83 protein-coding genes, 4 tRNA genes, 2 rRNA genes, 3 pseudogenes and 1 riboswitch are annotated in these 95,333 nt (G+C 36.7%); of the genes and pseudogenes, 37 read left to right on the forward strand and 55 right to left on the reverse strand.

From position 1 onward, the window contains the following. Nucleotides 1-5: 5 nt before the first annotated feature. From tuf to AC5YDH_RS07125, 15 genes are all read right to left on the reverse strand, one after another. Nucleotides 6-1,196, reverse strand: a complete 1,191-nt coding sequence (tuf, locus tag AC5YDH_RS07055) for an elongation factor Tu (RefSeq protein ID WP_496118052.1) — start codon at nucleotides 1,194-1,196, stop codon at nucleotides 6-8. 151 nt (nucleotides 1,197-1,347) lie between these two features. Then, nucleotides 1,348-1,422: transfer RNA gene (locus AC5YDH_RS07060), tRNA-Thr, on the reverse strand. Nucleotides 1,423-1,437: 15 nt separating this feature from the next. Next, nucleotides 1,438-1,513 (reverse strand) — tRNA-Gly (locus tag AC5YDH_RS07065). Nucleotides 1,514-1,550: 37 nt separating this feature from the next. Further along, nucleotides 1,551-1,634, reverse strand: a tRNA-Tyr gene (locus AC5YDH_RS07070). Nucleotides 1,635-1,689: 55 nt separating this feature from the next. Beyond that, nucleotides 1,690-1,765 (reverse strand) — tRNA-Thr (locus tag AC5YDH_RS07075). Between the two features lie 98 nt (nucleotides 1,766-1,863). Then, nucleotides 1,864-3,357 carry an anthranilate synthase component I gene (gene trpE / locus AC5YDH_RS07080; protein ID WP_496118054.1) on the reverse strand — a complete coding sequence of 498 codons (1,494 nt, stop codon included), beginning with the start codon at nucleotides 3,355-3,357 and terminating at the stop codon, nucleotides 1,864-1,866. Nucleotides 3,358-3,481: 124 nt separating this feature from the next. After that, nucleotides 3,482-4,150, reverse strand: coding sequence for an HAD-IA family hydrolase (locus AC5YDH_RS07085; RefSeq protein WP_496118056.1), 669 nt, complete (start codon nucleotides 4,148-4,150; stop codon nucleotides 3,482-3,484). 62 nt (nucleotides 4,151-4,212) lie between these two features. Beyond that, nucleotides 4,213-4,938 carry an FHA domain-containing protein gene (locus AC5YDH_RS07090; protein WP_496118058.1) on the reverse strand — a complete coding sequence of 242 codons (726 nt, stop codon included), beginning with the start codon at nucleotides 4,936-4,938 and terminating at the stop codon, nucleotides 4,213-4,215. Nucleotides 4,939-5,106: 168 nt separating this feature from the next. Continuing rightward, nucleotides 5,107-5,433 (reverse strand): H-NS histone family protein, encoded by a 327-nt coding sequence (locus AC5YDH_RS07095; RefSeq protein WP_496118193.1) that lies wholly within the window; start codon nucleotides 5,431-5,433, stop codon nucleotides 5,107-5,109. 458 nt (nucleotides 5,434-5,891) lie between these two features. After that, the gene (locus AC5YDH_RS07100; protein ID WP_496118060.1) at nucleotides 5,892-7,085 is read right to left on the reverse strand and encodes a heme biosynthesis protein HemY; all 1,194 of its coding nucleotides are present in this window, start codon (nucleotides 7,083-7,085) and stop codon (nucleotides 5,892-5,894) included. 3 nt (nucleotides 7,086-7,088) lie between these two features. Beyond that, the gene (locus AC5YDH_RS07105) at nucleotides 7,089-7,910 is read right to left on the reverse strand and encodes a hypothetical protein (protein ID WP_496118062.1); all 822 of its coding nucleotides are present in this window, start codon (nucleotides 7,908-7,910) and stop codon (nucleotides 7,089-7,091) included. A 2-nt stretch (nucleotides 7,911-7,912) separates the two neighbouring features. Beyond that, the gene (locus AC5YDH_RS07110) at nucleotides 7,913-8,686 is read right to left on the reverse strand and encodes a uroporphyrinogen-III synthase (RefSeq protein WP_496118064.1); all 774 of its coding nucleotides are present in this window, start codon (nucleotides 8,684-8,686) and stop codon (nucleotides 7,913-7,915) included. 1 nt (nucleotide 8,687) lies between these two features. Further along, complete coding sequence (gene hemC, locus AC5YDH_RS07115) at nucleotides 8,688-9,605, reverse strand: hydroxymethylbilane synthase (RefSeq protein WP_496118066.1); 918 nt, start codon at nucleotides 9,603-9,605, stop codon at nucleotides 8,688-8,690. Nucleotides 9,606-9,714: 109 nt separating this feature from the next. After that, nucleotides 9,715-10,455, reverse strand: coding sequence for a LytR/AlgR family response regulator transcription factor (locus tag AC5YDH_RS07120; RefSeq protein ID WP_496118068.1), 741 nt, complete (start codon nucleotides 10,453-10,455; stop codon nucleotides 9,715-9,717). 48 nt (nucleotides 10,456-10,503) lie between these two features. Further along, the gene (locus AC5YDH_RS07125; protein ID WP_496118070.1) at nucleotides 10,504-11,658 is read right to left on the reverse strand and encodes a sensor histidine kinase; all 1,155 of its coding nucleotides are present in this window, start codon (nucleotides 11,656-11,658) and stop codon (nucleotides 10,504-10,506) included. On the opposite strand from AC5YDH_RS07125, the gene argH reads away from it, so the two are divergent. Both argH and AC5YDH_RS07135 read left to right on the forward strand, forming a co-directional pair. Beyond that, the gene (gene argH, locus AC5YDH_RS07130; protein ID WP_496118071.1) at nucleotides 11,649-13,079 is read left to right on the forward strand and encodes an argininosuccinate lyase; all 1,431 of its coding nucleotides are present in this window, start codon (nucleotides 11,649-11,651) and stop codon (nucleotides 13,077-13,079) included. The two genes, AC5YDH_RS07125 and argH, sit on opposite strands and share 10 nt — an antisense overlap. 28 nt (nucleotides 13,080-13,107) lie before the next feature. Then, the gene (locus AC5YDH_RS07135; protein ID WP_496118073.1) at nucleotides 13,108-13,377 is read left to right on the forward strand and encodes an oxidative damage protection protein; all 270 of its coding nucleotides are present in this window, start codon (nucleotides 13,108-13,110) and stop codon (nucleotides 13,375-13,377) included. 570 nt (nucleotides 13,378-13,947) lie between these two features. Here the strand turns inward: AC5YDH_RS07135 and phoU are convergent. After that, complete coding sequence (gene phoU / locus AC5YDH_RS07140) at nucleotides 13,948-14,670, reverse strand: phosphate signaling complex protein PhoU (protein WP_496118075.1); 723 nt, start codon at nucleotides 14,668-14,670, stop codon at nucleotides 13,948-13,950. Nucleotides 14,671-14,796: 126 nt separating this feature from the next. Continuing rightward, on the reverse strand, nucleotides 14,797-16,140 hold the full coding sequence (gene abuO / locus AC5YDH_RS07145) for a multidrug efflux outer membrane protein AbuO (RefSeq protein ID WP_496118077.1): 1,344 nt from the start codon (nucleotides 16,138-16,140) through the stop codon (nucleotides 14,797-14,799). 328 nt (nucleotides 16,141-16,468) lie between these two features. On the opposite strand from abuO, the gene AC5YDH_RS07150 reads away from it, so the two are divergent. From AC5YDH_RS07150 to gluQRS, 6 genes are all read left to right on the forward strand, one after another. Next, nucleotides 16,469-17,440: a hypothetical protein gene (locus AC5YDH_RS07150; protein WP_496118079.1), complete on the forward strand. Its 972-nt coding sequence runs from the start codon at nucleotides 16,469-16,471 to the stop codon at nucleotides 17,438-17,440. Nucleotides 17,441-17,533: 93 nt separating this feature from the next. Then, a riboswitch (TPP riboswitch) is annotated at nucleotides 17,534-17,664 on the forward strand. A 93-nt stretch (nucleotides 17,665-17,757) separates the two neighbouring features. Next, nucleotides 17,758-19,653, forward strand: a complete 1,896-nt coding sequence (thiC, locus tag AC5YDH_RS07155) for a phosphomethylpyrimidine synthase ThiC (RefSeq protein ID WP_496118081.1) — start codon at nucleotides 17,758-17,760, stop codon at nucleotides 19,651-19,653. Nucleotides 19,654-19,731: 78 nt separating this feature from the next. Then, on the forward strand, nucleotides 19,732-20,352 hold the full coding sequence (locus AC5YDH_RS07160) for an NUDIX domain-containing protein (protein ID WP_496118083.1): 621 nt from the start codon (nucleotides 19,732-19,734) through the stop codon (nucleotides 20,350-20,352). Nucleotides 20,353-20,357: 5 nt separating this feature from the next. After that, nucleotides 20,358-21,170: a 3',5'-cyclic-AMP phosphodiesterase gene (gene cpdA / locus AC5YDH_RS07165; protein WP_496118085.1), complete on the forward strand. Its 813-nt coding sequence runs from the start codon at nucleotides 20,358-20,360 to the stop codon at nucleotides 21,168-21,170. 216 nt (nucleotides 21,171-21,386) lie between these two features. Continuing rightward, nucleotides 21,387-21,914 carry an RNA polymerase-binding protein DksA gene (gene dksA / locus AC5YDH_RS07170; RefSeq protein ID WP_496118087.1) on the forward strand — a complete coding sequence of 176 codons (528 nt, stop codon included), beginning with the start codon at nucleotides 21,387-21,389 and terminating at the stop codon, nucleotides 21,912-21,914. 2 nt (nucleotides 21,915-21,916) lie between these two features. Further along, the gene (gluQRS, locus tag AC5YDH_RS07175; protein WP_496118089.1) at nucleotides 21,917-22,864 is read left to right on the forward strand and encodes a tRNA glutamyl-Q(34) synthetase GluQRS; all 948 of its coding nucleotides are present in this window, start codon (nucleotides 21,917-21,919) and stop codon (nucleotides 22,862-22,864) included. 53 nt (nucleotides 22,865-22,917) lie between these two features. Here the strand turns inward: gluQRS and ftsW are convergent, their stop codons facing one another. From ftsW to AC5YDH_RS07200, 5 genes are all read right to left on the reverse strand, one after another. Further along, complete coding sequence (gene ftsW, locus AC5YDH_RS07180; RefSeq protein WP_496118090.1) at nucleotides 22,918-24,114, reverse strand: putative lipid II flippase FtsW; 1,197 nt, start codon at nucleotides 24,112-24,114, stop codon at nucleotides 22,918-22,920. A gap of 19 nt (nucleotides 24,115-24,133) precedes the next feature. Further along, nucleotides 24,134-25,480, reverse strand: a complete 1,347-nt coding sequence (gene murD, locus AC5YDH_RS07185; RefSeq protein WP_496118092.1) for a UDP-N-acetylmuramoyl-L-alanine--D-glutamate ligase — start codon at nucleotides 25,478-25,480, stop codon at nucleotides 24,134-24,136. A gap of 166 nt (nucleotides 25,481-25,646) precedes the next feature. After that, the gene (locus tag AC5YDH_RS07190; protein WP_496118093.1) at nucleotides 25,647-25,898 is read right to left on the reverse strand and encodes a DUF6587 family protein; all 252 of its coding nucleotides are present in this window, start codon (nucleotides 25,896-25,898) and stop codon (nucleotides 25,647-25,649) included. A 36-nt stretch (nucleotides 25,899-25,934) separates the two neighbouring features. Next, nucleotides 25,935-27,788, reverse strand: a complete 1,854-nt coding sequence (gene feoB, locus AC5YDH_RS07195; protein WP_496118094.1) for a ferrous iron transporter B — start codon at nucleotides 27,786-27,788, stop codon at nucleotides 25,935-25,937. Beyond that, entirely contained in the window at nucleotides 27,785-28,039 is a 255-nt protein-coding gene (locus AC5YDH_RS07200) for a FeoA family protein (protein ID WP_496118096.1), read from the reverse strand. The genes feoB and AC5YDH_RS07200 overlap by 4 nt, the downstream gene beginning before the upstream one ends. Nucleotides 28,040-28,212: 173 nt before the next feature. On the opposite strand from AC5YDH_RS07200, the gene xerD reads away from it, so the two are divergent. The 4 genes from xerD to thrC all read left to right on the forward strand — a co-directional run bounded on the left by xerD (nucleotide 28,213) and on the right by thrC (nucleotide 32,675). Next, nucleotides 28,213-29,130 (forward strand): site-specific tyrosine recombinase XerD, encoded by a 918-nt coding sequence (xerD, locus tag AC5YDH_RS07205; RefSeq protein ID WP_496118097.1) that lies wholly within the window; start codon nucleotides 28,213-28,215, stop codon nucleotides 29,128-29,130. Nucleotides 29,131-29,234: 104 nt separating this feature from the next. Beyond that, complete coding sequence (locus AC5YDH_RS07210; RefSeq protein WP_496118099.1) at nucleotides 29,235-30,050, forward strand: DsbC family protein; 816 nt, start codon at nucleotides 29,235-29,237, stop codon at nucleotides 30,048-30,050. A gap of 123 nt (nucleotides 30,051-30,173) precedes the next feature. Beyond that, nucleotides 30,174-31,478, forward strand: a complete 1,305-nt coding sequence (locus AC5YDH_RS07215) for a homoserine dehydrogenase (protein WP_496118101.1) — start codon at nucleotides 30,174-30,176, stop codon at nucleotides 31,476-31,478. 57 nt (nucleotides 31,479-31,535) lie between these two features. Further along, complete coding sequence (gene thrC, locus AC5YDH_RS07220) at nucleotides 31,536-32,675, forward strand: threonine synthase (protein WP_496118103.1); 1,140 nt, start codon at nucleotides 31,536-31,538, stop codon at nucleotides 32,673-32,675. Between the two features lie 95 nt (nucleotides 32,676-32,770). On the opposite strand, the gene AC5YDH_RS07225 is transcribed toward thrC, so the two are convergent. Beyond that, nucleotides 32,771-33,826, reverse strand: a complete 1,056-nt coding sequence (locus tag AC5YDH_RS07225) for a serine hydrolase (RefSeq protein WP_496118104.1) — start codon at nucleotides 33,824-33,826, stop codon at nucleotides 32,771-32,773. A 218-nt stretch (nucleotides 33,827-34,044) separates the two neighbouring features. On the opposite strand from AC5YDH_RS07225, the gene gacA reads away from it, so the two are divergent. From gacA to AC5YDH_RS07240, 3 genes are all read left to right on the forward strand, one after another. After that, nucleotides 34,045-34,680 carry a response regulator transcription factor GacA gene (gene gacA, locus AC5YDH_RS07230; RefSeq protein ID WP_171501186.1) on the forward strand — a complete coding sequence of 212 codons (636 nt, stop codon included), beginning with the start codon at nucleotides 34,045-34,047 and terminating at the stop codon, nucleotides 34,678-34,680. A 23-nt stretch (nucleotides 34,681-34,703) separates the two neighbouring features. Then, complete coding sequence (locus AC5YDH_RS07235; RefSeq protein ID WP_496118105.1) at nucleotides 34,704-36,272, forward strand: two-component system sensor histidine kinase NtrB; 1,569 nt, start codon at nucleotides 34,704-34,706, stop codon at nucleotides 36,270-36,272. A 72-nt stretch (nucleotides 36,273-36,344) separates the two neighbouring features. Next, nucleotides 36,345-37,700: a sigma-54-dependent transcriptional regulator gene (locus AC5YDH_RS07240; RefSeq protein WP_496118195.1), complete on the forward strand. Its 1,356-nt coding sequence runs from the start codon at nucleotides 36,345-36,347 to the stop codon at nucleotides 37,698-37,700. On the opposite strand, the gene AC5YDH_RS07245 is transcribed toward AC5YDH_RS07240, so the two are convergent. The 4 genes from AC5YDH_RS07245 to lptF form a co-directional block, all read right to left on the reverse strand. Beyond that, nucleotides 37,701-38,873 carry a S41 family peptidase gene (locus tag AC5YDH_RS07245; RefSeq protein WP_496118106.1) on the reverse strand — a complete coding sequence of 391 codons (1,173 nt, stop codon included), beginning with the start codon at nucleotides 38,871-38,873 and terminating at the stop codon, nucleotides 37,701-37,703. It abuts the gene before it with no gap. 21 nt (nucleotides 38,874-38,894) lie between these two features. Further along, nucleotides 38,895-40,442 (reverse strand): 2,3-bisphosphoglycerate-independent phosphoglycerate mutase, encoded by a 1,548-nt coding sequence (gene gpmI, locus AC5YDH_RS07250; RefSeq protein WP_496118107.1) that lies wholly within the window; start codon nucleotides 40,440-40,442, stop codon nucleotides 38,895-38,897. Nucleotides 40,443-40,566: 124 nt separating this feature from the next. Continuing rightward, nucleotides 40,567-41,637: an LPS export ABC transporter permease LptG gene (gene lptG, locus AC5YDH_RS07255; RefSeq protein ID WP_496118108.1), complete on the reverse strand. Its 1,071-nt coding sequence runs from the start codon at nucleotides 41,635-41,637 to the stop codon at nucleotides 40,567-40,569. A 2-nt stretch (nucleotides 41,638-41,639) separates the two neighbouring features. Then, the gene (gene lptF / locus AC5YDH_RS07260; RefSeq protein ID WP_496118109.1) at nucleotides 41,640-42,740 is read right to left on the reverse strand and encodes an LPS export ABC transporter permease LptF; all 1,101 of its coding nucleotides are present in this window, start codon (nucleotides 42,738-42,740) and stop codon (nucleotides 41,640-41,642) included. 149 nt (nucleotides 42,741-42,889) lie between these two features. Here lptF and AC5YDH_RS07265 point away from each other — a divergent pair, with 149 nt between their 5' ends. Genes AC5YDH_RS07265 through blhA form a run of 3 tightly spaced genes read left to right on the forward strand, consistent with a single transcriptional unit; the run spans nucleotide 42,890 to nucleotide 45,365 of the window. After that, nucleotides 42,890-44,338: a leucyl aminopeptidase gene (locus AC5YDH_RS07265; RefSeq protein ID WP_496118111.1), complete on the forward strand. Its 1,449-nt coding sequence runs from the start codon at nucleotides 42,890-42,892 to the stop codon at nucleotides 44,336-44,338. Beyond that, nucleotides 44,331-44,738, forward strand: coding sequence for a DNA polymerase III subunit chi (locus tag AC5YDH_RS07270; protein WP_496118112.1), 408 nt, complete (start codon nucleotides 44,331-44,333; stop codon nucleotides 44,736-44,738). The genes AC5YDH_RS07265 and AC5YDH_RS07270 overlap by 8 nt, the downstream gene beginning before the upstream one ends. Nucleotides 44,739-44,759: 21 nt before the next feature. Next, entirely contained in the window at nucleotides 44,760-45,365 is a 606-nt protein-coding gene (gene blhA, locus AC5YDH_RS07275; protein ID WP_496118113.1) for a cell division protein BlhA, read from the forward strand. 86 nt (nucleotides 45,366-45,451) lie between these two features. Here blhA and AC5YDH_RS07280 read toward each other — a convergent pair whose 3' ends face one another. The 7 genes from AC5YDH_RS07280 to glnK form a co-directional block, all read right to left on the reverse strand. Next, nucleotides 45,452-45,997, reverse strand: a complete 546-nt coding sequence (locus AC5YDH_RS07280) for a VTT domain-containing protein (RefSeq protein WP_496118115.1) — start codon at nucleotides 45,995-45,997, stop codon at nucleotides 45,452-45,454. Nucleotides 45,998-46,106: 109 nt separating this feature from the next. Further along, on the reverse strand, nucleotides 46,107-46,766 hold the full coding sequence (locus AC5YDH_RS07285) for a riboflavin synthase (protein WP_496118117.1): 660 nt from the start codon (nucleotides 46,764-46,766) through the stop codon (nucleotides 46,107-46,109). Between the two features lie 25 nt (nucleotides 46,767-46,791). Further along, nucleotides 46,792-48,084, reverse strand: coding sequence for a DNA adenine methylase (locus tag AC5YDH_RS07290; RefSeq protein ID WP_496118119.1), 1,293 nt, complete (start codon nucleotides 48,082-48,084; stop codon nucleotides 46,792-46,794). Further along, a complete protein-coding gene (gene ribD, locus AC5YDH_RS07295; RefSeq protein ID WP_496118121.1) occupies nucleotides 48,081-49,184 on the reverse strand; it encodes a bifunctional diaminohydroxyphosphoribosylaminopyrimidine deaminase/5-amino-6-(5-phosphoribosylamino)uracil reductase RibD in 1,104 nt (367 codons plus the stop codon). Before ribD ends, AC5YDH_RS07290 begins: the two co-directional genes overlap by 4 nt. Nucleotides 49,185-49,204: 20 nt before the next feature. Beyond that, the gene (gene nrdR / locus AC5YDH_RS07300; RefSeq protein WP_496118123.1) at nucleotides 49,205-49,669 is read right to left on the reverse strand and encodes a transcriptional regulator NrdR; all 465 of its coding nucleotides are present in this window, start codon (nucleotides 49,667-49,669) and stop codon (nucleotides 49,205-49,207) included. Between the two features lie 136 nt (nucleotides 49,670-49,805). Continuing rightward, nucleotides 49,806-51,227 (reverse strand): ammonium transporter, encoded by a 1,422-nt coding sequence (locus tag AC5YDH_RS07305; RefSeq protein WP_496118125.1) that lies wholly within the window; start codon nucleotides 51,225-51,227, stop codon nucleotides 49,806-49,808. Between the two features lie 64 nt (nucleotides 51,228-51,291). Further along, a complete protein-coding gene (gene glnK / locus AC5YDH_RS07310; RefSeq protein ID WP_086174160.1) occupies nucleotides 51,292-51,630 on the reverse strand; it encodes a P-II family nitrogen regulator in 339 nt (112 codons plus the stop codon). A gap of 275 nt (nucleotides 51,631-51,905) precedes the next feature. Here glnK and AC5YDH_RS07315 point away from each other — a divergent pair, with 275 nt between their 5' ends. From AC5YDH_RS07315 to AC5YDH_RS07325, 3 genes and pseudogenes are all read left to right on the forward strand, one after another. After that, nucleotides 51,906-52,130, forward strand: coding sequence for an accessory factor UbiK family protein (locus AC5YDH_RS07315; protein WP_496118127.1), 225 nt, complete (start codon nucleotides 51,906-51,908; stop codon nucleotides 52,128-52,130). 70 nt (nucleotides 52,131-52,200) lie between these two features. Then, nucleotides 52,201-53,046 (forward strand): annotated as a pseudogene (locus AC5YDH_RS07320) (YifB family Mg chelatase-like AAA ATPase); the annotation flags it as partial. Between the two features lie 117 nt (nucleotides 53,047-53,163). Then, on the forward strand, nucleotides 53,164-54,957 hold the full coding sequence (locus tag AC5YDH_RS07325; protein ID WP_496118129.1) for a hypothetical protein: 1,794 nt from the start codon (nucleotides 53,164-53,166) through the stop codon (nucleotides 54,955-54,957). A gap of 46 nt (nucleotides 54,958-55,003) precedes the next feature. Here AC5YDH_RS07325 and arsC read toward each other — a convergent pair. Next, a pseudogene (gene arsC / locus AC5YDH_RS07330) lies at nucleotides 55,004-55,432 on the reverse strand (arsenate reductase (glutaredoxin)). Nucleotides 55,433-55,513: 81 nt separating this feature from the next. Here arsC and AC5YDH_RS07335 point away from each other — a divergent pair. The 4 genes from AC5YDH_RS07335 to arsH are packed head-to-tail and all read left to right on the forward strand — an operon-like array spanning nucleotide 55,514 to nucleotide 58,070. Then, the gene (locus AC5YDH_RS07335; protein WP_496118131.1) at nucleotides 55,514-55,837 is read left to right on the forward strand and encodes an ArsR/SmtB family transcription factor; all 324 of its coding nucleotides are present in this window, start codon (nucleotides 55,514-55,516) and stop codon (nucleotides 55,835-55,837) included. A gap of 5 nt (nucleotides 55,838-55,842) precedes the next feature. Further along, nucleotides 55,843-56,316 carry an arsenate reductase ArsC gene (locus tag AC5YDH_RS07340; RefSeq protein ID WP_496118133.1) on the forward strand — a complete coding sequence of 158 codons (474 nt, stop codon included), beginning with the start codon at nucleotides 55,843-55,845 and terminating at the stop codon, nucleotides 56,314-56,316. A 4-nt stretch (nucleotides 56,317-56,320) separates the two neighbouring features. Further along, entirely contained in the window at nucleotides 56,321-57,352 is a 1,032-nt protein-coding gene (gene arsB / locus AC5YDH_RS07345) for an ACR3 family arsenite efflux transporter (RefSeq protein WP_496118135.1), read from the forward strand. 13 nt (nucleotides 57,353-57,365) lie between these two features. Continuing rightward, nucleotides 57,366-58,070 carry an arsenical resistance protein ArsH gene (gene arsH / locus AC5YDH_RS07350; protein WP_496118137.1) on the forward strand — a complete coding sequence of 235 codons (705 nt, stop codon included), beginning with the start codon at nucleotides 57,366-57,368 and terminating at the stop codon, nucleotides 58,068-58,070. A 44-nt stretch (nucleotides 58,071-58,114) separates the two neighbouring features. Here the strand turns inward: arsH and AC5YDH_RS07355 are convergent, their stop codons facing one another. The 6 genes from AC5YDH_RS07355 to AC5YDH_RS07380 form a co-directional block, all read right to left on the reverse strand. Beyond that, nucleotides 58,115-59,368, reverse strand: coding sequence for a hypothetical protein (locus AC5YDH_RS07355; RefSeq protein WP_496118139.1), 1,254 nt, complete (start codon nucleotides 59,366-59,368; stop codon nucleotides 58,115-58,117). An 89-nt stretch (nucleotides 59,369-59,457) separates the two neighbouring features. Next, a complete protein-coding gene (locus AC5YDH_RS07360; protein ID WP_496118141.1) occupies nucleotides 59,458-60,885 on the reverse strand; it encodes a transposase in 1,428 nt (475 codons plus the stop codon). Then, on the reverse strand, nucleotides 60,872-61,981 hold the full coding sequence (locus AC5YDH_RS07365) for a TniQ family protein (RefSeq protein WP_496118142.1): 1,110 nt from the start codon (nucleotides 61,979-61,981) through the stop codon (nucleotides 60,872-60,874). The genes AC5YDH_RS07360 and AC5YDH_RS07365 overlap by 14 nt, the downstream gene beginning before the upstream one ends. 220 nt (nucleotides 61,982-62,201) lie before the next feature. Further along, on the reverse strand, nucleotides 62,202-62,918 hold the full coding sequence (locus AC5YDH_RS07370; RefSeq protein WP_496118143.1) for a TniB family NTP-binding protein: 717 nt from the start codon (nucleotides 62,916-62,918) through the stop codon (nucleotides 62,202-62,204). A 4-nt stretch (nucleotides 62,919-62,922) separates the two neighbouring features. Next, complete coding sequence (locus AC5YDH_RS07375) at nucleotides 62,923-64,836, reverse strand: TnsB C-terminal domain-containing protein (protein ID WP_496118145.1); 1,914 nt, start codon at nucleotides 64,834-64,836, stop codon at nucleotides 62,923-62,925. Beyond that, nucleotides 64,837-65,547 (reverse strand): TnsA endonuclease N-terminal domain-containing protein, encoded by a 711-nt coding sequence (locus AC5YDH_RS07380; protein ID WP_496118147.1) that lies wholly within the window; start codon nucleotides 65,545-65,547, stop codon nucleotides 64,837-64,839. A gap of 155 nt (nucleotides 65,548-65,702) precedes the next feature. On the opposite strand from AC5YDH_RS07380, the pseudogene AC5YDH_RS07385 reads away from it, so the two are divergent. After that, nucleotides 65,703-66,356, forward strand: a pseudogene (locus AC5YDH_RS07385) (ATP-binding protein); the annotation flags it as partial. A 48-nt stretch (nucleotides 66,357-66,404) separates the two neighbouring features. Here the strand turns inward: AC5YDH_RS07385 and AC5YDH_RS07390 are convergent. After that, nucleotides 66,405-67,184 (reverse strand): TorF family putative porin, encoded by a 780-nt coding sequence (locus AC5YDH_RS07390; protein ID WP_496118149.1) that lies wholly within the window; start codon nucleotides 67,182-67,184, stop codon nucleotides 66,405-66,407. Between the two features lie 580 nt (nucleotides 67,185-67,764). Between AC5YDH_RS07390 and AC5YDH_RS07395 the strand changes: the two genes are divergently transcribed. Next, nucleotides 67,765-69,096 (forward strand): OprD family outer membrane porin, encoded by a 1,332-nt coding sequence (locus AC5YDH_RS07395; RefSeq protein ID WP_496118151.1) that lies wholly within the window; start codon nucleotides 67,765-67,767, stop codon nucleotides 69,094-69,096. 95 nt (nucleotides 69,097-69,191) lie between these two features. Here AC5YDH_RS07395 and ppa read toward each other — a convergent pair whose 3' ends face one another. Both ppa and AC5YDH_RS07405 read right to left on the reverse strand, forming a co-directional pair. Further along, nucleotides 69,192-69,728, reverse strand: coding sequence for an inorganic diphosphatase (gene ppa, locus AC5YDH_RS07400; RefSeq protein ID WP_496118153.1), 537 nt, complete (start codon nucleotides 69,726-69,728; stop codon nucleotides 69,192-69,194). 122 nt (nucleotides 69,729-69,850) lie between these two features. Continuing rightward, nucleotides 69,851-70,252, reverse strand: a complete 402-nt coding sequence (locus AC5YDH_RS07405) for an MAPEG family protein (protein ID WP_496118155.1) — start codon at nucleotides 70,250-70,252, stop codon at nucleotides 69,851-69,853. Between the two features lie 111 nt (nucleotides 70,253-70,363). On the opposite strand from AC5YDH_RS07405, the gene AC5YDH_RS07410 reads away from it, so the two are divergent. Next, on the forward strand, nucleotides 70,364-70,744 hold the full coding sequence (locus AC5YDH_RS07410; RefSeq protein ID WP_496118157.1) for a hypothetical protein: 381 nt from the start codon (nucleotides 70,364-70,366) through the stop codon (nucleotides 70,742-70,744). 38 nt (nucleotides 70,745-70,782) lie between these two features. Here AC5YDH_RS07410 and AC5YDH_RS07415 read toward each other — a convergent pair whose 3' ends face one another. The 6 genes from AC5YDH_RS07415 to AC5YDH_RS07440 form a co-directional block, all read right to left on the reverse strand. Next, on the reverse strand, nucleotides 70,783-72,459 hold the full coding sequence (locus AC5YDH_RS07415) for an AMP-binding protein (RefSeq protein ID WP_496118159.1): 1,677 nt from the start codon (nucleotides 72,457-72,459) through the stop codon (nucleotides 70,783-70,785). A 145-nt stretch (nucleotides 72,460-72,604) separates the two neighbouring features. Next, entirely contained in the window at nucleotides 72,605-74,824 is a 2,220-nt protein-coding gene (parC, locus tag AC5YDH_RS07420) for a DNA topoisomerase IV subunit A (protein ID WP_496118161.1), read from the reverse strand. Between the two features lie 163 nt (nucleotides 74,825-74,987). Then, the gene (gene niaP / locus AC5YDH_RS07425; protein WP_496118162.1) at nucleotides 74,988-76,304 is read right to left on the reverse strand and encodes a niacin transporter NiaP; all 1,317 of its coding nucleotides are present in this window, start codon (nucleotides 76,302-76,304) and stop codon (nucleotides 74,988-74,990) included. Between the two features lie 139 nt (nucleotides 76,305-76,443). Then, nucleotides 76,444-77,088 carry a trimeric intracellular cation channel family protein gene (locus tag AC5YDH_RS07430; protein ID WP_496118164.1) on the reverse strand — a complete coding sequence of 215 codons (645 nt, stop codon included), beginning with the start codon at nucleotides 77,086-77,088 and terminating at the stop codon, nucleotides 76,444-76,446. 60 nt (nucleotides 77,089-77,148) lie between these two features. Continuing rightward, complete coding sequence (locus tag AC5YDH_RS07435; protein WP_496118165.1) at nucleotides 77,149-77,616, reverse strand: YchJ family protein; 468 nt, start codon at nucleotides 77,614-77,616, stop codon at nucleotides 77,149-77,151. A 99-nt stretch (nucleotides 77,617-77,715) separates the two neighbouring features. Beyond that, the gene (locus tag AC5YDH_RS07440; protein WP_496118167.1) at nucleotides 77,716-79,290 is read right to left on the reverse strand and encodes a TerC family protein; all 1,575 of its coding nucleotides are present in this window, start codon (nucleotides 79,288-79,290) and stop codon (nucleotides 77,716-77,718) included. Between the two features lie 315 nt (nucleotides 79,291-79,605). Between AC5YDH_RS07440 and AC5YDH_RS07445 the strand changes: the two genes are divergently transcribed. Beyond that, the gene (locus tag AC5YDH_RS07445; RefSeq protein WP_496118169.1) at nucleotides 79,606-80,223 is read left to right on the forward strand and encodes an LOG family protein; all 618 of its coding nucleotides are present in this window, start codon (nucleotides 79,606-79,608) and stop codon (nucleotides 80,221-80,223) included. A 60-nt stretch (nucleotides 80,224-80,283) separates the two neighbouring features. On the opposite strand, the gene AC5YDH_RS07450 is transcribed toward AC5YDH_RS07445, so the two are convergent. Next, complete coding sequence (locus tag AC5YDH_RS07450; RefSeq protein WP_496118171.1) at nucleotides 80,284-81,258, reverse strand: hypothetical protein; 975 nt, start codon at nucleotides 81,256-81,258, stop codon at nucleotides 80,284-80,286. A gap of 259 nt (nucleotides 81,259-81,517) precedes the next feature. Here AC5YDH_RS07450 and mdtD point away from each other — a divergent pair, with 259 nt between their 5' ends. The 4 genes from mdtD (at nucleotide 81,518) to AC5YDH_RS07470 (ending at nucleotide 85,857) form a co-directional block, all read left to right on the forward strand. Beyond that, entirely contained in the window at nucleotides 81,518-82,909 is a 1,392-nt protein-coding gene (mdtD, locus tag AC5YDH_RS07455) for a multidrug transporter subunit MdtD (protein ID WP_496118173.1), read from the forward strand. Between the two features lie 77 nt (nucleotides 82,910-82,986). Continuing rightward, the gene (locus AC5YDH_RS07460) at nucleotides 82,987-83,763 is read left to right on the forward strand and encodes a glycoside hydrolase family 25 protein (protein ID WP_496118175.1); all 777 of its coding nucleotides are present in this window, start codon (nucleotides 82,987-82,989) and stop codon (nucleotides 83,761-83,763) included. 95 nt (nucleotides 83,764-83,858) lie between these two features. Then, complete coding sequence (dinB, locus tag AC5YDH_RS07465) at nucleotides 83,859-84,929, forward strand: DNA polymerase IV (protein ID WP_496118177.1); 1,071 nt, start codon at nucleotides 83,859-83,861, stop codon at nucleotides 84,927-84,929. A 574-nt stretch (nucleotides 84,930-85,503) separates the two neighbouring features. Next, a complete protein-coding gene (locus AC5YDH_RS07470; protein WP_496118179.1) occupies nucleotides 85,504-85,857 on the forward strand; it encodes a RidA family protein in 354 nt (117 codons plus the stop codon). Nucleotides 85,858-85,898: 41 nt separating this feature from the next. Here the strand turns inward: AC5YDH_RS07470 and AC5YDH_RS07475 are convergent, their stop codons facing one another. Further along, on the reverse strand, nucleotides 85,899-86,438 hold the full coding sequence (locus AC5YDH_RS07475) for a DUF2726 domain-containing protein (RefSeq protein ID WP_496118181.1): 540 nt from the start codon (nucleotides 86,436-86,438) through the stop codon (nucleotides 85,899-85,901). Nucleotides 86,439-86,729: 291 nt separating this feature from the next. Next, a complete protein-coding gene (locus AC5YDH_RS07480) occupies nucleotides 86,730-89,138 on the reverse strand; it encodes a YgiQ family radical SAM protein (RefSeq protein ID WP_496118183.1) in 2,409 nt (802 codons plus the stop codon). 406 nt (nucleotides 89,139-89,544) lie between these two features. Here AC5YDH_RS07480 and AC5YDH_RS07485 point away from each other — a divergent pair, with 406 nt between their 5' ends. The 4 genes from AC5YDH_RS07485 to AC5YDH_RS07500 all read left to right on the forward strand — a co-directional run bounded on the left by AC5YDH_RS07485 (nucleotide 89,545) and on the right by AC5YDH_RS07500 (nucleotide 91,870). After that, a complete protein-coding gene (locus AC5YDH_RS07485; RefSeq protein WP_496118185.1) occupies nucleotides 89,545-89,904 on the forward strand; it encodes a roadblock/LC7 domain-containing protein in 360 nt (119 codons plus the stop codon). Nucleotides 89,905-89,967: 63 nt separating this feature from the next. Beyond that, nucleotides 89,968-90,891 (forward strand): hypothetical protein, encoded by a 924-nt coding sequence (locus tag AC5YDH_RS07490; RefSeq protein WP_496118187.1) that lies wholly within the window; start codon nucleotides 89,968-89,970, stop codon nucleotides 90,889-90,891. A gap of 9 nt (nucleotides 90,892-90,900) precedes the next feature. Further along, on the forward strand, nucleotides 90,901-91,458 hold the full coding sequence (locus AC5YDH_RS07495) for a GTP-binding protein (protein WP_496118189.1): 558 nt from the start codon (nucleotides 90,901-90,903) through the stop codon (nucleotides 91,456-91,458). Continuing rightward, nucleotides 91,451-91,870, forward strand: a complete 420-nt coding sequence (locus tag AC5YDH_RS07500) for a roadblock/LC7 domain-containing protein (protein WP_496118191.1) — start codon at nucleotides 91,451-91,453, stop codon at nucleotides 91,868-91,870. Before AC5YDH_RS07495 ends, AC5YDH_RS07500 begins: the two co-directional genes overlap by 8 nt. A gap of 118 nt (nucleotides 91,871-91,988) precedes the next feature. Here the strand turns inward: AC5YDH_RS07500 and rrf are convergent. Beyond that, a 5S ribosomal RNA gene (gene rrf / locus AC5YDH_RS07505) occupies nucleotides 91,989-92,103 on the reverse strand. A gap of 195 nt (nucleotides 92,104-92,298) precedes the next feature. Next, nucleotides 92,299-95,189, reverse strand: a 23S ribosomal RNA gene (locus AC5YDH_RS07510). Between the last annotated feature and the right edge of the window lie 144 nt (nucleotides 95,190-95,333).

Genomic DNA, 95,333 nt, shown 5'->3' on the forward strand with positions numbered 1-95,333 from the left:
AGCGATTATGCAGTTACTTTAGCAACTACACCAGCACCAACTGTACGACCACCTTCACGGATCGCAAAACGTAGACCTGGGTCCATTGCGATTGGGTGGATTAATTCTACTGACATTTCTACGTTGTCACCAGGCATAACCATTTCTACGCCGTCTTGAAGAGCGATAGCGCCAGTTACGTCAGTTGTACGGAAGTAGAACTGTGGACGGTAACCGTTAAGGAATGGAGTATGACGACCACCTTCTTCTTTAGAAAGTACGTATACTTCTGCGTCGAATTTAGTATGCGGCTTGATTGCACCTGGTTTAGCAAGTACTTGACCACGTTGAACGTCTTCACGCTTAGTACCACGTAGAAGAACACCACAGTTCTCGCCCGCACGACCTTCGTCAAGAAGTTTACGGAACATTTCTACGCCAGTTACAGTTGTTTTAACTGTATCTTTAATACCAACGATTTCAACTTCTTCACCAACACGTACAATACCAGTCTCAACACGGCCAGTTACTACTGTACCACGACCTGAGATAGAGAATACATCTTCGATTGGCATAAGGAATGGAAGATCGATAGCACGCTCTGGCTCTGGGATATAAGTATCAAGAGCTTCAACAAGAGCAACAACTGCATCTTCACCGAACTGACCAGCTTCACCGTTAAGCGCAGCAAGAGCAGAACCACGGATAACTGGAGTGTCATCGCCTGGGAAGTCATAAGTAGAAAGAAGTTCACGAACTTCCATTTCTACTAATTCAAGTAATTCTTCATCATCAACAAGGTCGCATTTGTTTAAGAATACAACGATGTATGGAACACCTACTTGGCGAGAAAGAAGGATGTGTTCACGAGTTTGTGGCATTGGACCATCAGTCGCAGCACATACAAGGATCGCGCCATCCATTTGAGCAGCACCAGTAATCATGTTTTTAACATAATCCGCGTGGCCCGGGCAGTCTACGTGAGCGTAGTGACGAATTGGAGAATCGTATTCTACGTGTGAAGTATTAATTGTAATACCACGTGCTTTTTCTTCAGGTGCAGAGTCAATTGCAGCGTAGTCTTTCGCTTCGCCACCAAATTTCTTAGCACATACAGTTGCAATTGCAGCTGTTAAAGTAGTTTTACCATGGTCAACGTGACCAATTGTGCCCACGTTAACGTGTGGCTTATTACGTTCAAACTTAGCCTTAGCCATTTTTCATCTTCCTCGTTTACGTCGAACACAATTCTGAGAGAAACCCAGCTTCGACATATCGTCTAAAAAAGTAAATACCCAATACTCGAAAAGCAGACTAATAAGCCTGCTTTTTAAAAAATTCTGTGCAACAAAGTTGCTAAACTGTATCTGGAGCTCTTATCGAGATTTGAACTCGAGACCTCTCCCTTACCAAGGGAGTGCTCTACCACTGAGCTATAAGAGCAAACAAATGCTTCAATGGAGCGGGAGACGAGGGTCGAACTCGCGACATGCAGCTTGGAAGGCTGCCGCTCTACCAACTGAGCTACTCCCGCACGATGTTGGTACAAACCACTTATTGAAGTCTTAAATTGGTGGTGAGGGAAGGATTCGAACCTTCGAAACTTTCGTAGCGGAGTTACAGTCCGCCCCCTTTGACCGCTCGGGAACCTCACCATTTACACTTACTTTCAGTGTTGTTCTTTACTCAACCTACTCAAAACCTCTAAGATGGTGCCGGCACACGGATTCGAACTGTGGACCTACTGATTACAAGTCAGTTGCTCTACCAACTGAGCTATGCCGGCGTTTCTTAGTGTTTCGTACGTTTCGTATCGGAACGGTGTGCAGTTTAGCAAAACTTTGAATCCGTGCAAGTGTTTTTTTCAAAAAAAACGTCAAAAACTCATAAAATCAATCCATTTGATGATAATTCAACCGCTTTGATCACTGCACGAGCTTTTATTTGCGTTTCTTGCCACTCAGATTCAGGATTTGAGTCTGCAACTAACCCCGCTCCTGCTTGAACAAATACCTTATTTTCACGAATTACACATGTTCTAATCGCAATAGACATGTCCATTTCGCCATGCCAGCCTAAATAACCAACAGCTCCACCAAAAATTCCACGTTTTACAGGTTCAACTTCGTCAATAATTTCCATTGCTCGAATTTTTGGCGCCCCAGAAAGTGTTCCTGCAGGAAATGTTGCTTTAAATACATCTAAAGCATCAACATCATCTCGAACCTCACCCTGAACATTTGACACAATGTGCATGACATGTGAATAACGCTCAATCACCATTTTATCTGTAACTTGCACTTTACCAATTTTAGCAATACGACCGACATCATTTCGCCCAAGATCTATAAGCATAAGATGTTCTGCTATTTCTTTTTCGTCTGACAATAAATCTTGTTCAAGTGCTAGATCTTCTTCTTTGGTTTTGCCACGTGGTCGTGTACCCGCCAATGGACGAACTGTTGCAATACCATTTTCTAAACGTGACAAAATTTCAGGAGATGAACCTACAATATGAAATGGTTTTTTGTTTTCTAATGTTCTGCCTTGCACCAAGAATAAATAAGGCGACGGATTCAAATGTCTTAATGCGCGATAAACTTGCAATGGCTCACCATCAAAGTCAGACACCATACGATGCCCTGGTACAACTTGCATTACATCGCCTGCACGAATGTATTCTTTTACTGTCTCAATAGACTCTAAATATTTTTCTTTACCTGTAAGCGACTCAAAATGTGGCGCTGTGTGTTTTTCTGCTTTTAAGCGCACTGGTGTAGCAAGAAGCTCTTCTAAAGCATCTAGCTGAGCTTGTGCCTTCGCATAAGCTTCATCATCATTCACATCTGCATGAACAATTAAGAATAAGGTATCTTTCAAATTATCAAAAACAATCACTGTTTTCGACAGCATCATCCAAATATCTGGTAAACCCACAGGATCTGCATCAGGAATATTATTTAAACGCGGTTCGATATAACGAACAGAGTCGTATCCGAAATATCCAACTAAGCCGCCTGTAAAATTTGGTAGTGCAGGTAAATCTTTTTGCGTAGGTACTTTATATTGTTCTTGGAAATCTCGGATATATTGAAATGGATCTGAACAATCTTGTTTTACAATACTTCCATCGGCTTGTTGAATGGTAAGTTGACCTTCGTTGCATGAAAAAACCGTTGACTCGCCCAAACCAATAATAGAATAGCGCGCCCAGTTTTCCCCACCCTCTACAGATTCAAAGAGATAAGCCTGTTCATGAGACTTTAAACGCGCAAATACAGAAAGCGGAGTTTCTGTATCAGCTAACCGTTGACGATATACAGGAATAAGATTATAGCCAGCATCTTTCAAAAGGCTAAATTGAGTTTGAGTAGTCATGTTGTTTTCTCTAATAAATTTCGTATTGGACGTTGTTCAGTTCATTCGGTGTTATTGGACTGAGCTTCGCCATCGAAAAACCACACATGTACTCATTTTCAATATTCCTTTATTTAACTTTGTTTTATGCAATCAACTCTCTAAGATCATCAACAACCTGTTGGGGCTGACAATCTAAAATATTTTCACCATGATTATAGCCATAGCTAAGTACAATACAATCTACTCCCGCACGGCGCGCAGCTTCCACATCATTACTAGAATCGCCAATCATTAGAACTTGTTCTTTCTCAACATTATAAGCTTCTACACAATGAAGTAATTGTTTTGGATGTGGTTTCCGTTCTGAAAATCGATCGCCTCCAATCACATCGTCAAAATAATGATCTAGTGCTAACTCTTTAATAATTGCACGCGCTGGCTGTTCAGGTTTATTTGTCACACAAATGAGTTTTTTATGATGTGCAGCACCCCAATCTAAAAATTCCACCACCCCATCAAATGGTAAAGTTTCAACGCAAGGTTCCGCATTATAAATTTTTAAAAATGTTGCTAGTAATTGTTCATGCTGAACTGGATCAACCCGCCCAATAATATGTCTTAAAACACTTTCACAAAAAAGTGATGTACCCTTACCCACCCAAACGCGAACTTGCTCTTCAGTCACAAGTGGTAAACTCAACTCACTTAAACTCAAGTTCATTGCTCGATAAAGATCTGAAGCAGAGTCAACTAAAGTACCATCTAAATCAAATAAAATAACTTCTCGAGCATTAAGCTTTGCTACTGACATTTTGACTCCGCAATAAAAAAAGGCATGCGATTGCATGCCTTCGATTGTATGCTAAACCAACATTATTTAAACATTACAAATGCAATTATTGCCAAAATAACAAGAACAATTACAGCAATTAAGCCAACAGAAGCATTTTTTTGCGCTTCTCTTTCTTGTTCAACACATACTGCAGGAATTTCAACTTCACACTCTTCATGCTTTATAGGTGCACTTAAATCTACACCCTCAGGAATTGGAGCAGGCTTTGGAATACCAACATTTGTCGGCATACCTTCTTTTGTAACTTGAACACTTGCATCACGCGCTTTCAAATCAGGCATACCCTGTGCATTCATTTGCTGTGCAGGTGTGAGCTCTTCTTGCTTAGCCGCTGTCTCAGATGTCGCAATTGTTTCTGATGGCTGTTGAATAGGATTTATTACCTCTTCTTTATCTGCCACTACAACGGGTTGAAGCTCCACATTCGATAAAGCTACTGGCATTTCAATTTGTTGCTCAACTCGCAACACCACAAACTTTAAACCCGCAAATTGAACAACATCACTCTCTTTTAAAAGAGCTTCAGCATCAATACGTACTTCATTTACAAAAGTCCCATTCGATGACTTTAAGTCTTGAAGCCAAAGTTCATTATTCTTTAGTAAGAATGCAGCATGTTTACGCGAAATTTCTGAAGATTGTAAAAGCACATCTGAATCTTGATGACGCCCTACCAACATATCACGGTCAATGAGGATCTCTTGTCCTGTGAACTCACCTGTAATGGCCTGTAATTTCCAAGTCATAAAAAGCTACTCAATAGTGATTTTGCATAATCATATCATGACGCATCATTAAAATAATTTTAGGTTTTATAAACTCAATACAATTTAAAACCATCAAGAATAAAAAAAGCCAAGCTTATACACTTGGCTTTAAAAATAAACTTAATACAACAACTAATGAGCTAAAAATTAGATAAGAAAATCTTCCAATTTTGCACCTTTTTCAAGTTGTGCAACTAACCAGCGTGGTTGTTTACCACGACCTGTCCACGTTTCAGCTGTGTTGCCTTTATTACGATATCTTGGCTCTACAGCTTTACGAGTACCTTTCTTACGTTTAGCAGAACCAAACTCAATAATTTGATCTACAGATAATCCAACATCTTCAGCAATTGCTAAAATTTGATTATATGCATCTTCTATTGCTTGGTCTTTTTTAGATGCAATTAAAGCTTCAGCTTCTAGTTGTAAACGCTTTAACTCTTCAACCGACATATTACTAATATCTGGCATTATAGACTCCAATTTTCACATATTTATTTTATGATTAACCCTTATATGATATTTATATAAACTAATTTTTTCAATAATAAATTTCAATTCAACACAATTTAAAATAATTTATTATATTGTGCTTGCCACACTATTAATGTGATTAATCTCATTTTTAGTTTTAAACTCTTGTCTTTAATATCTTTTTAATCACTCCTTTCAATCTTATTTATGACATCTAAAACCATATTTAAATATTCTCACACACAACAAGATTATTATTTTATATAGACTACGCATCAATAATAAAAATATAGCTTTTTAAAACCAATAATATAAATGAAAACAACTTACTTTAATTTCCAAAAAATACAGCCTAAATATGCACTTAAAAATTTAAAAAATACGTTTCACTCATCATAAAAATCAAAATTAAACTATTGCCTATAAATACTTGATAGATTTTACACTTTAGATTCTTTTTATATTTTAATAACCAAGTGATTTGCATTATTTTCAAAAATCAAATTTAGCTGTTGTACTAAGTGATCTTGATCTTTTAAGGTTGATTTAATTCGTAAATAACTCATTAATATATGGTCTGGATAAAGTGCTAACAATTGTTCTGCTTCAGCAAAACGACCTTGCTCTTGATAAACATGCCACTTAACAAAACTAAGTATAGGTAAAGCAGGATATTTAGCTTCCCAATAATCAATTTTTTGCTCTATTTTTGCATAATCAGGATTTTGTTTAAGTACCTGCTGCTGGAACCATAAATAAAAGACATCTTGATCAAACTGAATTCCAAGTAAATATTCCGCCAACTGTTCGTGCTGCTCACTTAGCTCAGGCAAACGAGAAAGCACCTTTAACCAAAGTACATTTACCTCATAATCCTTATCTGTAATATTACTTGAAAGAGCCAAATAGCGCTGTTGTAAATCTTTCAGATTATCCAAACTTGCTTGATCAAACTGTTCAAGCAAGCGTTTTAACCAATTCACTTTTTTATCAATATTTAAATGACCGTATTTTGTTGAACGTAAATAATCCCACGGAAATGCAACAGCAAAAGCCCCCCACAAATCTTGTAAAGTTTGCTCATAAGAGTTTTTAACGTCATTTAACCATGGCGACAATTCGTGCTGATTTAAAAACTCAAGATGTGTTAATGCTTTCTCTGCATCATTTTGGGCTAAATAAATACGTATTCGTTGAATTTCTGCTAGCTCAAATGCCATTGCATTCGTTTGCTCTAAAGATGTCAGCGCTTGTGACAAATGACCTTGTGCATATTCAAGCTGAGCATTAATTACACCTTGCAATAAACCTGAATTTGAAAATACAGTTTGAATAAAGTCTTTTTGATCTATTTCTGCATCTAGTAGTGAAATTACAGCCAGTTGCTCATAAGGATGCAAGTTTTTAAAATCAAATATCACTTTACTTTTACGCTTTTCACGCATGAAGTATTTTTTACTGATCACCCATAATGTTTGAATAACTAAACTCGTTAAAATAGTTAAAAAGAAAATAACCCATGTATTGGTCTGGATTTGTAAATCACGCCAATAAATATAAACATAACCGGCCCCATAACCATAATTTAACAGGCTTAAAATGGCAGTAAAAATGAGGATAATCAGTGCATAAGCAAGAACAACTGTTTTCATAACTTAGCCCATCAATGCTCTAGTACTTAATACAGGAACTGGAATCGTGGTCATTCCATCAATATTTTTAAGTTGCTGAACAAGTTGTTTAGCAACTTGATCTGGCAGCTGATCTACAAGCTGAATAATATCTGTTAATTCTTGATGATATTGAACAAACTGCCCTTGAGATAATGCTTCACGCGCTATAAGTAATCTTAACTGCGCTTCTTTTAAAATCACTGAACGCTGCATTAATTGTTGTGCGGGTTTTCTTGTAGATTCCACAAAGAACCATTTTTGCCAAAAATAAGCATTTTCAGGTTGTGAAACTGTTAAATTCGGATGGATAATTTCTTGTTTAAGCTCAGCATTTAATTTCAAAATCAACTGATTAATTTGCTGTTGCTGAATATCATTATTAACCACATATTGTTTGATGGTTTGAATATCTTTATCAATTACTTGATGCAAACTATTCTTTACTGCTGGAGCAAGTAAATAAGTATCAATTTGTTGATTTAACAATAGTAACTTTTCCACAGCATAATGGTATTGATGCTGTTTTAAGGCAAACTCAACCAAACTCAATTGTTGCTTAATCAAATCATTGGGGTGAATTTGCGTATCGGCATCTGCTATTTTTTTAAGTTCAACTGTATTACTTGCACTCGGGTCTCTTTGTATTGCCACCAATTGATCATTCAAACTTAAATTCGTCTTTTCAAGTTTATTCACCATTTGCTGCAATTCAGCTTGTTGAGCCGATATTTTATATACGTCATAACTTAATTTAGCGACAATGGCTAAAATAATTATGAATATAAAAATATAAAGCTTTTTCATGTTTACCCTTGAGCAACTGTAATCTGTTGCATAATTGAATCTATTTTTAAGTTAGCTAGTTTTGTAATTTTAAAACTCAGTTTATTCTGCTTTTGATAATCGAGTAACAATTGAAATAATCGCTCCCCTAATACCCAATAATCAGCCTTGTTTAGAATATCACGATTATTTTGAATTAATTCAATCCAATTTAACCAGCTCGCCTCACTACTTACGACCATTTTATAATGAGATAATTGAGTTATACGCTGTTTTATTGTTTCTATAACCTGTTTAGATTGAAACGGACATTGACGCTCATACAGAATAAAGTTCAGAACGTTGTGACCTTGTGAAATAAGGCTATCCATCATAAATTGACGCCCTCCTTCACCACGCCAAAACGCAATTTCAGTTTTAGCATCTAAATTTTTTAAAACTGGCAGGCTCAACATTCCTTCCGATGTTTCAATATCTGGAATAAAACTTTCAACCCCGTAAGACATCAAACATTCTGCCGTCTTCTGCCCTACAGCAATCCACTTTATCTGTATTAAATCATCGAGTGAAATTTGTAATTTTTTTAAATATTTCATGCCAACCTCTACAGCAGTTGGACTCACAACTACAATTACTTTCACATGTAGAAGTTGCTGATACAAATCAATCAAACCATCCGATAAAGGACGTTCAATAAGCTCAAGTAATGGTAGCTCAACAACATCTATAGACCGCTGTTGCAAAGCCATAGTTAATGGCTTTGCACGATCTTGTGGTCGAGTATTAATAAAAAGCATATTAATGTAATGCTTTTAAAAGCTCACCCGCACCCAATGCAAGTAACTCTTGAGCAAGCTGAACACCAAGTCTTTCAGCACCTTCAGGCTGACCTTTTAAGTTAACTTGAAGCAAAGTTTCACCATCGACACTACCAACACGACCTTCAATATAAAGTTGACCATCTTGTAATGTTGCATAGCCTGCAATTGGAACTTGGCAACCACCTTCTAAATAAGCATTAAATGCACGTTCTGCACGGACACAGACATTAGATTCATCATGCATAAGTGGCAAAATAAGATCTAAAATAGCTTGATCATCTTCACGGCACTCTAAGCCCAATGCCCCTTGTCCAACTGCAGGTAAACTTACAACTGGATCAAGGGTATGACGAATACGATCTGCCAATTCCAAGCGCTTCAAACCTGCACTTGCCAAGATAATGGCATCATAATTGCCCGCATCTAATTTAGATAAGCGCGTACCTACGTTGCCACGTAAATCAATAATCTCTAAGTCTGGACGGGCTTTTAAAATTTGGCATTTACGGCGTAAGCTAGACGTTCCAACTTTTGCACCTTGTGGTAAGTCATTAAAACTTGCATAGGTATTTGAAACGAACGCATCTAATGGATCTTCACGCTCGCAAATTACAGCTAATGTTAAGCCTTCAGGCAGTGCCATTGGAACATCTTTCATAGAATGTACAGCAAGATCTGCACGACCATCTAATAAGGCAGCTTCTAATTCTTTTACAAATAAACCTTTTCCACCAATTTTTGCGAGTGGAGTATCTAGAATTTTATCGCCCTGTGTAACAAAAGTAACAAGTTCAACAGTTAAATCTGCATGTAACGCCTCTAAACGCGCACGAATATGTTCTGCTTGCCATAAAGCAAGTGGGCTTTGTCGAGTTGCAATTTTAAGGGTTTTCATTATGCCAACTTAAATAAAATAATTTAGTATGCATGTAAACTTAACTTGAAATCTTAAAAATGCAAGCAAATTGAACTTTTGCTTGTGTCAAAATTTATATTTAAAGTGGTTAAATCTTTTGTAATCGCTCTCTTAATAATGGCAAATGACGACGACTGACGGATAAACGCTCGTCCACTCCATGACATCTCACTTGATATTGTCCTGAACTTACAAGCTCCAACCCTTCTAAAAAGTTGACTGAAACCAATGCATTACGATGAATTCGAATAAATTGTTCACCAAATTCATGCTCAAGATCTTTTAGAGTTTCATCAATAAGAACACTTCCATTCTTATGACGAACAGTGACATATTTTTGATCTGCCAAAAAATAATAAATATTTTCAACAGGTATCAATTCCACACCTCGAAAGGTTTTCGCCACGATTTGTGTGCGTTGATTATTTAGTTCTTCCATATTTTCTTTTTGTTTTATATTACTCAACTGAGCTTGAGTAAGTTTGGTTAATTGATCTAATACGAGTTGTAAATCTTGTTTTAGCACAGGTTTGAGCAAATATCCATCTGCTTGAGATTTAAAAGCATTTAATGCGTATTCATCATAAGCCGTACAGAAAACAATCGCAGGCATTAAACCTAATTCTCGCAACCGCTTGGCACAAACCAACCCATCCATTTCGGGCATTTGAATATCAAGTAAAATAACGTCTGGGCAATAAACTTGTGCAAGTTCAATTGCTTCTTGACCATGTGATGCAGTTGCCACAACTTGATGACCAAGTTGTTCAACTAACTTCGATAATCTTTGGACTGCTAAAGACTCATCATCACAAATCAATATATCCATACTATTATTTACCCAATTCATTTGAAAAATTAAAATAAAGTTAACGCATTATTTATATCTATACTGAACCACGGTTGTATATGTTTGGTTTCCAGAAAATGTTCTAAATTGTACAGAACTTCCATAATATGCTTGTAAGCGCTGCTTAATATTTTTTATTGCAATACCATGATTTTTACGTTGCTCCACATCATTTATTATAAAAGGATTCGTGACAACAATATTGACATGATTGTCCAAAACTTCAACTAATATGCTAATTGTACTTTGAGCTAAAATTTTTTCTACACCATGAAAAATACTATTTTCAAGCAGTGGTTGTAAAGTAAGCAATGGAATTTGTACAAAAGGGAAAACTTGCTTATTTTCAAATTTCCAATCTACATTTAATCGGTCACCTAAACGAATTTGTTCTATTTCTAAATATTTTTGGCAAAGCTCAATTTCATCTGACAAACTTACAAGCTTAAGCTCCTGTAAACTTGCCCGAAATAAACGAGACAAATTTAAAAGCATTTGTTCTGCTTTATCAGGATCTATGGCAATTAAACTAATCACATTATTTAAACTATTAAATAAAAAGTGAGGATGGATCCGTGCTTGTAAAGCATCGACTCTTGAGCGTAATTCACTATGCTGTTGTTGCACCCACTGTTCACGCACATATAAATACCGAAAGCAAAATGCACCCAATAAAATGCCATAACCTAAATGCAAACCAACATGATTAAATAGAACATTTAAAGTTAAATTTTCTAAACTAAAATTTTCACCTAAGTGTTGAAAAAAATTTAACCCCAATGTTGTAGATAAAATAATCAACTGTAAAAGTAAAAAACCAAGAATAAATGATTGTGCCAAATGAACTTTAATCAGTGCTTTTTGAAAATATTCAACCAAAGTCACAAAGCATAAAAGCACCCAATCTATATAGAGCACATATTGAATAAAACGCCCAAAGCTTAGTCCCGACCACCCCTGGGCCTCTGCCAAAACCAAGACCAGTGCCAGTAAAACACTGCCAATAAATAATTCAATTAAATATTGCCAACGACCTATTTTCGTTAAAAAATAGATTGAATGATTTTCCCCCTGCATATGTGCAAAAGTTTGATCAACTTGTTTTTCGGTAACTGTTTCCGAATTTGTTATACTATTGTGCATATTCTCGCTTTTTATTCTATTGAGCCGACATGACCACATCATCTAATTCCTCAAATCCGTCACAAACCCAAACATCGGGTATGTGGGGCGGTCGTTTCTCTGAAGCTACTGATGCCTTTGTTGCAGAATTTACAGCATCTGTTCAATTTGACCAACGCTTTTATAAACAAGATATTGCAGGTTCTATTGCACATGCAACTATGCTTGCAAAAGTTGGTGTTTTAACCGAACAAGAGCGTGATGACATCATCAATGGTTTAAACACAATTAAAGCTGAAATTGAAGCGGGCAACTTCGAGTGGCGCATTGACCTTGAAGATGTTCACATGAACATCGAATCACGCCTAACTCAACGTATTGGCATTACAGGTAAAAAGCTTCACACAGGTCGTAGCCGTAATGACCAAGTTGCAACAGATATCCGCTTATACGTACGCGATGAAATTGATGCAATTTTACAATTACTCGAAAAATTACAAAAAGGCATTTTAAGTCTAGCAGCAAAAAATACTGACACAATTATGCCAGGCTTTACTCACCTTCAAACAGCTCAACCTGTAACTTTTGGTCATCACTTAATGGCTTGGTTTGAGATGTTAGTACGTGACTCTGAGCGCTTAATTGACTGCCGTAAACGTACAAACCGTATGCCATTGGGTTCTGCTGCTCTTGCTGGAACAACTTACCCAATTGACCGTGCTTATACTGCTGAATTGTTAGGTTTTGAAGCTGTTGCTGAAAACTCATTAGATGCGGTTTCAGATCGTGACTTTGGTATTGAATTTAATGCTGCTGCATCTTTAATCATGATGCACTTATCACGCATGTCAGAAGAAATGATTCTTTGGACGTCTGCACAATTTAAATTCGTGAACATTCCTGACCGTTTCTGCACTGGCTCATCAATCATGCCACAAAAGAAAAATCCAGATGTTCCTGAATTAATTCGTGGTAAAACTGGTCGTGTATATGGTGACTTAATGAGTCTATTAACTCTCATGAAGGGTCAACCATTGGCTTACAATAAAGACAACCAAGAAGATAAAGAACCATTATTCGATGCAATCGATACGGTTCGTGGTTCTCTTATGGCATTTGCTGACATGATTCCTGCATTGGTTCCAAACATTGAAATCATGCGTGAAGCTGCTCTTCGTGGTTTCTCAACAGCAACAGACCTTGCAGACTACCTTGTTAAAAATGGCGTTGCATTCCGTGATGCACATGAAATTGTAGGTAAGGCTGTAGCGCTTGGCGTTCAAGAGGGCAAAGACTTATCTGAATTAACATTAGAACAACTTCAACAGTTCTCTGACTTAATTCAAGCTGATGTATTTGAAAAAGCATTAACTTTAGAAGCTTCAGTCAATGCGCGCAACCATATTGGTGGTACTGCTCCTGCTCAAGTAGCAGCAGCAATTGAGCGCGCATATACTCGCTTAGAAAAACTTTACGCTTAAATTTTTACGTTAAATTCGGAGTATTGATATGTCTCGACAAGTATTTTGCCGTAAGTATCAACAAGAAATGGACGCTTTAGATTTTGCACCTTTCCCTGGTGCAAAGGGTCAAGAATTATTTGACACTGTTTCTAAACAAGCTTGGCAAGAATGGTTAAAACACCAAACAACGTTGATTAATGAAAAACGTTTAAATGTATTTGAACCTGATGCAAAAAAGTTCCTCGAAGAACAACGTGAGAAATTCTTCAGTAATGATGAAACTTTAGAGCAAGCTGAAGGTCTAAAGCCTGAGTAAAAATGAAAGCTCTGCTTTTTTTATGCAAGACAAGCGAAGTACGTAATTTAGAATGTCAAAAAGGAGTCTGAAAAGGCTCCTTTTTTAATACTTGATCGAAAGAAAAAATGATCCTTTAAAACAAAAAATAATGTCAAAAAATAAATTTAGACAAAATTAAAAAAGAGACTCTGTTAAAACAGTTTTTTGATGTCTGTTAAAATAACAATCCGATTTAAAATATCTCGAGCACCCCATTAAACCCTAGTGAACTCACAGCTTTTAGATTATTTTTTAATCAAAATTTAAATCAAAAAAAGTTTTTAACCCCCTAAAACCATAAAAAAACTATGTGTTTTTTATGTAATTTTTAGCCATATTTACTTATAAAACATTACATTAGAATACAATAAGCCACATGATTTTTCCTTAATCTATTCCTATAATAATTTCATAGGCGGTACCTATCTCCATTGATACCGATCTAATTTTAATCTCAGACTTCCCCCAAAGTCTGGGATTTTTTTTATCTCTTTTTTAGGATAAAAAAAAGCTCCTAATAATATAGAAGCTTTAAAACTTAGTTTTTAATTAGCTCTCTTGTACTTTTTCTTCAATCACTTTTACATCTGTATGACGAACATCTAAACCTTTCACCATATAAATAACCTGCTCGGAAATATTTCGAGCATGATCGCCAATACGTTCTAAAGAACGAAGCACCCACATTACATTCATCACACGTGAAATATGACGTGGATCTTCCATCATATATGTCATTAATGTACGCATAGCTGACTGATATTCGCGATCGATATCTGCATCTGCAACTAAAACACGTAATGCTTGATCTACATCTAAACGTGCAAAGGCATCTAAAGCATCATGTATCATCACACGTACTTGGTTACCAATATGGCGTGTTTCCATATAACCACGTGGAGAACCACCCTCTTCACACAAGTTTTGCGCGATACGTGCGATTTTGGCAGCTTCATCACCAATACGCTCTAAATCTGTATTTGCTTTTGACATTGCAATGACCATTCGTAAGTCAATTGCAGCTGGATGACGTCGAGCTAAAATTAAAGTCAGTGCTTCATCAATTTCAGTTTCATAACGATTTACAATATTGTCTTGAAACTGTGTTTCTATTGCTAAATTTGCATCTGTATCTAGTAATGAACGAATTGCACTTGCGACCTGTTGCTCAACTAAGCCACCCATCGTCATAAATTTTGTATTTACATCTCTTAGTTCTTCATTAAATTGTGAAGAAATATGATGGTTTAGCACAGGATTGGTTGGACTCAAGGAATACACTCCACGGCAACAGAATTCTAAATTTATAATGCAAAAGATTAAAGCACAACAATGATGAAACTTTTATGACAAAGTTGAGCATCTTATCTGTTTATTTAAATCAATCTAATAAGTAGATTATTTTGAAATAAGCCACATATTCATTTCCTTTAACACCTGTTCATTTAACTGCCCTACAGATGCTTTCAAGCGTAAAAAATTTACAATGTAATCATATTTAGCATTCAAATACTCTTGCTTGGTAGAAAATGCATTTCGTTGTGCTAAAAGCACGTCAACCATGGTTTTTAGTCCTTCGTTATACTGTGCTTTTGATGCTTTTGATACAATTTCTGAAGACTCCATTGCTGTCTTTCTTGCTTCAATTTTGGCTTGATCCGTCTCAACTTGTAAGTATGATTTTTTGACATCTGTATTTGCTTTTAAAATACTTGCATCAAGTTGTGCTTGTGCTTTTTTTGCATTAACTGATGCTTTTTGCACATTCTTTTTTACGCGCCCACCATTAAAAATATTCCAGTTTACTTCTACACCAATTTGATCAAACTCACCATTTTGTGACATTAAACTTTCAGGACTTTGTTTGGTATATCCATAAGTCCCTACAGCTTCAACTTGAGGATACTTGGCAGCTCGTTCTACACGTACACCATCTTCAGCATATTTATATTGTAATCGAGCTTGTTGCACATTTAAATTTTGAGATTGTGCAAGATCCGTCCAGTCTTTAAGCTTTTCAGGAATTGGCTTTTGAAATTTAAAGTCGCTACGAAGTACAGCCAAATTTTCTTGATATGACCCAATCATTTGTGACAATTGTTCTTGAGCTAAAATTAATTGAATATGCGTTGAAATACGATTTGCTCGTGCATTTTGGTATTGAGCATTTGCTTCACTAACATCACTTTTTGCAATGAGTCCTTCTCTTAACTTAGCATTCATCATATTAAGTTGTTCTAGTAAGGCTTTTTCCTCTTGTAAATAGGCAGCTGTTAAAGCCTGTTGTCTCAACACATTAAAATATGATTCTGAAACATTTAAAATATGATCTTGTTGCTGAACCTTTAAAGTGACTTCACTTAAGCTAATTGAAGTTTTAACCTGTTTAAGCCCTTCCCAAGCATCCCATCTAAACAAAGGCTGTCTTGCCGTAACGGAAGCTTGACGTGTAGTAGATGTTGCCGACATTAAATTGTCAGAATTAATTTCTGGTGCGCCAGGAATCGAAATACTATTCATCTCTTGGCTTTTTCTTGTGATATTTCCAGATATCGTAACTGTTGGTAAAAGATTCCCTTTTGCTAAACCTAAATTTAGTTGATCTGCTTCGTATTGCAAAATATTGGCTTGCCAGTTCGGATCTGAATTTTTAGCACGATCATAAGCATCGACTAAGTCTAGAGCACTAACCCACGGACTTATTACCGCTAAAGATAAAAAACATAAAAAGTTTTTCTTCATTGTTTTATTTAAGCCCTTACCGAATTGAGTCTAGTAACCAAGAACATTTTATATATCCTCAATAACATCATAAATTTTAAAGCTTCAACATCTTTTTTATGTATATTTTTCACTTATTTAAAATATATAGTATTTTCACAATCTATCCATTTTAATGAAATTTGTTACGTTCACTACCATATATTTACGAAATCAACTCACAACTCCACAATCATTTTTCATTATTCAACGCTAAGATTGAAAATGTTTATTTTAGATAATGTCTGTATAAGCTCTAGTGGAATATAAATTTTTTTACATCGCTATTATTCTAAGTATTTTAAGCTCTATGCTTAGCTTAGTTGCATGTCAAAAGTCTGATCCACCACCTATTCAAGTTGAAGAAACTTATGAAGAACCTATCGAACTCGATCTAACAAAACTTTGCAACAATTTAAGCAAAGAAATGCAAGAAATTGATAACACACGTACAACCTTTGCATTAGAACAAATTAATCAAAATTTAAAAATCTGCGTACCTCTTGCAGACTTCAAACATCAAATAGCCTTAATACATTTAAGCAACCAAATGTACGATAATTTCCTTATCGTTAAACGCACGCCAAAAGAGCAAAGTGCTTTTGATTTTTACGCATTAGACATGGCGCAATACCCTACTATTCAACAAAGTCACCAAGAAGAATTTAGTTTAAGAGATCAATATTTACTAAAACACAAAGGACAAGCATATATTGAGCTACATGAAACTGCCCAGCATGAATTAGTTTATAGACGCAATCCGCAGTATCTTGCACGCTTATTTGCACCCTACCTACCTCAAGCTGAACGGATTTTTATTGAAAGCTTAGCACAGCAAAATATGCAAAATACTTTTCATAACCACCACATCACTATCGATGCTAAAGAAATTTCAGATCGTGCTTTATTTTGGGAAAGTTATATAGACCAATACCCTAAAAGCCACTTTATAAAAGAAGCAGAATACTTAAAACAAGCATATACACAGTTATTATTCAAAGGCATGCCTGAAGATCCTGTTTCTAATTCATATTTTGGTGAAGTATCAATTAAAAGCGATCATTTATCTGCAATTCAAAAGCTTGCAAAGTTAAATAACTCTCAACTTGCTGATCAAGCTAGACGCTTTTTAACTTTTATTCAAATCAATCAAGTGGAAAGAAAAAAAATAACCCATGCCGATTATTCAGCATCTCAACTTAATGAATACTTAAAGCTAAAACCTGTTCTAATTAATCAAGATATAGACTGTTTTTCAGATGCAATTTGCCACAAACATTAAGTTTATTTTTTTAAAATATCACACCAACCTCACAAAATTAGATGAAGATTAAACAGCCACTGTTTTTCAATTGACTTCATGCTAATATCCGCACATCGCTTGACGGAGCGCGAGTAAAAACTCGCTGAGATCACCTAAATAATTCCCAAAGGTTTTATTTGATGGTGAGTACCGTTGAACCTGATCAGGTTAATACCTGCGTAGGAATCAAGCCAACCGACAAACCGAAGCCCCAATTTATCTCAATTTTACAAGATAAATATGCCACGTTTTTGGTCGTGCTTGATTCGTTGATTTCATTCATAAGGATCATTGCAATGAACCAATTAACGAATCTCACTGCTTCTGAAATTTCTGCTCAACATGAGCAAGATGCTAAAGATTTAACTCGAATTTTACCTGCCTCAAAAAAAGTATATGTTCAAGGTTCACGCCCTGATATTCGCGTGCCTATGCGTGAAATTGAACTAACAGATACACCTACAGGCTTAGGCGGTGAAAAAAACCCACCTCTTATGGTATATGACACTTCTGGCGTTTATACCGATCCAAATGTGACTATTGACCTTAAAAAGGGTTTACCCAATGTTCGTGAAACATGGATTGAAGAACGTGAAGATACAGAGCTCTTAGAAACCCTCACTTCTCAATTTGGGCAAGAACGCTTAAAAGATATTCGTACAGCAGATATTCGTTTTGCACATATTCAAAAACCAAGACGTGCTAAATCTGGCAAAAATGTCACGCAAATGCATTATGCAAAACAAGGCATTATCACACCAGAGATGGAATACATTGCCATTCGCGAAAACCAAAGACAGCGTGAAGGTGTAGATATGCGCCAACATGCAGGACAAAACTTTGGGGCGCAAAATTTACGTGAAATAACACCTGAATTTGTTCGCCAAGAAGTTGCGTCAGGACGTGCCATTATTCCTGCAAACATTAACCATCCTGAATGTGAACCCATGATTATTGGTCGTAATTTTCTTGTGAAAATTAATGCCAATATTGGTAATTCGGCACTTGGCTCTAGCATTGATGAAGAAGTTTCAAAAATGACATGGGCAACACGTTGGGGTGCAGACACCATTATGGATTTATCGACAGGGAAAAATATTCATGAAACCCGTGAATGGATTATTCGCAACTCCCCTGTTCCTATTGGTACTGTTCCTATTTATCAAGCCTTAGAAAAAGTAAATGGTGTTGCTGAAGATTTAACATGGGAAATTTTTAAAGACACGCTGATTGAACAAGCAGAACAAGGCGTAGACTACTTCACCATTCATGCAGGTGTACTTTTAAGATATGTACCACAAACTGCAAATCGCCTAACAGGAATTGTTTCACGTGGTGGTTCAATCATGGCGCAGTGGTGTTTAGCACATCATCAAGAAAACTTCCTATATACACATTTCGAAGAAATTTGCGAAATTATGAAAGCTTATGATGTTTCATTTAGCTTAGGCGATGGCTTACGCCCTGGTTGTGTTCAAGATGCTAACGATGAAGCACAATTTAATGAACTACGAACCTTAGGGGAATTAACTCATAAAGCTTGGGAACATGATGTTCAAGTGATTATTGAAGGTCCAGGTCATGTACCAATGCACATGATTAAAGAAAATATGGACTTACAGCTTGAGGTTTGTAAAGAAGCACCTTTTTATACGCTTGGTCCATTAATAACAGATATCGCACCAGGCTATGATCACATTACCTCCGCTATTGGCGCTGCGATGATTGGTTGGTACGGTACAGCCATGCTTTGCTATGTCACACCCAAAGAACACTTAGGCTTACCAAATAAGAAAGATGTAAAAGATGGCATCATCACCTATAAAATTGCAGCACATGCAGCAGACCTTGCAAAAGGACACCCAGGATCTCAAGCACGTGATAATGCCCTTTCAAAAGCACGTTTTGAGTTTAGATGGGATGATCAGTTTAACTTAAGTTTAGATCCTGACACTGCTCGTAGTATGCACGATGAAACTATGCCCAAAGAAGCTCATAAATCTGCTCACTTTTGTTCGATGTGCGGACCTAAATTTTGCTCAATGAAAATCACACAAAATGTGAGAGAGTATGCTCAAAATCAAAATGCTGAGATTAATTCCGAGCAAAACAATCAAGAAATTGAAATAGGTCTCCAAGCTATGAGTGACGCGTATTTGGAACAAGGACAAAAGTTGTACCATAAAGTCTAAATGAGCAAAAAATAGTTTGTATTCATATTGTTTTCAGTTAGGATAAAATAAGATTTCATTTATCCTAATGAATAAATTATGAATATTATTAAACAAGCAACTTATGGAATTAACGATTATAAAATTCAGAAACGTGAATATATATTTCGAGGTTTTATCCAAGTTGAAAAAGTGAGTTTATCTCATCAATTGTTTAATAAAACTTCATATACACCAACTATTCAGCGTGAACTCATTCATCGCCCTGAAGCAGCAGGTGTTCTACTTTATGATGATGAACAGCAAAAATTTGCTTTAATTGAACAGTTTCGAGTAGGTGCTATGGATGATGAACACTCTCCATGGCAACTTGAAATTATTGCAGGTGTACTCGATGGTGATGAATCACCTGAAAATTGCATTCGCAGAGAATCTCTAGAAGAATCAGGATGTGAAGTAGATGCCTTAGAACATCTCTTCACGTTCTACCCATCTGCTGGGGCTTGTTCAGAGCTTTTTCACTTATATAGTGCAAAAGTAAAATTACCAAAAGAAGGGGGCATTTTTGGTATGCCAGATGAGGGAGAAAATATCCAACTTCATCTAATCTCCTACCATGACTTAAACACATTTTTAACCAATGGACGTTTAAGAAATGCACCCGTTATTATGGCTTTACAATGGTTAAAACAATACATTAAAACCAAACAAAATGTCTAAAGGGGATGGGCATGGCTTTAACAGAAAATAATAATCAAAAAGATTTAACAGTCATACAAATCTCAGATACCCATCTGATGAATAAAGAACACCTAGAATTTTTACAAATGAACCCATTTGTGACTTTTCATGCCGTTATTGATGATATTCAACAAAAATATCCAAATGTAAATTCTATATTCCATACTGGCGACTTAGCTCAAGTCCCTGTTTCTGAAACTTACGATACTTATGTCAATTTCATGGGGCACACAGGAATTCCATTTTATCAAATTCCCGGAAATCACGATCAAGCCGAGTTGTTCCCTTTTCACCTCAATCAGAATCAAGCTCATGCCATTCAACTAGGTGTATGGACATTTATTTTACTTAATAGTGCCGTAAAAAATCAGATTCATGGCTGGATTGATGATGAACAACTACAGCAACTTGATCAACTGCTTATAGAACATAAAAATCAACATATTATTATTACCTGCCATCATCATCCTTTAGAAATGGATTCTCGTTGGATTGATAACCACAAACTCAAAAATAGCGAAAGTTTTACTGAAATATTCAAAAAGCACTTAAATATTAAAATGGTGCTTTTTGGACATGTCCATCAAGAATCACTTAACCTTTGGAATAATATCCATTTTTATTCCACACCCTCAACTTGCGTGCAATTCAAACCTAAAAGTGAACAGTTTGCATTAGATGACACAGCGCCCGGATATCGTGTACTACATTTAAAAGAAGATGGTACTTTTAGTACAAAAGTACACCGAGTTGAAGCATTCAAACCTAAAATAAATTTAAAAATTTCAGGCTATTAACTTTTAATTTTGTAGTGAATGCTTTATTTTATTGCCTGCAAAAGAAGGAATGAGGGGTCAAATCCAAAACATCAAAGACTATCAAAATACATAAAAAGTCTATATGATGACGACCCCCAAAGAACGTTTATCTATGTGGGGAGTGTGGAAACAGACACTTGCATATCACCATATTTTTTGCGTATTGATATACGTATATGATGAGGAATGCCTTACATGGCGAATGACAATCAAAATCAAGTCTTGGACGAGCAAACAAATATTGTAGAAGAAAAATCTGCAAAAAAAGTGCGTAAACCAAAGTCAAAAGCATCAGAAAGCGGTCCAGCTGCTAGCTTATTTGGTATTGAGCCTTATCAGCCTAAAAAAAATGAAGAGTACATGTCTGAAGGACAGCTTGAACACTTCCGCAAAATTCTTTTAGCGTGGAAAGAAGAATTGATGTCTGAAGTAGATCGTACTTTGAATACAATGCAGGATGAAAATACTGCACTTCCAGACGTAAATGACCGTGCTACTCAAGAAGAAGAGTTTGCGATTGAACTACGTACACGCGACCGTGAACGTAAACTCATCCGTAAAATCGAGCAATCTATTGAAGCAATTAAAAACGATGACTATGGTTTCTGTGAAACTTGTGGTATCGAAATTGGTTTGCGTCGTTTAGAAGCACGTCCAACTGCAACACTTTGTATTGACTGCAAAACTTTAGCAGAGATCAAAGAGAAGCAAAATAACGGTTAATTGTGACTGTTGAGAATTCTTCAGCCGAGCTTAACTCCCTTGCGGAGCATGCTCCTCTTGCGCAAGAACGAAACAATGTTTCGCTAAATCGCTACTCAGGTCGGTTCGCGCCATCGCCAACCGGCCCTTTGCATTTTGGATCTTTAATAACGGCAGTTGCAAGTTACTGCGATGCCAAAGCCAATAAAGGTCTTTGGCATGTTCGTATTGAAGATACAGACATCCCTCGTATTTATCCTGGAAGTGAAGCACATATTCTTCGTGCAATAGATGCTTTTGAATTTAAGCCCGATTCAGACATCATTTTTCAAAAAGATCGTTTAGATATTTATGAAGATGTCATTCAACAGCTACATCAAGAAAACAGCGTCTATGCCTGTCAATGCACGCGAAAAATGCTTGGTTCTAATCATATTTATGCAGGAACCTGTCGAGATCTCGCTCTTCCCTTTCATGACCAAGCCATTCGTGTGAAAGTATCCAATACTGATATTTGCTTTCAAGATCATCTTCAAGGACAACATTGCTCAAATTTAGAAAAAGACCTTGGTGATTTTGTTTTAAAACGTCGTGATGGAATTATTAACTATCAATTGGCTGTTGTAGTAGACGATTATTTACAAGGAATGACGCATGTCGTTCGAGGTGCAGACTTACTTGATAATACTGAACGACAAATTTGGTTGGGTGACTTGTTAAACTACCCACGTCTGGAATATATCCATTTGCCACTTGCTATGAATGATTCTGGACAGAAGCTATCTAAACAAAATATGGCTCAAGCCCTTGATTTAACAAAACCATCTGAATTGCTTCAACAAGCACTACATGCACTCAAGCAACCTGCCGTTGAATTAGACCAACCTCACAGAATGTTGCAACAAGCCATTGCTCAATGGAGTTTAGAACGTATTCCGCATTGTACGCAATTAGACGGTATTTACATCTAAATAGAGCCATAAAAAACCGAGCATCAATGCTCGGTTTTTAAATTTATTTTTTATTAAAAACTTGATTCTTCGCGACTTGCATTTTTATCATGTGTGGTGGATTCAATTTTCAAAATCAAACTAATCATTACTGCACACACAATTAACGATGAACCACCATAGCTAATAAATGGTAGTGTTAAACCTTTAGTTGGCAACATTCCCATATTCATACCTGCATTTACAAGTATCTGCATAAGGAAAATAATACTAATACCATATGCCAAATAACCTGCTCTTAAATACTGGTTTTTTAAGGCACGGTGTCCAATTAAAATACAGCAAACTAGCATGATAAATGAAAGTGTGAGAACTGTTGAAATACCTAAAAAGCCAAACTCCTCACCCAAAATTGCAAGCATAAAGTCTGTATGTGCTTCAGGTAAATAAGACATTTTTTGAATACTATGTCCTAAGCCAACACCTGACCACTCTCCTCGTCCAAATGCCATAAGTGCATTAGAAAGCTGATAACCAGCCCCTAAAGGATCACTCCAAGGATTAGAAAATGACATTAAGCGAGCTAAACGGTAAGGCTCAAACAACACAAGAAAAACAAATGCAGCAATAATGGCACCAAAGGCAATCGCAAACTGAATCAATGGTGCACCTGCCAAAAAGAAAACACCCAGCATGGTTAACGCAATAACAACTGTTGCCCCTAGATCAGGCTCTGCCATGACCAAGCCAACCGTCGCAGCCATAATAATACCAAGACGAATAAGTCCTTTAATATTATTCCGTACCTCTTCTGCACGCCTTACCACATAATCTGCAGTAAAGATTGCCATCATCAGCTTAGCAACTTCAGATGCTTGTAAAGTAAAGCCTGCGACACGTATCCATCGTTTTGAACCATTTACTTCTGTACCAACAACTAAAACGGCAGTCAGTAAAACAATGGTAATAATCCACAAAAAAAACGTGTTGTTAAACCATAAATTGAGTGGAAATCTATATGCAACTAATGCTGCTACAGATGCTACAAAAATAGAAATACTATGTCTTGTCACATAATGAAATGGGTTTTCATGCATGCGGTCTGCATAAGGCATAGATGCTGAAGCCACCATAACAGTTCCAAAGCAAAGTAAAGCCAATACACAAAAAATCAATACATTACGAACATTAACTTCAGCAGGCAACTTAGGTGCCCACTGATCATATATTTGATTTATTTTATTGATAGTTGTCTGAGCAAACCCAGCCATATCAGTCTTCCTATTATTCTTAGTTTAGTTCGTTGACTAGTTCTACAAACTGATGTCCGCGTTGCGGATAGCCCGTAAACATATCAAAACTTGCACATGCTGGTGAAAGTAAAACAACATCATTGGCTTGCGTATTTTGCTGACATAATTCAACACTTTCTTTAAATGTTGTGGCATGTAAAAGTGTTGTTGTACCTGTAATTGCTTTTTCAATGATCGCAGCATCTTCACCAATCAATACTGCAACCTTAGCATATTTACTTAAAGAATCACGTAATGCAGTAAAGTCCTGCCCTTTACCTTGCCCACCTAAAATAATCGCAACCTTTCCGCCTTTTGCTTCAATTGCAGCACCTAAGCCATCAATTGCAGCTAAAGTCGCACCAATATTCGTCCCTTTAGAATCATTATAATAACGAACACCATGTACTTCTCTAACAAATTCACAACGATGCTCTAGACCCTTAAATGTCTTTAATGTTTCAAGCATTGTGTCCAAAGGTAAACCAATTGCTTCGCCTAACGCTAAACATGCCAAAGCATTTGCTACGTTATGTGTACCTTGAATATACATATCTGAGCTTTTTAATAATCGCTCACGACCACGTGCTAACCAAATTGTGCCATCCGTATCTTTCAAAACGCCAAATTGATTCATGTCTGGTGCATTTAGACCAAAACTTTGCATTGGGGTTACATCTGGAACCAATGGACGAGTTAATGAATCATCACGGTTATAAACAACTTTTTTAACACCTTGGAAAATACGATGCTTCGCTGTGTGATAACCAAACATATCACCATGACGATCTAAATGATCTTCACTCATATTTAGAACCACAGCGACATCAGCATTTAAGTTTGATGTTGCTTCAAGCTGAAAGCTAGAAAGCTCTAGAATATAAAGCTCAGGATCATCATTGGTTAAATCGAGTGCTGGACGTCCTAAATTACCACCTACTGCAACTTTTTTACCTGCTGCTTGCGCCATAATACCCATTAAAGTCGTAACGGTACTTTTTGCATTCGAGCCTGTAATTGCCACAATCGGCTTATCTGTCGCACGGCGTAAAATCTGAATTTCACTTACAACAGGAATACCTTTATTTAGGACTTGCTGAATTTGTTCAATTTTCGGATCTAATCCGGGACTAATAACAACTTCTTCAGCAGATAACAAAAGTTCTAAATCGAGTTGACCAAAACTTGTTTGAATTTCAGCGGGAATTTGATCATGTCCAGGAGGATTTTCACGTGAATCTGTCACCGCAACACGATAACCATGTTTATGCAAAAAATTAACGGCTGCCACACCTGAAATACCTAACCCAGCAACGACCTTTAAACCACCACGCTGTATCAACATTTTTGCACCATAGTTTGGATATATTTTAGAACTGCTGAAATGTTAGCACTTTGATGTTTTATTTGCTTTTTCTGTTTTAACTTTCTTTTCATTTTTTTGTGTCAGTGCGTAAAAAAGCCATCTGTTTAGATGGCTTTTTATAATCAAATCAATATAACTATATTTATTACTTCCACTTTACTGCTTGAACTTCAGTTTTTTGTGCTTTTGGCTCTTCAGATGCCGAGCAGCCACAGCCACCACCGCAACCTGTAGCCATAGCTGGTTTCAACCATTTTGCTAAAGTTGTCCATCCTTTTGCATCGCATACATTTGAAAGTGACATAAAGACTGAAGTTGATGTTTTAGGAAAAACTTTCTTAAAAACAACAATCGCACTCCAAATGACCAATACTGCAACAATTAGAATTTCAATCATTTCAATCTCCTTTCACTTCATTAAGGTTAAACGAACTTAGCCCAAATAATGTGAAGCAATTTGATAAGTGAAGAATGACATCATGTATGCCAATCCAAATAAATATAGCGTCATAACACTAACTGTTTTCCACGAACCTGTCTCACGTTTCACTGTTGCTAGCGTCGCTAAACAATGCGGCGCATAAATAAACCAAACCAGCAAAGACAAACCTGTTGCTACAGACCAGCCTAAATCTCCACCACTAATTAATGTCGTTAAGCTCTGAGAAACTGCATCTTCATCTACTGCAGATAAGGCATATACCGTACCCAAAGCAGCCACAACAACTTCACGTGCAGCCATTGCAGGAATTAAAGCAATACAGATCTGCCAGTTAAAACCTAATGGTGCAAAAATCGGCTGAATTAAATGCCCCAACATACCCGCAAATGAGTAGTCAATATCTGGCATTGTTGCGCCTTCAGGCGGTTGTGGGAATGTGCACAAGAACCAAAGTAAAATAGAAAGCGCAAAGATGATACCACCCACACGTTTCAAGAAAATTTTGGCACGGTCTAATAAACCAATCCAAACACTCTTTAAATCTGGAAAACGGTAACTTGGTAATTCCATGAGTAAAGCATGTTGTGACTTATCTTTTTGGAAGAACTTAAGTACAGTTGCAACCACAAGAGCACTCACAATACCCGCCATATACAGACCAAATAGCACTAGACCTTGTAAGTTAAACAAGCCCCATACTTGATATTCAGGTATAAATGCAGCAATTAACAAAGCATATACAGGTAAACGAGCCGAACACGTCATGAGTGGTGCAACAAAAATTGTAGTTAAACGATCTCGTGGATCACTAATACTACGTGTTGCCATAATGCCCGGAATGGCGCAAGCAAAACTCGAAAGCAATGGAATAAATGCACGACCACTTAATCCTGCTTTGTACATCAATTTATCAAGTAGGAATGCAGCACGTGGTAAATAACCCGACTCTTCCAAAACAAGAATAAAAAAGAACAGAATTAAAATTTGTGGCAAGAACACCACAACACCACCAGCACCCGCAATAATGCCATCAACAATTAAGCTATTAAGCAATGGTTGCGAGATAAATCCTCCAACAAACTCACCCAACCAGCCAAAAAAGCCTTCAATACCATCCATAAATGGTGCAGCCCAAGCAAAAACGGCTTGGAATACAACAAACATCATCACGGCTAAAGTAATTAAACCAAGAACAGGATGTAAGAAAATTTTATCTAAGAAATCTGAACGCTTATCTTCGTGATCTACAAAATGAACTACATCATTTAAAATCGTTGCAACTTTTGAGTGGTTATCACCTGTTAAACCGCTTAATTCGGTATGTGGAGCAACATATTTTCCTTGATCCAGTGCATTCATCAGGTTCTCAATACCTGTATTACGAATAGCAACTGTTTCAACAACAGGCACACCTAAACGCTCAGCAAGCTTTTGCGTATTAATTTGCATACCACGACGACGTGCTTCATCCATCATGTTTAAAACAACTAAAATTGGGCGACCCAATTCAATCATTTCTAACACTAAGCCCAAATGCAGACGTAAATTTGTTGCATCCACAACACATAAAAATGCGTCTTGATTGCCTTCTTCTGCAATTTTGCCTTGAACTACATCACGAGTAATGGCTTCATCTGGACTGGTTGCTTCTAAGCTATATGCACCTGGCAAATCGAGCACACGCACAGGCTTACCAGAAGGCAAAGTGAATTGACCTACTTTACGCTCAACAGTTACGCCTGCGTAGTTCGCCACTTTCTGGCGTGTACCTGTTAAATGGTTAAATAGCGAGGTTTTACCACAGTTTGGATTACCTACGAGGGCAATACGTAATGCATCACTCATGCAGATACTCCTTCGATTTCAATTTTTTCGGCTTCAACTTTACGCAAAGCAAAACGTGTAAATCCAATTTGAATTAAAATTGGATCACCACCAAAAATACCTTTGGTAATAACCTCTACAGTTGTACCCGGAATAAAACCTAATGTTTCCAAACGGCTCGCCACAAGATCTTGTGAGCTTTCATCAACCAAAGCACGATGTACTTTATGAATGACAGCTGTTTGTTTAACTTTCAACTCAGATAAACGCACGCATCTAACCCTAAATATTTTTGAACAGTATACAAGCAAATGAGAATAATTCACAAATCAGATTCGATTCCAATTCTCACCTATTTTCCACCATCGACAGTTTGATATAATTAAATTACAGTAAGAAAAATCAATAATTTTATCGATTTGAAATACTTAAAGTTGATTCCTTTATGTTAAACAAAAAGCCACGTATTCCCACTGCTGTCAGCATTCCTGAAGAATTTAGTTTTTTACAAGGCTTTAAAGATTATCTTATTGCTCAAACTGTGAGCCCTCATACTCGTAATGCCTACTTGTCTGATCTTATTCAAGCAAGTGAGTTACATAAATCTGCCATGCCAACTTGGACGAGTGATGATATTTCTGACATTCTTTTAGAATTAACCAAGCAAGGAAAAAGCCCTCGGTCTATTGCTCGAACACTTTCCGCATTACGCTCTTTCTTTAAATTTTTAAGAGAGCAAAAACTCCGTAACGATAATCCTGTTGCTACACATAAAACCCCTAAATTGGGTCGAGCCCTACCAAAAGATTTATCTGAACAAGATGTTGAAGCACTTATTCAAGCACCAGATACCAATACAGCACTAGGTTTACGTGACAGAGCTATGTTTGAGGTTTTATATGCGTGTGGCTTACGCGTATCTGAACTCATTAATTTACGTTTGGAACTCATTAATTTAAAACAAGGTTATGTACGTATTGTCGGTAAAGGAAATAAAGAACGGCTTGTTCCATTAGGACAAGTTGCTTCAGATTGGATTGAACAGTATTTGAATGCTGCCCGCCCTGCACTCTATAAAAGTTCAACAGATTATTTATTTTTAACACAGCATGGCGGCATTATGAGTCGACAAAATTTCTGGTATGCCATTAAGCGTTATGCTCTACAAGCAGGAATTTCCACCGAACTTTCTCCGCATACGCTTAGACATGCATTTGCAACACATTTACTCAATCATGGTGCAGATTTACGAGTGGTACAAATGCTTCTTGGACATAGTGATTTATCGACAACTCAAATTTATACCCATGTGGCTCAAGTCCGTATGCAGCAACTACATGCTCAGCATCATCCACGTGCTTAGATACATAAAGACTTCATTTTTTAGACCAAGAAGTTTTATCTAAAGTTCAGAATTTTGTTATTCTATTTGTCTATTTTATATCTACAAAGAAGAAAGGGTTACCTATGACTTTTACCCGCTCTAAACTTTTTATCGCATCTGCTATTGCAACAACAATGGCTTTAAGCGCATGTTCAAATGCAAATAACGATGAAAATAAGCAAGCTCCATTAACTGCGAGTACGCCTGCTACGGGTGAGGCTTCTAATCTTTCTGAAAGAAATGCTCAACAACGTTTAATTACAACATTAGGCGAACATTTCAAAAAAGTAGGTATTCCTGCAAAAGTTTTAGATGTCAAAGTAACTGAAGTGCCAAACTTATATTGGGTTAGCTTAGAAGGTATGCCTGCTGTTTATGCAACCAGCGATGGTAAATATATTATTCAAGGTGACATTGTACGTTTGGGCGATACGCAATTACACAACGTGAGTGACAATCTGCAAGCAGAAGCAAATAAAAAATTGCTTTCTAAACTCAACACCAAAGATTTAATTGTTTATAAAGCAAAAGGTAAAACGAAGCATGTGGTTTATGTCTTTACCGATGTAAGCTGCCCGTATTGCCATAAACTACACGAACACATGAGCGAAATTAATGCCAAAGGTATTGAAGTACGCTATATCGCATGGCCACGTGGCGAACAGTTTATGCCTGCTATGGAAAGCGTATGGTGTAGTTCAGATCGTCAAGCTGCTTTTGACCAAGCAATTGCCAATGAACAACTTGCTCCTGCAACATGCAAAAACCCTGTTCAAGAACAATATAAATTGGGCTTAAATATGGGCGTAAATGGTACACCTGCAATTTATAATGCAGATGGTGTTTACCTTGGTGGCTACCTCACTCCAGAAGAGCTAGACACCCGCTTAAATAACTAATATTTATATATTAACTTACTGTTTTTTATGGGTAGAGATAAAGTTATTTTTACCCTAGAGTCCTAGCGTTTTTTTAGCTATGATCTAGACTCGCTTATAAACGATTAAATTTTGGAGTGTGACGTGAAACCAGTTCGTCTGGCAATCCTCGGTCTAGGGACCGTAGGTGGTGGTGCCCTTAAACTCTTACAAGAAAATGCTGCTGAAATTAGACGTCGCACAGATCGTGAAATTCAAATTACCCATGTAGGTACTCGTCGTCCACGTCCAGATTTAAACCTTGCTGACTCAGTCAAGCAAAGTTCAGATTTAATGGATATCGTACGCCAGCCCGATGTTGATGTTGTTGTTGAAGTAATGGGTGGTATTCATCCTGCTTACGAACTCATCATGGAAGCAATGAAACACGGTAAACATGTTGTTACTGCGAACAAAGCTTTGCTTGCAGAACACGGTACTGCCCTATTTAAAGCTGCCGATGAATATAAAGTTCAAATTGCATATGAAGCAGCTGTTGCGGGTGGTATCCCAATTATTAAAGTTATCCGTGAAGGCTTAGCTGCAAACCGTATTGACTGGCTTGCAGGTATCATTAATGGTACAGGCAACTTCATTCTTTCAGAAATGCGCGAAAAAGGTCGTACTTTTGATGACGTGCTTAAAGAAGCTCAAGAACTTGGCTATGCAGAAGCAGATCCAACTTTTGATGTTGAAGGTATTGATGCTGCACACAAGCTAACACTCCTTGCTTCAATTGCATTTGGTATTCCATTGCAATTTGACAAAGTATTTACTGAAGGCATTAGCAAAATTACAGCACAAGATGTGAAATATGCCGAAGACCTAGGCTTCCGCATCAAACACCTTGGTATTGCTCGTCGTGCCGAATCAGGTATTGAACTACGTGTTCACCCTACACTTATTCCTGAAGATCAACTCATTGCCAATGTAAATGGCGTGAAAAATGCAGTTTTGGTTCAAGCCAATGCCGTTGGTCCTACACTGTATTATGGTGCGGGTGCGGGTGCGGGTCCAACAGCTTCAGCTGTGGTTGCCGATGTTGTTGATATCGTACGTGACATCTCTTATACAGAAGATGGTGCAGGCACAATTCCACAACTTGCTTTTGAAAATCTGACCGACTTACCTATTTTAAGTCGTGAAGAAATGACAACAGGTTATTACATCCGCATCAACGCAGAAGACCAAACTGGTGTTCTGGCTGACGTTACGAGCATTTTAAGCCGTAACGGAATTAGCATTGATGCAATCATGCAGCAATCTCGCTTAAAAGATCTTATTCCTATCGTAATTTTGACAGATCCTGTTAAAGAATCGAAAATGGATGAAGCTCTTCAACAAATTCAAGCATTACCAGTGATTCGTGGCGAAATTGTACGAATTCGTTTAGAATCGCTTGATAATTAATCGGGTCAAGGGGATATCTTCCCCTTGCCAAGCTCTACACACAATTGGAACATCATCATGTCGAATGCCAATCGTTATACTGGTTTAGTTGACCGCTATCGCGACCGTTTACCAGTGTCTGCAACTACCCCTGCCGTATCACTAGGCGAAGGTAATACCCCACTGATTAAGCTTGCAAATATTCCGCGCATTATTGGCAAAAATGTTGAAATTTATGTGAAGTACGAGGGCTTAAACCCGACTGGTTCATTTAAAGACCGTGGTATGACCATGGCGGTTACAAAAGCAGCTGAGGAAGGCTCTAAAGCAATTATCTGTGCATCTACAGGTAATACTTCTGCTGCGGCTGCTGCATATGCTGCCCGTGCAGGTATGAAAGCGTTCGTTTTAATCCCTGAAGGCAAAATTGCGATGGGTAAAATGGCGCAAGCGATGATGTATGGTGCAATCACTATGCAAATTCGTGGCAACTTTGATGACGGCATGCGCCTTGTTAAAGAAATTGCAGATAAAGCACCTGTAACAATCGTAAACTCAATCAACCCTTACCGCTTGCAAGGTCAAAAGACCATTGCTTACGAAATTGTTGATGAATTAGGTCGTGCACCTGACTACCACTGCCTACCTGTAGGTAACGCGGGTAACATCACTGCACACTGGATGGGTTATACAGAAGCTGTTGCAAACCAACCTGCTGGCGAATTTGAACAAGTTGTTTACGATCCTGCTACAGATGCATTCACAGGCCCAAAACCTGCTGGCTTACCAATTATGGCAGGCTACCAAGCTTCTGGTGCAGCACCTTTCTTACGTGGTGCTCCTGTTGAAAATCCAGAAACAATTGCAACTGCAATTCGTATTGGTAATCCACAAAGCTGGAACCATGCTAAAGCTGTAGTACGTGATTCAAAAGGTTGGTTCGATGAACTAACTGATGCTGAAATTTTAGAAGCTCAACGCTTACTTTCTATGTATGAAGGCGTGTTTGTTGAACCTGCTTCTGCTGCGTCTGTTGGCGGTGCAATCCGTGATATTAAAGCGGGCAAAATTGCTGAAGGTTCAGTAATTGTTTGTACTGTTACAGGTAACGGTCTAAAAGACCCTGACACGGCTATTAAGCAATGTTCTGATGCTGTAATGCTTTCAATTGATGCAACTTTAGAACAAGTTCGTGATTCAATTTTATCTAATATGTAACTTACATTTAGATCAAAATAAAAAAGCCCTGCATTTGCAGGGCTTTTTTATATAAGTCATTTAAGTGTTGAGTCAACTTAAATGACTTTGTTAAATTAAACGCGTTTTGGTAACTGACTTGTCCAATTCATTAAACGAATAGCATCGTCATTACGTGCTTGTGTATTGTTTGCACCTAAAATCACAACAACGGCAGGACGGTTATTTAACGTCGTATGCATAACTACACAACGACCCGCTTCATTAATATATCCAGTTTTTGAAATATTAATATTCCAACCACCATTACGAACCAAAGCATTCGTATTATTCGATTTTAGTACACGGTAACCCAAGTTAAAATCATATGTTGGTGTTGTTGAAAACTGACGAATAACACTATATTGCGATGCAGCAGAAACCAAAATACCTAAATCACGTGCTGAAGCAACATTACGTGGGTCTAAACCGCTTGATTCTACATAATGTGTAGATGTCATACCCAAGCTACGTGCTTTCGCATTCATCGCAGCATAAAACGCATTACGACCACCTGGATAAGTACGTGCTAAAGCTGCCGCAGCAGGATTTTCAGACTTCATTAGAGCAAATAATAAAACCTCAGCACGGTTCATCTTATCGCCAACACGTAAAGTAGAACTTGAATTTTTACCGCCTGCACCTGCAAAATCAATTTGCTGTAACGTAATCTGTTCAGACATATTTAAACGAGCATCTGCTGTGACTACAGCAGTCATTAACTTAGTAATAGATGCAATAGGAAGAGCTGTATTGGCATTTTTGCCAAATAACACTTCACCTGTTTGAGCATCCATAACTAAAGCAGCTCGTGCATTTACTGAAGGTTGATTTGAATAACTTGATGTATCTAAAATTTGAACTGTTTTAGGTGCAGACTGTGCAGCTGAGCCACTTCGAACAGTTGTTGTCACATTTACTGAACCTTTAGGTGATGGTTCACTAAATGATGTTGATGTAGTAGATACATCTTCATTTAACAACAAATTGGCTTCTTCAGATGACCAACTAATATTTGCCTGCCCCGAATTCCCTGAAGAATTCATCACAATTTCAGCAAATCCTGTTGAACTCAAACAAAGAAGTAATGATGCTCCCAAAGCACTCATTAACACTTTTTTAGTATTTTTCACGAATATTTACTCAACTTATGGAGGTAATATACATTTGCTTATTACCTCAAATATACCTTACATTTAGCACAAAAGAATGAGCAATATATCGCCCATTTATAATTGCACCGATGTTTTCAATTAATATTGATAATAGGATTGCTAATTTTGTCATTTCATTGCAAGCTTATTTTGCGATATGTAACAAAAAAGATGAATAAATTAGAGGGAGATTGCTGGTGATCACAGTTTTAGTAGTAGATGATCATGAGTTGGTACGCACTGGCATTTGTAGAATGCTAGAAGACCATGCTGAAATTGATGTCATTGGCCAAGCTGAATCTGGTGAAGAAGCAATTAATCTCATCCGTCAAAATGCACCAAATGTCGTCCTACTCGATGTCAATATGCCTGGTATTGGTGGTGTTGAAACAACACGTCGCTTATTACAGTCATCACCCGATACAAAAGTCATTGCAGTCAGTGGTTTAGCAGAAGAACCTTATCCATCTTTATTATTAAAAGCAGGCGCTAAAGGTTACATTACTAAAGGTGCTCCCGTTACAGAAATGGTACGTGCAATTAATAAAGTAATGCAAGGTGGTAAGTACTTTAGTGCAGATATTGCAGAGCAGTTGGCAAGTTCGTATTTATCGGATACACAACAATCTCCATTTGACAGCTTGTCTGAACGAGAAATGCAAGTTGCTATGATGGTTGTAAATTGCATTAGCACTCAAGAAATTGCCGATAAACTTTTCGTAAGTGTAAAAACAGTTAACACTTACCGTTACCGTATTTTTGAAAAATTAAGTATTGATAGTGATGTAAAACTTACACATTTAGCAATGCGCTATGGGTTAATTAAACCTTAAATGGGGTAAAAACTGACAACAATATGTATTCTAATTACAGCAATTCTGAGCTTAATAGATACCGTTTAGGGCTATGGTATGGAATATATCGCCTTACCATTGCTCTTTGCTTATTTTTTGTATTCTTTATTACCTATCAAAACTTACAGCATGACTATGGTCACCCTTTACTTTATTTAATATCTATTTGTATTTATATATTTTTTAGTTTTGTTCAACTACTAGTTTATAAGTTTTCTTCATCTCATTTTGCTCGACAAATTACATTATTTTTTGCATTAGATGTTTTACTTTTTAGTGCTCTCACTTTTGCTTCAGATGGCCCAAGTCTTCACATTAGCCTATTATTTGTAATTGCTATTTTTGTAGCATCTCTACTTTTAGAGGCAAAAAAAGCGCTACTGATCACTCTAGTTGCTGTTATTAGTGTGGTTTATCAGCAATTTTTAAGCGGTTTTTTTTCCTTTAAATCGCTTAATAATTTTAGTATTAGCGCACTTCTCGCAATTTTATTTATTGTTGTTTACATTATTGGGCAGCTCACGATTCGACGCTTCCAAATACTTGAAAATTGGAGCTTTACCCAATCTTTAGAAATTAATAAGCTACAAAATATTAATCGATATATTCTTGAACAAATTGAAACGGGCTATCTAGTTTTAGATGAAAACTGCCACATTGTATTGAGTAATCCTGCTGCAAGAGAATTATTAGGAATCAGTCCACTCTATGCCATAGAACCTTTTCCACTCTACAAAGCACAATCAGACTTATTTGAAATTTTAAAATTCGATCAGCTTAAAGATGGCGAAAAATTTGAATTTGAATCCCAACAAAGTAACTTTCATATTCATATTCAAGTTCAAAAATTAATTGTTCCGCACCAAACATTAACGCTTCTTGTACTACAAGATGCGAAACGAATTAATCAACATGCACAGCAACTCAAACTTGCCTCTCTGGGGCAACTTTCTGCCAGTATTGCACATGAAATTCGAAACCCTCTTGCCACTATTGTTCAAGCAAATAATTTGTTTCAAGGTAGTGATGATATTCAGCAACTTCAATTAAGCCAAATGATTACCAAACAAGCTCAGCGAATAGATAAAATTATTCATGACACGTTAAGTATGGTTAAAAATAATGAAACACACTCATCACTCATCAATTTAAATTTATTTATACCTGCATTCATTCAAGATAATTTGCCTGATATTGCAGACAAAATTCAAATAGATATAGAACCATCTTCGATTATTAATTTTGATGAATCACAAATTCAACAGGTACTGATTAATCTGATTCGAAATGCAATTCGACACAACGCAAAAGATAAAAGTCATATAAAGTTAAATATTTATAGCTACCTTCTTTTTATAAGAATAGATGTCATAGACTTTGGTGAAGGCGTTGCTCACAAAAACATTCGCTCTATATTTCAACCATTTTTTAGTACCGAAATCACGGGAACTGGGTTAGGATTATATTTATCACATAGTTTCTGCGAAGCAAACCAAGCCAAACTCAGCTATGTAGAACAACAATCTGGGGCATGCTTTAGAATCGAATGCCCTCGTATAGAAGTAAATTAACATTGGGGGAAAGTTTTGGATTTAGCACCACTTATCTTACTTGTAGATGATGAGGAAGATTTATGTACACTTATGTCTATGACATTATCACGCATGGGCATGAATACACATGTTGCCCATCAGGTAAGTGAAGCAAAAACATTACTCTCTAAAAATAATTATGATGCTTGTTTAACCGATTTTAATTTGCCCGATGGCAATGGCGTAGAGCTTGTAGATCATATTTCAAAAAACTATCCTCACATCCCTATTGCTGTACTCACCGCTTATGGAAATATGGATATCGCGATTTCTGCGCTCAAAGCAGGTGCTTTCGACTTCGTTAATAAACCAATTAAACAGCAGCACCTACAACAATTATTAGACAAAGCATTAAACAAACCAATCACATCTATTCAGAGTAATAATGAAAACTTACTTGAAAACAAGATGTTGATTGGTCAATCTGCCCCGATTCAGCAATTACGCACAACCATTAAAAAAATTGCTCGTTCTCAAGCACCCGTTTTTATTACAGGCGAGTCAGGCACTGGTAAAGAAGTTGTTGCAAACTTAGTACATCGTCTAAGCAATAGAAATGAAGGACCATTTATTGCCATAAATTGTGGTGCTATTCCTTCAGACTTAATGGAGAGTGAGCTCTTTGGTCATAAAAAAGGAAGCTTTACTGGCGCAACACAAGATAAACAAGGTTTGATTCAATCGGCACATGGCGGTAGTTTATTCTTAGATGAAATTGCCGAACTTCCTCTAAACATGCAAGTAAAACTACTCCGAGCTGTGCAAGAAAAACGGATTCGTCCTGTAGGTTCAGATACTGAAATTGATGTGGATTTTCGTGTGATTAGTGCAAGCCATCAAGACTTAGATAGTATGGTTCAGCAAGGACGTTTTCGCCAAGATTTATTCTTTCGCATCCATGTGATGGACTTAATTTTACCTCCTCTTAGAGCACGTGGTAATGATATCTTATTATTAGCAGAGAATTTCATTCAGCGTGTGTCACAAGAATGGCGTATTCCTCCTAAATATCTCTCCGATAAAGCAAAAATTTTTCTACTCGAACAATATTATCCTGGCAATGTACGTGAATTAAGAAATATTATTGAACGTGCAATGACTTTAAGTGATGAACAGTGTATCGATCTACAGCACTTACAAAGCACACCCCTAAAGCAATTTTCAGTACAAGTTGAAAAAAATATTCAACCTATTGAAAAACAGCCATATTCAGGTTTAGGCTCGAATAAGCTCCCCGTTGAAGGCTTAGAAAACTATTTAGCCAATATTGAAAAAGAAATTTTATTAAATGCCTTAGATTTAACGCATTGGAATAGAACACTTGCGGCAAAAAAACTAGGTATGACATTTAGATCTTTGCGGTATCGCTTGAAAAAATTTGGGCTAGATACAGACGAAGAACCTTAATTATTTATGACGAATCAATAATTCTGAAACATGCTCTACATAAGCATCTTCTTTCATATCAGGCTGTAGCACATATTTTTGATTGGGTTGTATACCAACGCCCTCAATCATTGCACCTTTAGGCGTGTAATAGTGAGAAACCGTCATTTGTAATGCGGCACCGTTCGACAGGGCAAAAAGTTTCTGGACTACGCCTTTACCATAGCTTGTATCACCAATAACCCATGCACGACCATGATCTTTCAGTGCTGCAGTAAACACCTCTGCAGCAGAAGCTGAGCGGTTATTAATTAAAATACCCACTTTTAATTTAAGAAACTCGGAACTCGGTAACGCCTGAAATTGTTGATCTCCCTCAGAGCGACTTTTAGTTGAAACAATCACCCCCTGATTTAGAAATAAATCAGCACTTTCAACAGCAGCTGATAACAACCCACCAGGGTTATTTCTTAAATCAATCAAAATACCTTTTAAACGAGGTGACGTATATTGTTCAATTAAGTGCTTCATTTCATTCGCAGTATCTTGCTGAAATACCTTAATTTTAATAACAAGAATTTGATTATTTAATAAATGAGCTTGAACATCAGTTTCTATTTTTTTATTTCTAACGATTGTAATAGGTGGACTTTTTTCTGTCAGTTGAATATCGATGGTAGAACCAACAGCACCTGACAACAAATTACTCACTTGATCATTATTTAATTTTTTTAGCTCTTGATTGTCAATTTTAAAAACAATCAGTCCATTTTTCAGACCTTGTTTAGCAGAATCCGCTTCTGGTTTTAAACCCTGAATAATCCACTGATGTAATTGATGATCAAAAACCACATCAAAATCTACAGATGCAAATTCGCCCTCTGTATATTGTAAAAGCTGCTTATAGTCTTCAGGAGATAAGTAACGTGAATAACGATCTAGACCTGAAACAAGTCCTTTAACTGCCTGCTGAAATAAATCTTCATCATTTTTTTCAGCCACATAGTTATCTTTTACTATGCCGTATATTTGAACAAAATTCTGTATCGCCTCTACAGGCACTTCTTCATATTGTTGTTCTTCATCTAAGCTTAAAACATCAGGCTGCTGAAGCTTTGTTTTTGCCCAAGCAGGAGAAAGGCTCAAACACATGAAGCATGTTGTTAATAAAGCAACAAGAGTGCGTTGAGCCATTCATTCACCTTTATTTATTGTTTATGGCGCTAATGTAATTAGATTACGACCTTTCATTTCTTCAGGTACTGGAATCTGCATTAAGCTTAATAATGTTGGTGCAACATCTGCTAACACCCCACCTTCTGCAATTATTGCTTGTGTAGGTCCAACATAGATAAATGGCACAAGTTCTGTCGTATGTTGAGTGTGAACCTGACCACTTACGTAATCTTGCATTTGCTCAACATTACCATGATCTGCTGTCACAATCATATGACCTTTTTGTGCCATAACTGCTTCATACACTCGACCTAAGCAAGTATCAACTGCTTCAACGGCTTTCACAGCTGCATCAAATTTACCTGTATGACCAACCATGTCACCATTTGCAAAGTTCACAACCAATAAATCAAACTCACCTGAATTAATTGCAGCAACAAGCTCATCTGTTACTTCATACGCACTCATTTCAGGTTTTAAGTCATACGTTGCAACATTAGGGGATGGAATAAGAATACGTTTTTCACCAACATATTCATCTTCACGACCACCACTAAAGAAGAATGTCACATGTGCATATTTTTCAGTTTCAGCAATACGTAATTGCGTTTTACCTAAATCTGACAAGTATTCGCCAAGCGAATTTTTGAGTGCTTCAGGCATATATGCAACTGGTGCATCGATTGTTGCTTGATAGCGTGTAAGCATGACAAATTTAGATAAATTTGGCACAACTTTACGTTCAAAACCTGCAAAATCTTTTTCAACAAATGCTTTTGTTATTTCACGTGCACGGTCAGCACGGAAGTTCATGAATACAACGCTATCGCCATCTTGAATTTTAGCAATATCGCCAATGCGTGTTGCTTTAACAAACTCATCAGTTTCTTCTGCTGCATAAGCCAACTCTAAGCCTTCTGTAGCAGTTGTAACAGTACGAGCCGCTTCACCTTCTGTAAGTAAACGATATGCTTGTTCTACACGATCCCAACGGTTATCTCGATCCATTGCAAAATAACGACCAATCATCGTCACAATACGACCTTGACCAGGGTATTGAGCAAATACAGCTTCTAATTTTTCAAGCGACGGCTGAGCACTTTTTGGTGGTGTATCACGACCATCTAAGAATGCGTGTAAATAAACTGTTGCACCGCGTTTTAATGCAAGTTCAACCATTGCAACAATATGGTCTTCATGTGAATGTACGCCACCTTCAGACAATAAGCCCAAAATATGCACTGCACCATTTGCAGCTTTGGCTTTTTCTACAGCATCTACAAGTACTTCATGCTCGAAGAAAGCACCTGTACGAATGTCTTTTGTAATACGAGTAAAGTCTTGGTACAACACACGACCTGCGCCCAAGTTCATGTGACCCACTTCTGAGTTACCCATTTGTCCATCAGGAAGGCCAACATCTTCACCTGAACCAGAAATCAAACCATGCGGATGCTTTTCCTGCATTGCAGTCAAATTTGGGCGTTTTGCTGCTAAGAAGGCATTATCTTCAACCTCTACACGGTGTCCCACGCCATCCATAATGACTAAAACGTGAGGAATTTTGCCAGCAGTTGCAACCGTCATGATATACACTCTTTTCTGTTTACAAATTAATCAATACATTTTACCGAAATTTCGATAAAGACTCTATGTTCTATCGATGGTTTAAGCCACTGATGAACATTGTTTTCTTCAATTCAATACATTTTTATCTTGCACGGTGAAGCAAGTAGCCACCAGCAGCAAAAATAAGAAGAATTGGTAAAAATACAAACCATGCTGGAGAAGGTGAATACACTAAACTTGCATACCCTAAAAAGTCTTGCAGATAGTAAAAACCTAAGCCTGTGAACATCGCAATGACCAAGCGAAAACCCATAGATTGTTGACGCAATGGACCAAAAATAAATGAACATGCAATAACAACTAAAGCAATAAGTGCAAATGGAGATGCTACCTTTTGCCAAAATGCCAACTGATATGTTTTAGGAACTTGGCTATATTCATGCATATAACTGATAAAACTTACCAACTGACTTGGAGATAGTTTTTCAGGATCAATCGTTACCATGTGTACATACTTAGGCTGTAATGCCATAGAAAGAGGTTGCTGATCTACTTTTTCTAAAACAGCATTACCATTGGGTAATACATCAGTTCTATCTACGTTTTCTAATGTCCATGTACCATCTTTAACAAAATTACCTTGTTCAGCATTAATCACACCGCGCATATTGTAATTTTTATCTAAATCGATCACTTGGATATTTTTTAACTGTCCAGATGAGTTTGCATAATCAATATAAATAAAACGTTGCCCTTCACGAGTCCAATATCCACTTACAGAGCCCAGTTCTGCAACACTTCGGTGCCCTTTCACACTCTGTGCTTTTTCATTGGTATATGGAGTTACCCACTCGCTTAAAGCAAAAGATAAAACCACCAAAATTAAAGCAGAGCGAATAACCCAGCCAACAATACGCCACAGGCTAATTCCTGAAGCACGCATAATAATAAGTTCACTATTTGATGCCAAAGCACCTAAACCTAATACAGCACCAATTAGGGCAGAGATCGGTAGAATCTCATATAAATATCTTGGAGCACCCCAAAGTACATATTTCAAGGCATCCAAAGCACCATAACCATCTTTCAACGAGCTCAATTCACCTAAATAAGAAAAAAGAACCTGTAAACCTGCTAATACAAATGTTGTTCCTAACATTGCTAGTGCAGTTGTTTTGGTCACATGTTTTGCAACAATTCGGCGTGCGAACATTATTAAGACCCCACTCGTTGAATTTTTTGCTTAATTTTGGGTGCAAGATTTGGTCTTCTTAAGAACAATACCCCAACACCACCATAAACAAGTAATGCTATAGGATAAGCCCATGCGCCTAATTCCTCTTTACTAACACGAGTCTTAATAGCCATTAGAACCACAATTAAACTCGCAAAAATTAACAATGCAGGAAATAATTTTAAATAACGACCTTGGCGAGGACTCACCTCTGATAGAGCTAAAGCCAAAATTAATGCAACAAACATGGCAAATGGTACAAATACACGCCACCATAGCTCACTTGAAACAACAGCATCTTCTCTATTCTGCCAAAGTTTCGATGTTGGTAAAGCCTCAACCTCAGTACTTTCAAACTTCGCTTCTTTATTATTTTCTAAGCGTAACCGATAAGTCTGAAACTCAATCTGCGTATATTTAGGACTATTTGGGAAAATTTCGTAACGACGACCTTCAGTCAAATCAACCACATTGGCACTATCATTTGGCATTTCAATTCGTGTTGCTTCTTTTGCCATAATCACAACATCAGGGCGCCCTTCTCTATCTGCTTTTTGATAGAAGAAAATATCTTTTAGATTTCTCCTATCTTCAGACAAATCACCTGCATAAATGGTATACGCACCTGAAGATACAAACTCTTTTGGACGAACCAAGTCAAACCCTGTTCTTACCGCTTGTGCAGAAGTCAACTCTTCAAACTGACGTAATCCCCATGGTGCTGCCCATAACATTAAAAATGATTGTACTGCCAAAAAGACAACCGTCATGGGTACTAATAATCGACCTAAACGATTTCGGCTCACCCCACTACTATTGAATACCGCCATTTCATGGTCGACATATAAACGACCAAAAACCAACATTAAACCAATGAAAAAACCTAAGGGTAAAATAAGGGTTAAAAACTCAGGTAAACGATAACCCACAATGCTAAATAAGATGCTTACATCTAAACGACCTTGCGCAGCAACACCAAAATATTTGATCAAACGACCACCCATCATGATCAAGGTCAATAAAGAGACCACCACTAATGATGTCGATACAACTTGCTTGACCAGATAACGCCGAATAATCAAATTAATTCTTCCAAAAAGCTGGGTAAAAAAACCTACACTAGTTTACCCTAATGTTAAAAATATAGAACTATACTCATGTTGCACATTGAAACTCTATTCATCAAAATGTTTCAATGGACCTAAACCTTACAAAGGCATGAAAATCGCATATGAAACTCAGTATTAACCAGTCATTCCAAGAGAATGCATCGAACCAATCTTTGTTGATATTAGTTGATTCAGAACAAGTTCAACATGCTACCAATACTTATCAAATCAATAACTTAAATACCATTATTGAATCAACACAATTTAAATCAGCTTTAGGTGAAACTTTAGCGTTAATTGGGCAAGTATCTGATTGTACTCACAGCGTATTTATTGGTATTGGTAAAGCAACCGAACTTAAAGCTGCGAAATTATCAAAAATTGCTCAAACAATTATCAAGTCTTCACAAAAAAAATTCAAACAAATTAGTGTTGATATTTCTGCACTTCCACAAGACTTACATTATTTATTCGCACTTAGCCTGACACAAGCGGCTTACTCTTTTGATGAATATAAATCTAAAAAGAATGACTTTATTCTTGAACAAATCAATCTAATTGCAAAAAATAGCCCATTAAATCAGCAACAATTATCATTAATTGAAGCAATTCAATCTGGGCAAAATTTAGCACGTAACCTAGGCAACCGCCCTGGTAACATTTGCTTCCCAGAATATTTAGCTGAACAAGCACAAGCTTTAGCTGCAGAATATCCGAATTTATTAAAAGTAACTGTATTAGATGAGCAACAAATGGCTGATCTAGGTATGGGTGCTTTCCTTGCAGTAAGTAAAGGCTCAGATCGTCCAGGTCGTATTATTACACTTGAATACCAAGGCAACCGTAAAGAAGCACCTGTCGTGCTAGTGGGTAAGGGTGTGACATTTGATACAGGTGGTATTTCACTTAAACCAGGCTTAGGCATGGATGAAATGAAATATGATATGTGTGGCTCTGCATCTGTATTAGGTACCATTCGTGCACTTTGCGAATCTCAGCTTCCTATTCATGTTGTTGGTGCAATTGCTGCTGCTGAAAACATGCCTTCAGGTCATGCAACTCGCCCTGGTGACATCGTAACAACAATGAGCGGTCAAACTGTTGAAATTTTAAATACAGATGCCGAAGGTCGTTTAGTTCTTTGCGATACATTAACATACATCAAGCGTTTCAACCCTGCTCTTGTGATTGATATTGCAACACTAACAGGTGCATGTGTAGTTGCATTAGGCTCAGTATTAACAGGTCTATTTACACCAGATGATGAACTTGCCGCAGAAATTGATACAGCAGGTCAACATTCATTTGACCGTGTATGGCGCATGCCAGTCATTGAAGACTATCAAGAGCAACTTGATTCTCCATTTGCAGATATTGCAAACATTGGTGGTCCTAAAGCAGGTTCTGTAACAGCTGCTTGTTTCTTAGAGCGTTTTACACGTGACTACCGTTGGGCACATTTAGATGTTGCCGGTACAGCTTGGACCTCTGGTGCAAACAAAGGTGCTACAGGTCGTCCTGTTCCACTATTAATGCAATTCTTAGCAAATCGCGCTCAATCGAATGGCTAAAATTAGCTTTTATCTTTTTGAAAAAAGTCCTGAACGGCGAGTCGAAAGTACTTGCCGTTTATGTCGTAAGATTTTAAAAAAATCTGAAAAAATCTGGTTGCTGTGTGAAAACTCAGAGTTACAACAGCAACTTGATGACCGTTTATGGAGCTTCGATGCAACCAGCTTTATTCCGCATGGAGTTGATAATGCAAATGCACCTATTTGTATTTCAGCAAAGCTTCCAGAACAGTCAGATTGGATCATTTTTAATTTTAATGACCAAGCACTTGAACAATTTGAGAAATTTAGTCACATTATTGAGATTATTGAAAATAGTGATTCGGCAAAACAACTCGGTCGTGAAAAGTTTAAACAGTATCGCCGTTTTGGCATAGAACCAAAAACGTATAAACTCTAAGCTATACAATAAAGGAGAAAGATGGTGGCATTAAATGTCGGACAAGATTTTAAACAGCGTTGGTTAGAAGCACCTGAAGCTGTGCGTCAAGCATATCTTGATGACCTCCATCGTATCTTCGATATTCTAAAACCTGAAGTTCAATTACAAGCTTGGATTGAACGAGACAAACAAGAACAGCAAAAATCTTTGCAAAAAATTGATGTTGCTTATGCAGAATTAAAAGCACAGTTGATTGAAGAAGCTCGTATTCGACATCAACAAGCTTTAGAAAAGAAACTAGAAGATAAACGTGCTGAAGAAGCAGAGTTTGCTAAACAATTGCAATTAGATGAAGAGCGAAAATTTGCAGAACAAGCAAAAGAGCTTCAACTCATGCGTCAAGATCTAGTACAAGAAACTCAAAGCTACACCAATCGTTATGAAAAAAATCCTAAGAATATTGCAGATAATTTATCTGTAAAAGATAGTGAAATGCTGTCTGAGCTCGACAGTGTTCGTATTCGTTTAGAGTTAGAAGCGGAGAGTTTAATTGAGCAAGCTGTTACAGCTTTTCGTGCAAAATTGCATGCAGCAACTCAAGAAGAAATTGAATATATATTGAAAAGTTCGAAATTTTCGGACTAACTACTTTAATTTTCCGTACATTCAAATCTAAAGTATTTCAAATCATATACTTTAGATTTTTTGCTTTTAGAGCCAAATGCTTAAAATTAAAAAAACCCAACCACAGCATGCAAGGTATGACCTAAGCCATAGCCAATACCAAGTAACAATCCAATCCAAAGCATACCGCCAATCACATTATATGCTGTAAAGGATGCAAAATTCATATTTGTTGCACCTGCTGCAAATGGTGCAAATGAACGAACAAATGGTACAAAGCGTGCAACTAAAATCGTTTTCCCGCCATGTTTAGTGAAATAATGATTGGTTTTAACTAAGTATTCAGGTTTAAAGTAGCGTGTGTGTTTGTTGAAATATTTAATGCCTAAAATGCTACCCGTATAATAATTAACGGTATACCCTAAAGTACTTGCCGTAAATAACGTGATTGCCATGTAATGTAGATGAATTACATCTGTTGACGAGCACAAAGCACCTATAGCAATCAGCAAGCTATCACCTGGAAGGAAAAACATGAATACTGAACCGGTCTCTGCAAAAATGACTAAAAATAAAATTGCATAGATCCACACGCCATAGTTTTCTAATAACACAGGCAACCATTGTTCAAGGTTCAGTAAAAAATCGAACATTTACACCTTTCCAAAATTTAAACTACTTCTATTTAAACACTAAAATCGACTAAAAAATAAAAAACAGTCTAATTTTTCAACTAGACTGCCTGTTTTTTACTCTTATAGCTTATTTCAAAAAGCCATTTTCAGCAAGGAAGTCCATGCTAAGTTTTGATTGTGGTTTTGTTTCAGCAGCCTTATCGCCTAGCAATAAACGCTCAATATAACGTGCCAATACATCTACTTCTAAATTAACTTTAGCTCCCACTTGCCAAGTACCAATATTGGTTCTTTCTGCAGTATGAGGAATTAAGTTAAGACTCATGATATTCCCACGTAAGTGATTAATTGTTAGGCTAATTCCATCAACAGTTACAGAGCCTTTTTCAGCCAAGTAACGTGCAATTTCAGCAGGTGCTGTCACTTCAAAATACAATGAACGTGCATCTGATTTAACCACTGTAATTTCACCAACAACGTCGACATGTCCACTTACAATATGCCCACCAAATCGTGTAGTAGGAAGCATCGCTTTTTCAACATTTACACGCTGACCAACTTTCCATTGACCTAACGTTGTACGATTTAAACTTTCACGCGACACATCAGCAGCATACCAATTGTTTCCCCAATCAGTCACTGTTAGGCAAATACCATTGGTTGCAATTGAATCACCTAAATGTACATCTGACATATCGAGGTCTGTTTGAATACGTAAACGGACATCTCCGCCTATGCTTTGTAAACTTTCAACTTTTCCAACGCTTTCAATAATGCCTGTGAACATAGGTTTTCTCAAATTTTATAGACTTTTACCATAATGCCAATTGTGTGCTAACACCTGTCGTGTCTACACCGCCTAATTCTGCAAAATGATGCAATTGACCAAGTAACTGACGAATTGGTGGTCCAGATTTACCATGCGTATCTGTAATCACAATAAACTCAAGTACACGTGCTCTTTCCGACTGACGCTGTTTACTCACGCGGTAACGAGGTACATCTTGCGTTAGCAGCGTTACACGACCACGCTTCAAGTTCGCTTGCAATAAATCTGTCGCACTAATATTACCATCGGTAGAATAGCTCGTTAGAATATATCGTGCATTAATCGTTGCCAATAACTTTTCATAGGCTTCTTGAGCATGCTTAGAAGAGTTATACGGACTTGGTCTTTCTTTACGCCAAGCACGGTCAATACCACTCTTAAAACCTTTAGTATCTGGGGTTGGTAAATCGACCTGATCCCATAAAGTTAAAGCATTTAAAACGTGATAATTACTGCTATAAGCATGTTGATTATATGGTGGATCTAAATAAGCAACATCAACTTCAAAACCACTCATTTGATTTGCTAAATGCTGTGCATCTACACACCACATTTCAGCAGCAGGTTTTTTCGCATCACCAATTTCACAAAAGCGACTTGGCGTTAACCAAAGTAACGACTCAATACGTTCCAAAGCCGTTTGTGTTTTCCCCCCCCACCCATGATGGAAGCTTTTAAATACACCTGATGTATTACTCACAAAACTCGCTGAATATAATAAAGGAGCAAGTAATGCTGACATTTCAACATCATCAATTGCACCTTGAGCTTGCCATGTCGCAATTTGCTGACGAATAGCATCTATACGCATACCATTACGGCGTTTGAAGAATAAACGATCTTTTGCAGGATCATAAATTTCATCATTGCGAGGACATAAATTGTGTGTAACCCAACCTTTCACTTCAGGTAAACGGTTCAAGTAATCAATGGCTTTTTGATAGCCACCCAACTCTTTAAATGCAGGTGCTTCCGTGCAAGATAAAATTGCACTATTTAAAGCGTGGCTATACGGTTCCCAATCATTAGCAATGACACGATAACCATTTTGACGTGCCAAACGTGAAACCACACCTGAGCCTGCAAAAAAGTCTGCAAAAATAGGCGCACGACCATCTTTTCGATTTAAAGTTCCCGTACTCTCAAGCGCTTCTAAAATCAGATGTAATAAACGGCGTTTGTTTCCTAAATAAGGAACCAATTGATGGAAAAGGTATTCATCGGTAGTACGCGCCGCATGACGACGCTTATGGTAAACCGTAGACTCTGGATTCATACTGTCTCTTGAGAGGGAATAAGCGTCAAACGAACGTCATTCCCTACTTGGGTAACATCTATAAGTTTAAAACGAAGTTGCTCTGCCATACGATTAAATTCCGCATTAAACATTGCACGAGCAGTTTGCCCTAAAAAAGTAGGTGCAACATAACTCAATAATTCATCAACTAACTGCTCTTTTAAAAATGCAGTTGATAGCGTTGCACCTGCTTCAACCAATACATCATAAACTTGATATTGCTGTGCTAAAGTTCGTAATAATTCATTTAAGGGCTGAATTTGTAATTGAACCACACCTAAATTTTCTAGCTCTTTACGATATGGTCCCATAACCATCACCGTTTTTGGTTGCTCTAAAATTTTAGCAGTTAATGGCAAGCGCCCTTGTCGATCTAAAATAATACGTAAAGGTTGAGCAACTGTAGAAATATCTACTACATTATCTAACTGTCTTACATTCAACTGGCAATCATCGGCTAAAACCGTTTCAATTCCTGTGACTACAGCACCTGAAATTGCACGCCAATGCTGTACATCTTGTCGAGCTTCACTACCTGTAATCCATTTAGATTCACCCGATGCCATTGCTGTTCGACCATCTAAACTTGATGCGACTTTTAAACGAACATAAGGCATACCTGTTGCCATTGTTTTTAAAAATCCCAAATTAAGCTGATGTGCTTCTGCTTCACAAATGCCTGTTTCAACTTCAATGCTAGCATCTTTTAAAATTTGCACTCCTTTACCTGCCACCAACGGATTAGGATCAGGACATGCAATAACAACTTTCGTTACACCTGCTTCGACCAAACCTTTTGCACATGGCGGTGTACGACCATAATGTGCACATGGCTCTAAAGTCACATAAGCCGTTGCACCTTTCGCCTGTTCACCTGCTTCTCGCATTGCGAACACTTCGGCATGTGGTTGCCCTGCTTTAGGATGAAAACCTTCCCCAACCAATTGACCATCTTTAACAATGATACAGCCAACATTGGGATTGGGTTTTGTTGAATATTGCCCAAGTTTTGCAAGCGCTATAGCACGTTGCATCCACACCTGATCTTGGTGTTTTGGATTTTGAATGGGCTCGGACATGGTGTACTAAATCTCTAAACTTAATCTTGAAGATCGCGATGTTGCATTTGCTCAATTTGACGACGAAATGCTTCTACATCTTGAAAGTCTTGGTAAACAGATGCAAAACGCACATAAGCAACATGATCTAGAGCAAATAATGATTGCATGACAATTTCGCCAATGGTGCGAGATTTAACATCTCGTTCACCTAGTCTACGAATTTGTAAGTGAATATCACTTAATACGGTTTCGATTTGCTCTTGAGTTACAGGACGTTTTTGTAAAGCATGCATAAGTGAACGACGCATTTTTGCTTCATCAAATGGTTCACTTTTCCCATCCGATTTAATAACACGTGGCATTACAACTTCATAGGTTTCAAATGTTGTAAAACGCTCGCCACAACTAATACATTCACGACGTCTACGAATTTGACAGCCTTCAGCTGCCAACCGTGAATCGATTACTCTACTATCTTCAGCGTTGCAAAAAGGACAATGCATAGCGGTTTTATTAAACAAATTTGAATGAGTTTAGAGTGTAGCAAAAATAATAGTATTTGTAGAGTATTGTTCTAGATATGGAAATAAAACAGCCCTTTCGGGCTGTTTTATACTATATATTGATAATGATTTTTTATTATTCGATGCGTTCGCCATGTTGACTTAAATCTAGACCCATGCGCTCATCATCAGATTCAACTCGGATACCAATCACTAAATCTATCACTTTAAGAATAATGAAAGTTACCACGCCAGAATAAGCAATTGTTGCTAGCACACCTTCAGTTTGCACCCATAATTGAGCAAGCATATCTTTTGGAGCACCATCACCCATGATGAATTCACTTGCAAATACTGCTGTTAATAGCGCACCTACAATACCACCTACACCATGAAGACCGAATGCATCTAAGGAATCATCTGCTTTAAGTATGCGTTTTAGTGCTGTAATACCCCAGAAGCACACTACGCCACCAATAAGACCCATGATTAAACCACCGCTTACAGTCACAAAACCTGCTGCTGGTGTAATCACAACCAAACCAGCTACCGCACCAGAAGCACCACCAAGTACAGATGCTTTACCACGTACTAGTTTTTCAACCAATAACCAAGAAAGTGCTGCTGCAGATGCTGCAACTTGAGTAACGATAAGTGCATAACCTGCTGAACCATTTGCACCTAAGGCAGAACCACCGTTGAAGCCAAACCAACCTACCCAAACTAAGCTAGCACCAACAACTGTTAATGTTAAGTTATGCGGTGCCATAGATTCACGACCTAAGCCCATACGCTTACCTAACATATATGCTGCAACTAAACCTGCGACACCTGAGTTGATATGAACAACCGTACCACCAGCAAAGTCGAGTGCACCATCGCTACCTAACCAACCACCACCCCATACCCAGTGAGTAATAGGTGCATATACAACAACAACCCAAATTGCAATGAAAGCAACAAAGGCACCAAATTTCATACGCTCTGCAATTGAACCACTAATAATGGCTACAGTAATAATTGCAAAGGTCATTTGGAAAATAACAAAAAGAATTTCTGGAATTGTGCCTGAAAGCGCCTCTGTTGTAATACCTGATAACATGAACTTATCAAGGTTACCAATAAAGAGGTTTCCTTCACTAAATGCGAGTGTATAACCAATAACAACCCAAACCACACTCACCACAGCTGCAGCAACAAAGCTATGTGCCATAGTACTTAATACGTTCTTTTTACGTACCATACCACCATAGAATAATGCTAAACCTGGAATTGTCATTAAAAGAACAAGTGCAGTTGATACTAAAATCCAAGCTGTATCACCAGTATCTAATGTTGGTTCTTCTTCTGGAATCGCACCTTCTGCTTCTAAAGCAGGTGCTTCTAATGATTCTACAGATGCAACATCTGCTAATTTATTATCTGCATCACTAATAACTTCTGCTACAACGACTTCCTCAACAACAGGAACAGACGCTGGAGAAGCATCTTCAGCCCATGCAACAGATCCACCTAAAAGCGCGCCTGATAAACTCAGCGCAAATAGCATTTTTTTCATTCGTATCCCCCAACCTAGTCTTTTTTTGAGTTATTAGGTACTCAGCAAACTTCGTGCCAAACTCTTAAACGGCATCAGCACCTGTTTCACCTGTACGAATACGGATGACTTGCTCTAAATTAGTTACGAAAATTTTACCGTCACCAATTTTCCCTGTACTTGCAACGCGAGTAATAGATTCAATCACTGAATCAACCATTTCATCACTAATTGCAATTTCAATTTTTACTTTAGGTAAAAAATCAACGACATATTCAGCGCCACGATACAATTCGGTATGACCTTTTTGACGACCAAAACCTTTGACTTCAGTTACAGTGATCCCTTGAACACCAATATCTGACAATGCTTCACGCACGTCATCAAGTTTAAAGGGTTTTACAATTGCAGTTACTAGCTTCATGTTTGTTTTCCTTCGGCTTGTTTCACCAGTAAGGTTTTATGTTCAAATTTCATGCCAAAATTTTTAAGGTCGGGGGAAAATAAAAATTTAAGCATGTTTTATCGTTTTTACATTCTATACCTATAATCATTTTTATACGCTAGTAAATCCGTATTTTTCCTAGAAGAATTACGATGTTCATCATTGAATAAAACCATCTTGTACCGAAATGCTATGGTCTAGATTTAAGTCATGTTATACACTGCTGATACAACTCTCCTTCTTAGAGAAAACAAATGATAGAAACGCTATTACAAGCAATTTTGGAACAGATTGATCTACCGAAAAAAGATATCGAACACAATTTACGTGCACTATTAAATGAAGCTGTAACAAAAATGGATTTAGTTTCACAAGATGAAATTGAACGTCAAAAAACAGCACTAAATAATGCCAACATTCGTTTGGAAGAACTTCTAAAACATGTCGAAACTCTAGAAAATCAATTAAAGAATAAATAATAAGCACCAAGTTTGTGCATAAAAACATCAAAATATATAAAAAATAACGCACTACAATGGATCACAATAAATGTCGTTTGCAAAAATTTATACTCGGGGGCTACTTGGCCTCCATTCCCCTTCTATTGAGGTCGAAGTCCATATCAGCCAAGGCCTCCCTTCACTGACCATTGTTGGCTTACCTGAAGCAGCAGTAAGAGAAAGTAAAGACCGTGTTCGTTCTGCAATTATTAATAGCGGTTTTCAATTTCCAACAAAGCGTTTAACAATTAATCTAGCACCAGCAGACTTACCTAAAGATGGTTCTCGTTTAGACCTCCCTATTGCTTTAGGGATTTTAATTGCATCTGGACAATTATCTGAGCAAAGTACAAATGATTTTGAATTTATCGGAGAACTTGCTTTAGATGGGCAACTTAGACCGATTACAGGTACCCTCAGTATTGCGATTGCTTGTCAGCAAGCTAATCACAAGCTCATTTTACCTACACAAAATGCACAAGAAGCTTCTCAACTTCCTAATTTTGAAGCTTTTGCAGCAGATCATTTAAAACAAGTTTGTGATCATTTAAATCACTCACACGCTTTAACAGCATTTGAAAATAAGCAACATATCCAAACCAATAAATCTAAATACGATTTATCTGATATTAAAGGTCAATTACGGCCAAGACGTGCTTTAGAAATTGCGGCAGCTGGTGGCCATTCATTATTATTCAAAAGCCCACCGGGAACTGGAAAAACCTTATTGGCTTCGCGCTTAGCAAGTATTTTACCGCCATTAAACACCCAGGAAAGCCTAGAAGTCGCAAGTATTTATTCTGTTGCAAATACTGCACATGATTTTGGTCAACGCCCTTTTCGAGCGCCTCACCACACGGCATCTGCAGTTGCACTTGTGGGTGGCGGTTGTCATTTACAAAAATAAAAGCTAGTTTATAAAAATAGAAGCTAGTCAAATACACAAAAATAGATTACTAATAACTCATATTTTTCTTATTTTATAATAACCTTTATTAAGGTGTATTCTAATATGACCTCTATTGACTCATTCCCTAATGACGAGATCGAACGAGTTGTTTATTTATATAGCTGCTTAAAGTTAAATACGAGTTCTGAATCTGACAATATATTAATTGAAGTTCTACTCGTTGAGCTTGATGTATCAAACCCTAATCGTTTAAAAATATCTAATAACTCATACAACAAACATGATGTTACCTTTCGAGATTTGGATACTGTACAAATCGGTTCAATATGGAAAGGACGAACACTAATCGAGGGGAAAAAATTTAACTTTAATCATTGCTTGAAAACTGTTGATTTTGATTTTGACTTTTCCATTACTAATCCAAAAATTATTAGATTTGATGACAAAATCCCTGATTCGGAAGAATACTACTTATATAACGAAAAAATATTCATTCCTAAAAATGAACATAACAGTAATGTACCTTTTAAATTTTATCCTTTTTTAATGAGTAAATACTGTATTCTAAAATCGAATGATAATATCGAAGTGCTTATAAACTGTATCCATACATTACATGCATTTTATATCCCCGCAAGAAAGGATATTAGAGGTCATCTCATCAACGAAAATTATAGTTTTTCACATATTGTAAATTTATTCTTAGAAAAATATGAAATTCAACACAGTGAAGATGGTGATAAATTAGTAGTTGTAATGAAAAAAAATATAGTCAAAACTATTGGAAAAGAAGCGATTACTCTATTAGCTAATCTAGCACTAAATAAAAAAACTCAAGAAAAGGTGCAAAACATTCGTAATTCGTTAAATGACATAAGATTAGATAAAAATGGAAAGCCCTATCCAACACGATTTCCTAGTGTAATTCCTCCACATTCAACAAAAATGAGTATTACAGCAGAAGGTATTTGGATCGAAGATGAAAAAAGATTTTTAATTACAAATATACCTAGAGTTACACCTATTGTCGATTATCCTATAGTAGCTCATGCACCTATGACTGAAACGAAGGAAAAGGCTGAAACCATTGATGATGAAAAAATCCATCGACAAGGTCGAAGCAATAAAAATCGTAACAACACACGAATCAGCACACAAAAAGACCCATCTCACAATAGAGGCGAAAATAAAAAGCAAACTAACATTTATGTAGATTTCAGTGATTTTGATATTGAGATCATCGAAGAAGTAGTCGAAACAGAATCAACAACTCAGTACATTGAAAACAAAGATAAAAATGATAAAAATAATGAGGAATCATCAGGAAATCGTCATGGTAATAAAAGCGATAAACCTCGAAAATCTGAAAATTCAGAAAAAAAATCTAATAAATCAGATATAGATGATCTTTCTCTTATATTTAGCAGCTTAAAAAAAATGGAGGATCAACAAACTAATAAATTAACCAAAGTATCTTGCATCAATCAAATAGGAAATATTTCAGATATCTTTTCACTTTTACAGATAAAGCCTATTGTAAAATCTCCAATTCATAACAATTGGATCAACCATGAAATAGGAAGATCATTAATGCTGTTAAAGCTAGAATTAATAGACTTTCACGATCATATATATCTAATTGATATCAATAAAAATAATAAAAATGAAAAATTTTGCTTTTTTCTTTTTACCACTAAGGAAGAACTAAACGTAAAAAATATAAAATTGATTGTTGAAGCAATTGAAGCGAAAAAAGGGACAAAAAAATGGTTTGAAGTTTGCACGGTAAACTTCAATCAAAAAAGAGCATTGAATCACATGCACACAGTTCAAGCTGATTGGATTAATGGATTTAATAAAACATTAAATAAGTTACTGAAAGACAATAAGTTATAATATATTTAAGTTTAAATAAAAGAGGTTATTCCCCCTTTTTTTCTATTTATTTAACTCTCTGTAAATTCTTATCAATAATTACTTCACCATCCTCTTTATTAAATGGCTTAAGTTGTGGTGAAGTTAATAAATCTAAAACGATTTCAGATGGTCTGCATAACTTCACACCCAAATCTGTTACTACAAATGGGCGATTAATCAATATTGGATATTCAAGCATGTAGTTTAGCAATTAACTATCTCTAAAAGCTGATTGCTCTAATTTCAACCTTTCGTAAGGTTCTACATTTTTGCGAATTGCTTCTCTTACAGTCAATCCAGATTGCTCTATTAAATCAATTAATTCTGCTTTATTTGGTGGTGTAATCAGGTACTCAATTACCTCAGGCTCTTGCCCTGTATTACGGATCAATGCCAAGGTATTTCTTGAAGTTCCACAAGCAGGATTATGGTAAATCTTAATTTTTTGCAACATGAGATCGTTCATTTAAAAAGATATTGTATTTATATATGGATATGCGTATATTCGCAATAGTAAATATACTGAGTAATAAAAATGGATCAAACAGATTTCTTTAAATGTCTCTCTGACCCGACTCGTTTAGATATTTTGAAGCTTGTAATTGCAAAGCAAAATGTATGTGTTTGTGAGCTTACAGAGCAATTAGAACTTAGCCAACCTAAGATTTCTCGACACTTAGCGTTGCTTAGAAATCTTTCAATTTTGCTTGATCAAAGGCAAGGACAATGGGTGTATTACCGCTTAAATCCTAATCTTCCTGAGTGGGCGAAATCAGTTTTAAGCATCATTTCAAATCAAAATGACGAAATGATTAAAACCAATCCTATTAATTCAACTCTTTCAATTCATTGCGAGTAATTTTCATGAAATTCTTATTTTTATGCACAGGAAATAGTTGTCGTAGCATTCTTTCAGAAGTGTTATTTAATAGCCGTGCGCCTAAAGGTTGGCAAGCTTATAGTGCAGGGAGTAAACCTACAGGCAAAGTTCATCCTTTAACGATTAAAACACTGGAAAATTTAGGTCTATCTACTGAAAATTTATCGAGTAAAACTGTAGATGACTGTGAACAATTTCAACCTGAAGTCGTGATTACAGTTTGTGATCAAGCCGCTCAGGAAGCATGTCCACTTTACTTAGGTAGTGCAATTAAAGCCCATTGGGGGCTTGCTGACCCATCTCATTTAGAAGTTCCCGAAGAAGAAAAGCTGAAAGCCTTTTTAGGCACTGTAGATCACATCAATAAACGATTAGATGCTTTATTTGCTTTGGACGTTAATAATCTTACACGACCTGAGTTAATCGCTGAAATCAATAAAATTTCAAATATCGAGTAAGCTCATGGCTTCAAAACTTTCGTTCTTAGATCGTAACCTTACGCTGTGGATTTTTATCGCTATGGCGCTAGGCGTAGGAATTGGCGTATTTTTCCCTCAAGCATCTGCAACTTTGGAAATGCTAAGTGTTGATTCAGTCAATATACCTATTGCGATAGGGCTTATTTTAATGATGTACCCACCACTTGCCAAAGTGGACTATGCGACTTTGCCACAAGTATTCAAAGATAAACGTACTCTTACATTGTCTTTAGTACAAAATTGGTTAATTGCACCATGTTTAATGTTTGGATTGGCAATCATCTTTTTGCACTCCTATCCTGAATACATGACAGGACTCATCTTAATAGGGTTGGCACGATGTATTGCTATGGTTTTGGTATGGAATGGATTGGCATGTGGTGACAACCAATATGTTGCTGCCCTAGTCGCCTTTAACAGCATTTTCCAAATTTTGTTTTTCAGTACCTATGCATGGTTATTTTTGACCTATTTACCACCTTTTTTTGGGGTAGAAGCTCAGGTTATTAATGTGAACTTTTGGACAATCACCCATGCTGTTTTGGTCTATTTGGGTATTCCTTTTCTACTTGGTTTTCTGACACGACTCATTTTGGTCAAACAAAAAGGTTTAGATTGGTATCAATCTAAGTTCCTTCCCAAGATCAGTCCAATTAGCCTTATTGCACTCTTATTTACGATTGTAGCCATGTTCAGTCTAAAAGGTGGAGAAGTAGTAAACCTACCGTTAGATGTGCTTAGAATCGCAATTCCATTGACGATTTACTTTGTCTTAATGTTCTTCATTAGTTTCTTCATGAGTAAATGGATGGGGAATGACTATCCTAAGACCACTGCCATTTCATTTACAGCAGCAGGCAATAACTTTGAATTGGCACTTGCCGTTGCTATTGCAACATTTGGACTTGCTTCACCTGTCGCATTTACAACGGTAATTGGTCCTTTGGTCGAAGTCCCTGTTCTGATCGGTTTGGTCAGTGTGTCGTTATGGTTAAAAAAGAAATATTTTTTATGAGGAACAATACTCAATGAGTCTTCCAAATATAGATTTAAACCTTCTTGAAAATCCAACATTTGAAAAAATCCAAGCTAAAGAGATTGATCATGCACCACGAATTTTGCTTCTTTATGGTTCAAATCGAGAGCGTTCTTTCAGTCGGCTAGCTGTTCAAGAAGCAGGTCGAATTTTGGAACATTTTGGTGCAGAAGTTAGAATCTTTCATCCTCAAGGATTACCATTACCCGAAGATGCTGAAACAAATCACCCTAAAGTTAAGGAACTTCATGAACTATTAGCTTGGTCAGAAGGTATGGTATGGTGTTCACCTGAACGTCATGGCTCAATGAGTTCTATTTTTAAGTCTCAAATTGATTGGATTCCATTAGCAGCAGGTGCAATCCGTGCAACACAAGGAAAAACACTTGCTGTCATGCAAGTATGTGGCGGTTCTCAGTCATTTAATACCGTGAATCAGCTCCGTATCCTTGGTCGTTGGATGCGTATGATCACTATTCCAAATCAATCATCTATACCAAAGGCATTTTTAGAATTTGACGAAAATGACCGAATGAAACCATCTTCTTATTACACTCGTATTGTTGATGTAATGGAAGAATTGTATAAATTTACACTTCTTACTAGAGGGCAATCAGCATATTTAACTGATCGCTACTCTGAACGTGTAGAAAGTGCGGAAGAACTATCAAAACGTGTAAACCAAAAATCTATATAAATTTAAAAATCGGGTGCATAGTAATACTTGTACCCGATCTTCTATTATTCACTAGGTTTTTCAGCTTCTTTTTTCTTAATTAAGTCCCATATTGAAAAATCAGGCTTAGCTTTATCAGAATGGTTTGCAGGATTTACTTTAAATGCTTCAAGGTTGATTTCTAATAGTTTGACTTTAAGCTCCTCTGATCCAGTTACACCTAATTTTTCAAGCTCTTGAATTTCTGTTTTATATCGTTCATAAGACTTTGCTAAAGCTTCTTTATGGGAATATTCTTGCTCTAATCTTGAAAAACGATTTAAGTTTATATTTGCTATAGTTGCTATCCAAATTAAAGGCGCATTGATCAATAACTTAAACAATAAAGCCTCCCAACTCATATCTAAAAAATCGTCTTTATCAAAAAGGCATAAATTAAGAAAAAAAATAATAGCAACAACCACAACAAAAATAATAATGCTATATTTCTGTCCTTCTTTAGCTTCTTGACCTTTAACTACAAAGCCCCCTGCAAGACCTGCTTCACTAGATAACCCGATGACTGATTTTGCTCTTTCCTCTACATTTTTTAAGTTTTCTAATCGATTTTCTAAATCTTTATTTAAAGCTGTGATATTTTTATCTTCATTACCATATATTTTGTCATAAAAATTCTGAACTCTTGCTAACTGAAAATTAATTTGCTCATTTTTACTTTTATCATCAGGGTTATCAGAAATAAATAAATCATCATAGTATGAAACTAACTCATTAATTTTTCTTTCGTATTCTCTAACTTTCGTTTCATCATTATCATTTAATTCATCAAATAATTTGTCATATTGATCTGAAATTTTACCGATTTGATAGTTTATTCGATCAATTTTAGAAGTATCCTCACCATTTCGATCAAATAACTGTGTGTAAGTTTCGTGTATTTTTTCAGATTCACTCTCTAGAACATTTAAATTATCCTCGTTGGTTATCTCTAACAACCGTGAATAAATAGATTCACCATTTTCATTATTTGCGATAACCAATTGAAGTTCTTCAATACTCGCTAGTGATTCATCCAATTTGATTTTAAGTTGAGATAAATCATTCGTCTTAGCAATTAAATCTTGTTGGTGAGCTTTTATCTTATCCAACTCACTTTGTAAAAGTGAACTAACAGTATGCCGATGATCGGTTAAATCTCTTAAGTCAGACCTCAAAGAATACGTGGATGATAAATAATCATTTAAAGCCCTAAGTTGTGCTAATCCCTCTCGTAATCTCTTTTCATCACTCTCTTTTAAACCAATTAGCTTTAAGCTCATATTCTTCTTCTATATTAATGCCTTAACAGCATATTAAGCTAAATATGATATGGAATCATGAAAACTTTATTTCTTTTTTAAAAAATGGATCAATGTTTTTTGGGCAACCAATAATCTTGATTATTAAATGAAATATTATAGCCATCCTTGCTTTCAACAATCATTTCTATTTTGATCTTCAATGCATCCTGATAGCTCATCTTATGAAAAAACTGTAAGCCTTTTTTCACCCATGCCAAGACATCAAAATCATTATCGTGACTTATCATAGAAATCAATTCATTTTCTAATTTATGCTTACTTGCTTCTTTAACGAACTGAGAGTTCTTTAGAGAAAGATAATCAATATTCGTATTATATTGATTATTTAAAAAATTAATAAATCCAGTTAGTGCAGCGGCTTGACCCGAATATTTACTCAAATAAGCTTTTATTTTTTCCAAATTTGGCAGAATTTTATGATCCTGAATAGAGAGCATCAGCGCAACAGCAGGTTTGATTGCGAGCCTTACAGAACGAATGGATGTTTTACCTTGATACCGTTTTTCGTCTAGTTTTTGCTTATAAGCACATACAACATCAAAAGCTAATGAAGGCTGAGGTAATTGTTCAATCAACCTATTCGCTTGATCTATTTCAGAGCATTCATTTTTATTCATAGATGAAATTTTTACGCCATGTATTTGATCAAGCCACTGCACCACTAATTCAAACTTTCTAAGCCCACTTGCCCTTAAAATTTGTAATAGTTGGTCTGCATTAGGAATTTCATCAGTCCATAACACCTCTGTTTTAATGAAAAAATGAGTATGTTTATTTAAATAAAGAGCAGCTTGATGCTCTCCGACTGATTCAGCTAACCAATACACATAGTTTTCATACTGTTTTTTTAAAAAGACGGACTCAAACAGATGAATATTTTGATCAAACTTCACCCATAAATTTTTACGCCAATAACAATGATCACATAAATCAGCGCATCCCGCAGAGATGAGAGTTTTGCATTCAAGGCAGGGTTTATTAGGTTGAGTTCTGCATTTTTTACAGAGTTTCTTTCCACTTTGATCCAATTCTAACAAACGATATTTATGACATGATGGACATGTTTCATAATCCCTTGTTGAACATTTAGGGCAAACTCTTAGATCATCATTAAAGCGTGAAATTTTCGATAATTTTTGCGATTGGACATTGCATCTCTCACATCGTTCAATCTCTCTAAAATATACAGAACAGCTATTACAAACGACTCCATACTCAGTAAGCTTACCTATCGGTTTATTCAGCATATTACATCGAATACAAGGTTTCTTTTTTATGCACTCATTACATATTGCTTGATCATCATTTTTTGGCAACCGAGCTGATAACCCACATTCAGGACAAAGGCATTTTTTAAAAATCCGAGCATAACAAGTGGAACAATATTTTTGACCTTTGTACCTTTTCTTTATTTGAACGACTGATTTTTCACACCCATTACATATTTGCTCAATCTCAACCTTAATCAAGCTCATCACTCCGATATTTTTTTGATTTCCTTAATAATTTAAGCCACTTACGTTGCACAGTCTTTTTTGATTTTGGTTGTACATTATCAAAGCTATCACGTTTTAAAGCATAAACTCTTACAGGTTGGAGCATGGCAGACTTCATGAGTTGAAGCTGTAAAGGTAATTTTTTTCGCTTATCCCAAAAATTTGAACTACTAATCCCGTATTCATGAGAACGACTAATTATCAGCTCACAAGGAATTTTCATGATTTCATTCAATAGAGAAAGTATAACTCTACGTTCATTTGTATTTAAATATTCAAAAGCTATAGGAGTTAATGGAGATAATGGAGATAATGTATTCAAACTTAAACCAAAGCTTTCAAACATTTCAATCAGTTGAATATTATTAGTATCAACTAAATACCTGATTTCACTTATCCATGCTCGGGCAATATCAAACCATTCAATAGCTGAAATATTTTGATTGTTATATAAACCAAAACCCTTTTTTAAAACGCTATCTGCATTTTTTTGAAAATCTAAAATTCGAATATCAATCATTTGCGGTCGATATTTAATAAGCCCATACCTACATGAAGAACATACAGCTAATGACCCATGCTCTAAATCTATTTTAAATGGCTGAATAACCACTCCACAATCAGGACAATGATCTATTAAGTTTATTTGATGTTTTTCACAAGCAGTATGCCACCCCATTCGCCACATTAACCGTAAATACGCTAACGTCCCATCACTTTTAAAACATTGAGTACATACTTGTCGCCCTGAAAAATTTGATCGACTGCGCTGACCTAAACTTAAAATCCATGCATTGTTTGAACTCTTTATAAGATAAGGAGCTACATTACTTAGCATTGTTTGTAAAATTTTTTGTCTATCTTCAAAAGAATGTGAAAATAATAATTCAAGCCTATCACCAGTCACTCCTCGATCTAGATCAATCGTTAATGCTCTCCATTTATTCCACAATGCTTCTGCAAGGAGCAACGGGGAACAACCCATATCTAAGGCTGAACGAATCAGCCATGAAGATAGCACCTCACCATCTTCGATTGGTGTATGAATAAACCAGTTTTGAGCATAAGTAGGCATGTATACCTCGAATGATGCTAAATAGAATTAAGTTGAATATGGCGAATATTACGAGCACCTTCTGTTGGCTTAAGCCACCTAAATTTTTTAACAATTTCCAAGGTTATTTCTTCTTTACCTGTCAAGATTGCATCTTTTGCACATTCAACCAATAAACGATTTAAATCACCTAGATTTCCACCTGAAATTTCATAAAGTAAGGTCGCTATTTCTTGTGATCCTAAGTTTGATTTTTTTTCAGAGGGAGTAATCGAACATAGCTTAAAAGTAATCTTAAAAAATTTTCATCCAACTTCCATAAAGGTAAATCTAAAACTTCAAATCGACTCGCATATTGAGCATCTGTATGAAGAATCAGTGATGCATCACGAGTTCCCACACCAATGATGTTAAGGCTGAGTTCATTACTCAGTGTTTTAAGTGTATTCATCACTTCTTGAAGTTGTCTCGCACTTCCACTTAAACAATTGTGCAGCTCATCAATAATTAACATTTTTGTTTCATATTTACGCATCAGATGAACTGCTTGATTTCTCAATTTACTCTCAGGATCAGTTGCACGAAATGGAACAAAAAAATGCTCTAAAATATTAATATATAAATCTTTTACATTCGCTTTGGCAGGAGCTTGAATTGGAATGACGGGTTTGGTTAATGACATAAGTTGCATGTCCATATCATCAACTCTATTTGTATAGTGTTCCTTGGCAAATTCATGAATAATTGTAGTTTTACCCATGTTTGAATCACCTACAATTAAAAGGCATTCAGGTCTTAATTTTCTTGGGCGATTCAAAATATCAGTCAGCATATTCAAAACTGTAATCGCTTTCTGATACCCAATCCACCGATCTTCATAGAGCATGTTAATTCGCTCAGCATCACTAAGAACTATAGTTTCAAGAACATGTTCAGCAAGGTAATCATATTGCTTCATGGTTTTACCTCAAATCTTCAAAAGCTGTTAGATTTTGATCCCATAAGCTGTTCTGAGACTTTGGAGCATCTTTACTTGTATGGGAGGCTGAATTACTTTTATTTTCATGGTGAATTTCAGCAACCATTTTCCCATTCTCTTTCCTTCTTTGATTCATTCGGCGTTGCTTTTTAGTCAAAGTCACGGCTTGATCTACTTTTTCACGAAGATAAATTATTGCTTTGTAGATAGCATCTTGATCAACAGTATCTAATCGCTCACTCTTAAGATATGCTTGAACTTGCCTATATTCATGTAAGCCAATTGTTGGAATCTCACGTTTTGCTGTAGGCACTTTAAAGTATGTATTGGTATTCGGTTCATAAAACCAAATCATTGAAATATCACGTGGATCTCTTTTAAAAATAAACTTTCTTTTACGCCTTTTATCACTGTCAGTTGGATCAATTGCATTGATCCAAGGTCTTAAACAATCAGCAAAATAAAAGAGTTTATCCTTTTTCACACCTGTTCTTTGAATGGTTGATTCAAATTCAGGAGCAAAATCTAAAAAAAGCGTTGCTTCATCAGAAACTCTTTCTTTTAAACCTGTACCAACTCTAAATTTTGTTCCCCAAATACCTTCATCCCACATTTGTTGCGGAGGTACTTCAAGTATTGAATGCTTACTTTTATGGTATACATTAACAATCCAATATACGATGTAATGTTCCAACTCACGGAATGTTAAACACGCATTTTTAGCTGAATCATACGTTCCTTTTTCAAAAATGTTAGATTTAGTCGTCCCTTCTAAGACATGCATTTCAAGGTTTAAGATACCTAATAGACGTTCAATATGCCCACCATACTTTGCACCGCCAATAGGTCGATATTCCCAATTAATGTCATATTTTAGACATGCTTTATGCAAATGATTTGTTCTAAAATCAGAACCATTATCGGAATGGACTGAATCCATAATACCTTCAATATCCCACTCACCATCTATATCTAATTCAAGCAATTTTCTCTTTTTTGACAATATTGCCGATGAGATACACATAGCAACTGATGTCGCACTTGGAGCTTCTAAAGAAAGGTAATAACCAACAATCATTCTACTAAAAACATCAATTGCTAAAGTTAAATATGCCTTACCTATGGTTTCTCGATATTGCTCATCAACGATTTCTATATCTAATGGAGTGTGATCAATCTGTACATAAGCTAATGGATAATCAGCATTTGGGAATGTACCCGCAGAAGCTTCATATTTATCTCTTGCAGCCTTTTTTCCATATCTTGCCTTAGTCACCTCATAGGCATTAAGTGCTTCTATCCTATAGCGAATCGTATTGTCATGAGGGGGTTCTATTCCTCTCTTGAAACATTCAAGTCTAACTTCCAAAATTGTTTTCGCAATACTTGGCTTTAAGCTTGTTAAATATTTAGTATGAATAGCCTGTCGAATGATATTGTCTAACTCTGGTGACAACCTTGTTTTTTCTGTTGTCCAACCACGCTTCTTAGGAACTAAAGCTAAAATAGACTTGTTTTCTCTATATGCCTTAAGCCATTTCCACACAGTATTAACATGAAGATTATGCTCATTCGCAGTTTTCTTAACCGCTTCAACTGTGGAATAGTCAATAAGTTCCTTAATAATTTCATAATGATTTAAAGCGATTTGCCATAATTCAGCAGAAATATCCTCACCTTGATTAAGCCTAGAATTTAAATCATTATCCTCATTTAAAACAGACAATTCACTTATACTTACTTGAATGCTTCGTGCGGATTCCAAATTCGAAATCACAACTTCTTTCGCACTTAGGATATTGATAATTTTATATTTTTCATCTTTATAACCGACAATAGAATTTGGCTTAATAACTAGGCGATTTCTATCAATCTTTACTAATTCATCTTGTATCATTTAAATGACTCCTTGTGCTCTAGAACCATCGTTTACCCAAATAACAGTTTCAGCAGTAAAAGGAGCATATAGATCGCAAACAAGTATATTTTTTGAAACTAAAGCCCAAATTTGGTGAATAGCCTTTAATACATTTTTTTGATCTTTAAAAATATAAGCAGGTAATTGATTAACAGTTGAATGACCTAATTTTGATAATGTTTCAACTAATACTTGCTGATCAACCTCGTCAATATGGGAACGCCTAAATCTTTTTAGAAAATTAATATTTTCCCAATATTGATCATACAAACGAGACTCATCGATAATTTTAAATCTCCAACCTTTCTCAGAAGCTAAAGCATAAGCAGCCTTAAATTTTGGTCTAAGGTTTTCCCAATCTTCTTTTAATTTTTTTCTAGGTTTAATTTCGATTAATAATGGTGCAGGAAATGAATCAACATCATCATAAACCGCACTTGAAAATTGCACCAAATAATCAGGGGTATATGTCGATTCATTTCCTAAATCAGTTATATATGGAACAGAAATAGGCTGTTCAACTACATCAATAACATTGCTGTTAAATTCTTGCTTAAAAAGAAAATCACGCTCCAAGGTGGATTCGAACCATATCGTTTTTTCTCCCCTAAAAGAGTAATACCCTGAAATACTCCCATAAACAGTTTGAGGTTTTCTAACAGGGCTATATTCATCACTTATTCTTTTCATACTTGTCCTCACAAATAATCAACTAGCCCTTATTATTGTAATTTTGCATTCTACTAGCTCCTATTATTGTAAAAACTAGCTTTTATTTCTGTACAAAACAACATGCAAGTAGCTGAATTCATATCATGCCACTAGCTTCTATTATTGTAAATGACAGCGGTTCACATCCTAAACCAGGTGAAATTACACTATCTCATTTAGGTGTTTTATTTTTAGATGAATTACCTGAATTTGACCGAAAAGTTTTAGAGGTTTTAAGACAACCTTTAGAAGCAAAAGAAATTGTCATTTCTAGAGCATCTAGACAAATCACATTTCCAGCAAACTTCCAATTAATAACAGCAATGAATCCCTGCCCATGTGGCTATGCATTTAATCAAGATGTTCGTTGCCAATGTTCAGCAGAGACAATTAAACGATATCAAAATAGAATTTCAGGACCTTTATTAGACCGTATTGACTTACATATTGATGTACCACCTCTTCAAGCATCTGAATTACAAGATACAAAACCTGTTGAAAACTCAGATACAGTCCGCCTTCGCGTAATTGCAGCTTATAACTTTCAGATCGAAAGGCAAAATTGCCTCAATATGGCGCTTAGTCCAAAACAATTAGAACAATATGCAAGTTTAGACACTCAGGCACTTAACATTATAGAAATTGCTCAACAGCGATTAAATTTATCTGCTCGTGCTTATCATCGGGTTTTACGTGTTGCACGTACCATTGCAGACTTAGCACAAAGTGAACATATCCAAAGTAGCCATTTAACAGAAGCACTGTCTTATAGAAATACTCAGGCATAAAAAAGCCCGCTTTTTTGCAGGCTTTTTTCTTTACTTGAAATCTAAAACTTAGAAAGATTTAGTTAAAGTAAATACTGCACCTGTTTCATTAAGGCGCTTCTCGGCTTTATCTAACCCAGTTTTGCTAATATCCGTACCTATAGCTGCAAGTTCTGCAGTAAATCCATCGATAGATTTAAAGTCATACGTTACGCCAATTTTCCAATCGGTGTAATGATTCTTTCCATTAAATCCACCATTATATTCAACATAATCTTTTACCTTTGTATAACCTACATTCGCATTTGCACCGAATCCAGTATCAGCAAATGGTACAGCATAGCCTAATGAGAAATACCAAGCATCTTTATCCGATTTAACGTAGCTATTTGTATAATTGATCGTAGCATTAAAGCCATCACCTTCAGCAATTAAGCCTGATAATCCTGCACGAGCATAATATTCAGTAAATGCATAATCTTTTGTATGGCTAGGATAGCCATAACGCCACACACCAACATCAATCCAAGGTGCATAACTTACATTTTCAAATGTATAGCTATAGCCTAAATATGGATCCAACTCAAAATTTGGTGCATCATTTCCAAAATCTACATTAGATCCCCATACACCAGCATAAAAACCACTGCTATGTGCTAAATGCAAACCCACTTGAATTGCAGGATCATTTTGAGTTTGTGTCATACCACGAAAACGATAATCTGATGTAATCGCTGCTGAGCCACTAAACTCTAAACCTAATGGCAATTTTGAACTTTCATCTGCAAATGTAGCACCAGATGCAGTTGCAACGAAAGCTAGACTTAATGCTTTTAAAGTGAATTTCATTGTGTATCCCCTGATATCGTTAGAACGATTCTTTTTTGATTAATTTGAAAACTCACAAAGAAGTTAGCAATTGCTGTGCCAATTTAAAAAAAAGAAAACAACATCAAGGAAAATTGATACCAATAAAGAGATCACAATATAAATGACGTTGATTCACACGATACAAGTAGCTAAAGCGCTATAGGAAAAAATTAATTGCCAGCAACTCCCTCACCATAAAAACGCATTAAAAGTAAACAAATTTATATTAAAGTATTTACATTTTTATGAATTTGCACAAAAATAAGCCACACATAAGTTAAGATAAAATAACAATATTTAGACAAAATCTCCTTTTCTATATATTTTTTTTATGATCTTAGTTTATTTTTTTATACCCAAAGTGCCTATAAGTCATATATATTATGGCAAGTTAACTGCATTCTTAATCAAATTAAATGCATGTTTCTATAGGCAAATATATAAACCTCATTGGAAGAGTGTTTAACCTTAATTAATTAGGATTAATTATAAGCATCTTTTAAATGTGATTTATATCCATCACCCATTCACTATTATTTTGTATAGAGGCTCTCTCCCAATGCAAAAAACACAAAAATTATTACTTGCTACTTTAATTCAAGCAGCACTTGTTTCAACAGCTTTTGCCAGCGAACAAAGCGAATCTAAAGGTCTTATTGAAGATGCTGAAGGTTCTGTTTTATTCCGTACTGGTTTTATCGATCGCGATAAAAAAAGTGGTGCAGAAGATAATAGATCAGCAGCTCAAACAGCGATCGTAAAACTAGAAACAGGTTTTACACAAGGTACTGTAGGTATTGGTGCAGGTGTTATTGGTGACTGGTCATTTAAATTAGGTAGAAATGATCACTCTGGCAACAACATGATTCCACGTGATGCTAATGGCAATCCTCACGACCAATGGACTCGTGGCGGTGGTTTCGTAAAAGCTCGTGTTTCAAATACTACTGTAACTTATGGTACACAAGTTTTAGATATTCCTGTTTTTGCAAGTAATACAGCACGTTTAGTTCCTGAATACTTCACTGGTACATTAATTTCTAGCAATGAAATTAAAGATTTAAATGTAATCGCTGGTAAATTCACTAAAAACCAAATGTCAGATCAAATCTCTACAGATGGTAATGATTTAAAAAGTGCTTATGTTTGGGGTGCTAAATATAAATTTAATGATGCATTCACTGCTTCATATTACGGCTTAGATAATAAAGATCGCCTAGACCGTCATTATATTAATACAAACTACAAACAAGCATTAGCAAACGATAGCTCACTTACTTATGACTTCAGTGGTTACTATACAAAGTTTGATAAACAAGATAATGCTAATTTATATTCATATATTGGCTCTGCTGACAACTCATATAACAATAAAATTTGGGCACTATCAGCAACATATGCAACAGGCCCACACAGTGTAATGCTTGCATATCAACAAAATGATGGCAATGTTGGTTATGATTATGGTGACCATGCATCTGGTTTCCAAAGTATTTATCTACCAAACTCATACCTTTCTGACTTCAATGGTCTTAAAGAAAAATCTGCACAGATTCAATATAATCTAGACTTCAGTCAATTTGGTGTACCTGGCTTAGCATGGACTTCTGCATTTGTATATGGTTGGAACATTCATGCCAATACACCTTCTTATGCAACAGCTGGGGATAAGAACACGCCTGTTGTCAGTCGTGAACTAACTACTAGTAATGCTAAAGAACGTGAATTCTTTAACCAAGTGAAATATACTGTTCAGTCTGGTTTTGCTAAAGATGCAAGCCTACGTTTACGTTATTCACACTATCGTGCAGATACTGCTTATGAAAATATGTATATGCCTGACACTAACGAATGGCGTATCTTCCTTGATATTCCTGTGAAATTATTCTAATTCACACGATATTCAAGATAATAAAAAAACCTGCACATTGTGCAGGTTTTTTTATGGCTAAATTTTTAAAATAAAAAGCTTAAACCATCAAACAATTACTTGTTTGCTTCTTCATAAGCAGCAATTGAGCTTAGAACTTCTTGTTTTGCAACTTCAGAACCTTCCCAACCACTTAATTTAACCCACTTACCTGCTTCTAAATCTTTGTAATGAGCAAAGAAGTGTTCAACTTGTTTGATCAATAATTCAGGAAGGTCTGTATATTCTTGAACATCTTTGTAAATTGGAGTTAGTTTATCATGTGGAACTGCGATTAATTTCGCATCTACACCACCGTCATCTTCCATATTCAATTTACCTACAGGACGGCAACGAATTACAGAACCTGGCTCAACTGGATGTGGAGTCACAACTAATACGTCTAGCGGATCACCATCCAAAGATAATGTATTTGGAACATAACCATAGTTTGCTGGGTAGAACATTGCTGTACCCATGAAACGGTCTACGAATAATGCATCAGAATCTTTATCAATTTCGTATTTAATTGGTGCTGCATTTGCAGGAATTTCAATAATTACATAGATGTCATTTGGTGCATCTTTACCCGCAGGGATATTGCTGTAGCTCATAGCATTACTCTTTAACAAGTTAAATCTTTTTTAATCAAGAACGATTATAACCGTTTTCTCAATTAAATTTTCCGTCGATTATACATCTGCTCTGGAAAAATACATATTTTCAGCTCTGCTATTCATCCAGTAATGCGAATGACCAATAAAAGCAATGCAATAGGACAAAGTAATGCAAGTACCCAAAAAATAGAGCGTAGAGTTGCCCAATTAATTAAATAACAGATGCCATAAAATACTCTAAAAATAATATAAGCAATACCAAAAGTCATTATGACTACTTGTGGCACAACCATATATTCTGCCAATAAGATAGCTGCGAGAAATAATGGTAAAGTTTCATAACTATTTTGTTGTACTGCATTTGCGCGTGCAGCCAAACCAGTCGTTTTTGCTAAAAATACTCTAGGCTCTTGATTATCTTGCGCTTTAAAACCACCAACTTTTTTAGCAATGATTGCAAAAACATAGGGTAAAAGACATGCAATCAAAATTAGATAAACAATTCCACTTATACTTTGCATGAAGGCAATTCTCATGGAGATTTTATTGTCATATCATAGCATGGCATTTCATGGATAATTTTCGTTTAATGTCATGTTTTATCAATTTTAATTGTTTTAAGGATCCACTTTATGGTGAAGCCAGATCAAGAAGAAATGTTTAATGTCCTTGAAATGCAACGTGAGAATCAACTTAAAGTAGATCGTGCTTTTAAAATTGTGATTCCAGTTGTTGCATTTTTACTATGTGTTATTTGCGCCAACTTTAATATTTGGTCTACTGTTTTTACATTCGTTATTTTATGGATTTCATTTTACGCAGTTTCTGTTAAGCGTATGTCACTCGGTTTATGGGTTGCAATTCTATGTGTATATTGCCTCATTGATAACGTGCTGAGTTATGGTGCATTTAAAAACCCAAGTTTCTTGCGCCAATTTGGCACCATGTTTATTTTTCTTGGCATCTTTGGTGTAGGTCGCCCCTATATCGATAGATGGTTTTTAAAGAAATAAAAAAAAGCGCCATAAGGCGCTTTTTTTTATTTCATGACTTATGCAGGCTTACGTAAATCTTTACGTAAAATTTTACCTACGTTCGATTTTGGTAATTCATCCATGAATTCAACATAACGTGGGCGCTTATAGCCTGTTAAGTTTTCTTTCGCAAATGCTAAAATTTCTTCAGTTGTTAAAGATTGATCTTTTTTCACAACGAATAATTTTGGAATTTCACCTGATTTTTCATCTGGCACACCAATAACTGCAACTTCCAACACTTTTGGATGCTGAGCAACAACTTCTTCAATTTCTGAAGGATATACATTAAAGCCAGAGACTAAAATCATATCTTTTTTACGGTCAACAATTTTAACGAAACCTTGTGGATTCATTACACCAATATCACCCGTACGGAAGAAACCATTCGTCATGACTTTTTCAGTTTCATCAGGACGGTTCCAATAGCCCTTCATAACTTGTGGACCACGAATTGAAATTTCACCTTGTTCACCAAGAGGAACTTCATTGCCATCATCATCTAAAATAGCAACTTCAGTAAGTGGTAATGGAATACCAATTGAACCACTAAATTCCATAGATGCAGGTGGATTTGCTGTTGCTACAGGTGAAGTTTCAGATAAACCGTAACCTTCGATAATATTTGTACCTGTTACTTTTTTCCACGCTTCAGCAGTCGATGGCAATACAGCCATACCACCACCCATCGCCATCTTCATTTTACTGTGGTCAAGTTGTTTAAATTCTTCGTTATTTACAAGTGCATTAAACAATGTATTTACCGCAGGGAAGAATGTTGGTTGATACTTACGAAGCTCTTTAATGACAGCAGGTAGATCACGCGGGTTTGGAATAAGTACGTTTGCTTGACCTTTGTACATACCATAAAGCGCACATACCATAAATGCAAAAATGTGATACAGCGGTAAAGCACAGAAGATACGATCATCTGGTTGACCATCTTGCTTACCAAATTTACTTTGGAAAATACCATCACACTGCAACATATTCGCAACCAAGTTGCGATGTGTTAACTCTGCACCTTTAGATACACCTGTAGTACCGCCTGTGTATTGAAGTACTGCAGTATCACTTAAAGTAAGATTCGGGCGTTTGTAGTTGCTTGCACTTACTTTAGACATTGCTGCATTAAAGCGTACATGACCCGGAATATCCCATGCAGGAACTTGTTTACGAACAGAACGTAAAACAAAGTTTACAATGGTACCTTTCAGCGTACCAAGCAAGTCACCCACAGATGCAACAACCACATGTTTAACTGGAGTCTTACCTAATATCTTTTGATATACAGCTGCAAAGTTCTCAATAATTACTAAAGCTTCTGAACCAGAGTCATTTAATTGATGCTCTAATTCACGCGAAGTATAAAGTGGATTCACATTTACAAGTACTAAACCTGCACGGAAAACACCTAAAGCCACGATAGGATATTGAAGAACGTTAGGCATCATTACAGCAACACGTGCACCTTTAGCCAATCCTAAACTTTGTAAATATGTCGCAAATTTACGACTTTCTTCGTCTAATTGACCAAAAGTTAGAACTTTATCCATGAAGATAAAGGCATCACGTGCGGCAAACTTTTGAAAGTTGCGCTCAAAAACATCATTTAGAGATGTATTTTCTGCTGGAAGTTCAACAGTCTCTGGAATGCCTGTTTTTTGGTATTCACTAAACCAAATTTTTTCCATAACGTTCAATACTCCTACCTATAATCCTTAATTTTTAAACTGTTTCTTTTCAGTACAAGCTCATTATTTAACTTTTTGTGCTTTGTACTGCATCCATTTTGAACACTTTGCATATATAACGTATTTTGTTGAATAGATGCTAGCATTATCTTTGAATGAACAGTTTATTTGCTTTTTGATAACCTCTAGGTAAAAGTTGCCCTTTAGTTCCCCTTTTACCCACATATTTTTGAAGGTCATCACCTTTTAGTTTTAGTTGCTGCTGTCCTGCAAGCAATTGAATTATTTCATTTAAATTAAGAGTTGTCATGGATAAAATTTGATCTTTCACATCAAGTTGTATCAATTTATTACCCTTACCTTTATTTAATGAAGGTAATTCTTCTAAATCTATTACCAATAACCGACCCGCAGAGCTTAATACAGCTAGATGCGTAGCACCGTCAATCGTTTGTAAATCAAGTGCGGATGCATCTTCAGGTAAACTTAAGAAAGCCTTACCTGCTTTGGCACTCGTATCTAATTGCTTCGCTTGCGTTTTGAAACCATAACCTTTGTTACTTGCAACAATAAGTTCTGCATCATCATCTGCAATAAAGACTTGTTTAAAACCAATGCCACTTGCTGGTGCAAGTTTTGAACTTAATGGTTCACCCATACCTCGTGCAGATGGTAAACTATTAATAGCAAGTGCATAACTGCGCCCTGCTTCATCAAGCACATAAACACGTTGGTTTGATTTACCTTGCGCATGACTTAAATATTTATCACTCGCGCGATAGTTTAAGTTTTCAACATCAACATCGTGACCTTTTGCACAGCGAATCCAACCTGCTTCTGAAAGTACAACAGTCACAGGATCTGCAGGCAACATATCTTGTTCATTAATAGCTTCTGCATCTGCACGTTGAACAATTGGCGAACGGCGATCATCACCATATTTTTTTGCGTCTTCTTTAAGCTCTTCAATAATTAAAGCTTTTAAAGATTCAGGATTTTCTAATTGTTCACGAATAATTGCTGCACGAGCTTCTAATTCTTCTTGCTCACGGCGCATTTCCATTTCTTCAAGTTTTGCCAAATGACGTAACTTGAGTTCTAAAATAGCTTCTGCCTGAACTTCATCAATATTAAAACGTAACATCAACACAGGTTTGGGTTGATCTTCTTCGCGAATAATTTGAATCACTTCATCAATATTCAAATAGGCAATAATCAAACCACCTAAAATATGTAGGCGCTTTTCAATTTTATTTAAATGATATTGCAGGCGACGTGTGACCGTTTGTTTACGAATTTCGATCCATTCAAGCAAAATTTTACGAATAGATTTAACTTGTGGACGACCATCTGCACCAATCATATTCATATTGACGCGATAGCTCGATTCTAAATCTGTTGTTGCAAATAGGTGGCTCATCACCGCTTCTGCATCAATTCGATTTGAACGTAAAACAATAACCAAACGTGTTGGATTTTTATGGTCAGATTCGTCACGCAAATCTGCAACTAAAGGTAATTTCTTCGCTTGCATCTGATCTGCAATTTGCGAAATAACTTTAGAACCTGAAACTTGATACGGTAAGTCCGTAATCACAATTTCATTTTTTTCAACTTTATAAACCGCACGTACTCTGTAACTACCACGTCCTGTTGTTTGAACTTTTAAAAGCTCTTCTGGAGACGTAATAATTTCTGCATTGGTCGGTAAATCTGGTGCAGGAATATATTCTGCAATTTTAGAATCGGTTAGGTTAGGGTTGCGAATAAGCGCAATTGTACCTTTTACCACTTCGCGTAAGTTATGTGGCGGAATATCTGTTGCCATACCAACGGCAATACCAGTCGTACCATTAAGCAAAATATTTGGTACACGTGCAGGTAAATTTACAGGCTCTTTCATTGAACCGTCAAAGTTATCCTGCCAATCACATGTGCCCTGACCCAATTCAGACAACAGCACTTCACTATATTGCGAAAGTTTTGCTTCTGTATAACGCATTGCTGCAAATGACTTAGGATCATCTGGTGAACCCCAGTTACCTTGTCCTTCAATAAAAGGATAGCGATAACTAAAAGGCTGTGCCATTAAGACCATTGCTTCGTAGCAAGCAGAATCACCATGAGGATGATATTTACCTAATACATCACCCACAGTACGTGCAGATTTTTTCGGCTTGCCACTATGTTTTAAACCCAATTCGCTCATTGCATAAACAATACGGCGCTGTACAGGTTTTAAACCATCACTAATATGCGGCAATGCACGATCCATGATCACGTACATGGCGTAATTTAAATAAGCTTGTTCTGTAAATTCTGCTACGGAACGGTTTTCTGTCGCATGATGCGCAAGGCTTGTCATAACAACTTGTTATCCTAAATCGTTTTTGTCTGTTTAAGTTCTTATGCTATGTCGCAGGTGTCTTCTATACAAGGGTATGAAGTATCACTCTGCGACAATTTATGTCTTATGTCGTAAAAGTATCCATTTTATTCCAAATGATCAACTAAAAAATAACCAATCACTAACGAATAGAATCTAAAGACTTTCCTTTTGTTTCTTCACCTAGTACTAAAATGACACATGCAACCGCAAGTAAAACAGCAGTAAACATCATAAATACATAGCTAAAACCGTTATTCATCACCATCATATGGGTGACTACTAACGGTGCCACAATTCCACCCATTCGCCCAATTGCAGATGCCCAACCCGATCCAAAAGCACGAATATTCGTTGGATATTGTTCTGGTGTATATGTATAAAGTACGCCCCATGCGCCCAAGTTAAAGAACGACATTAGGCAGCCCCAAATTACAATTTGCTCAACACTGTCAGATTGTCCAAAGAAATAGGCAGACACAGCACACATGCCAATAAAGCCCGCCAATGTTACTTTACGACCTAATTTTTCAACCAACCATGCAGCAGCAATATAACCTGGAAGTTGTGCCAAAATCATGACAAGAACATATTCAAAGGATTGAACAATGGTGTAGCCTTCTTTCACCAATAAACTTGGCAACCACGTAAAAATACCGTAGTAAGAATATACAATACCAAACCAAATCAACCACAACATTAAAGTACGGCGAGCAAAAGCCCCTGACCATAATTGTGTAAATGATACATTTTGCTTTTCTGATACAGGTTTAACTTCTATTTTTTCGATCACTTCCACACCACATTGGCGTTCAAAACTTTGAACCAATGCATGCGCTTCATCAATACGACCACGGTTAATTAAGTACGGAATAGATTCAGGAACTTTTTTCCAAATAACAATGGCATATAAAGCAGGAAGTCCACCAATTAAAAATGCAGCATGCCAATCAAATTTTGGAATAACAAAATAAGCAACTAATGCAGCACATAGCCAACCTAATCCCCAAAAACTTTCAAGTAATACAATAAAGCGACCACGCACATGTGCTGGAATATATTCACTCACTAAGGTAACAGCAACAGGAAGTTGACCACCTAAACCCAAGCCAACAATAAAGCGAAATACCAGTAACCACGTTAAATTTGGCGCAAAAGCACAAGCCGCGGTTGCAATACTGTAAATGACTAAAGTAATGGCAAATACGGTTTTACGCCCCCATTTATCTGCCAAGCCGCCTGAAAATACTGCGCCAATTGCCATTCCCACAAAACCAATGGAAACCACCCAACCTTTTTCAGCAGGTGTCATTGACCAATCTTCAGCCATTTTTGCCAAAATAAACGAAATGAGACCTGTGTCCATTGCATCGAACATCCACCCCAGTCCGATTACCCATAGCAGGGTATAATGAAATTTACCTATAGGTAAACGTTGTACTCGTGAGACTAAATCCATAACAATATCTCTGACATGGTGAAAGGTTGCGTACTGCTTTCCCAACAGGATTTTATGCTTTTACTATTAATATTTTTATAAACCACATTCAAAAAAGTAACTGTTTTTTATGCAGTTACTTATAAACTACTAAATAGTATTAAGACTCATCTTTCGATGAAGCAGATTGCTCATCATCATCTTTATAAATAAATTTCGGCATTTCTAAACCGAAATAAATCGCAATTAAACGAAGTGTAAAACCAAATACCAATGTTGCAATAACAGTTAATTCAAGTGATAAGCCAATTTCTACGCAAATCCAATAGCAAATGACCGATACCAAAGAAATACTTGCATACAATTCACGACGGAAAACAAGTGGTACATCATTACACAAAATATCACGCAAAATACCACCAGAAACCCCTGTGAGTACTCCTGCAACAGCACTTACAACAAAGCCATGCCCCATCTGCAAAGCAATTTGACAGCCAATAATGGTAAAACCAATTAAGCCTAAAGCATCTAAAATTAAGAAAATGGTGCGTAATTGACTCATCCATTTAGCAATTACTATTGTGACAAAGGCTGCACAACAAGTTAATACTAAATATTCAGGATGTTTCACCCACGTTAAAGGGTAATGTCCAAGTAGAACATCTCGAACAGAACCGCCACCTAAAGCAGTCACACAGGCAATGAGCATTACGCCAAACCAATCCATACTACGCCGACCAGCAGACAAAGCACCTGTCATTGCTTCAGCAGTAATTGCGATAATATAAATAATGGTTAACAACATCGCCCTGATTCCGTGTAGGGTAATAATTGTGCGCTATTCTAAGGCATATCTCAGATAAAATTACATAAATTGCGCACAACATTGTTTAAATTTTTTATTTGAACCACAAATACATGGCTGTTTCATCGTAATTTTTTGATCTGTTGTCGGATCCAAAAAATACCATGCGCTTTTTTGTTGCACAAAATGTGAAATTTCATGATGAACCTGTTCTTTCTCTCCATCATGATAATGCGCTTTAAACTCGACTTGTGCATGATGTTTATCTAATTCTTCATTGGCATTTATAACTTCTAATTTTAGCCATTGATTCGCTTTGCTCCAGTCTGTAATTGCCTGAATATCTAGAGCTTGTTGTTGTCCAATTACTGTAGTTTGGACAATATAATCAATTTTCTGTTTTGCAAATGCACTATATCTTGAACGCATAAGTTGAGCCGCTGTTTCAGCTTTCAATTGACCTAAATGCAGTGGCTCACAACAGCTTTGATATTCACCTTCACCACAAGGACATGCGCTTAATGACATTCAATTTTCCATAAAAATAGCCCGAAATATCGGGCTATTTTAACGGAATTGAAAATAGATTTTAACGATTTAAATCTATTTTCAATATTCACACACCTTTCAGAACGTCTTGTCTTTATGGGTGATGTGTACTTTTTCAATTTTCTGACCTTCCATCGTCACAATTTCGAAAACATAACCATCAATTTCAATGTTTTCTCCATTTTCAGGCAAATGACCTAAATGAAATAAGATATAACCTGACAGCGTGGAATATTGCTCAGACTCATCGACTAAATCGCGTCCTAAAAGTAAGGATACATGACGAATATCGGTTGAACCTTCTAGCATTAATGAACCATCCGCCAGACTTTCAGCTGTTGTATCAAGCTCATCTTCATCTGGGAATTCACCCGCAATTGCCTCAAGCACATCAATAGGTGTTGCGACCCCTTCAATTGAACCATATTCATTAAGAATGAGTGCCATTTGTAATGGAGCTTGACGCAATTGTTCCATCACCATTAAAACTTGTGCATTTTCATGAACAATCACAGGCTCACGCAAATGAGCTTCAAAATTCAAAGCACCTGTTTCAATGTATTCATTCATCACTTTATGGGTCAGCACCACACCTGCAATATTATCAAGCTCGCCATGTGCCACAATTAAACGTGAATGCGTAGTACTTAATAATTGCTCTCGAATAGATTGTTCATCTTCATCTAAATCAATCCATTCAAGCTCAGGTCGAGGCGTCATTACAGACTTCACAGGACGTTCAGATAAACCGAGTACCCCTTGAACCATCACACTGTGATAAACACCATTTTCTTCATCAAAAACTTCATCTGCGAAAGCACGTGTTGCCAAAACATCTTCCACATTATTATCTTGTGACTCTGCCCCACTTTTAGCACCTAACATACGCATCACAGCAGATGCTGTTCGATAGCGTAAATCTGTTGTCGTTACCATTTTTTCTTGGTTATGACGCATGGTTTGATTCAAAAACTCAATAAGAACAGAGAAGCCAATTGCAGCGTATAAATAACCTTTAGGAATATGATAACCAAAGCCTTCGACTAACAATGAGAAACCAATCATCATTAAGAAACAAAGACATAGAATAACAACAGTTGGATGTTTGTTCACAAAATCCATAAGCGGTTTCGATGCCCAAAGCATAATACCAACAGCAATGACCACTGCAATCATCATTACAGAAAGATCTTTCACCATCCCCACAGCCGTAATCACACTATCTAGTGAGAAAACAGCATCTAGCACAACAATTTGAATAATCACCATCCAAAATGTAGCGTGAACTAGGTTTTCCTCTTTGTGTATTGGCTTACTTTCAAGACGCTCTCGTAGCTCCATGGTGCCTTTAAATAAAAGGAATACACCACCAAACAGCAAAATAAGATCTCGCCCAGAAAATGGATGATTGAAAATATGAAATAAAGGATTTGTAAGCGTTACCACCCAAGCAATAGATGCAAGCAAAATTAAGCGCATACCAAGTGCTAATAGCAACCCAACAATACGTGCTTTATTACGTTGCTCTGGAGGTAGTTTTTCCGCCAAAATTGCAATAAATACTAGGTTATCTATACCTAATACAATTTCTAAAATAACAAGTGTGAGTAATCCCACCCATGCAGATGGATCAGACATCCATTCAAAGATCATACGTTCTTCTCCTGAATACCATCTCTATTAGATTGAGATTTAAAGAATTGCACATCCACTAGAAATAAAGAATTTGCAAAATTAAAGGAACTAATTGCGTTGGAAACCCAACTTCCACTACCCATGTCGGTTCTATTGTTGTGAAACAGATTTTTAGTATAGAAAAGATTCTAATTAGAATCATCTTTTTTTATACAAACTTTGTTTTCATTTTATAACTAAATGATGCACAAGAAAGTTTCTTTTACTTACTTGTCACATTTTATCTCTATGCTAAATTAAAAATATAGCCGATGATAGGATGATGACAACAAAATGAACCATGCATTAACTATGATTGAATATAAGAACCCATCTCCTAAAACCACTCAACCACTCGTTGCACTTTATTGTGGTTCTCGTTCTGGTAACAATCCAATTTATAAGGAAAAAGCAATTGCACTTGCAAAAGGTCTAGCTGAGCATAATCTTGGCTTAGTTTATGGCGGTGCAAGCATTGGTTTAATGGGTCAAGTTGCAGATACTGTGATTGAACACGGCGGTGAAGCAGTTGGTGTTATTCCCGAGTTTATGTTGGATTATGAAATTGCTCACAATACGTTAACTGAATTACATATTGTACGAACAATGCATGAACGCAAAGCCATGATGGCAGAGCGTGCTTGTGCTTTTGTTGCACTGCCTGGCGGTTTAGGAACATTCGAAGAAATTTTAGAAATTGCAACTTGGGCACAGTTAAATCAGCATCAAAAACCAATGATGCTTTATAACGTAAATGGATTTTATGATTCCTTGATTGCTCAACTTGATCATGCTGTTCAAGAAGGTTTTTTACCACCGCAACACAGAGCAAAACTCATTGTGTGTAATTCTTCAAAACAAATTTTTAATGCGTTAAGCAATTTAGATTGCCCTAAATCTTTTGTGGTCTAAGCCAATATTAATACAATAAAAAAAGCGAGCACTTAGCTCGCTTTTTTTTATTTTACAGACTTAACTTGCTAAACCTGTAACAAATTCATAAAACCAAGGCAAAGTCGTTGCTAAAATCACACTCATCGCTAAACCAAACATCAACTTCATTGCATCTTTACTTACATTACGTGAAGTACGACGTTTACCTACCGCTTGAATTAACATTGATATTGCAAACTCACGACCTGCAAGCAAACCTAAGAACACCCAAGTGGTACTCATTGGAATGTTACTCCACTCTTTAAATACTAAGAGAATAAGAGCATAGATAAAGTCAACAATAGTTGCTGCTCGAACATCTGTTACATCTGTTTTAGTATCAACAATTTTCTGAATTGCCCCGCCACGCTTGTATAAAATAACACCAAGCAGCACAACAAAAACAACAATTGCAAAGATTAGAAAATCAAATGGAACCTGACGTGGTACATATACAAAAATGTTCGCCAAGTCTTGAATGAGCCATTGGCTCCATAAAAAACCAGTCGATAACCACTGCAATACAATCCATTTTGTGGAGTGTTCTTGATCTTTGGTTTTGTTAAAGTACACCGTTGTTTTACTAGCAACGAAACGATAAATCAGTAATGCCGTAATAAAAGCAACAGCATACCCCATCATCGATTTCACCATCATTGCCCCCAAACTTGCAGGGGAAAATATGGTTAAAACCAAGAATGTGGTACTTACAGGAATACCATATTTCGTCAGTAAAATAAGCAAAATTGGCGGCACAATATACAACCAAGTAATTCCCCCTTCAGGGAATGGAATGGTTTCTAAACGCCCATAAGATGCATCGCCAACGCCTGAAGCCCACCAGCCATAGCTGAGAACTACTGCTAAAATTACGCTAATATAAATCCACAACACCCACCAAGGACGATGTGAATTGGAAGAGATAAATGTACCTAAAGTTTGTGGTACGTCATTTCCGACAATGGAATAGGCTGCTAAACAGAAGCCAATGACCATTAAGATTTCAATTGTCATAACAAGAAATGCGAGATCATAAATATATTGCCATCTTATGTCGCTTTTATGACAATTTCATGAATATCCAACAAAATGATGACAAAAAATATATTCATATATGTTAAGAGTAAGTGAAAGAAAAACATAAAAGGTGGGTCTTGAAATTGAGATGTGCTCCCCTTTTATCTTTCAACAATATTCTTAGGTTTCAATAAGAAGATACTCTGCATTCTATTTCCAATTACATTAAACTTAGAAAAAACATTGATATAAATTTATGAGTCAAACACCTGTTCATACAGCCTTACAGCCTGAATTTCGCTTGTTAGTCTTACTTGTATCTATTGGTTTTTTTATGCAAGGACTAGACACAACAATTGTAAATACAGCACTTCCTGCCATGGCTCGCAGCTTAGGCGAAGATCCTTTACAAATGCACAGTATTGTCGTGGCTTATGTATTGTCTGTTGCAGCATGTATTCCTTTGAGTGGATGGCTCGCAGATCGCTTTGGTGTTCGAAATACCTATTTTTTAGCGATTATTATTTTTACCCTCGCATCTTTAGGTTGTGGTTATTCAGAAAGCATTAATGAACTTTTAATCTATCGCGTTATTCAAGGTATTGGCGGAGCATTACTTCTACCTATTGGGCGCTTGGCTATGCTCAAGGTGATTCCACGTACTCAATTTCTTGCAGCAATGAGTCTAATGAGCCTTGCAGGATTAATTGGACCACTCATTGGACCTACTCTTGGCGGCTGGATTGTAGAAGTCACCACATGGCATTGGATTTTTCTGATTAATATTCCAATGGGAGTACTTGGCGTTCTCATTACCTTTAAAGCCATGCCCAATATCACCGAGCCAACAGTGCCTACTTTTGACTTCATCGGTATTATGTTGCTGGTATTTGCAATGGTTGGCTTATCTTTAGGTATTGAAAATTTTGCTAATCCTCAACATTCGATTTGGTGGAGTATTGGCTTAATTATTATAGGAATTTTGGCTTCTTTATTTTATGCATTTCATTCGCATACACATAAAAATGCATTATTCCGCAGTAAACTATTTAAAAATCGTATTTATGCTGTTGGCATAGTAGGCAATTTCTTTGCTCGCTTAGGTGGTAATGCATTACCTTTTTTACTCCCACTTATGTTGCAAGTCGCTTTTGGTTTTGAACCATTTGTTACAGGGTTACTAATGATTCCAACCGTTATAGGCTCATTAGCATCAAAACCCATTATTCGTCCTATTATTCAAAAATTTGGTTATCGCCAAGTTCTACTCATCAATACACTATTAGTTGGCGCATGTATTGCGAGTTTTGCCCTAACATCTGCAGATACACCTATTTGGTTGCGTGCAATTCACTTCTTTATTTTTGGCGTACTTAACTCATTACAATTTGTATCTATGAACACGCTCACTCTCAAAGATTTACCGCAACAAGATGCAAGTAGTGGTAATAGTTTTTTGTCAATGATTATGATGGTTTCAATGAGTATAGGTGTGGCGCTTGCAGGCACATTAGTCAATGTTTTTACAGCCTATTTAGGTCCAGAAAACACCACAACAGCTTTTCACATTACCTTACTTATTCTAGGCTCTATCAACATCATCACTGCAGCAATTTTCTGGCAAATTCCTAAAAATACGCCCGTGTAAATTGTTTGTATCAAGAGCGTAGTTTGTTATTTAAGAACAGCGTATCATAAGCTTAAATACTACTTTTTATATTTATAATGAGTGCACGAAAAAAGAAGATTCATCATAAAGCAGCATATCGCTCCCTCTTGGGTATAGGGGGATTTTGTCTTGTTCTTATAATCTATTTAAGCTTTTTTCAACAGCGCTCTGCATCTGCTACAGAATATCCTATAAAAGGATTTGATGTTTCACATCACCAAGGTGATATTCAATGGAAAAAAATATCACCTAAAACTTATAAATTTGTTTATTTAAAAGCAACTGAAGGCGGTGATTTTAAAGATCGAAAATTCCAAGACAATTGGCTCAAAGCACGAGAACAAGGCTTTCTAGTCGGGGCATATCATTTTTATAGAATTTGCCGTGATGGACAAATTCAAGCTCAAAACTTTATAGAAACAGTACCCAATAAAGAGAATGCCTTACCGCCTGTTATTGATTTAGAATATGACAGCAATTGCATCAATACCTTTACCAAAGAGCAGTTATTACAAGAAATTCAGATCATGCATGATCAGATTTATCAACATTACGGTAAACAACCTATTTTTTATATTTCTAAAAGCTTCTATAACATTGTACTTGCAGGTGAATTCAAGAATACACCTCTTTGGGTACGTGAATATCAAGGTAAACCAGATTTAAAAGACAATCCTAAATGGCTCATGTGGCAATATACCAATCAAGGAAAAATTACGGGTATTCCTACTGTTGTTGATATGAATGTCTTTAATGGCAATGAAAAAGAATGGCATGAATTTCTAGAAAAAAATAAAGTTGAACAGCCTTTAAATACCCCCAATAAAAATTAAGTCAGACAGTTTGTGTCGTTATGCCTAAGGCATGTCTTTCAACAAACCCATTGAACATGTAATACTGAACATAAAGCAAACAATCCTTTGAGTGCATGCGAAAAATCATACACATCGACATGGATGCATTTTATGCATCTGTTGAATTACGAGATCAACCTGAATTAAAACACTTACCCGTGGTGATTTCATCACACCATCCACGTGCGGTAATTGCGGCTGCATCTTATCCTGCTCGTACTTTTGGGTTACGTTCTGCAATGTCGATGACACAAGCAAAAAAGAAATGCCCTCAAGTTATAGTAATTGAACCTAATTTTAATAAATATCGTGAAGTTTCAGCTCAAATTCATCAAATTTTTCAAAAATATACATCAATTATTGAACCCTTATCTTTAGATGAAGCCTACTTGGATGTTACTGAAAATTTGCAAAATATTAACAGTGCAACCGAAGTTGCGATGCGGATTCGTGAAGACATTTTTCAAGTCACAGGACTTACAGCATCTGCAGGTGTTGCACCAAATAAATTCTTGGCAAAAATTGCATCTGACTGGAATAAACCCAACGGAATTTACGTAATCAAACCATCTCAAGTTCAGAGCTTTATTCAACACCTAGAACTTAAAAAGATTCCCGGTGTAGGTAAAGTCACTCAAGAAAAATTAAGATTTTTAAACTTAGAAACCTTGGGCGACTTACAAAACACTGAAGAAGCTTTTTTAACACATCACTTTGGAAAATACGGGAAACAACTTTTTCTATATGCAAAAGGCATTGATGAAAGACCTGTACAAACAGAACGAGAGCGTCAATCTATTTCTAAGGAAACCACGTTCGATCAAGACTTTAATTTAGAACAATGTCTTCCCTACTGGCCTAAACTGATTGATCAAGTTTGGGAGATATTAGAAAAGAAAAACTTAGCTGCTCGTGGGGTTTCAGCAAAGCTAAAATTAAAAAATTTCCAAGTCATTCAACATAGTAAAAGTTTCAAACTGCCTCTAAATAGTAAAAATGAAATGAAACAAATTTTAGAAAATTTACTCTCTGAAATGCATATTCCTCAAGATTATCAATTTAGATTAGTCGGTATTGGCGTATATCAACTTCAAGAGAAAAAGCCTCAGCCTCAACTTTCTCTTTGGGATGATTTATCCATCTAATTTGATTCTTTTTTAATCAAAAGAATAAAAATAAAGCAAATTAGTCTTCACATTCAATATTTTTAGAGTAATCTACTTCTGCGATGCATTATCCATGTATGCGCTGAGATGCTGAAAATCACCTTTACTTTCAGCATTTGTCCTGTGATTGGCGAGACGATCAAATCCGAACATTACAGGGCATCTCTGATGTCAGCCCATGGAAATTCTTTGTGCATATCTAATATAAGTTATTCAAATTTATCTTTTAAAAACTCGATTTTCTACGTACAAAATACATCAATTAGTATTATTGCTGTTGGGTTTACTGCTTTTATCACTACATCACTCGTTATTTTGAACCATTTTTCATAGCATTCTGTTGCTCTACACTCAGCTACAGATGGTCTGTTAACAGCAATTTTGCAGTATTAATACTAGAAAATTAAGCTCAAAATATTTTATTCATAAAAACAAATCTCCTCGTATTTTCTTTTTTATTTTTAATTATACAGATACAGAGTTCATACTCAGCCTATTGGCGTTTTTTTGGTATCATCCTCACATACATTCTATATTTTAAAACGGTAATCTTATGGCTGTAGAACGCTTACATATTCAAAAGCGCTTTTCTGAAATTGCTATTTCTGGGAACTTGATTCATTTAGCAGGTCAATTGGCATCAGATTTAACACTCGACATCAAAGGTCAAACACAACAAACCTTAGATTATATTGACCAATTTCTTGCAGATGCTGGAACAGATAAAAGTCATATCCTATCTGTCATGATTTTTGTTAAAGACATTGCCGTAAACTATGCACCAATGAATGAAGTCTGGGATGCTTGGGTTGCAGACATTGATGCTCTACCTCGCACTTGTGTAGAAGCGAATATGAACAAACCAGAAATTTTAGTTGAAATGACTGTTGTTGCTGTTAAACCGTAATTCAACTTTCATATAAAAAGCATGCCTTTTGCATGCTTTTTTTAATTCATTAATTTTAGTTGTGATGAAGGCTTTTCTGAATAAAACTCATATTTCTTTAACGATGCAATATCTTGCTCATAAATTTCAAAACTGTCTAAAAAGTTAAATTTATCTTTCAATTGCTGAAGTGTAGGTAAACCATAAAAATGCAAAACACGGTATCCAGCTAACTTTAAAATTTCGTCTTGATACATAGTATTTTTATGCTTTTTAGTTGCGGCATAGTCTTCCACTGCAATAATAGCAACCACTTCATTTTGCTGCCCTAAAACAACAAAATCCGCCATCATATTCCTATATTTTGAACGAGTATGATGAAATTTCGTTGTTAATAATGAATCGAAAGAAACATGTACCAAAATAGTATGCTTCGGTAAAGTTTTCTTTAGGCGAGTGAAAACAAGCTGTTCATTGGCACTAAAAATTGCACGTTGTTTCAGTGCACTATCATGAGGCTTTACACGTGACCTTAAATTCTTAAACGCTAAAAAAACAATTAAGGCTAAAAGCAAAGCCCCCATTAAAAAATAAACCACCATTACTGAATCCCTTATTTTTTTATTTTTTATGCATACTTTGCACATCAATATCATTTAATAAATTTATTTCATTTTGATTAATTAAAAAATCACATTAAAATTACTATAATTAACTGATCAAATTTCCTTACTGATCATTTAAATCAAAACAGCCAATATCTGATAATCAACTTCTCATAATGTAGCTTAAAACTTATTTTTAGATCAACTTTTATCCAATATTTCCTATAAATTTCCGATGAAATAAGCATAAATAAAAAAGGACTCTTTTGAGTCCTTTTTATTTATTTACTACGCTTTTGATTTAGGCTTAGATTTTCCTTTTGGCTTCGAACCACCAAAAGGCTTTTTCGCATCACCCGTTTCACGCGGAGGTAAACCTGTATGTTGCGTTAGAATCTGACCACGTTCAGGACGTTTTTTGGTATTGGAAGGACGTGATTGTGCAGCTTTACCACGATTACCTTGTTCACCCGTACGTTTTGCAGAATCACCTGCAACAGTCGAATTTTTCTTACGTGCAGATTGATATTGACCTTCTGTTCCCGCAGGTTGATACGTCGGAATCAAATGCTGTTTAGAGTTCCCAATTAAGTCCTGACGCCCCATTTCTTTTAAGGCTTCACGAAGCATAGGCCAGTTATTAGGATCATGATAACGCAAGAATGCTTTATGTAAACGACGACGCTTTTCACCTTTCACAATATCCACTTGTTCGGTATAACGTGCCACTTTTGCAAGCGGGTTTTTACCTGTGTAATACATCGTGGTTGCTGTTGCCATTGGTGAAGGATAGAAGGTTTGTACCTGATCGGCACGGAAACCATTCTTTTTCAACCAAATTGCAAGGTTCATCATGTCGTAATCGGTCGTACCCGGATGCGCCGCAATAAAGTAAGGAATAAGGTATTGTTCTTTACCTGCTTCTTTACTGAAGCGGTCAAACATTTGCTTGAAGCGGTCGTAAGTACCAATACCCGGCTTCATCATTTTATTGAGTGGACCTTTTTCAGTATGCTCAGGCGCAATCTTCAGGTAACCACCGACATGATGTGTTACTAATTCTTTGACATATTCAGGGTTCAATACCGCTAAGTCATAACGTAAACCCGAACCAATCAGAATCTTTTTAATACCTTTTAACGAACGCGCTTTACGATATAACTGCGTTAACGGTGCATGATCGGTATGTAAGTTTTGACATACACCCGGGAATACACATGATGGTTTACGGCAGTTTTTCTCAATTTCAGGATCTTTACATGCTAAACGGTACATGTTGGCTGTAGGGCCACCTAAATCCGAGATAATGCCGGTAAAGCCCGGTGCAGTATCACGAATCTTTTCCACTTCACGTAAAATTGATTCTTCAGAACGGTTCTGAATAATTCGCCCTTCGTGTTCTGTGATTGAACAGAAAGTACAACCACCAAAACAACCACGCATGATGTTCACAGAGAACTTAATCATGTCAAAGGCAGGGAAACGTGCTTCACCGTACGATGGATGTGGCAGACGTGCATATGGCAAATCAAACACATAATCCATCTCTTCCGTAGTTAACGGAATTGGTGGAGCATTCAGCCAGACATCACGCTCGCCATGTTTTTGTACCATAGCACGTGCATTACCTGGATTGGTTTCCAAATGCAAAATACGGTTAGCATGTGCATATAAAACAGGATCTTGCGCTACTTCTTCATAAGCAGGTAAACGAATCACTGCAAGTTCACGTGGCGGTAATTTATGTTTAATCGCTTTAGATGATGGCTGTAACTGTACAATCTGAGTATTCTCATCCAAATGATCGCCTTCACGGACAATTGGATTCGCCACAGGCTCTTTTTGAAAACCTTGATATTGCGTCAGACTATCTTTGTCTTTTTCAATTTCACAGCCTTCTAAATCTTCGGTCATCACATACGGATTGATAATCGGATCAACTCGACCCACGGTATCAACATCATTAGATGCAATTTCAACAAATTTCGCTTTAGATGCACGGTTATGTTTATTAACAATAAATGCTGTACCACGCACATCTGTAATATCTGTAATTTTTTCGCCACGTGCTAAACGGTGCATAATTTCAGTGATTGAACGCTCGCCGTTACCATACATCAATAAATCGGCTTTTGAATCCATCAATACCGAGCGACGCACTTTGTCTGACCAATAATCATAATGCGCAATACGACGTAGCGATGCTTCAATACCACCTAATAAGACTGGCACATCTGGATAAGCTTCGCGCACACGTTGGCAATATACCGTTGCTGCACGGTCTGGACGTTTATTCGGTACATTATCTGGAGAATAAGCATCATCTGAACGGATTTTACGGTCAGCCGTATAACGGTTGATCATTGAATCCATATTACCTGCCGTAACACCCCAAGCAATATTTGGTTTACCCAATACGCGGAACGCATCCACATTGGTCCAATCTGGCTGTGCAATAATGCCGACACGGAAGCCTTGCGCTTCTAAAGTACGACCAATAATCCCTGAACAGAATGATGGGTGATCGATATACGCATCACCACATACTAAAATAAAGTCACAACTGTCCCAACCGAGTTGATCCATTTCTTCGCGTGACATCGGCAAAAATGGCGCAGGGTCAAAACATGACGCCCAATATTTGTCGTAATCAAACAACGCTGTGGGCGCTGTCTGCATGGTATAAGCAGTAGACATGGCTAGCAATTCTCGGCTGGCAGATGAGAGGAGATCTAAAATAGATCAAAGATGAAAGTCGATCATTTTACCATGAATTAAATTCAATATGTTTGATTAAAATTCAAACAAAATATTTCTATTCATTATTTTTTAATAAGCTTTCTATTATAAAATTATCTCTATTAATTAAATATAAATAAATAGAATATGAATTACATCACATTAAAGAAGCTATAATAAATCATTTAAGTAATACTCACAAATATATACAATAATATAAAATATAATTATTAAAATTGTTTAAACAAATGAATATTAATACTTTATTACTATTTTTGATTAGATCAACTTCATAAAATAGTAGACTATAAAGCTAGGTTTAATTTAAAAAATAAACCTTTTATATTTTTTTATGGGGTAAAAAATGGCTAAAGTTTCATTAGATAATTTAACAGATATTGACGGTTTTGTTGTAGCTGCATTAGTAGATAGCGAAAGTGGTCTTGCATTGGCAACTCAAGGCAATGGTTCTATCGATCTTGAATATGCCGCAGCAGGTAATACTGAAGTTTTACGTGCAAAACGTAAAGTTGCAGCTGCTTTAAATTTAGAAGATTCAATTGAAGATATTTTAATTACATTAGGCAAACAATATCACTTAATTCGCCCATTAGTTTCAAACGAATCTTTATTTTTATATCTAGTTTTAGACCGTTCAAAATCAAATTTAGCAATGGCTCGTCATGAGTTAAAAGCTTTTGAAAAAGAATTAGATTTTTCTTAATCAACAAAACCACCTCTTCATTTGAGGAGGTGGCTAAATATAAATGAGATGATAAGCAATTTTATGGTAAATAATATTTATGTTGCAATTGTTGGTTTAAGCTTAAATACGACCAATCAACTTAAATCATTATTCCATGATGCAGTGAATGCACAATTTAAGATTATATGGACAAACATTGCCAATCCTGAATTAAATTTCGTTATTTTAAATCAATCTTTTATAGAGTCTCCTGCTGCTCATACAATTAAAACCAAAAATATTCCAATTATCACTATCCAACATGATAAAAATAAAGAGAATATAATAGAAAATAACCATTTATTTCTACCATTTTCAGATATAAATAATCTCAAAAAATGGATTCAAGCCAATATTAAATTAAAAATTAATACTCATTTTAACTTTAAAGAAGATATTAATTTTCTTGAGAAATTTAATATAATTTTTGAGTCAAATAATTCAAACTTTTTCCAGTGTTATATTAATCATGAACAAAGTTTTATTATTGATAAAAAAATGCATGAAATATGGGTTCAAGAAAATTTTGAATTTTCTCCCATTAAAAAGCTTAATATTGAAATACTAGACTTCAATCAAGCTGTAAATTTAAGACAACAAAAAAAGAAATATGACTTAAGCCTATGGTTATGGCACTACCTTTGGTCAACCATTGAAAACCCACCAATCTTAAATCAATCAATATATTACAAATTAAAATTTTGGCCACAACTCAATAAAAATATTCCTAAAGAAACGTTAAAAATAGCATCATGTTTACAGTATGGTGCCAACATCAAACTCATTGCAAAGCATTTAAATCTTCAGCCAGAACTTATTTCTAAGTTTATTTATATTGCTCTTGCATGCAATCTAGTTGACGTTATTCATGAGAATCAAGCTAACTTCAAACTCAATGATAAAGAAAATACAGATATGACTTTACTCAGTTTTTTTAGCAAAATTCGAAAAAAACTAAGAATATAAGGACCAATTTTGATTTTACATCCACATAAAATTATCTTTGCAGGCTCAATGGGTGCAGGGAAATCAGCAGCCATACAATCACTCTCAGACATACCTGTATTTTCTACAGAAGCAATGAATACGGATCAAGAGCGTCATAATAAAATGTTCACCACTGTCGGTATCGACTATGGAGAAATTACACTCGATGATGGTGTAAAAGTCGGACTATACGGGACCCCTGGACAAGAACGCTTTGATTTTATTTGGTCTACAATCAGCCAAGGTGCATTAGGTACAATTATTCTCATTGACCATAGCGCAGAACATCCTTTACAAGATATTAATTTTTATTATGAAACATTTTCAAAAACCAATAAGAATCTAGTTTTTGCAATAACACATGTAGATGAAAAATCAACAACACATACCTCCCAATATAGAGAGTGGATTGCCCAACATGAGCAAATTTATCCACTTTACTTTATAGATGCACGCAAATCAGAGGATATACTTTTACTCATAGACACGCTTTTAAGCCAGTCTGAAATCTCTCTCAGCCTCTCAGGTCACACAAAGCATGCTTAACCACTCACGAAAGCCACCGGACTCTCTAATTCACTCATCACATCGTGCAATTTCAGATGTATTACTTAATGTAAAAGGCATAGATTATATCCTTTTATGTACAGCAGATGGCTTTGAAATTAGTTCTGTACATAACAAGAATATTTATAATTCTAGTAAACTTGCTGCTGTAAGTAGCTCAATAGTTGCTATGATTTCTGCATTTTTACATGAAATTAATTTAAATGGATGTCAAAGTATCACTTTAGATGCTGAAAATGGCAAAGCCATTTTAAATGCAATTCCAAATAAAAACTTCCCTATGATTATGGTTGCATTAGCCAATAAGGATATTTTATTGGGGCAAGCTCTTTTTTTCCTTAAAAAATGCAATGAAGATATTATTTTAGCTGATTCACACTATACAGACTAACTCATAAATCCCGATCTACTCGGGATTTATTACTTTTCCGTTAGTACTTTTTCTTCCCATTACCCATAAAAAAAACACCCCCTTAGGCATTAAGCTAAGGGGGTGTTTTGAATTAATGAGCTGGCGATGACTTACTCTCACATGGGTAACCCCACACTACCATCAGCGCTAAGAGGTTTCACTTCTGAGTTCGGGAAGGGATCAGGTGGTTCACTCTTGCTATTGTCGCCAGCACAACTGTTTATGGACTTATTCGGGTCTTATTTACATCAAATGATGTATGCCTTACTTCGTACCAAATAGAATTCATTAACAGATTATTTGAGTTAAAGTATAAGTTCTAGCGTATTCTGAATCAAGATCAGTCAGTATTGACTGTTTGGTTTTGAATCGATTTCAGCTTTATACAACAACTGTTTGGGTGTTGTATAGTCAAGCCTCACGAGCAATTAGTATTGGTCAGCTTCACATATCACTATGCTTCCACATCCAACCTATCAACGTCGTAGTCTTCAACGGCTCTTTAGAGGAATAAATTCCTAGGGAAATCTTATCTTGAGGTAGGCTTCCCGCTTAGATGCTTTCAGCGGTTATCCCTTCCGAACATAGCTACCCGGCGATGCGACTGGCGTCACAACCGGTACACCAGAGGTTCGTCCACTCTGGTCCTCTCGTACTAGGAGCAGATCCTCTCAAATTTCCAACGCCCACGGTAGATAGGGACCGAACTGTCTCACGACGTTCTAAACCCAGCTCGCGTACCTCTTTAAATGGCGAACAGCCATACCCTTGGGACCTGCTTCAGCCCCAGGATGAGATGAGCCGACATCGAGGTGCCAAACACCGCCGTCGATATGAACTCTTGGGCGGTATCAGCCTGTTATCCCCAGAGTACCTTTTATCCGTTGAGCGATGGCCCTTCCATACAGAACCACCGGATCACTAAGACCTACTTTCGTACCTGCTCGACTTGTGGGTCTCGCAGTTAAGCGCGCTTTTGCCTTTATACTCTACGCGTGATTTCCGACCACGCTGAGCGCACCTTCGTACTCCTCCGTTACTCTTTAGGAGGAGACCGCCCCAGTCAAACTACCCACCAGACATGGTCCTCGCTCCAGATTATGGAGCAGAGTTAGAACCTCAATATTACCAGGGTGGTATTTCAAGATTGGCTCCACCGAAACTAGCGTCTCGGTTTCAAAGCCTCCCACCTATCCTACACAAGTAAGATCAAAGTTCAATGTCAAGCTGCAGTAAAGGTTCACGGGGTCTTTCCGTCTAGCCGCGGGTACACCGCATCTTCACGGCGAATTCGATTTCACTGAGTCTCTGCTGGAGACAGCGCCCCCATCATTATGCCATTCGTGCAGGTCGGAACTTACCCGACAAGGAATTTCGCTACCTTAGGACCGTTATAGTTACGGCCGCCGTTTACTGGGGCTTCGATCAAGAGCTTCGCTTACGCTAACCCCATCAATTAACCTTCCAGCACCGGGCAGGCATCACACCCTATACGTCCACTTTCGTGTTTGCAGAGTGCTATGTTTTTAATAAACAGTTGCAGGGGCCTGGTTTCTGTGGCTGTCAATAGCTCAGGAAGCAAGTTCCATCACCGTCAACAGCGTACCTTCTCCCGAAGTTACGGTACCATTTTGCCTAGTTCCTTCAGCAGAGTTCTCTCAAGCGCTTTGGTCTACTCGACCTGACCACCTGTGTCGGTTTCGGGTACGATTCCAGTGTAACTGAAGCTTAGAGACTTTTCCTGGAAGTATGGTATCAGCCACTTCGCTAGTAAACTAGCTTGCTATCAGATCTCAGCATAGAGCACCCCGGATTTGCCTAAGATGCATGCCTACTTCCTTCCACCTGGACAACCAACGCCAGGCTGACTTAACCTTCTCCGTCCTCTCATCGCATTACACTGAAGTATTGGAATATTAACCAATTTCCCATCGACTACGCCTCTCGGCCTCGCCTTAGGGGTCGACTCACCCAGCCCCGATTAACGTTGGACTGGAACCCTTGGTCTTTCAGCGTGCGAGTTTTTCACTCGCATTGTCGTTACTCACGTCAGCATTCGCACTTCTGATACCTCCAGCATGCTTCTCAACACACCTTCATCGGCTTACAGAACGCTCCCCTACCACTTGCAATAAATTGCAAATCCGCAGCTTCGGCATATAGTTTTAGCCCCGTTACATCTTCCGCGCAGGCCGACTCGACTAGTGAGCTATTACGCTTTCTTTAAAGGGTGGCTGCTTCTAAGCCAACCTCCTAGCTGTCTATGCCTTCCCACATCGTTTCCCACTTAACTATAATTTTGGGGCCTTAGCTGGCGGTCTGGATTGTTTTCCTCTTGACTACGGACGTTAGCACCCGCAGTCTGTCTCCCGGATAGTACTCATTGGTATTCGGAGTTTGCATCGGTTTGGTAAGTCGGGATGACCCCCTAGCCGAAACAGTGCTCTACCCCCAATGGTATTCGTCCGAGGCGCTACCTAAATAGCTTTCGGGGAGAACCAGCTATCACCGAGTTTGATTAGCCTTTCACCCCTATCCACAAGTCATCCCCTGGCTTTTCAACGACAGTGGGTTCGGTCCTCCAGTTAGTGTTACCCAACCTTCAACCTGCTCATGGATAGATCACCCGGTTTCGGGTCTATACCCAGCAACTAAACGCCCTATTAAGACTCGATTTCTCTACGGCTCCCCTATACGGTTAACCTCGCTACTGAATATAAGTCGCTGACCCATTATACAAAAGGTACGCAGTCACCGAACAAGTCGGCTCCCACTGCTTGTATGCATGCGGTTTCAGGATCTATTTCACTCCCCTCACAGGGGTTCTTTTCGCCTTTCCCTCACGGTACTGGTTCACTATCGGTCAGTCAGGAGTATTTAGCCTTGGAGGATGGTCCCCCCATATTCAGACAAGGTTTCACGTGCCTCGCCCTACTCGACATCATCATATAAGCCCTTTCGTGTACAGGACTATCACCCACTATGGTTGCACTTCCCAGAGCATTCCACTAGAACTTATATGACTTAATGGGCTGTTCCCCGTTCGCTCGCCGCTACTGAGGGAATCTCAATTGATTTCTTTTCCTAAGGGTACTGAGATGTTTCACTTCCCCTCGTTCGCCTCATAAACCTATGTATTCAGTTTATGATACCTACCTTATGGTAAGTGGGTTTCCCCATTCAGAAATCTCCGGATCACAGGATATTTGCCGCCTCCCCGGAGCTTATCGCAGGCTATTACGTCTTTCATCGCCTCTGACTGCCAAGGCATCCACCACATGCACTTAATTACTTGACTATACAACCCCAAACAGTCGTTAACCCTTACAAGTTAGGTTAGCAACAGAGCTTGTCTTGGACTCACTCATACAGTTGGCGTCTTGTGCATTTAAGCACCGTACAGCTTCAATTAGATTCATATACCAAAACGCTTGATTCAGTT

The organism is Acinetobacter sp. FY683 (assembly GCF_059515885.1).

What these genes read in the sequence shown, in the direction of transcription:
- ppa (WP_496118153.1), bottom strand. Translation starts at nt 69,728, where the DNA reads ATGAGCTACAGCAATATCCCTGCGGGTAAAGATGCACCAAATGACATC.
- AC5YDH_RS07290 (WP_496118119.1), bottom strand. Translation starts at nt 48,084, where the DNA reads ATGAATCCAGAGTCTACGGTTTACCATAAGCGTCGTCATGCGGCGCGT.
- AC5YDH_RS07370 (WP_496118143.1), bottom strand. Translation starts at nt 62,918, where the DNA reads ATGAAGCAATATGATTACCTTGCTGAACATGTTCTTGAAACTATAGTT.
- arsB (WP_496118135.1), top strand. Translation starts at nt 56,321, where the DNA reads ATGGCTTCAAAACTTTCGTTCTTAGATCGTAACCTTACGCTGTGGATT.
- niaP (WP_496118162.1), bottom strand. Translation starts at nt 76,304, where the DNA reads ATGGATTTAGTCTCACGAGTACAACGTTTACCTATAGGTAAATTTCAT.
- AC5YDH_RS07415 (WP_496118159.1), bottom strand. Translation starts at nt 72,459, where the DNA reads ATGGAAAAAATTTGGTTTAGTGAATACCAAAAAACAGGCATTCCAGAG.
- AC5YDH_RS07190 (WP_496118093.1), bottom strand. Translation starts at nt 25,898, where the DNA reads ATGATTGAAATTCTAATTGTTGCAGTATTGGTCATTTGGAGTGCGATT.
- AC5YDH_RS07340 (WP_496118133.1), top strand. Translation starts at nt 55,843, where the DNA reads ATGAAATTCTTATTTTTATGCACAGGAAATAGTTGTCGTAGCATTCTT.
- ftsW (WP_496118090.1), bottom strand. Translation starts at nt 24,114, where the DNA reads ATGGCTGGGTTTGCTCAGACAACTATCAATAAAATAAATCAAATATAT.
- xerD (WP_496118097.1), top strand. Translation starts at nt 28,213, where the DNA reads ATGTTAAACAAAAAGCCACGTATTCCCACTGCTGTCAGCATTCCTGAA.
- AC5YDH_RS07100 (WP_496118060.1), bottom strand. Translation starts at nt 7,085, where the DNA reads ATGAAAACAGTTGTTCTTGCTTATGCACTGATTATCCTCATTTTTACT.
- trpE (WP_496118054.1), bottom strand. Translation starts at nt 3,357, where the DNA reads ATGACTACTCAAACTCAATTTAGCCTTTTGAAAGATGCTGGCTATAAT.
- AC5YDH_RS07085 (WP_496118056.1), bottom strand. Translation starts at nt 4,150, where the DNA reads ATGTCAGTAGCAAAGCTTAATGCTCGAGAAGTTATTTTATTTGATTTA.
- AC5YDH_RS07335 (WP_496118131.1), top strand. Translation starts at nt 55,514, where the DNA reads ATGGATCAAACAGATTTCTTTAAATGTCTCTCTGACCCGACTCGTTTA.
- AC5YDH_RS07110 (WP_496118064.1), bottom strand. Translation starts at nt 8,686, where the DNA reads ATGCTTTTTATTAATACTCGACCACAAGATCGTGCAAAGCCATTAACT.
- feoB (WP_496118094.1), bottom strand. Translation starts at nt 27,788, where the DNA reads ATGAGTGATGCATTACGTATTGCCCTCGTAGGTAATCCAAACTGTGGT.
- gpmI (WP_496118107.1), bottom strand. Translation starts at nt 40,442, where the DNA reads ATGACGGTTGCAACTGCTGGCAAAATTCCTCACGTTTTAGTCATTATG.
- AC5YDH_RS07480 (WP_496118183.1), bottom strand. Translation starts at nt 89,138, where the DNA reads ATGTCTACTGCTTATACCATGCAGACAGCGCCCACAGCGTTGTTTGAT.
- glnK (WP_086174160.1), bottom strand. Translation starts at nt 51,630, where the DNA reads ATGAAGCTAGTAACTGCAATTGTAAAACCCTTTAAACTTGATGACGTG.
- AC5YDH_RS07355 (WP_496118139.1), bottom strand. Translation starts at nt 59,368, where the DNA reads ATGAGCTTAAAGCTAATTGGTTTAAAAGAGAGTGATGAAAAGAGATTA.
- hemC (WP_496118066.1), bottom strand. Translation starts at nt 9,605, where the DNA reads ATGAAAACCCTTAAAATTGCAACTCGACAAAGCCCACTTGCTTTATGG.
- AC5YDH_RS07305 (WP_496118125.1), bottom strand. Translation starts at nt 51,227, where the DNA reads ATGAAAAAAATGCTATTTGCGCTGAGTTTATCAGGCGCGCTTTTAGGT.
- AC5YDH_RS07430 (WP_496118164.1), bottom strand. Translation starts at nt 77,088, where the DNA reads ATGTTGTTAACCATTATTTATATTATCGCAATTACTGCTGAAGCAATG.
- AC5YDH_RS07125 (WP_496118070.1), bottom strand. Translation starts at nt 11,658, where the DNA reads ATGTGGTCATGTCGGCTCAATAGAATAAAAAGCGAGAATATGCACAAT.
- AC5YDH_RS07365 (WP_496118142.1), bottom strand. Translation starts at nt 61,981, where the DNA reads ATGCCTACTTATGCTCAAAACTGGTTTATTCATACACCAATCGAAGAT.
- murD (WP_496118092.1), bottom strand. Translation starts at nt 25,480, where the DNA reads ATGTTGATACAGCGTGGTGGTTTAAAGGTCGTTGCTGGGTTAGGTATT.
- AC5YDH_RS07500 (WP_496118191.1), top strand. Translation starts at nt 91,451, where the DNA reads ATGCTTAACCACTCACGAAAGCCACCGGACTCTCTAATTCACTCATCA.
- AC5YDH_RS07280 (WP_496118115.1), bottom strand. Translation starts at nt 45,997, where the DNA reads ATGTTCGATTTTTTACTGAACCTTGAACAATGGTTGCCTGTGTTATTA.
- dksA (WP_496118087.1), top strand. Translation starts at nt 21,387, where the DNA reads ATGGCGAATGACAATCAAAATCAAGTCTTGGACGAGCAAACAAATATT.
- parC (WP_496118161.1), bottom strand. Translation starts at nt 74,824, where the DNA reads ATGACAAGCCTTGCGCATCATGCGACAGAAAACCGTTCCGTAGCAGAA.
- dinB (WP_496118177.1), top strand. Translation starts at nt 83,859, where the DNA reads ATGCGAAAAATCATACACATCGACATGGATGCATTTTATGCATCTGTT.
- AC5YDH_RS07285 (WP_496118117.1), bottom strand. Translation starts at nt 46,766, where the DNA reads ATGTTCACAGGCATTATTGAAAGCGTTGGAAAAGTTGAAAGTTTACAA.
- AC5YDH_RS07450 (WP_496118171.1), bottom strand. Translation starts at nt 81,258, where the DNA reads ATGACAATTGAAATCTTAATGGTCATTGGCTTCTGTTTAGCAGCCTAT.
- tuf (WP_496118052.1), bottom strand. Translation starts at nt 1,196, where the DNA reads ATGGCTAAGGCTAAGTTTGAACGTAATAAGCCACACGTTAACGTGGGC.
- AC5YDH_RS07405 (WP_496118155.1), bottom strand. Translation starts at nt 70,252, where the DNA reads ATGCAAAGTATAAGTGGAATTGTTTATCTAATTTTGATTGCATGTCTT.
- AC5YDH_RS07475 (WP_496118181.1), bottom strand. Translation starts at nt 86,438, where the DNA reads ATGGTGGTTTATTTTTTAATGGGGGCTTTGCTTTTAGCCTTAATTGTT.
- AC5YDH_RS07120 (WP_496118068.1), bottom strand. Translation starts at nt 10,455, where the DNA reads ATGGATATATTGATTTGTGATGATGAGTCTTTAGCAGTCCAAAGATTA.
- AC5YDH_RS07325 (WP_496118129.1), top strand. Translation starts at nt 53,164, where the DNA reads ATGACCTCTATTGACTCATTCCCTAATGACGAGATCGAACGAGTTGTT.
- AC5YDH_RS07235 (WP_496118105.1), top strand. Translation starts at nt 34,704, where the DNA reads ATGTATTCTAATTACAGCAATTCTGAGCTTAATAGATACCGTTTAGGG.
- blhA (WP_496118113.1), top strand. Translation starts at nt 44,760, where the DNA reads ATGGTGGCATTAAATGTCGGACAAGATTTTAAACAGCGTTGGTTAGAA.
- thiC (WP_496118081.1), top strand. Translation starts at nt 17,758, where the DNA reads ATGAACCAATTAACGAATCTCACTGCTTCTGAAATTTCTGCTCAACAT.
- AC5YDH_RS07150 (WP_496118079.1), top strand. Translation starts at nt 16,469, where the DNA reads ATGCTTAGCTTAGTTGCATGTCAAAAGTCTGATCCACCACCTATTCAA.
- AC5YDH_RS07375 (WP_496118145.1), bottom strand. Translation starts at nt 64,836, where the DNA reads ATGATACAAGATGAATTAGTAAAGATTGATAGAAATCGCCTAGTTATT.
- AC5YDH_RS07470 (WP_496118179.1), top strand. Translation starts at nt 85,504, where the DNA reads ATGGCTGTAGAACGCTTACATATTCAAAAGCGCTTTTCTGAAATTGCT.
- AC5YDH_RS07380 (WP_496118147.1), bottom strand. Translation starts at nt 65,547, where the DNA reads ATGAAAAGAATAAGTGATGAATATAGCCCTGTTAGAAAACCTCAAACT.
- cpdA (WP_496118085.1), top strand. Translation starts at nt 20,358, where the DNA reads ATGGGCATGGCTTTAACAGAAAATAATAATCAAAAAGATTTAACAGTC.
- AC5YDH_RS07090 (WP_496118058.1), bottom strand. Translation starts at nt 4,938, where the DNA reads ATGACTTGGAAATTACAGGCCATTACAGGTGAGTTCACAGGACAAGAG.
- thrC (WP_496118103.1), top strand. Translation starts at nt 31,536, where the DNA reads ATGTCGAATGCCAATCGTTATACTGGTTTAGTTGACCGCTATCGCGAC.
- AC5YDH_RS07270 (WP_496118112.1), top strand. Translation starts at nt 44,331, where the DNA reads ATGGCTAAAATTAGCTTTTATCTTTTTGAAAAAAGTCCTGAACGGCGA.
- AC5YDH_RS07105 (WP_496118062.1), bottom strand. Translation starts at nt 7,910, where the DNA reads ATGAAAAAGCTTTATATTTTTATATTCATAATTATTTTAGCCATTGTC.
- AC5YDH_RS07210 (WP_496118099.1), top strand. Translation starts at nt 29,235, where the DNA reads ATGACTTTTACCCGCTCTAAACTTTTTATCGCATCTGCTATTGCAACA.
- AC5YDH_RS07460 (WP_496118175.1), top strand. Translation starts at nt 82,987, where the DNA reads ATGAGTGCACGAAAAAAGAAGATTCATCATAAAGCAGCATATCGCTCC.
- AC5YDH_RS07160 (WP_496118083.1), top strand. Translation starts at nt 19,732, where the DNA reads ATGAATATTATTAAACAAGCAACTTATGGAATTAACGATTATAAAATT.
- argH (WP_496118071.1), top strand. Translation starts at nt 11,649, where the DNA reads ATGACCACATCATCTAATTCCTCAAATCCGTCACAAACCCAAACATCG.
- arsH (WP_496118137.1), top strand. Translation starts at nt 57,366, where the DNA reads ATGAGTCTTCCAAATATAGATTTAAACCTTCTTGAAAATCCAACATTT.
- AC5YDH_RS07245 (WP_496118106.1), bottom strand. Translation starts at nt 38,873, where the DNA reads ATGGCTCAACGCACTCTTGTTGCTTTATTAACAACATGCTTCATGTGT.
- AC5YDH_RS07490 (WP_496118187.1), top strand. Translation starts at nt 89,968, where the DNA reads ATGGTAAATAATATTTATGTTGCAATTGTTGGTTTAAGCTTAAATACG.
- lptG (WP_496118108.1), bottom strand. Translation starts at nt 41,637, where the DNA reads ATGTTCGCACGCCGAATTGTTGCAAAACATGTGACCAAAACAACTGCA.
- AC5YDH_RS07435 (WP_496118165.1), bottom strand. Translation starts at nt 77,616, where the DNA reads ATGTCATTAAGCGCATGTCCTTGTGGTGAAGGTGAATATCAAAGCTGT.
- AC5YDH_RS07410 (WP_496118157.1), top strand. Translation starts at nt 70,364, where the DNA reads ATGGTGAAGCCAGATCAAGAAGAAATGTTTAATGTCCTTGAAATGCAA.
- AC5YDH_RS07315 (WP_496118127.1), top strand. Translation starts at nt 51,906, where the DNA reads ATGATAGAAACGCTATTACAAGCAATTTTGGAACAGATTGATCTACCG.
- AC5YDH_RS07485 (WP_496118185.1), top strand. Translation starts at nt 89,545, where the DNA reads ATGGCTAAAGTTTCATTAGATAATTTAACAGATATTGACGGTTTTGTT.
- AC5YDH_RS07440 (WP_496118167.1), bottom strand. Translation starts at nt 79,290, where the DNA reads ATGATCTTTGAATGGATGTCTGATCCATCTGCATGGGTGGGATTACTC.
- nrdR (WP_496118123.1), bottom strand. Translation starts at nt 49,669, where the DNA reads ATGCATTGTCCTTTTTGCAACGCTGAAGATAGTAGAGTAATCGATTCA.
- ribD (WP_496118121.1), bottom strand. Translation starts at nt 49,184, where the DNA reads ATGTCCGAGCCCATTCAAAATCCAAAACACCAAGATCAGGTGTGGATG.
- AC5YDH_RS07265 (WP_496118111.1), top strand. Translation starts at nt 42,890, where the DNA reads ATGAAACTCAGTATTAACCAGTCATTCCAAGAGAATGCATCGAACCAA.
- AC5YDH_RS07240 (WP_496118195.1), top strand. Translation starts at nt 36,345, where the DNA reads ATGTCTATGACATTATCACGCATGGGCATGAATACACATGTTGCCCAT.
- mdtD (WP_496118173.1), top strand. Translation starts at nt 81,518, where the DNA reads ATGAGTCAAACACCTGTTCATACAGCCTTACAGCCTGAATTTCGCTTG.
- AC5YDH_RS07135 (WP_496118073.1), top strand. Translation starts at nt 13,108, where the DNA reads ATGTCTCGACAAGTATTTTGCCGTAAGTATCAACAAGAAATGGACGCT.
- AC5YDH_RS07445 (WP_496118169.1), top strand. Translation starts at nt 79,606, where the DNA reads ATGAACCATGCATTAACTATGATTGAATATAAGAACCCATCTCCTAAA.
- AC5YDH_RS07360 (WP_496118141.1), bottom strand. Translation starts at nt 60,885, where the DNA reads ATGAGCTTGATTAAGGTTGAGATTGAGCAAATATGTAATGGGTGTGAA.
- AC5YDH_RS07390 (WP_496118149.1), bottom strand. Translation starts at nt 67,184, where the DNA reads ATGAAATTCACTTTAAAAGCATTAAGTCTAGCTTTCGTTGCAACTGCA.
- abuO (WP_496118077.1), bottom strand. Translation starts at nt 16,140, where the DNA reads ATGAAGAAAAACTTTTTATGTTTTTTATCTTTAGCGGTAATAAGTCCG.
- AC5YDH_RS07395 (WP_496118151.1), top strand. Translation starts at nt 67,765, where the DNA reads ATGCAAAAAACACAAAAATTATTACTTGCTACTTTAATTCAAGCAGCA.